This window comes from Pseudomonas sp. Z2-11 (genome assembly GCF_054161305.1).
Map to the genome: position 1 here is coordinate 6012308 of NZ_CP096395.1, position 113883 is coordinate 6126190.

At 61.4% G+C, this 113883-nt stretch carries 110 protein-coding genes and 1 pseudogene (2 of these 111 only partly in view); 60 read left to right on the plus strand and 51 right to left on the minus strand.

Annotation, left to right across the window (positions count from 1 at the left end):
• From M1E16_RS26910 to dadA, 4 genes are all read right to left on the minus strand, one after another.
• Positions 1-159 carry the 5' portion of a cupin domain-containing protein gene (locus M1E16_RS26910; RefSeq protein ID WP_030138196.1) on the minus strand. It extends 390 nt beyond the left edge of the window, so only the first 159 of its 549 coding nucleotides appear in the window; its start codon is at positions 157-159; its stop codon lies beyond the left edge, outside the window.
• A 128-nt stretch (positions 160-287) separates the two neighbouring features.
• Positions 288-1361 (minus strand): alanine racemase, encoded by a 1074-nt coding sequence (alr, locus tag M1E16_RS26915; RefSeq protein WP_458128792.1) that lies wholly within the window; start codon positions 1359-1361, stop codon positions 288-290.
• Between the two features lie 97 nt (positions 1362-1458).
• The gene (locus M1E16_RS26920) at positions 1459-1812 is read right to left on the minus strand and encodes a RidA family protein (protein WP_434602243.1); all 354 of its coding nucleotides are present in this window, start codon (positions 1810-1812) and stop codon (positions 1459-1461) included.
• On the minus strand, positions 1784-3088 hold the full coding sequence (gene dadA / locus M1E16_RS26925; RefSeq protein ID WP_458128793.1) for a D-amino acid dehydrogenase: 1305 nt from the start codon (positions 3086-3088) through the stop codon (positions 1784-1786). The genes M1E16_RS26920 and dadA overlap by 29 nt, the downstream gene beginning before the upstream one ends.
• A 155-nt stretch (positions 3089-3243) precedes the next feature.
• Here dadA and M1E16_RS26930 point away from each other — a divergent pair, with 155 nt between their 5' ends.
• Entirely contained in the window at positions 3244-3732 is a 489-nt protein-coding gene (locus M1E16_RS26930; protein ID WP_003206849.1) for an Lrp/AsnC ligand binding domain-containing protein, read from the plus strand.
• Positions 3733-3842: 110 nt separating this feature from the next.
• Here the strand turns inward: M1E16_RS26930 and M1E16_RS26935 are convergent, their stop codons facing one another.
• Complete coding sequence (locus M1E16_RS26935; RefSeq protein WP_434570927.1) at positions 3843-4196, minus strand: YkgJ family cysteine cluster protein; 354 nt, start codon at positions 4194-4196, stop codon at positions 3843-3845.
• Positions 4197-4342: 146 nt separating this feature from the next.
• Between M1E16_RS26935 and M1E16_RS26940 the strand changes: the two genes are divergently transcribed.
• On the plus strand, positions 4343-5656 hold the full coding sequence (locus M1E16_RS26940) for an NAD(P)/FAD-dependent oxidoreductase (RefSeq protein ID WP_458128794.1): 1314 nt from the start codon (positions 4343-4345) through the stop codon (positions 5654-5656).
• A gap of 146 nt (positions 5657-5802) precedes the next feature.
• Here the strand turns inward: M1E16_RS26940 and M1E16_RS26945 are convergent, their stop codons facing one another.
• Positions 5803-6048 (minus strand): DUF1127 domain-containing protein, encoded by a 246-nt coding sequence (locus M1E16_RS26945; protein ID WP_305497928.1) that lies wholly within the window; start codon positions 6046-6048, stop codon positions 5803-5805.
• Positions 6049-6225: 177 nt separating this feature from the next.
• Here M1E16_RS26945 and M1E16_RS26950 point away from each other — a divergent pair, with 177 nt between their 5' ends.
• Both M1E16_RS26950 and M1E16_RS26955 read left to right on the plus strand, forming a co-directional pair.
• Entirely contained in the window at positions 6226-7659 is a 1434-nt protein-coding gene (locus tag M1E16_RS26950; protein WP_458128795.1) for an aminotransferase-like domain-containing protein, read from the plus strand.
• A 62-nt stretch (positions 7660-7721) separates the two neighbouring features.
• Positions 7722-9287, plus strand: a complete 1566-nt coding sequence (locus M1E16_RS26955) for a phospholipase D family protein (protein ID WP_458128796.1) — start codon at positions 7722-7724, stop codon at positions 9285-9287.
• A gap of 136 nt (positions 9288-9423) precedes the next feature.
• Here M1E16_RS26955 and M1E16_RS26960 read toward each other — a convergent pair whose 3' ends face one another.
• Both M1E16_RS26960 and M1E16_RS26965 read right to left on the minus strand, forming a co-directional pair.
• Positions 9424-10566 (minus strand): MFS transporter, encoded by a 1143-nt coding sequence (locus tag M1E16_RS26960; RefSeq protein WP_458128797.1) that lies wholly within the window; start codon positions 10564-10566, stop codon positions 9424-9426.
• 182 nt (positions 10567-10748) lie between these two features.
• On the minus strand, positions 10749-12242 hold the full coding sequence (locus M1E16_RS26965) for an aldehyde dehydrogenase (protein ID WP_434570917.1): 1494 nt from the start codon (positions 12240-12242) through the stop codon (positions 10749-10751).
• 231 nt (positions 12243-12473) lie between these two features.
• Between M1E16_RS26965 and M1E16_RS26970 the strand changes: the two genes are divergently transcribed.
• Both M1E16_RS26970 and M1E16_RS26975 read left to right on the plus strand, forming a co-directional pair.
• Complete coding sequence (locus M1E16_RS26970) at positions 12474-12836, plus strand: cupin domain-containing protein (protein WP_434627107.1); 363 nt, start codon at positions 12474-12476, stop codon at positions 12834-12836.
• A 105-nt stretch (positions 12837-12941) separates the two neighbouring features.
• Positions 12942-13253 carry a hypothetical protein gene (locus M1E16_RS26975; protein WP_458128798.1) on the plus strand — a complete coding sequence of 104 codons (312 nt, stop codon included), beginning with the start codon at positions 12942-12944 and terminating at the stop codon, positions 13251-13253.
• A 101-nt stretch (positions 13254-13354) separates the two neighbouring features.
• On the opposite strand, the gene rpmG is transcribed toward M1E16_RS26975, so the two are convergent.
• Both rpmG and rpmB read right to left on the minus strand, forming a co-directional pair.
• Entirely contained in the window at positions 13355-13510 is a 156-nt protein-coding gene (gene rpmG, locus M1E16_RS26980) for a 50S ribosomal protein L33 (RefSeq protein ID WP_003177274.1), read from the minus strand.
• A gap of 11 nt (positions 13511-13521) precedes the next feature.
• On the minus strand, positions 13522-13755 hold the full coding sequence (rpmB, locus tag M1E16_RS26985; protein WP_003177273.1) for a 50S ribosomal protein L28: 234 nt from the start codon (positions 13753-13755) through the stop codon (positions 13522-13524).
• 447 nt (positions 13756-14202) lie between these two features.
• Here rpmB and M1E16_RS26990 point away from each other — a divergent pair, with 447 nt between their 5' ends.
• The gene (locus M1E16_RS26990) at positions 14203-15792 is read left to right on the plus strand and encodes an ABC transporter substrate-binding protein (protein ID WP_458128799.1); all 1590 of its coding nucleotides are present in this window, start codon (positions 14203-14205) and stop codon (positions 15790-15792) included.
• Between the two features lie 75 nt (positions 15793-15867).
• Here M1E16_RS26990 and radC read toward each other — a convergent pair whose 3' ends face one another.
• Positions 15868-16542, minus strand: coding sequence for a RadC family protein (gene radC, locus M1E16_RS26995; RefSeq protein ID WP_458128800.1), 675 nt, complete (start codon positions 16540-16542; stop codon positions 15868-15870).
• A 144-nt stretch (positions 16543-16686) separates the two neighbouring features.
• On the opposite strand from radC, the gene coaBC reads away from it, so the two are divergent.
• The 4 genes and pseudogenes from coaBC (at position 16687) to argB (ending at position 20941) form a co-directional block, all read left to right on the plus strand.
• Complete coding sequence (gene coaBC, locus M1E16_RS27000; RefSeq protein ID WP_305497916.1) at positions 16687-17895, plus strand: bifunctional phosphopantothenoylcysteine decarboxylase/phosphopantothenate--cysteine ligase CoaBC; 1209 nt, start codon at positions 16687-16689, stop codon at positions 17893-17895.
• Between the two features lie 5 nt (positions 17896-17900).
• Positions 17901-18356: a dUTP diphosphatase gene (dut, locus tag M1E16_RS27005; RefSeq protein ID WP_458128801.1), complete on the plus strand. Its 456-nt coding sequence runs from the start codon at positions 17901-17903 to the stop codon at positions 18354-18356.
• A 248-nt stretch (positions 18357-18604) separates the two neighbouring features.
• Positions 18605-20011, plus strand: a pseudogene (locus M1E16_RS27010) (phosphomannomutase/phosphoglucomutase); the annotation flags it as partial.
• Between the two features lie 24 nt (positions 20012-20035).
• Positions 20036-20941, plus strand: a complete 906-nt coding sequence (gene argB / locus M1E16_RS27015) for an acetylglutamate kinase (protein ID WP_305497915.1) — start codon at positions 20036-20038, stop codon at positions 20939-20941.
• Between the two features lie 194 nt (positions 20942-21135).
• Here argB and pyrE read toward each other — a convergent pair whose 3' ends face one another.
• Positions 21136-21780, minus strand: coding sequence for an orotate phosphoribosyltransferase (gene pyrE / locus M1E16_RS27020; RefSeq protein ID WP_434570908.1), 645 nt, complete (start codon positions 21778-21780; stop codon positions 21136-21138).
• A gap of 82 nt (positions 21781-21862) precedes the next feature.
• Here pyrE and M1E16_RS27025 point away from each other — a divergent pair, with 82 nt between their 5' ends.
• On the plus strand, positions 21863-22642 hold the full coding sequence (locus M1E16_RS27025) for an exodeoxyribonuclease III (RefSeq protein WP_013694557.1): 780 nt from the start codon (positions 21863-21865) through the stop codon (positions 22640-22642).
• Positions 22643-22817: 175 nt separating this feature from the next.
• Here the strand turns inward: M1E16_RS27025 and M1E16_RS27030 are convergent, their stop codons facing one another.
• Together M1E16_RS27030 and rph are read right to left on the minus strand one after the other, a co-directional pair.
• Positions 22818-23186, minus strand: a complete 369-nt coding sequence (locus tag M1E16_RS27030) for a DUF4870 domain-containing protein (RefSeq protein ID WP_434570906.1) — start codon at positions 23184-23186, stop codon at positions 22818-22820.
• Between the two features lie 30 nt (positions 23187-23216).
• On the minus strand, positions 23217-23939 hold the full coding sequence (rph, locus tag M1E16_RS27035; RefSeq protein WP_434570905.1) for a ribonuclease PH: 723 nt from the start codon (positions 23937-23939) through the stop codon (positions 23217-23219).
• Positions 23940-24203: 264 nt separating this feature from the next.
• On the opposite strand from rph, the gene M1E16_RS27040 reads away from it, so the two are divergent.
• From M1E16_RS27040 to M1E16_RS27065, 6 genes are all read left to right on the plus strand, one after another.
• Positions 24204-25067, plus strand: coding sequence for a YicC/YloC family endoribonuclease (locus tag M1E16_RS27040; RefSeq protein ID WP_458128802.1), 864 nt, complete (start codon positions 24204-24206; stop codon positions 25065-25067).
• Between the two features lie 12 nt (positions 25068-25079).
• Positions 25080-25700: a guanylate kinase gene (gene gmk / locus M1E16_RS27045; protein WP_305497909.1), complete on the plus strand. Its 621-nt coding sequence runs from the start codon at positions 25080-25082 to the stop codon at positions 25698-25700.
• A 167-nt stretch (positions 25701-25867) separates the two neighbouring features.
• Complete coding sequence (gene rpoZ, locus M1E16_RS27050) at positions 25868-26131, plus strand: DNA-directed RNA polymerase subunit omega (protein WP_003177259.1); 264 nt, start codon at positions 25868-25870, stop codon at positions 26129-26131.
• Positions 26132-26191: 60 nt separating this feature from the next.
• A complete protein-coding gene (gene spoT, locus M1E16_RS27055) occupies positions 26192-28297 on the plus strand; it encodes a bifunctional GTP diphosphokinase/guanosine-3',5'-bis pyrophosphate 3'-pyrophosphohydrolase (protein ID WP_407682909.1) in 2106 nt (701 codons plus the stop codon).
• Positions 28298-28332: 35 nt separating this feature from the next.
• A complete protein-coding gene (locus tag M1E16_RS27060; protein WP_030142177.1) occupies positions 28333-28713 on the plus strand; it encodes a RidA family protein in 381 nt (126 codons plus the stop codon).
• Positions 28714-28768: 55 nt separating this feature from the next.
• Positions 28769-29509 carry a hypothetical protein gene (locus M1E16_RS27065; RefSeq protein WP_434627090.1) on the plus strand — a complete coding sequence of 247 codons (741 nt, stop codon included), beginning with the start codon at positions 28769-28771 and terminating at the stop codon, positions 29507-29509.
• Positions 29510-29628: 119 nt separating this feature from the next.
• Here the strand turns inward: M1E16_RS27065 and M1E16_RS27070 are convergent, their stop codons facing one another.
• Entirely contained in the window at positions 29629-30486 is an 858-nt protein-coding gene (locus M1E16_RS27070) for an NAD-dependent epimerase/dehydratase family protein (protein ID WP_458128803.1), read from the minus strand.
• Positions 30487-30675: 189 nt separating this feature from the next.
• On the opposite strand from M1E16_RS27070, the gene exbB reads away from it, so the two are divergent.
• The 6 genes from exbB to M1E16_RS27100 all read left to right on the plus strand — a co-directional run bounded on the left by exbB (position 30676) and on the right by M1E16_RS27100 (position 37637).
• Positions 30676-31656 (plus strand): tonB-system energizer ExbB, encoded by a 981-nt coding sequence (gene exbB, locus M1E16_RS27075; protein ID WP_434627086.1) that lies wholly within the window; start codon positions 30676-30678, stop codon positions 31654-31656.
• Positions 31657-31662: 6 nt separating this feature from the next.
• A complete protein-coding gene (gene exbD / locus M1E16_RS27080) occupies positions 31663-32091 on the plus strand; it encodes a TonB system transport protein ExbD (protein ID WP_305497902.1) in 429 nt (142 codons plus the stop codon).
• The gene (locus M1E16_RS27085; RefSeq protein WP_305497900.1) at positions 32088-32843 is read left to right on the plus strand and encodes an energy transducer TonB family protein; all 756 of its coding nucleotides are present in this window, start codon (positions 32088-32090) and stop codon (positions 32841-32843) included. Before exbD ends, M1E16_RS27085 begins: the two co-directional genes overlap by 4 nt.
• 311 nt (positions 32844-33154) lie before the next feature.
• Positions 33155-34075 carry a hydrogen peroxide-inducible genes activator gene (locus M1E16_RS27090; protein ID WP_030142183.1) on the plus strand — a complete coding sequence of 307 codons (921 nt, stop codon included), beginning with the start codon at positions 33155-33157 and terminating at the stop codon, positions 34073-34075.
• Positions 34076-34084: 9 nt separating this feature from the next.
• On the plus strand, positions 34085-36160 hold the full coding sequence (gene recG, locus M1E16_RS27095; protein ID WP_434602256.1) for an ATP-dependent DNA helicase RecG: 2076 nt from the start codon (positions 34085-34087) through the stop codon (positions 36158-36160).
• A 79-nt stretch (positions 36161-36239) separates the two neighbouring features.
• Entirely contained in the window at positions 36240-37637 is a 1398-nt protein-coding gene (locus M1E16_RS27100) for an aminoacyl-tRNA deacylase and HDOD domain-containing protein (protein WP_434570889.1), read from the plus strand.
• Positions 37638-37833: 196 nt separating this feature from the next.
• On the opposite strand, the gene M1E16_RS27105 is transcribed toward M1E16_RS27100, so the two are convergent.
• The 13 genes from M1E16_RS27105 to tagH all read right to left on the minus strand — a co-directional run bounded on the left by M1E16_RS27105 (position 37834) and on the right by tagH (position 56152).
• On the minus strand, positions 37834-38214 hold the full coding sequence (locus tag M1E16_RS27105; protein ID WP_305497892.1) for a helicase: 381 nt from the start codon (positions 38212-38214) through the stop codon (positions 37834-37836).
• Between the two features lie 638 nt (positions 38215-38852).
• On the minus strand, positions 38853-39794 hold the full coding sequence (tagQ, locus tag M1E16_RS27110) for a type VI secretion system-associated lipoprotein TagQ (RefSeq protein WP_305497890.1): 942 nt from the start codon (positions 39792-39794) through the stop codon (positions 38853-38855).
• 85 nt (positions 39795-39879) lie between these two features.
• On the minus strand, positions 39880-41607 hold the full coding sequence (locus tag M1E16_RS27115) for a formylglycine-generating enzyme family protein (RefSeq protein ID WP_458128804.1): 1728 nt from the start codon (positions 41605-41607) through the stop codon (positions 39880-39882).
• The gene (locus M1E16_RS27120; protein WP_458128805.1) at positions 41600-42796 is read right to left on the minus strand and encodes an ABC transporter permease; all 1197 of its coding nucleotides are present in this window, start codon (positions 42794-42796) and stop codon (positions 41600-41602) included. The genes M1E16_RS27115 and M1E16_RS27120 overlap by 8 nt, the downstream gene beginning before the upstream one ends.
• A complete protein-coding gene (locus tag M1E16_RS27125) occupies positions 42796-43512 on the minus strand; it encodes an ABC transporter ATP-binding protein (protein WP_458130374.1) in 717 nt (238 codons plus the stop codon). Before M1E16_RS27125 ends, M1E16_RS27120 begins: the two co-directional genes overlap by 1 nt.
• Complete coding sequence (locus M1E16_RS27130) at positions 43512-46589, minus strand: protein kinase domain-containing protein (RefSeq protein ID WP_458128806.1); 3078 nt, start codon at positions 46587-46589, stop codon at positions 43512-43514. The genes M1E16_RS27125 and M1E16_RS27130 overlap by 1 nt, the downstream gene beginning before the upstream one ends.
• Positions 46586-47317, minus strand: a complete 732-nt coding sequence (locus M1E16_RS27135) for a PP2C family protein-serine/threonine phosphatase (protein WP_434570876.1) — start codon at positions 47315-47317, stop codon at positions 46586-46588. The genes M1E16_RS27130 and M1E16_RS27135 overlap by 4 nt, the downstream gene beginning before the upstream one ends.
• A complete protein-coding gene (gene tagF / locus M1E16_RS27140; RefSeq protein WP_434602262.1) occupies positions 47318-47974 on the minus strand; it encodes a type VI secretion system-associated protein TagF in 657 nt (218 codons plus the stop codon).
• Positions 47971-51471: a type VI secretion system membrane subunit TssM gene (gene tssM / locus M1E16_RS27145; protein ID WP_458128807.1), complete on the minus strand. Its 3501-nt coding sequence runs from the start codon at positions 51469-51471 to the stop codon at positions 47971-47973. Before tssM ends, tagF begins: the two co-directional genes overlap by 4 nt.
• Positions 51468-52778, minus strand: coding sequence for a DotU family type VI secretion system protein (locus M1E16_RS27150; RefSeq protein ID WP_458128808.1), 1311 nt, complete (start codon positions 52776-52778; stop codon positions 51468-51470). Before M1E16_RS27150 ends, tssM begins: the two co-directional genes overlap by 4 nt.
• A 6-nt stretch (positions 52779-52784) precedes the next feature.
• Positions 52785-54119 (minus strand): type VI secretion system baseplate subunit TssK, encoded by a 1335-nt coding sequence (tssK, locus tag M1E16_RS27155; RefSeq protein WP_434602265.1) that lies wholly within the window; start codon positions 54117-54119, stop codon positions 52785-52787.
• A gap of 15 nt (positions 54120-54134) precedes the next feature.
• Positions 54135-54641, minus strand: coding sequence for a type VI secretion system lipoprotein TssJ (tssJ, locus tag M1E16_RS27160; RefSeq protein WP_434627070.1), 507 nt, complete (start codon positions 54639-54641; stop codon positions 54135-54137).
• A gap of 68 nt (positions 54642-54709) precedes the next feature.
• On the minus strand, positions 54710-56152 hold the full coding sequence (gene tagH / locus M1E16_RS27165; RefSeq protein WP_458128809.1) for a type VI secretion system-associated FHA domain protein TagH: 1443 nt from the start codon (positions 56150-56152) through the stop codon (positions 54710-54712).
• 405 nt (positions 56153-56557) lie between these two features.
• Between tagH and tssA the strand changes: the two genes are divergently transcribed.
• The 11 genes from tssA (at position 56558) to M1E16_RS27220 (ending at position 69516) form a co-directional block, all read left to right on the plus strand.
• Positions 56558-57583 carry a type VI secretion system protein TssA gene (gene tssA, locus M1E16_RS27170; protein ID WP_458128810.1) on the plus strand — a complete coding sequence of 342 codons (1026 nt, stop codon included), beginning with the start codon at positions 56558-56560 and terminating at the stop codon, positions 57581-57583.
• Positions 57584-57664: 81 nt separating this feature from the next.
• Positions 57665-58180 (plus strand): type VI secretion system contractile sheath small subunit, encoded by a 516-nt coding sequence (tssB, locus tag M1E16_RS27175; protein WP_186633609.1) that lies wholly within the window; start codon positions 57665-57667, stop codon positions 58178-58180.
• 12 nt (positions 58181-58192) lie between these two features.
• Positions 58193-59689 (plus strand): type VI secretion system contractile sheath large subunit, encoded by a 1497-nt coding sequence (gene tssC / locus M1E16_RS27180; RefSeq protein ID WP_305497874.1) that lies wholly within the window; start codon positions 58193-58195, stop codon positions 59687-59689.
• A gap of 221 nt (positions 59690-59910) precedes the next feature.
• Entirely contained in the window at positions 59911-60399 is a 489-nt protein-coding gene (locus M1E16_RS27185) for an Hcp family type VI secretion system effector (RefSeq protein WP_186615146.1), read from the plus strand.
• Positions 60400-60480: 81 nt separating this feature from the next.
• Positions 60481-60933: a T6SS effector amidase Tae4 family protein gene (locus M1E16_RS27190; RefSeq protein ID WP_458128811.1), complete on the plus strand. Its 453-nt coding sequence runs from the start codon at positions 60481-60483 to the stop codon at positions 60931-60933.
• Positions 60933-61358: a hypothetical protein gene (locus M1E16_RS27195; RefSeq protein ID WP_458128812.1), complete on the plus strand. Its 426-nt coding sequence runs from the start codon at positions 60933-60935 to the stop codon at positions 61356-61358. Before M1E16_RS27190 ends, M1E16_RS27195 begins: the two co-directional genes overlap by 1 nt.
• Positions 61352-61864, plus strand: coding sequence for a type VI secretion system baseplate subunit TssE (tssE, locus tag M1E16_RS27200; RefSeq protein WP_305497870.1), 513 nt, complete (start codon positions 61352-61354; stop codon positions 61862-61864). The genes M1E16_RS27195 and tssE overlap by 7 nt, the downstream gene beginning before the upstream one ends.
• Entirely contained in the window at positions 61861-63720 is a 1860-nt protein-coding gene (tssF, locus tag M1E16_RS27205; RefSeq protein ID WP_458128813.1) for a type VI secretion system baseplate subunit TssF, read from the plus strand. The genes tssE and tssF overlap by 4 nt, the downstream gene beginning before the upstream one ends.
• Positions 63684-64736, plus strand: coding sequence for a type VI secretion system baseplate subunit TssG (tssG, locus tag M1E16_RS27210; protein WP_434602271.1), 1053 nt, complete (start codon positions 63684-63686; stop codon positions 64734-64736). The genes tssF and tssG overlap by 37 nt, the downstream gene beginning before the upstream one ends.
• Positions 64729-67419, plus strand: coding sequence for a type VI secretion system ATPase TssH (gene tssH / locus M1E16_RS27215; RefSeq protein ID WP_458128814.1), 2691 nt, complete (start codon positions 64729-64731; stop codon positions 67417-67419). The genes tssG and tssH overlap by 8 nt, the downstream gene beginning before the upstream one ends.
• A gap of 156 nt (positions 67420-67575) precedes the next feature.
• A complete protein-coding gene (locus tag M1E16_RS27220) occupies positions 67576-69516 on the plus strand; it encodes a type VI secretion system Vgr family protein (RefSeq protein ID WP_458128815.1) in 1941 nt (646 codons plus the stop codon).
• Positions 69517-69708: 192 nt separating this feature from the next.
• On the opposite strand, the gene M1E16_RS27225 is transcribed toward M1E16_RS27220, so the two are convergent.
• The 3 genes from M1E16_RS27225 to M1E16_RS27235 are packed head-to-tail and all read right to left on the minus strand — an operon-like array spanning position 69709 to position 71746.
• Positions 69709-69972: a hypothetical protein gene (locus M1E16_RS27225; RefSeq protein WP_434654671.1), complete on the minus strand. Its 264-nt coding sequence runs from the start codon at positions 69970-69972 to the stop codon at positions 69709-69711.
• Positions 69973-69991: 19 nt separating this feature from the next.
• Positions 69992-71257: a PAAR domain-containing protein gene (locus M1E16_RS27230; protein ID WP_458128816.1), complete on the minus strand. Its 1266-nt coding sequence runs from the start codon at positions 71255-71257 to the stop codon at positions 69992-69994.
• Between the two features lie 54 nt (positions 71258-71311).
• On the minus strand, positions 71312-71746 hold the full coding sequence (locus M1E16_RS27235) for a DUF1795 domain-containing protein (RefSeq protein ID WP_434570845.1): 435 nt from the start codon (positions 71744-71746) through the stop codon (positions 71312-71314).
• 245 nt (positions 71747-71991) lie between these two features.
• Here M1E16_RS27235 and M1E16_RS27240 point away from each other — a divergent pair, with 245 nt between their 5' ends.
• Positions 71992-73923 carry a type VI secretion system Vgr family protein gene (locus M1E16_RS27240; RefSeq protein WP_458128817.1) on the plus strand — a complete coding sequence of 644 codons (1932 nt, stop codon included), beginning with the start codon at positions 71992-71994 and terminating at the stop codon, positions 73921-73923.
• 31 nt (positions 73924-73954) lie between these two features.
• The gene (locus M1E16_RS27245; RefSeq protein WP_458128818.1) at positions 73955-74389 is read left to right on the plus strand and encodes a DcrB-related protein; all 435 of its coding nucleotides are present in this window, start codon (positions 73955-73957) and stop codon (positions 74387-74389) included.
• Between the two features lie 178 nt (positions 74390-74567).
• Here M1E16_RS27245 and M1E16_RS27250 read toward each other — a convergent pair whose 3' ends face one another.
• The 3 genes from M1E16_RS27250 to M1E16_RS27260 form a co-directional block, all read right to left on the minus strand.
• Positions 74568-74777: a hypothetical protein gene (locus M1E16_RS27250; protein ID WP_458128819.1), complete on the minus strand. Its 210-nt coding sequence runs from the start codon at positions 74775-74777 to the stop codon at positions 74568-74570.
• Between the two features lie 115 nt (positions 74778-74892).
• Positions 74893-75543 (minus strand): HAD family hydrolase, encoded by a 651-nt coding sequence (locus tag M1E16_RS27255; protein WP_458128820.1) that lies wholly within the window; start codon positions 75541-75543, stop codon positions 74893-74895.
• Positions 75544-75631: 88 nt separating this feature from the next.
• Complete coding sequence (locus M1E16_RS27260; RefSeq protein ID WP_458128821.1) at positions 75632-76177, minus strand: gamma carbonic anhydrase family protein; 546 nt, start codon at positions 76175-76177, stop codon at positions 75632-75634.
• A 72-nt stretch (positions 76178-76249) separates the two neighbouring features.
• On the opposite strand from M1E16_RS27260, the gene prlC reads away from it, so the two are divergent.
• The 4 genes from prlC (at position 76250) to M1E16_RS27280 (ending at position 80733) form a co-directional block, all read left to right on the plus strand.
• A complete protein-coding gene (prlC, locus tag M1E16_RS27265; RefSeq protein WP_458128822.1) occupies positions 76250-78328 on the plus strand; it encodes an oligopeptidase A in 2079 nt (692 codons plus the stop codon).
• Complete coding sequence (locus M1E16_RS27270; protein ID WP_018600854.1) at positions 78325-78603, plus strand: YheV family putative zinc ribbon protein; 279 nt, start codon at positions 78325-78327, stop codon at positions 78601-78603. Before prlC ends, M1E16_RS27270 begins: the two co-directional genes overlap by 4 nt.
• A gap of 116 nt (positions 78604-78719) precedes the next feature.
• Positions 78720-79877 (plus strand): M3 family metallopeptidase, encoded by a 1158-nt coding sequence (locus tag M1E16_RS27275; RefSeq protein ID WP_458128823.1) that lies wholly within the window; start codon positions 78720-78722, stop codon positions 79875-79877.
• On the plus strand, positions 79777-80733 hold the full coding sequence (locus M1E16_RS27280) for a M3 family metallopeptidase (protein WP_458128824.1): 957 nt from the start codon (positions 79777-79779) through the stop codon (positions 80731-80733). Before M1E16_RS27275 ends, M1E16_RS27280 begins: the two co-directional genes overlap by 101 nt.
• Here the strand turns inward: M1E16_RS27280 and M1E16_RS27285 are convergent.
• Positions 80709-81389 carry a phosphatase domain-containing protein gene (locus tag M1E16_RS27285; protein WP_458128825.1) on the minus strand — a complete coding sequence of 227 codons (681 nt, stop codon included), beginning with the start codon at positions 81387-81389 and terminating at the stop codon, positions 80709-80711. The genes M1E16_RS27280 and M1E16_RS27285 overlap by 25 nt on opposite strands.
• Before the next feature lie 183 nt (positions 81390-81572).
• On the opposite strand from M1E16_RS27285, the gene M1E16_RS27290 reads away from it, so the two are divergent.
• The 3 genes from M1E16_RS27290 to M1E16_RS27300 all read left to right on the plus strand — a co-directional run bounded on the left by M1E16_RS27290 (position 81573) and on the right by M1E16_RS27300 (position 85184).
• Positions 81573-82631 (plus strand): PA0069 family radical SAM protein, encoded by a 1059-nt coding sequence (locus M1E16_RS27290; RefSeq protein WP_434673133.1) that lies wholly within the window; start codon positions 81573-81575, stop codon positions 82629-82631.
• A gap of 201 nt (positions 82632-82832) precedes the next feature.
• A complete protein-coding gene (locus tag M1E16_RS27295) occupies positions 82833-83564 on the plus strand; it encodes a carbonic anhydrase (RefSeq protein WP_458128826.1) in 732 nt (243 codons plus the stop codon).
• A gap of 90 nt (positions 83565-83654) precedes the next feature.
• A complete protein-coding gene (locus tag M1E16_RS27300) occupies positions 83655-85184 on the plus strand; it encodes a SulP family inorganic anion transporter (protein ID WP_458128827.1) in 1530 nt (509 codons plus the stop codon).
• A gap of 154 nt (positions 85185-85338) precedes the next feature.
• Here M1E16_RS27300 and M1E16_RS27305 read toward each other — a convergent pair whose 3' ends face one another.
• The gene (locus M1E16_RS27305; protein WP_434570825.1) at positions 85339-85989 is read right to left on the minus strand and encodes a hypothetical protein; all 651 of its coding nucleotides are present in this window, start codon (positions 85987-85989) and stop codon (positions 85339-85341) included.
• A 374-nt stretch (positions 85990-86363) separates the two neighbouring features.
• Between M1E16_RS27305 and coxB the strand changes: the two genes are divergently transcribed.
• From coxB to M1E16_RS27325, 4 genes are all read left to right on the plus strand, one after another.
• Positions 86364-87491 carry a cytochrome c oxidase subunit II gene (coxB, locus tag M1E16_RS27310; RefSeq protein WP_458128828.1) on the plus strand — a complete coding sequence of 376 codons (1128 nt, stop codon included), beginning with the start codon at positions 86364-86366 and terminating at the stop codon, positions 87489-87491.
• 82 nt (positions 87492-87573) lie between these two features.
• Positions 87574-89166 carry a cytochrome c oxidase subunit I gene (gene ctaD / locus M1E16_RS27315; RefSeq protein ID WP_305497829.1) on the plus strand — a complete coding sequence of 531 codons (1593 nt, stop codon included), beginning with the start codon at positions 87574-87576 and terminating at the stop codon, positions 89164-89166.
• A 117-nt stretch (positions 89167-89283) separates the two neighbouring features.
• Positions 89284-89835: a cytochrome c oxidase assembly protein gene (locus M1E16_RS27320; RefSeq protein WP_434654645.1), complete on the plus strand. Its 552-nt coding sequence runs from the start codon at positions 89284-89286 to the stop codon at positions 89833-89835.
• Between the two features lie 24 nt (positions 89836-89859).
• The gene (locus M1E16_RS27325; RefSeq protein ID WP_458128829.1) at positions 89860-90747 is read left to right on the plus strand and encodes a cytochrome c oxidase subunit 3; all 888 of its coding nucleotides are present in this window, start codon (positions 89860-89862) and stop codon (positions 90745-90747) included.
• Positions 90748-90771: 24 nt separating this feature from the next.
• Here M1E16_RS27325 and M1E16_RS27330 read toward each other — a convergent pair whose 3' ends face one another.
• On the minus strand, positions 90772-90975 hold the full coding sequence (locus tag M1E16_RS27330) for a twin transmembrane helix small protein (RefSeq protein ID WP_458128830.1): 204 nt from the start codon (positions 90973-90975) through the stop codon (positions 90772-90774).
• Positions 90976-91045: 70 nt separating this feature from the next.
• On the opposite strand from M1E16_RS27330, the gene M1E16_RS27335 reads away from it, so the two are divergent.
• From M1E16_RS27335 to M1E16_RS27355, 5 genes are read left to right on the plus strand one after another with little or no spacing between them, the layout of a single operon-like run.
• Entirely contained in the window at positions 91046-91783 is a 738-nt protein-coding gene (locus M1E16_RS27335) for an SURF1 family protein (protein ID WP_458128831.1), read from the plus strand.
• The gene (locus M1E16_RS27340) at positions 91749-92342 is read left to right on the plus strand and encodes a hypothetical protein (protein ID WP_434654641.1); all 594 of its coding nucleotides are present in this window, start codon (positions 91749-91751) and stop codon (positions 92340-92342) included. The genes M1E16_RS27335 and M1E16_RS27340 overlap by 35 nt, the downstream gene beginning before the upstream one ends.
• 10 nt (positions 92343-92352) lie before the next feature.
• Positions 92353-93432 carry a COX15/CtaA family protein gene (locus tag M1E16_RS27345; protein WP_434627022.1) on the plus strand — a complete coding sequence of 360 codons (1080 nt, stop codon included), beginning with the start codon at positions 92353-92355 and terminating at the stop codon, positions 93430-93432.
• Entirely contained in the window at positions 93420-94319 is a 900-nt protein-coding gene (gene cyoE, locus M1E16_RS27350) for a heme o synthase (protein WP_458128832.1), read from the plus strand. Before M1E16_RS27345 ends, cyoE begins: the two co-directional genes overlap by 13 nt.
• Positions 94316-94951 (plus strand): SCO family protein, encoded by a 636-nt coding sequence (locus M1E16_RS27355; protein WP_434696393.1) that lies wholly within the window; start codon positions 94316-94318, stop codon positions 94949-94951. Before cyoE ends, M1E16_RS27355 begins: the two co-directional genes overlap by 4 nt.
• A 233-nt stretch (positions 94952-95184) precedes the next feature.
• Here M1E16_RS27355 and M1E16_RS27360 read toward each other — a convergent pair whose 3' ends face one another.
• Entirely contained in the window at positions 95185-95958 is a 774-nt protein-coding gene (locus tag M1E16_RS27360) for a helix-turn-helix domain-containing protein (RefSeq protein ID WP_458128833.1), read from the minus strand.
• Positions 95959-96046: 88 nt separating this feature from the next.
• Between M1E16_RS27360 and M1E16_RS27365 the strand changes: the two genes are divergently transcribed.
• A complete protein-coding gene (locus tag M1E16_RS27365) occupies positions 96047-96931 on the plus strand; it encodes an alpha/beta fold hydrolase (protein WP_458128834.1) in 885 nt (294 codons plus the stop codon).
• 530 nt (positions 96932-97461) lie between these two features.
• On the opposite strand, the gene M1E16_RS27370 is transcribed toward M1E16_RS27365, so the two are convergent.
• The 4 genes from M1E16_RS27370 to M1E16_RS27385 all read right to left on the minus strand — a co-directional run bounded on the left by M1E16_RS27370 (position 97462) and on the right by M1E16_RS27385 (position 101459).
• Positions 97462-98274: an alpha/beta fold hydrolase gene (locus M1E16_RS27370; protein WP_458128835.1), complete on the minus strand. Its 813-nt coding sequence runs from the start codon at positions 98272-98274 to the stop codon at positions 97462-97464.
• A gap of 43 nt (positions 98275-98317) precedes the next feature.
• Positions 98318-99196 (minus strand): alpha/beta fold hydrolase, encoded by an 879-nt coding sequence (locus tag M1E16_RS27375; RefSeq protein WP_458128836.1) that lies wholly within the window; start codon positions 99194-99196, stop codon positions 98318-98320.
• A 212-nt stretch (positions 99197-99408) separates the two neighbouring features.
• Positions 99409-100722: an ATP-binding protein gene (locus M1E16_RS27380; protein WP_458128837.1), complete on the minus strand. Its 1314-nt coding sequence runs from the start codon at positions 100720-100722 to the stop codon at positions 99409-99411.
• Positions 100719-101459 (minus strand): response regulator, encoded by a 741-nt coding sequence (locus M1E16_RS27385; protein ID WP_018600898.1) that lies wholly within the window; start codon positions 101457-101459, stop codon positions 100719-100721. The genes M1E16_RS27380 and M1E16_RS27385 overlap by 4 nt, the downstream gene beginning before the upstream one ends.
• Between M1E16_RS27385 and M1E16_RS27390 the strand changes: the two genes are divergently transcribed.
• Both M1E16_RS27390 and M1E16_RS27395 read left to right on the plus strand, forming a co-directional pair.
• Positions 101442-101750: a hypothetical protein gene (locus tag M1E16_RS27390; RefSeq protein ID WP_458128838.1), complete on the plus strand. Its 309-nt coding sequence runs from the start codon at positions 101442-101444 to the stop codon at positions 101748-101750. The two genes, M1E16_RS27385 and M1E16_RS27390, sit on opposite strands and share 18 nt — an antisense overlap.
• Positions 101747-102013: a DUF2790 domain-containing protein gene (locus M1E16_RS27395; protein WP_458128839.1), complete on the plus strand. Its 267-nt coding sequence runs from the start codon at positions 101747-101749 to the stop codon at positions 102011-102013. Before M1E16_RS27390 ends, M1E16_RS27395 begins: the two co-directional genes overlap by 4 nt.
• 34 nt (positions 102014-102047) lie before the next feature.
• On the opposite strand, the gene M1E16_RS27400 is transcribed toward M1E16_RS27395, so the two are convergent.
• Together M1E16_RS27400 and M1E16_RS27405 are read right to left on the minus strand one after the other, a co-directional pair.
• Positions 102048-102290 (minus strand): hypothetical protein, encoded by a 243-nt coding sequence (locus tag M1E16_RS27400; RefSeq protein ID WP_458128840.1) that lies wholly within the window; start codon positions 102288-102290, stop codon positions 102048-102050.
• A 12-nt stretch (positions 102291-102302) separates the two neighbouring features.
• Positions 102303-102782, minus strand: coding sequence for a hypothetical protein (locus M1E16_RS27405; RefSeq protein ID WP_458128841.1), 480 nt, complete (start codon positions 102780-102782; stop codon positions 102303-102305).
• A 359-nt stretch (positions 102783-103141) separates the two neighbouring features.
• On the opposite strand from M1E16_RS27405, the gene M1E16_RS27410 reads away from it, so the two are divergent.
• The gene (locus M1E16_RS27410; protein ID WP_458128842.1) at positions 103142-103732 is read left to right on the plus strand and encodes a hypothetical protein; all 591 of its coding nucleotides are present in this window, start codon (positions 103142-103144) and stop codon (positions 103730-103732) included.
• Between the two features lie 183 nt (positions 103733-103915).
• Here M1E16_RS27410 and M1E16_RS27415 read toward each other — a convergent pair whose 3' ends face one another.
• Entirely contained in the window at positions 103916-106108 is a 2193-nt protein-coding gene (locus tag M1E16_RS27415; protein ID WP_458128843.1) for a TonB-dependent receptor, read from the minus strand.
• A 704-nt stretch (positions 106109-106812) separates the two neighbouring features.
• Between M1E16_RS27415 and M1E16_RS27420 the strand changes: the two genes are divergently transcribed.
• The 3 genes from M1E16_RS27420 to M1E16_RS27430 all read left to right on the plus strand — a co-directional run bounded on the left by M1E16_RS27420 (position 106813) and on the right by M1E16_RS27430 (position 110110).
• Positions 106813-107151, plus strand: coding sequence for a DUF6124 family protein (locus M1E16_RS27420; protein ID WP_458128844.1), 339 nt, complete (start codon positions 106813-106815; stop codon positions 107149-107151).
• A 1167-nt stretch (positions 107152-108318) separates the two neighbouring features.
• Positions 108319-109917, plus strand: coding sequence for an anti-phage dCTP deaminase (locus M1E16_RS27425; protein WP_458128845.1), 1599 nt, complete (start codon positions 108319-108321; stop codon positions 109915-109917).
• Positions 109918-109933: 16 nt separating this feature from the next.
• Entirely contained in the window at positions 109934-110110 is a 177-nt protein-coding gene (locus tag M1E16_RS27430) for a hypothetical protein (RefSeq protein ID WP_223588973.1), read from the plus strand.
• A gap of 332 nt (positions 110111-110442) precedes the next feature.
• On the opposite strand, the gene M1E16_RS27435 is transcribed toward M1E16_RS27430, so the two are convergent.
• The 6 genes from M1E16_RS27435 to rsmB all read right to left on the minus strand — a co-directional run.
• Complete coding sequence (locus tag M1E16_RS27435; protein ID WP_458128846.1) at positions 110443-110739, minus strand: DUF7660 family protein; 297 nt, start codon at positions 110737-110739, stop codon at positions 110443-110445.
• A 176-nt stretch (positions 110740-110915) separates the two neighbouring features.
• Positions 110916-111134: a hypothetical protein gene (locus M1E16_RS27440; protein WP_458128847.1), complete on the minus strand. Its 219-nt coding sequence runs from the start codon at positions 111132-111134 to the stop codon at positions 110916-110918.
• 123 nt (positions 111135-111257) lie between these two features.
• Complete coding sequence (locus M1E16_RS27445; RefSeq protein WP_458128848.1) at positions 111258-111668, minus strand: hypothetical protein; 411 nt, start codon at positions 111666-111668, stop codon at positions 111258-111260.
• Between the two features lie 295 nt (positions 111669-111963).
• Positions 111964-112275: a tetratricopeptide repeat protein gene (locus M1E16_RS27450; protein ID WP_458128849.1), complete on the minus strand. Its 312-nt coding sequence runs from the start codon at positions 112273-112275 to the stop codon at positions 111964-111966.
• Between the two features lie 176 nt (positions 112276-112451).
• Complete coding sequence (trkA, locus tag M1E16_RS27455) at positions 112452-113825, minus strand: Trk system potassium transporter TrkA (protein ID WP_305497805.1); 1374 nt, start codon at positions 113823-113825, stop codon at positions 112452-112454.
• Between the two features lie 23 nt (positions 113826-113848).
• Positions 113849-113883 carry the end of a 16S rRNA (cytosine(967)-C(5))-methyltransferase RsmB gene (gene rsmB, locus M1E16_RS27460; protein WP_458128850.1) on the minus strand. The gene runs 1276 nt beyond the window's last position, so only the last 35 of its 1311 coding nucleotides appear in the window; the start codon falls outside the window, past its right edge; it ends in the stop codon at positions 113849-113851.

Genomic DNA, 113883 nt, shown 5'->3' on the forward strand with positions numbered 1-113883 from the left:
CCCGCCAAGGACCTTGCGCAGCGAGCTGATCGAGGGGCTCACGCTGTTTTTCTCGATCATCGAAATAGTGCTGTTGGTGACGCCCGCGCGCTTGGCGAGTTCACGCTGGGAAAGGCCTTTGAGTTTACGAATGGATTGCAGTCGTTCACCGACGTCCAATGCTGGAGCCTCCAGGGAATCAGGTTGTGTGGAAAGTGAGCGTTATCATGGCGACAGCGTTCAGTATTTACAACACTTTGACCCGAATCCTGTGCGGTGAAGCGACTTCCGGTAGGCGGCGCCTGGTCTCAGGTCCCGGAATAGAGCCGTGGGACACGTCGCAGGTTGCAAAAGATCTGGTAAGGAATCATGTCGGCGGCCTGCGCCACATCGCTGGCGAGAATGTTCTTGCCCCAGAGTTCGACGGTCGAGCCGAGCCCGGCCTGGGGAATATGGCTCAGGTCGACACACAGCATGTCCATCGAGACCCGCCCGACCAGCTGGCTGCGCTGACCATCCACCAGCACTGGCGTACCGTTGGGCGCCTGGCGCGGGTAACCGTCGGCATACCCCATGGCAACCACGCCGACCCGGGTCGGCTGGGCGGTAACGAAACGAGCGCCGTAGCCCACCGGTTCGCCGGCGGGAAGCTCGCGCACGCTGACGATCTTCGACTCCAACGTCATCACCGGTTGCAGGCGCGAAGCCACGGCATTGGCCTCGTCGAACGGTGTCGCGCCGTACAACATGATGCCCGGCCGCACCCAATCGCTCGGTATCTGCGGCCAACCCAGCACCGCCGGCGAGTTGCGCAAACTGACCTCGGCCATCAGGCCTTGGCGGGCCTGATCGAACACCGCCAATTGTTGCAGACTGCTCGGGTCGTGCAATTCGTCGGCGCGGGCGAAGTGGCTCATCAAGACGATTTTTGCCACCTTGCCACTGGCCAGCAGGCGACGGTAAGCCGACTGGTAGTCGGCCGGATGCAAACCGACCCGATGCATGCCCGAGTCGAGCTTGAGCCAGACCGTGATCGGCTTGCCCAGCGTCGCGCGCTCTATCGCTTCTAGCTGCCACAACGCATGCACGACACACCAGAAGTCGTGCTCGACGATCAATGCCAGCTCATCGGCCTCGAAGAACCCTTCCAGCAACAGGATCGGCACACGTATACCACCGGCCCGCAGTTCCAGGGCTTCTTCAATGCAGGCCACGGCGAACCCATCCGCCGTCTCCTGCAAAGCCTCGGCGCAGCGCACCGCGCCATGCCCGTAGGCGTCGGCCTTGATTACTGCAAGGGCCTTGGCCCCAGTAACTTCACGGGCCAGTTGGTAGTTGTGACGCAGGGCTTGGAGATCGATCAGGGCACGGGCAGGACGCATGGCGGCAGGCTTCTAGGCGGTCATGGGTAAGAAAACCGGCGCAGGCTGATGGCATCAGCCATCAACGGCGCCGGGAGAGGGAGCTTTTCGACAGTTGTCAGGGCAGCGCGGCCACCACGGACAGCTCGACCAGGATCTGCGGTTCGCACAACTTGGCCTCGACAGTCGCGCGGGCCGGGGCGACGCCCTTGGGCAGCCATTTGTCCCACACCGCATTCATGCCTTGAAAATGGGCGTCGATGTCCTTCAGGTAGATCGTCACCGACAGCAGGCGGCTCTTGTCGGTCCCGGCCAGGTCCAGCAGACGCTCGATATTGGCCAAGGTCTCGCGGGTCTGCTGCTCGATGCCGGCGCTCATGTCGTCGCCGACCTGCCCGGCCAGATAAACGGTGCCGTTGTGCACAACGACCTGACTCATGCGGTCATTGGTGAGCTGGCGCTGGATTGCCATGTTTAGCGGACTCCTGAGGTTTGCTGCCATAACGGGAAATATCGAGGCCTTCGGCGCTGATCTGCGGCTTTTTCTTCGCCATCAGGTCCGCCAGAAGGCGACCGGAACCACAGGCCATGGTCCACCCGAGGGTGCCGTGGCCGGTATTGAGGAACAGATTCTTGAACGGCGTGGCGCCAACGATCGGCGTGCCGTCCGGGGTGGTCGGGCGCAGGCCGGTCCAGAAACTGGCCTGGGCCAGGTCGCCGCCCTGAGGATAAAGGTCGTTGACGATCATCTCCAGGGTTTCACGCCGACGCGGGTTGAGCGAGAGGTCAAAACCGGCGATTTCCGCCATGCCGCCGACGCGAATCCGGTTGTCGAACCGGGTGATCGCAACCTTGTAGGTTTCGTCGAGAATGGTCGAGGTCGGTGCCATTGCCGCATTGGTGATCGGCACGGTCAAGGAATAGCCCTTGAGTGGATACACCGGCGCGCGGATACCCAGCGGCTTGAGCAATTGCGGCGAATAGCTGCCCAGGGCCAGGACATAACGGTCGGCGGTTTCCAGCTTGCCGTCGATCCAGACACCATTGATGCGATCCCCGGCAAAATCCAGGCGCTCGATGCTCTGGTCGAAGCGAAATTGCACGCCGAGCTTCACGGCCATTTCCGCGAGGCGCGTGGTAAACATCTGGCAATCGCCGGTCTGGTCATTAGGCAGGCGCAAGGCACCGGCCAGAATGTCGGTGACATTGGCCAGGGCCGGTTCGACCCGGGCGATGCCTTCGCGATCGAGCACTTCAAACGGCACGCCCGACTCCTTGAGCACGGCGATGTCCTTGGCCGCACCATCGAGCTGGGCCTGGGTGCGGAACAATTGGGTAGTCCCCAGGCTGCGACCTTCGTAGGCGATGCCGGTTTCGGCGCGCAATTCGTCGAGGCAGTCACGGCTGTACTCGGACAGGCGGACCATGCGCTCCTTGTTGATCGCATAGCGGCTGGCGGTGCAGTTGCGCAGCATCTGCGCCATCCACAGGTACTGGTCGATGTCGGCGGTGGCCTTGATTGCCAGCGGCGCGTGACGCTGCAGCAGCCACTTGATGGCCTTGAGTGGCACACCCGGCGCAGCCCACGGCGAGGCGTAGCCCGGCGATACCTGGCCAGCGTTGGCGAAGCTGGTTTCCATGGCTGGCGCCGGCTGACGGTCGACCACCACCACTTCAAACCCGGCACGTGCCAGATAGTAAGCACTGACGGTACCGATGACGCCGCTACCCAAGACCAGAACGCGCATGTTGAAACCCTCATCGCGGTTAACCGCTGACGTTTGTTATACAAAGCTTAGATGCGCGCAGTGTAAAAAAGATCAGCCAGTGCTTTTCACTATATAAATGCCTATATTTGGCGAGAATTCTCGGCAAAAACCCTTTTCACGGAGGCGCATCACCTGTGCGTACCAATACCCAGACCAAACGCGAGCTGGACAAGATCGACCGCAACATCCTGCGCATCCTCCAGGCCGACGGGCGAATTTCTTTCACCGAGCTGGGGGAAAAGGTCGGGCTTTCCACCACGCCTTGCACCGAGCGGGTGCGACGGCTGGAGCGCGAGGGGATCATCATGGGCTACAACGCCCGGCTCAATCCGCAGCACTTGAAGGGCAGCCTGCTGGTGTTCGTCGAAATCAGCCTCGACTATAAATCCGGCGACACGTTCGAAGAGTTCCGACGTGCCGTGCTGAAGTTGCCTCACGTACTGGAATGCCACCTGGTGTCGGGGGATTTCGACTATCTGGTGAAGGCGCGAATTTCCGAGATGGCCTCGTACCGCAAGCTGCTGGGCGACATCCTGCTCAAGCTGCCCCACGTTCGTGAGTCCAAGAGCTACATCGTGATGGAGGAAGTGAAGGAGAGCCTGAACCTGCCGATTCCGGATTGATGGCTGGCTTCAGGCCGCCTTCGCGAGCAGGCTCGCTCCCACGCAGGTAGGTGGCGAGCTTGTGGGAGCGAGCCTGCTCGCGAAAGCCGCGACCCGGTTTCCCTCGGCGGCTAGACCAACACCTGCCGAGTGCTGGCCATGTATGCATGAATCTGCTTCTCGACCCGCGGATGAATCAGCTCAACCGGCCGCCGCCCATTAGGGCATGGCAAGGTCGCGGTGGTGCCGAATAACCGGCAGATCAGCGGCCTTTCATCGTAGACCGTGCAACCGTTCGGCCCCAGGTGCACGCAATCGAGCGCCTCCAGGGCCGCGTCCTGTTCGGCGCGGCTCTTGCGTGGCAAACGCGCCATTTCTTCGGGCGAGGTGGTCACCGGACCACAGCAGTCATGACAGCCCGGTACGCACTCGAACGTAGGAATCTGCTGACGTAGCGTGCGGATTTTTTGACTGTTGCAGCTCATCGAGGCCATTACCGAATCGGGACAGCTGAGGATTCTGCCTTAAAAGCCCCATGCCAGACAGCGTCCGCCGACCAGTGTTGCCGACTGAGGAAAGCCCGGCTTATGCTCCGTAAAATTTCTCAAACACAACAATCAGGATTACGCACATGAACGCCCGTGTTCAGCAACCTGTCCCGAGCCACGCGCACGCCGCCTCCTACTACGCCGCCAGCAGCCTGCCGCAGCCGGACCATCCGGTGCTGCAAGGCGAGTTGGTGGCGGACGTCTGCGTGGTGGGCGGCGGGTTCTCCGGGCTGAACACAGCCATCGAGCTGGCCGAGCGCGGCCTGAGTGTGGTGCTGCTTGAGGCCCATAAGATCGGTTGGGGCGCCAGCGGGCGGAACGGCGGCCAACTGATTCGCGGCGTGGGCCATGGTCTCGATCAGTTTGCGCCAATCGTGGGCACCGACGGCGTGCGTCAGATGAAATTGATGGGGCTCGAAGCGGTGGAAATCGTCCGCCAGCGGGTCGAACGTTTTCAGATTTCTTGCGACCTCACCTGGGGCTACTGCGACCTCGCCAACAAACCCGCCGATCTCCAGGGTTTCGCCGAGGATGCCGAAGAACTCCGCAGCCTGGGCTATCGCTACGAGACGCGACTGCTGCAAGCCGATGAAATGCACAGCGTGGTGGGCTCGGATCGCTATGCCGGTGGCCTGATCGACATGGGCTCGGGCCACCTGCATCCGCTCAACCTGGCGTTGGGAGAGGCGGCCGCAGCGCAGCAACTGGGGGTCCGGCTGTTCGAACGATCGGCGGTGATACGCATCGACTACGGGCCACAGGTAAAAGTACACACCCAACAAGGCTCGGTCCGCGCCACGACACTGGTGCTGGGCTGCAATGCCTACCTCAACGGCCTGAACCAGGAGCTGAGCGGCAAAGTGCTGCCCGCTGGCAGCTATATCATTGCCACCGAACCGCTGAGCGAAGCGCAGGCAAACGCGCTGTTGCCACAGAACATGGCGGTCTGTGACCAGCGGGTGGCGCTGGATTACTACCGGCTTTCGGCGGATCGACGTTTGTTGTTTGGCGGGGCTTGTCACTATTCGGGCCGAGACCCGCAAGACATCGGTGCGTACATGCGGCCGAAAATGCTCAAGGTCTTCCCGCAACTGGCAGACGTGAAGATCGATTATCAATGGGGCGGGATGATCGGCATCGGCGCCAACCGCCTGCCGCAGCTCGGCCGGCTCAAGGATCAGCCCAACGTGTATTACGCCCAGGCCTATTCCGGTCATGGGGTGAATGCCACGCACCTGGCCGGCAAGTTGTTGGCCGAGGCTATCAGCGGCCAGCACGGCGGTGGGTTCGACCTGTTTGCCAAGGTACCGCACATGACATTCCCGGGCGGCAAGCATTTGCGCTCGCCGCTGTTGGCGCTGGGTATGCTGTGGCACCGGTTGAAGGAGCTGGTTTAGTGAAGAGCTGCCTTGATTGAAGAGCCTGTTTAACCGTGGCGAGGGAGCTTGCTCCCGCTGGGTTGCGTAGCAGCCCTGAGATCCTGCGGTCGCTGCGCAACCGAGCGGGAGCAAGCTCCCTCGCCACAGGTTTGTGTGATAACGCTTCAAAGCCGCCAGAACGGCTTCAACCCTTCCGCCCGGGCCTGCTCCCGGCTCAGGCCGATATCGCGCAACTGTTCGGTTGTCAGCTCCAACAAGGCCTTGCGTGTATGCAGACGATGCCAGAACAGGCCCCAGCGGCTCAAGCCGGACGGGGCATTGCGCAGCATGGCATCACGCAGCCCCTTTTCCTGCCCCGCCGCCAGTTCCTGACTGTGTAACGTCAGCCGTACATCGCTCAAGCCGTTCATTTTGATCGCTCCTGTTTACTTGGGTAGCCAGAGCTTTCATGATGCGCGGGCGGCCAGATTCAATACAGATTCAACCAATACCTTTTATAGCCATACAGATTGAGCGTTTCGGGCACTGAATTATAATTTTGCGGCTCATCTGTATCGGTTGGCGTTTTCATCTCATCGGGATGCACCATGACTCTTTACGTGTACCTCGCCGAATTGCTCGGCACCCGCATCGAACAGGGCTTCTACCGCCCCGGCGACCGGCTGCCGTCGGTGCGTGCCTTGAGCACCGAACACGGGGTCAGCCTGAGTACCGTGCAGCAGGCCTATCGCGTCCTGGAAGACAGCGGACTGGCGATGCCGAAACCCAAGTCCGGTTATTTCGTCCCGGTCAGCCGCGAGCTGCCGGACCTGCCAGCGGTTGGCCGCCCGGCCCAGCGCCCGGTGGACATCTCCCAATGGGACCAGGTGCTGGAGCTGATACGCGCGGTGCCGCGCAAGGATGTCGTACAGTTGGGCCGCGGCATGCCGGATATCCATTCACCGACCATGAAACCGTTGTTGCGCAGCCTGGCGCAGATCAGCCGGCGCCAAGACATGCCCGGCCTGTACTACGACAATATCTACGGCAACCTCGAACTGCGTGAGCAGATTGCCCGGCTGTCCCTGGACTCGGGCTGCCAACTCGGCGCCAGCGACCTGATCGTCACCACCGGTTGCCACGAGGCGTTGTCGGTCAGCATCCGCGCCACCTGCGAGCAGGGCGACATCGTTGCGGTGGACTCCCCCAGCTTCCACGGTGCCATGCAGACGCTGAAGGGCCTGGGCATGAAGGCTTTGGAAATACCCACCGATCCACTCACCGGCATCAGCCTGGAAGCGCTGGAACTGGCACTGGAGCAATGGCCGATCAAGGCCATACAGTTGACTCCCAGCTGCAACAACCCGCTGGGCTACATCATGCCGGAAGCCAACAAGCGCGCTTTGCTGACCCTGGCGCAGCGCTTCGATGTGGCGATTATCGAAGACGATGTGTATGGGGAACTGGCCTACACCTATCCGCGTCCCCGCACCATCAAGTCCTTCGACGACGATGGTCGCGTCCTGCTCTGCAGTTCTTTTTCCAAGACCCTTGCCCCTGGCCTTCGGGTCGGCTGGGTAGCGCCGGGGCGCTATCTGGAACGGGTGCTGCACATGAAATACATCAGCACCGGCTCGACCGCGCCGCAACCCCAGATAGCCATCGCGGAGTTTCTCAAAGGCGGGCATTTCGAACCACATTTGCGGCGGATGCGCAGCCAATACCAGCGCAATCGTGACGTGATGATTGATTGGGTCAGCCGTTATTTCCCGGTAGGTACCCGCGCCAGCCGTCCCCGCGGCAGCTTCATGCTGTGGGTCGAATTGCCCGAGGGCTTTGACACATTGAAGCTCAACCGGATGCTGCACGACCAAGGCGTGCAGATCGCCGTCGGCAGTATCTTTTCGGCCTCGGGCAAATATCGCAATTGCCTGCGCATGAACTACGCTGCCAAGCCAACGGCACAGATTGAGGATGCAGTGCGCAAGGTTGGTGCCGTGGCTATAGCGTTGTTGAACGAAACCCAGCGAGACACCGTCTGACCGTGTAGGCAGGGAAGCAGCACCCAACAGCCGACCCACGCTAACAATCGGAACGAGCCTACGTGAGATCCAGACCGATCCTGCACGCGCTAATGCTAGTCGCCTCGCTGTTGAGCGGCTGCGCCAGTCTTGATGTCACCCGCGAACCCTCCCAGGCGTTGCCGGCCTCCGACTCAGCGTTCGGCCGCTCGGTGGCGCAACAGGCCGCCCCGCACGAGGGCCGCTCAGGCTTTCGCCTGCTGTCCGACAGTACCGAAGCCTTCACCGCCCGGGCCGAGCTGATTCGCAACGCTCAAAGCAGCCTGGATTTGCAGTACTACATCGTTCATGACGGCATCAGCACGCGCATGCTGGTCGACGAACTGCTGAAGGCAGCGGACCGTGGGGTGCGCGTGCGGATCCTGCTTGACGACACCACCAGCGACGGCCAGGAGCAAGTCATCGCGACCCTGGCCGCGCACCCGAACATCCAGATTCGCCTGTTCAACCCGTTGCATCTTGGCCGCGCCACCGGCGTGACCCGCAGCCTGGGGCGCTTGTTCAATCTGTCGCTGCAACATCGTCGGATGCACAACAAGCTCTGGCTGGCGGACAACAGCATGGCCATCGTCGGCGGCCGCAATCTCGGCGACGAATATTTCGATGCCGAACCCAACCTTAACTTCACCGACATCGACCTGCTCAGCGTCGGCCCGGTGGCCGAGCAATTGGGACACAGCTTCGACCAATACTGGAACAGCGCGCTGAGCAAACCGATCGAACAATTCCTTTCCCATCGACCGACCCCCAAGGACCTGGAGAACAGCCGCTTGCGCCTGCAAGCTTCGCTTGAGCAGACGCACAAGGAAAACCAGACGCTCTACCAGCAACTGACCGCCTACAAGACCCAGCCGCGCCTGGACATCTGGCGCGGACAGTTGATCTGGGCCTGGAACCAGGCGCTGTGGGATGCGCCTAGCAAGGTACTGGCCAAGGATGAGCCAGACCCTCGATTGCTGCTGACGACACAACTGGGGCCGGAGCTGACCGGCGTCAGCAAGGAACTGATCATGATCTCCGCCTACTTCGTGCCCGGACAGCCAGGGCTGGTGTACCTGACCAGCCGTGCCGATGCCGGTGTCTCCGTGAGCCTCTTGACCAATTCGCTGGAAGCCACCGATGTGCCGGCGGTGCACGGCGGCTACGCGCCGTATCGCAAGGCCTTGCTGCAGCATGGCGTACGGCTGTTCGAGTTGCGCCGCCAACCCGGCGACAGCGGCGGCAGCCCGCATCTGTTCTACAGCAAGTCTTATGGCGAATCGGACTCCAGCCTGCACAGCAAGGCGATCATCTTCGATCAACAGAAGTCGTTCATTGGCTCGTTCAATTTCGATCCTCGCTCAGTGCTTTGGAACACCGAGGTCGGCGTACTGGTGGACAGCCCGGAACTCGCCGGCCAGGTTCGGGAGCTGGCTTTGCAGGGCATGGCCCCGACCCTGAGTTATCAGGCCCGCCTGGAAGATGAAAGACTGGTCTGGACCACCGAAGACAATGGCAAGCTGCACGACCTGGATCGCGAACCGGGCAGCTGGTGGCGCCGCTTCAATGCCTGGTTCGCCACGACGATCGGGTTGGAGCGGATGCTTTAGAATCTGGACACTCTGGAGCCGCTTTTGTGGCGAGGGAGCTTGCTCCCGCTCGGTTGCGCAGCGACCGCTGGAATGCCGGGCCTGCTTCGCAGTCCAGCGGGAGCAAGCTCCCTCGCCACCGGGTATCTGGTTGTGTTCAAGCGGTTTGTGTCGCGCCGAACGCCCCTTGGCGCAACAACAGAATGACCAGGCCGAACGCCCCCGCCGCCATGAACAACGGCAGCGCATGGCCGCTGACCCACTGGCTGCCCGCCCCCGCCACCAGCGGCCCGACCAGGCAACCGATCCCCCACAGCTGCGCAACATGGGCGTTGGCCCGTACCAGCGCATCATCGCGGTAGCGCTCGCCGATCAGGATCAGCGACAAGGTAAACAGCCCACCCGCGCTGGCGCCAAACAGCACCCACAGCGGCCAGATCAACAAGGTATCGATCAGCAGCGGCACCGCGAGGCTGGACAACATCAATGCCACCGCGCAGCCGGTGAACAGCGACCGGCGCGACAGGCGATCGGCCAGGGCGCCAATGGGTAGCTGCAACAGGGCGTCGCCGACCACCACCGTGCTGACCATCGCCAGCGCAATATCGGCACTGAAGCCCTGGCGCAGGCAATAGACCGGGAGCAGCGTCAGGATCATCGCCTCGAATGCGGCGAACAACGACACCGCCCAACCGATTGCCGGCAGGCCCCGGCAAAATTCCCACAAATCGCCGAAGGTAACGCTGCCCGCCTCACTGGCAGGCGCACCGCTGCGGCCAAGCAACAACAACGGGGCGATCAATAGCAGCCCGACACCCACCCAGAACCCGTAGTCATGATCGGTCCCCAGCGCACCGAGCAGCAGCGGGCCGGACAATTGGCTCAAGGCATAGCTGGCCCCGTACAGCGCCACCAACCGCCCGCGCCATTGCTCGATGACCAGCTGGTTGATCCAGCTCTCGCCGAGAATGAACACCAATGTCAGGACGACTCCGATCAACAGCCGCAAGAGCAGCCAGACCGGATAGCTGGGCAACAGCGCCAACAACCCGATGGACACAGCCCCGCCCCACAGGCACAGGCGCACCAGCGCCGCCGTACCGAAATGCGCCGCCAGCCGGCTCGAAACCTTGGCCCCGACCAGTACGCCAACGGCTGGCATCGCCGCCATGACGCCAATGGCGAACGAGCCATAACCCCAGCCCTCCAGGCGCAGCGACACCAGGGGCATGCTTACGCCGAGGGCAAGGCCGACGCTCAGGACAGAGGCCAACACGGCGAAATAGGTCGCCCAACGCATTTCCACGCTCCTGTGGCTAACTATCGACTCCAGGCATCACCACAAAACAATGTGGGAGCGAGCCTGCTCGCGATGACGGCGCAACATTCAACAAAAATCGTCGACTGTCATACCGCTTTCGCGAGCAGGCTCGCTCCCACAGGGGATGTGTGTCGACCGCCAGCTCCGCTCGTACAGAAGGATCAGAGCTTGATCCAGGTCGCCTTCAGTTCGGTGTACTTGTCGAACGCATGCAGCGACTTGTCACGGCCGTTGCCCGACTGCTTGAAGCCACCGAACGGTGCGGTCATGTCGCCACCGTCATATTGGTTGACCCATACGCTGCCGGCGCGCAAGGCCTTGGCGGTCAGGTGAGCCTTGGAGATGTCCTTGGTCCACACTGCCGCAGCCAAGCCGTACGGGGTGTCGTTGGCAATCTGGACAGCCTCTTCGGCACTGTCGAAGGCGATGACCGACAACACCGGCCCGAAGATTTCTTCCTGGGCGATTTTCATCGCGTTGCTCACGCCATCAAAAATCGTCGGCTCGACGTAGGTGCCGCCGGTTTCCTGGAGAATCCGCTTGCCACCCGCGACCAGCTTGGCGCCGTCGCTGTGACCGGCTTCGATGTAGGACAGCACGGTATTCATCTGCTGGGTATCGACCAGGGCACCGACATTGGTCGCTGGATCCAGTGGATTGCCAGGTTTCCAGCCCTTGAGAGCCTCGATCACCAGCGGCAGGAACGTGTCCTTGATCGAACGCTCCACCAGCAGGCGCGAGCCCGCCGTGCAGACTTCGCCCTGGTTGAAGGCGATGGCACTGGCGGCAGCTTCGGCGGCGGCCTGCAGGTCCGGAGCATCGGCAAATACGATGTTCGGGCTCTTGCCACCCGCCTCCAGCCAGACGCGCTTCATGTTCGACTCGCCGGAATAGATCATCAGTTGCTTGGCGATCTTGGTGGAACCGGTGAACACCAGCGTATCGACATCCATGTGCAAGGCCAGGGCCTTGCCGACCGTGTGGCCATAGCCTGGCAGCACGTTCAACACGCCTTTGGGGATGCCGGCCTCGATGGCCAGCGCGGCGATACGAATGGCGGTCAGCGGGGATTTTTCCGAAGGCTTGAGCACTACCGAGTTGCCGGTGGACAACGCCGGGCCGAGCTTCCAGCAGGCCATCATCAACGGGAAGTTCCACGGAACGATGGCACCGACCACGCCGACCGGTTCCCGGGTGACCAGGCCCAGCTGGTCATGCGGGGTGGCGGCCACTTCATCGTAGAGCTTGTCGATGGCTTCACCGCTCCAGCTCAGCGCCTGCGCCGCGCCTGGAACGTCAATATTCAGGGAGTCGCTGATCGGCTTGCCCATGTCCAGGGTTTCCAGCAAGGCCAGCTCTTCGGCGTGCTGCTTGAGCAGACCGGCAAAACGAATCATGGTGGCTTTGCGCTTGCTCGGCGCCAGGCGCGACCAGGCGCCAGAATTGAAAGTCGCGCGGGCGTTTTCGACGGCGCGCTGGGCGTCGGCCACGTCGCAACTGGCGATCTTGCCCAACAGGCGGCCGTCGACCGGGCTGAGGCAATCGAAGGTCTCGCCGGACACTGCATCGGTGTATTCGCCATTGATGAAGGCGCGGCCTTCGATCTTCAGGTCGCGGGCGCGCTGTTCCCAGTCGGCACGAGTCAGGGTGGTCATGCGAGTGTCCTCCTCTTGTTTGGGTACGAACGCCACGCTATGCGTAGCGTTCAAGAATTCTGCCCTGCCGATGTGTATTCGGCACAAGGCACCCGCCACCCTAAACCAGCGACCGGGGATGTTTCAATATATTTGACAGAAAACCAGCAAACGGCCTTGCGATGTTCGTTTTAATAAACATAGACTTTTGCTCTCCCAGCCATCCGCGCCGCAAGCACCGAGGGTAACCGCATGAGCATCCAGGACATCGTCGATTTCAGCCAGGCCAATACCACCGCCGACCGCTATCGACCGGACCCGGTCAAGGTACTTAAAGGTGATCCCGAGCAAGCGGTGTTCAATCATTACAGCAGTCCTTGCGGACAGATGAATGCAGGGGTGTGGGAAGGCGCGGTGGGCCAGTGGACGGTCAACTATACGGAGCACGAATACTGCGAAATCGTCCAAGGTGTTTCGGTGCTGCGGGACAATGAAGGCAATGCCAAGACACTTCGAGCGGGCGATCGTTTTGTAATTCCGGCCGGATTCCAAGGAACTTGGGAAGTGCTGGAAGCGTGCCGCAAGATTTATGTAGTGTTTGAGAAACAGGAATGAATCAAACGCTTACACAGTACGATATACATGGCCGCCACCCTCCTGTAATTATATCCGGGCGCCTCAATGAGGAGGCGCTGATTATAAATTATGCCAGGAGGCAACATGGCCAAAAAAAAAGCTACTACACCGCGGATCGCAGCACTGGCTGCCCTGCTGACACTAAACATTGGAGCGTTTGAAGCAATTGCCAACGAGATCCACCCTTCAGGCGTATGCACGGCTAATTTTGCTTTCAACTCCCTGCTGCCGATGAAGGTAGACGCGCAATTTCTGCACGACATGCAAGCCTATTCGGGAGCAAAGATCGTACGCCATATACGCTCAGGCGAAGCCTACACCATGGACTATCGAGATGATCGGCTCTACGTCTTCAGCGACAAGGAAAACTTTTATACCGGTCACAAGTGTGGCTGATTAATTATCAGGCAACGTTGTAAACGGTCAGGATTTCAGCCCTGAAAGAAAAAGGCCCGTATCTCGCGATACGGGCCTTTTTCGTTAGAAGAGAAAATCAATTACTTGATTTTGCCTTCCTTGTAGATCACGTGCTTGCGAACAACCGGATCATATTTCTTGATCTCGATTTTGTCCGGGGTAGTACGCTTGTTCTTGTCGGTAGTGTAGAAGTGACCAGTACCGGCGCTCGAGATCAAACGAATCAATTCACGCATGATTAGCTCCCTTAAACCTTGCCATCGCGACGAAGTTCGGCCAGCACGACACTGATGCCACGCTTGTCGATGATGCGCATGCCTTTGGCAGATACGCGCAGACGCACAAAACGTTTCTCTTCTTCAACCCAGAAGCGGTGATGCTGCAGGTTCGGCAGGAAACGACGACGGGTTTTGTTGTTTGCGTGGGAAATGTTATTCCCAGTCACCGGACCCTTACCGGTAACTTGACAGACTCTCGACATGCCTCAGCCCTCTAAAACCACATGCCCAACCCGGCATGGGTTGGCCGCTTAATCTCTCAGTCATTTGGCGCCAGGCGCCGCGTTTCTTTAAGGGTCTTACCGGCTACACCTACAGTGAAGGAACCGGGCCCCTAGAAAAGAGCGCTGCTTTATACCAGAAAGACCCAGGCACAACAACAGCCGGTGTGATTTGTCTTTACTGGAAACCCTCGATCAACAGCCTCAGGCGGCTGCGACAAGGGCCCGCGATGCCCTGACCGCTCGTCGCGGCGCGCAGGTTTTTTTCATTCATTGGCGAGCTCGCGCTCTGAGCACGTCCCGCGAAGCGCTGCAAAGAGTGCCGGAAAATGCAAAAAGGGGATAGTCATTTGCAGGCGAGCCCACTAGGGTAGACCTTTTCCAGACTGCACTCGCAGATGGGCCTCCGACCTGCACAGGAAATCAATCATGCGCCTCGCTGCCCTACCGCTGTTGCTCGCCCCTCTGCTACTCACTCCGCTGGCCCAGGCCGCCGCCCTGAGCGTGTGTACCGAGGCCAGCCCGGAAGGATTCGATGTCGTCCAGTACAACTCCCTGACCACTACCAACGCTTCGGCCGACGTGCTGATGAACCGCCTGGTCGATTTCGACACCGCCAGCGGCAAGGTGGTGGCCAGCTTGGCCGAGAGCTGGGAAGTTTCGCCCGATGGCCTGAGTTATGTCTTCAAGTTGCGCCCCAAGGTCAGGTTTCACCACACCGACTACTTCACACCGCGTCGCGACCTGACGGCCGAAGACGTCAAGTTCAGCTTCGAGCGCATGCTGGACCCGGCCAATCCTTGGCACAAGGTTGCGCAGAGCGGCTTCCCCCACGCCCAATCCATGCAACTGCCGGCGCTGATTACAAAAATCGATGCCCTGGACCCGTTGACGGTGCGCTTCACCCTCGACCATGCCGACTCGACCTTCCTGGCAACGTTGAGCATGGGTTTCGCGTCGATCTATTCGGCTGAATATGCCGACCAGTTGATGAAGGCCGGCAAGCCGGAACAACTCAACAGCCAGCCCATCGGCACCGGCCCGTTCATTTTCAACCGATTCCAGAAAGATGCCTCGATTCGCTACAAGGCCAACGGGGACTATTTCGGCGGCAAGCCCCAGGTGGACCCGCTGATCTTTGCCATCACGCCAGACGCCAACGTGCGCCTGCAGAAGTTGCGCCGAAATGAATGCCAGATCGCCCTGTCGCCCAAGCCGCTGGACGTGCAGGCCGCCCGGCAGGAGCCGACATTGAAGGTGGCGCAGACTGACGCGTTCATGACCGCTTTCCTGGCGATCAACAGTCAGCATCCGCCGCTGGACAAGCCTGAAGTCCGTCAGGCCATCAACCTGGCTTTTGACAAGGCCAGCTACCTCAAGACCGTTTTTGAAGGCACGGCCGAAGCGGCCAACGGCCCTTATCCGCCCAACACCTGGAGCTACGCGAAAAACCTGCCCGGTTATGCCCATGACCCGGCCAAGGCTCGGGAATTGCTGGCCAAGGCCGGTTTGAAGGAAGGCTTCAAGACTACTATCTGGACTCGCCCCTCCGGCAGCCTGCTCAATCCCAATCCGAGCCTCGGCGCGCAGTTGCTGCAATCGGACCTGGCGGAAATCGGCATCCAGGCGGAAATCCGCGTGATCGAATGGGGCGAGCTGATCCGCCGCGCCAAGGCCGGCGAGCACGACCTGCTGTTCATGGGCTGGGCCGGCGACAACGGTGACCCGGACAACTTCCTCACGCCGCAGTTTTCCTGCGCGGCGGTCAAGTCCGGGACCAATTTCGCTCGTTACTGCAACCCGGACCTGGACAAACTGATCAGCGCCGGCAAGACCACTAGCGAACAGGGCGTGCGCACCAAGCTCTACGAACAGGCCCAGGCGCAGATCCAGCAGCAGGCCCTCTGGCTGCCCCTGGCGCACCCGACGGCATTCGCGCTGACCCGCAAGGATGTGCAGGGTTATACGGTCAGCCCGTTTGGGCGGCAGGATTATTCGAAGATCAGCTTCAAGCCATAAGCGGCAAGCGGCAAGTCAAAAGCAGATCGCACACAGCTTTTACTTGCCGCTTGAAGCTTCAAGCTTGAAGCTTCTTCACATCCACCCCCGCTCCGCCATCGACAACGGCTCCCCATCGCCGACGATAAAATGGTCGAGCACCCGCACGTCGATCAGCTCCAGAGCGTCCTGGAGCCGCTCGGTGAGCATTCGGTCGGCCTGGCTGGGCTCGGTGCTGCCGGAGGGGTGGTTGTGGCACAGGATCACGGCAGCGGCGTTGTGGGCCAGGGCGCGCTTGACCACTTGCCGGGGGTGAACACTGGTGCAGGCGATGGAGCCACGAAAAAGCGCTTCGAACGCCAGCACCTGATGTCGTGAGTTGAGAAACAGGCAGCCAAAAACCTCGTGAGGTTCGTGGCGCAGCATTGACTTGAGATAGTCACGAACGGCCTGCGGGTCTTCCAGCATTGAATTCTGCCGAGTCCGCGCCGCCAAGTGTCGCCGGCCCATTTCGAGCACCGCGCGCAATTGAGCGAATTTCGCCGGACCCAGTCCCATATGACTGCTGAACGTAAGCTGATCAGCCTCAAGCAGCGCCCGCAGGCAGCCAAATTGGGACAACAGATGTCGAGCCAGATCCACCGCACTTTTACCCGACACACCCGTGCGTAAAAATATCGCCAGCAGCTCGGCGTCTGAAAGACTCTCCGCCCCCGACACCAACAATCTCTCCCGTGGCCGCTCGGCCACCGGCCAGTCCCGAATACTCATGGCATCTCCCTGATAATGGGCGCCGCTGTTCCGTAGCGGACGCTGTGATATCTTAGCCCATCTTTTTTGCAGGCGATTTGCACCCAGGCAGGCTGCTGCCGAGGGTTCGCCCTGCACTGACCATTAAAATCGAAAGGCAGGCCTATGCAGCGGCTGTATCGGAAACGCATCGTTCTGGGCGTCGGCGGCGGCATTGCTGCCTACAAGAGCGCCGAGCTGGTTCGCAGGCTTATCGACCAGGGCGCCGAAGTACGGGTCGTCATGACCCGCGGCGGCAGTGAGTTCATCACCCCGCTGACCATGCAGGCCTTGTCCGGGCACCCGGTCCACCTGGATCTGCTCGACCCGGCGGCCGAGGCCGCCATGGGTCATATCGAGCTGGCCAAATGGGCTGACCTGGTGCTGATCGCCCCGGCCACGGCCGACCTGATCGCCCGCCTGGCCCAGGGCATCGCCAACGACCTGCTGACCACCCTCGTACTCGCTACCGACGCCGTAGTCGCCGTGGCGCCGGCCATGAACCAGGCCATGTGGCGCGACCCCGCCACCCAGGCCAACCTGCAACTGCTCGAAAGCCGCGATCTGAAAGTCTTCGGCCCGGCCTCCGGCAGCCAGGCCTGCGGCGATGTCGGCATGGGCCGCATGCTCGAAGCCAACGACCTGGTTCAGTGCGCCGCCGACTGCTTCCAGCGCCAGGCGCTGACCGGCAAGCATGTGCTGATTACCGCCGGCCCGACCCAGGAAAACATCGACCCGGTGCGTTACATCACCAACCACAGCTCGGGAAAAATGGGCTTCGCCCTGGCCGAAGCCGCCGTCGAAGCGGGCGCGCGGGTGACGCTGATCACCGGGCCGGTGCACCTGCCGACCCCGGATCGAGTGACCCGCATCGACGTCGTCAGCGCCCGGGACATGCTTGCGGCCTGTGAGGCCTCGATCCCGTGCGACCTGTTCATCGCCTCGGCGGCGGTGGCGGACTACCGCCCCGAAGTCGTTGCCCCGCAAAAATTGAAGAAAGACCCTACGAGCGGCGACGGCCTGCTCCTGCAAATGGTGCGTAACCCGGACATCCTGGCCACCATCGCCACCCGCCCCGACCGTCCCTTCAGCGTCGGTTTTGCCGCCGAAACCGAACACCTCCTCGATTACGCCGCGCGCAAGCTCAAGGACAAGAATCTGGACCTGATCGTCGCCAACGACGTCGCCAACCCGAGCATCGGCTTCAACAGCGAAGAGAACGCCTGCAGCGTGATCGACCGCCAGTTGCACGCCACGCTTTTCGCCCAGACCAGCAAGGGCAAGATTGCCCGCCAACTGATCACTTTCATCGCCGAACGGCTGAACCAGGTTTAATTTCAATGCACGCTCTACAAGCCAAGATCCTCGACCCTCGCATCGGCAGTGAATTCCCGCTGCCGCAGTACGCCACGCCGGGCTCAGCCGGCCTCGATCTGCGGGCGATGCTCAAGCAGGACACGATCCTGGAACCGGGCCAGGCCCTGCTGATTCCCACCGGCCTGTCGGTCTACATCGGCGATCCGGGCCTGGCCGCGCTGATTCTGCCGCGCTCGGGCCTGGGCCATAAGCACGGCATCGTGCTGGGCAACCTGGTGGGCCTGATCGACTCCGATTACCAGGGCGAACTGATGGTGTCCTGCTGGAATCGCGGCCAGACCGCTTTCAACATCGCCGTGGGCGAACGCATTGCCCAACTGGTGCTGGTGCCGGTGGTCCAGGCCCATTTCGAATTGGTCGAGGAATTCGACGAGAGCCAGCGCGGCGCCGGCGGTTTCGGTCACTCCGGTAGCCACTGATCCGGCTGCTCGGGCCGGGCAGCAGGCCCGGCCGCTTTATTAAGCTTCTGTTTCAGGACGAAAAATGCGTAACGGCTCGAGGCGACGTTTCCCATCCGGAATCAACGTTTTAGACCGTTCGCGCTGGGGTAACGCTGTCTCATGGCACTTTCCCACCGCGAACTCTCTGTCGAAAACGCCGTCATACCCTTCAGCTTGAGCCTGCCGACGCCCGTCGTCGGCCTGTCCAGTCACTTTCCTGATAGAGCACCCCGCCCATGAACACCCCAGCCGCAATCGCCCCGATCTTCCCTGACAGCATCTTCCGCGCCTACGACATCCGTGGCGTCGTGCCGGAAACCCTGACGGCTGAAACCGCCTACTGGATCGGCCGCGCCATCGGCTCCCAGAGCCTGGCCCAGGGCGAACCGAACGTGAATGTTGGCCGCGACGGTCGCTTGTCCGGCCCGGAGCTGGTCGAGCAGTTGATCAAAGGCGTTGCCGACAGCGGTTGCCACGTCAGCGACGTCGGCCTGGTGCCGACCCCGGCGCTTTATTACGCCGCCAATGTCCTGGCCGGCAAATCCGGCGTGATGCTCACCGGCAGCCACAACCCGTCGAACTACAACGGCTTCAAGATCGTCATCGCCGGCGACACCCTCGCCAACGAGCAGATCCAGGCCCTGCACACCCGCCTCAAGACCAATGACCTGAGCAGCGGCCAGGGCAGCGTGACCAAGGTCGACATCCTCCCGCGCTACAACGACGAAATCGTCAAGGACGTGAAACTGGCCCGTCGCCTGAAAGTAGTGGTCGATTGCGGCAACGGCGCGGCCGGCGTCATCGCCCCGCAACTGATCGAAGCGCTGAACTGCGAAGTCATCCCGTTGTTCTGCGACGTCGATGGCAACTTCCCCAACCATCATCCGGATCCGGGCAAACTGGAAAACCTTGAGGACCTGATCGCCAAGGTCAAGGAAACCAACGCCGACCTGGGCCTGGCCTTCGACGGCGACGGTGACCGCGTGGGTGTGGTGACCAATACTGGCAGCGTGGTGTTTCCGGACCGCCTGCTGATGCTATTCGCCAAGGACGTGGTGGCACGCAACCCCGACGCCGAGATCATCTTCGACGTGAAGTGCACCCGTCGCCTGGTGCCGCTGATCAAGGAATATGGCGGTCGCCCACTCATGTGGAAAACCGGCCACTCGCTGATCAAGAAAAAAATGAAACAGAGCGGCGCCCTGCTGGCCGGCGAAATGAGCGGCCATATCTTCTTTAAGGAGCGCTGGTTCGGTTTTGATGACGGCATCTACAGCGCGGCACGCCTGCTGGAAATCCTCAGCAAGGAGAAATCCACCGCCGAAGAGCTGTTCGCGACCTTCCCGAACGATATTTCTACGCCGGAAATCAATATCCATGTGACCGAAGAGAGCAAATTCAGCATCATTGATGCACTGCACGACGCCCAGTGGGGCGAAGGCGCCGAACTGACCACCATCGATGGTGTGCGGGTCGACTACCCACAAGGCTGGGGCCTGGTTCGCGCCTCCAACACCACACCGGTGCTGGTGCTGCGTTTCGAGGCCGACAACGAGGCTGAACTGCAACGCATCAAGGATGTGTTCCACGCCCAACTCAAACGTGTTGCACCTGATCTCCAACTACCGTTCTGATTTGAATCACCACCGGAGCCCTGAATGACCCTCGAACGCGAAGCCGCCGCCAACACCGCCAAGGTCCTGTCCGAAGCGTTGCCTTACATCCGACGCTACGTCGGCAAGACCCTGGTGATCAAGTACGGCGGCAACGCAATGGAAAGCGAGGAGCTCAAGACCGGCTTCGCCCGCGACATCGTGCTGATGAAGGCGGTGGGCATCAACCCGGTGGTGGTTCACGGCGGTGGTCCGCAAATCGGCGACCTGCTCAAGCGCCTGTCGATCGAAAGCCACTTCATCGACGGCATGCGCGTGACCGATGCGCAGACCATGGATGTGGTGGAGATGGTCCTCGGCGGCCAGGTCAACAAGGACATCGTCAATCTGATCAACCGCCACGGCGGCAGCGCCATCGGCCTGACCGGCAAGGACGCCGAACTGATCCGGGCGAAGAAGCTCACCGTTACCCGCCAGACGCCGGAGATGACCCAGCCGGAAATCATCGACATCGGCCAGGTGGGCGAAGTGGTCGGCATCAACACCGATCTGCTGAACCTGCTGGTCAAGGGCGACTTCATTCCGGTCATCGCGCCGATCGGCGTGGGCGCCAATGGCGAGTCGTACAACATCAACGCCGACCTGGTGGCCGGCAAGGTTGCCGAAGCGCTGAAAGCCGAGAAGCTGATGCTACTGACCAACATCGCCGGCCTGATGGACAAGACCGGCAAGGTCCTGACCGGGTTGTCGACCCAGCAAGTCGACGACTTGATCGCCGATGGCACCATCTACGGCGGCATGCTGCCGAAGATCCGTTGCGCGCTGGAAGCGGTCCAGGGCGGCGTTGGCAGCTCGCTGATCATCGACGGTCGCGTGCCGAATGCGATCCTCCTGGAGATCTTCACCGATACCGGCGTGGGTACGCTGATCAGCAATCGCAAGCGTCATTAAGCGACACCTGCCAAAAAAAGACCCCGCTCAACCTGGTTGAGCGGGGTCTTTTTTCATCACTTCTTCAGAAGATGCTTGTGTGGCGAGGGAGCTTGCTCCCGCTGGGCTGCGCAGCGGCCCCAACATTTTGCGGTCGCTGCGCGACCGAGCGGGAGCAAGCTCCCTCGCCACAAGATCAAAACCAGCGGGGCTTTTTAGACGCCGAACTGGGCGCGATAGGCCTCAACCGCCGGCAAATGCTGCTTGAGCTGCGGATCATCGGCCAAGAACTCCAGCACCTGGTTCAGCGACACAATGCTGATCACCGGGATACCGAAGTCGCGCTCCACTTCCTGGATCGCCGACAGCTCACCATTGCCGCGCTCCTGGCGGTTCAGGGCGATCAGCACGCCGGCAGCCTTGGCGCCTTCCTGGGAAGCGATGATCTGCATCACCTCGCGAATGGCGGTACCGGCGGTGATGACGTCATCGATGATCAGCACTTCGCCGGTCAACGGCGCGCCGACCAGGCTTCCGCCTTCACCGTGAGCCTTGGCTTCCTTGCGGTTGAAGCACCAGGGCAGGTCACGGCCATGGTGCTCGGCCAGGGCGACGGCGGTGGTGGCGGCCAATGGAATGCCCTTGTAGGCCGGGCCGAACAGCACGTCGAACGGAATGCCGCTTTCAACGATGGCGGCGGCATAGAACCGGCCCAACTGCGCCAAGGCGGTTCCGCTGTTGAACAGGCCGGCGTTGAAGAAGTACGGGCTGGTGCGCCCGGACTTGAGGGTGAATTCACCGAAGCGCAAAACGCCGCGATCGATGGCAAAGCGAATGAAATCGCGCTGATACGCCTGCATGAAAAAAGCCTCAAATACCGCGGATTTAGCTAAATAGGTAGACGGCGTGTATCATACACGCACGTGATTTTTGGGGCCATTTATGCGGATCATCAGTGTGAACGTCAATGGTATTCAGGCTGCAGTGGAGCGTGGTTTGCTCAGTTGGCTGCAAGCACAGAATGCCGACGTCATCTGCCTGCAGGACACCCGCGCCTCCGCCTTTGAACTGGACGATGCAGCCTTCCAACTGGACGGTTACTTCCTTTACGCCTGCGATGCCGAAGTTCCCGCCCAAGGTGGCGTGGCTTTGTACTCGCGGCTGCAACCGAAGGCTGTCATCAACGGTCTCGGTTTCGAGACGGCGGACCGCTACGGGCGCTACCTGCAAGCCGATTTCGACAAGGTCAGCATCGCGACCTTGCTGCTCCCTTCGGGGCAGAACGGCGATGAAGATTTGAATCAGAAATTCAAGTTGATGGACGACTTCGCCCGTTACCTTGATAAACAGCGGCGCAAACGTCGCGAGTACATTTATTGTGGCTCGCTGTACGTGGCGCAACAGAAGCTGGATATCAAGAACTGGCGCGACAGCCAGCAGTCGCCTGGCTTCCTGGCGCCGGAACGGGCCTGGATGGACGAGATCATCGGCAACATGGGTTATGTCGATGCCCTGCGCGAAGTCAGCCGCGAAGGCGACCAGTACAGCTGGTGGCCGGATAACGAGCAGGCCGAGATGCTCAACCTCGGCTGGCGCTTCGACTACCAGCTGCTGACGCCCGGGCTGCGCCGCTTCGTCCGCAGCGCCCGCCTGCCACGCCAGCCGCGGTTCTCGCAGCATGCGCCGCTGATCGTGGATTACGACTGGACACTGACCATCTAGGTCATTTTCGTACCCATAAAAAAACCGACAGCAATGTCGGTTTTTTTATGAGCGCCGAAAACAACTGTGGGAGCGAGCCTGCTCGCGATAGCGGTGGGTCAGCCGACATCAATGCTGACTGATAGATTGCCATCGCGAGCAGGCTCGCTCCCACAGGGGATATATGTGCTGCTCGTTATTTGACCAGGCGCCAGGTAAATGGATACCGATACGGCTGCCCTTCATTGGCCTTCACCCCAGCAATGATGGTCAGCACCAGCGCACCGATGGCCACCAGGCCAAACAGGAAGAAACCAATCACCACGATCATCAGCAGCAGGCTGATCGCCGCGGCGATCGCCACAGTGATCTGGAAGTTCAGCGCTTCCTTGCCCTGGGCATCGATGAACGGGTCGGATTCACGCTTGAGCTGCCAGATCACCAGCGGCCCGATCAGCGAACCGAACGGAATGAAAATGCCCAATAGTGCAGACAGGTGACAAAACATTGCCCACTGCCGCGCTTCTCTGCTCGGCTGGGGCAACAGGACTTGCTCATCACTCATGACACTCTCCTTGTCTGAAGCGCAAAAAAATCAGTCGGCCAACGCGGCCTTTTGCAATTCGAAGATTTCGCCCATGCCTTTCTTCGCCAGCTCCAGCATAGCGGTCAATTCTTCCGGCTGGAACGGCGCGCCCTCGGCGGTGCCCTGGACTTCGATGAAACCGCCGGCACTGGTCATGACCACGTTCAGGTCGGTCTCGGCAGCGGAGTCCTCCAGGTAATCCAGGTCCAGCACCGGCTCGCCCTGGTACATGCCCACCGACACCGCGGCGATCATTTGCTTGAGCGGATCGCCGCCCTTGAGGCCGCCACGCTTCTTGATCACTTTCAAGGCATCGGCCAGCGCAACCATGGCACCGGTGATGGAGGCGGTGCGGGTGCCGCCGTCAGCCTGGATCACGTCGCAATCAACATACAGCGTCACATCGCCGAGCTTGGACATGTCCAGCGCGGCGCGCAGCGAACGACCGATCAGGCGCTGGATTTCCAGGGTCCGTCCGCCCTGCTTGCCACGACTGGCCTCGCGCTGGTTCCGCTCGCCGGTAGCCCGCGGCAGCATGCCGTATTCGGCAGTCAACCAACCCTGGCCCTGGCCCTTGAGGAAACGAGGCACGCCGTTTTCGACGCTGACGGTGCAGATGACCTTGGTATCACCGAACTCCACCAGTACAGATCCCTCGGCGTGTTTGGTGTAGTTGCGGGTAATGCGGATCGAGCGAAGCTGATCGGCAGCGCGACCACTTGGACGTTTCATAGGGAACACCTGTACAGAGGACGGAAAACTGCCGGCATTATAGAGCCGCGGACCGCGAGAGGGCAGTTTAAAAAAGCCGACGCGACCGGCGAGCGCGCCGAAAGCCCCGCCCGACGGGCTGCAGCGCTTTGTAACCGGAGCTGTTTGGGCGCTTGCGTCCCACTGCGCTACAATCCTGCGCCTTTGCTGCCCTTCGGCATCCACCCACAGATCCCAGGCCCCACAATCAACGGTTGTGGCGAGCCTGCATTGCGAGGAACCCCCATGGTGCACAGCATGACCGCCTTCGCCCGCGTCGAAAAGGCCGGCGCCCAAGGCACGCTGAGCTGGGAGCTGCGCTCGGTCAACAGCCGTTACCTGGAGCCGCACCTGCGCTTGCCCGAGTCCTTCCGCGACCTCGAAGGCGGCGTGCGTGAAGCGCTGCGCCAGGGCCTGTCCCGGGGCAAACTGGAATGCACCCTGCTGTTTACCGAAGAGAGCAGCGGCAAAACCTTGCAAGTGGACCGCGAGCGCGCCGCGCAATTGATCGCCGCCGCCGAAACCGTCGCCAGCCTGATCAACAATCCCGCCGCCCTGAATCCATTGGAAGTCCTGGCCTGGCCGGGCGTGCTGGTGGGTGACGCGAGCGACCCGCAGGCGCTGAACGCCGAGGCCCTGGCATTGTTCAATCAAGGGCTGAACGAGCTCAAGGCCGGCCGCGAGCGCGAAGGCGCGGAACTGGCCCGACTGATCAACGAGCGCCTGACCTCCATCGAAGAGGACGTCGCCACCCTGCGCGAACTCGTTCCGCAGATGCTCGCCACCCAGCGCCAGAAAGTCCTCGACCGCTTCGCCGACATGAAGGCGGAGCTGGACCCGCAGCGCCTGGAACAGGAAATGGTCATGCTCGCCCAGAAGAGCGACGTGGCCGAAGAACTGGATCGCCTGAGCACCCACATCATTGAAGTCCGCCGGGTGCTCAAGTCCGGTGGCGCGGCCGGCCGCCGCCTCGACTTCCTGATGCAGGAGCTCAACCGCGAAGCCAATACACTGGGCTCCAAAGCCTTCGACCCGCGCAGCACCCAGGCGGCGGTCAACCTCAAGGTGTTGATCGAACAAATGCGCGAACAAGTGCAGAACATTGAGTAAGGCTAACCCGACATGACCCACAGCACTGGCACCCTCTACATCATTTCCGCGCCCTCCGGCGCCGGCAAGACCAGCCTGGTCAAGGCGTTGATCGACGCCGAGCCGCAAATCCGCGTCTCGGTCTCCCACACCACCCGCGCCATGCGTCCTGGTGAAGTGAACGGCGTGAACTATCACTTCGTCGACCGCGAAGAGTTCGTGCGGATGGCCGAGCACGGCGACTTCCTGGAGCGCGCCGAAGTCTTTGGCAATCTCTACGGCACCTCGCAAAGCGTCCTTCAGCAGACCTTAGACGAAGGCCACGACCTGATCCTGGAAATCGACTGGCAAGGCGCCGAGCAGGTGCGCAAATTGATGCCCCAGGCCCGCTCGATCTTCATCCTGCCGCCGAGCCAGCAGGCCTTGCGCCAGCGCCTGACCAACCGTGGCCAGGACAGCGACGAGATCATCGAAGGGCGGATGCGTGAAGCGGTCAGCGAAATGAGTCACTACGTTGACTACGATTACCTGATCATCAACGACGATTTCTCCCACGCGCTGGACGATCTGAAGGCAATTTTCCGCGCCAGCCAGCTCCAGCAGAAACGCCAGCAGCAACGTTTCGGTAAATTACTGGCCGAACTGCTGGGCTGAACAGCCCTTCCCAAAACCGCTGCGACGGCTTTACATTGGTAGTCGCAGCGCGCCGAGGGGTTTGCTCAAAAAATCAGCGCTTCCCTAAACGCTGGTGTTTTTTTAAACTGTCGAGTCCGCTCGCCCAACCGGGCAGCGCGCATATTGCATTCGCTCCGAGGAATACCATGGCCCGCGTAACCGTTGAAGACTGCCTAGAACACGTGGAAAACCGCTTTGAGCTGGTCATGCTCTCTACCAAGCGTGCCCGTCAACTCGCCACCGGTGGCAAAGAGCCGTTGGTCCAGTGGGAAAACGACAAGCCTACCGTGGTAGCGCTGCGTGAAATCGCCGAAGGCCTGATGAGCTACGAGTTCATCGCCAACGCTGAAATCGTTGAAGACGAACCGCTGTTCGCAGCGTTCGAGGACGAGTCCAACGAGGCGGTCTAAGCCTATGCCTGGTCGACGTAGCACGGCGCGGGGTCACAGCAGACGGCAGGAGTCATCATCATGCCGAGCATAGACGCCCTCGCCGATCGCTTATCGGCCTACCTCGGCACGGACCAGGTCAACCTGGTCCGCCGAGCCTATTTCTACGCCGAACAAGCCCACGACGGCCAGCGCCGCCGCAGCGGCGAGGCGTACGTCACGCACCCGCTTGCGGTGGCGAATATTCTTGCCGACATGCACATGGACCATCAGAGCCTGATGGCGGCGATGCTGCATGACGTGATTGAAGACACCGGCATTGCCAAGGAAGCGCTGCAAGCGCAGTTCGGCGAAACCGTGGCCGAGCTGGTCGACGGGGTCAGCAAGCTGACCCAGATGAACTTCGAGACCAAGGCCGAGGCCCAGGCCGAGAACTTCCAGAAAATGGCCATGGCCATGGCGCGCGACATCCGGGTGATCCTGGTCAAGCTCGCCGACCGCTTGCACAACATGCGCACCCTGGAAGTGCTGTCCGGCGAAAAACGCCGGCGCATCGCCAAGGAAACCCTGGAAATCTATGCACCCATCGCCAACCGACTGGGTATGCACGCGATCCGCATCGAGTTCGAGGACCTGGGTTTCAAGGCCATGCACCCGATGCGTTCGGCGCGGATCAACCAGGCCGTCAAGCGCGCCAGGGGCAATCGCAAGGAAATCGTCAACAAGATCGAAGAGTCGCTGAGCCACTGCCTGGCGATCGACGGCATCGAAGGCGAAGTCAGCGGGCGGCAGAAACACCTCTACGGCATCTACAAGAAAATGCGCGGCAAGCGCCGAGCCTTCAACGAGATCATGGACGTCTATGCGTTCCGGATCATCGTCGACAAGGTCGATACCTGCTACCGCGTGCTCGGTGCTGTGCATAATCTGTACAAACCATTGCCGGGGCGCTTCAAGGACTACATCGCGATCCCCAAGGCCAACGGCTACCAGTCGCTGCATACCACGCTGTTCGGCATGCATGGCGTACCGATCGAAATCCAGATCCGCACCCGTGAAATGGAAGAGATGGCCAACAACGGCATCGCCGCCCACTGGCTGTACAAATCCAGCGGCGATGAACAGCCCAAGAGCACTCACGCCCGCGCCCGTCAGTGGGTCAAGGGCGTGCTGGAAATGCAGCAGCGCGCCGGCAACTCCCTGGAATTCATCGAGAGCGTCAAGATCGACCTGTTCCCGGACGAGGTCTACGTCTTCACGCCCAAGGGCCGGATCATGGAGCTGCCCAAAGGCTCCACCGCGGTGGATTTCGCCTACGCCGTGCACACCGACGTCGGCAACAGCTGCATCGCCTGTCGCATCAATCGCCGCCTGGCCCCGTTGTCCGAACCGCTGCAAAGCGGCTCCACCGTGGAGATCGTCAGCGCCCCCGGTGCGCGGCCGAACCCGGCGTGGCTCAATTTCGTGGTCACCGGCAAGGCCCGCACGCACATCCGTCACGCGCTGAAGCTGCAACGTCGCTCCGAATCCATCAGCCTTGGCGAGCGCCTGCTGAACAAAGTGCTGAACGGTTTCGACAGCTCGCTGGACAAGATCCCGGCCGAGCGTGTGCAGGTCATGCTCAACGAGTACCGCCTCGAATTGATCGAGGACCTGCTCGAAGACATCGGCCTGGGCAATCGCATGGCCTATGTCGTTGCCCGCCGCCTGCTCGGCGAAGGCGAACAGCTGCCAAGCCCAGAGGGCCCGCTGGCGATTCGCGGTACCGAGGGCCTGGTGCTCAGCTACGCCAAGTGCTGCACGCCGATACCGGGCGACCCGATTGTCGGCCACCTGTCCGCCGGCAAGGGGATGGTGGTGCACCTGGACAACTGCCGCAACATCAGCGAAATCCGCCACAACCCGGAAAAATGCATCCAGCTTTCGTGGGCCAAGGATGTCACCGGCGAATTCAACGTCGAGCTGCGCGTCGAACTCGAACACCAGCGCGGCCTGATCGCCTTGCTGGCGAGCAGCGTCAACGCCGCCGACGGCAACATCGAGAAAATCAGCATGGACGAACGCGACGGCCGCATCAGCGTCGTCCAACTGGTGGTCAGCGTGCACGACCGTGTGCACCTGGCCCGCGTGATCAAGAAACTGCGCGCCCTGACCGGGGTCATTCGCATCACCCGCATGCGCGCATAGCTCCCAATAGCCGCCCTCATTACAAGGAGTCATGAATGACCAAGACCGTTATTTCCAGCGACAAGGCCCCGGCCGCCATCGGTACTTATTCCCAGGCGATCAAGGCGGGCAACACGGTGTACATGTCGGGCCAGATCCCGCTGGACCCGAAAACCATGGAGCTGGTCGAGGGCTTCGAAGCCCAGACCGTGCAGGTCTTCGAGAACCTGAAGGCCGTGGCCGAAGCTGCCGGCGGTTCGTTCAAGGACATCGTCAAGCTCAACATCTTCCTCACCGACCTGAGCCACTTCGCCAAGGTCAACGAGATCATGGGCAAGTATTTCGACCAGCCTTACCCTGCCCGCGCCGCCATTGGCGTGGCCGCCCTGCCAAAGGGTGCCCAGGTCGAGATGGACGCCATCCTGGTCATCGAGTAATAAACCCGGCGCAGCTTCCCCCGCTGCGCCGTTTTCGTTCTGAAAGGATTCCTCCATGCGCAACGCGCTTGCTTTCTCGCTGCTCGCCCTGATTCTCGGCGGTTGCGCCAGCGACCCTGCCGACCGTGACATCAGCGGCACCTGGATCAACCAGGCCGCCATCGACGCTGCCGCCAAGGGCGGCCCGCTGCGCGAAGCGCTGCAAGGCTACGGCCCGAACCTGGAATGGGACGTCAACACCCGGGCCGGTCAGGCGCGCTACACCAACGGTTTTGAAAACGTCGAAGGCAAGCTGCTCGGCGAAGAAGACGGTGCCTGGAAAGTCGATTTTTATGGCAGCTCGGCCAGCGAACTGAAGCGCGACGGCGACCAACTGAGCCAGGCTTCCACCGAAAACGAACCGCAGCAGGTATTCGAGCGCGCCAAGGTACAGGTCCCGGACGGCGCGCCCATCGGCGCCAGCTTCGAGCGGGCGCTGTATGGCGCCTACCTGGGCGGCACCTGGAACATCGCCGAAGGCCCCGGACAGGGCGCCACGGTGCAATTCCAGCCCGATGGCCAGGTCAGCGGCCTGCCAGGGGCTGATCGCTACGCCTTGTGTCTCGCCGGCGACTGCGCCTCGATGAGCGGCGGCAACGACAACATCTGGCTGCAGCAGAACGGCCAGGGCAACACCTGGATTTTCGCGCGTAATGGCAAGAAGCTGGAGATCTTCCAGACCGTGAATGCGGCGCTGGCCGATGAGATGCCTTCGTTCACGCCAGGTGACCGGCGCTGGGTACTGGAGAAACAGTAATCCCCTGTGGGAGCGAGCCTGCTCGCGATAGCGGTGTGACAGTCAACGCTGCCGTTGAATGTCATGACCTCTTCGCGAGCAGGCTCGCTCCCACAGTTGCTTTTGGTGTGCCGGGAAAATCAGCAACGCCCTTCCAGGATCGCCGCATACCCCTCGCGAAAACTCGGATAACGCGGTGTCCAGCCCAGGGCCTTCGCCCGCGCATTGCTGCAGCGCTTGCTGCCGGCGCGGCGCACGCTGGCGTCCTCGGCCCACTCGGTGATGCCCATGTACTCGCGCAACCAGCCCACCACATCTGCCAACGGCGCGGGAGCGTCGTCAACGCCGATGTAGCAATCCTTCAACGCCTGGCCTTGATTGTCGGCCTTGAGCAGGAACACCAGCAGGCCGGCGGCATCGTCCGCGTGGATGCGATTGCCGTACAGCGGCGGGTCGGTCACCACCCGATAACCCTGGCGCACCTGGCTGAGCAGCCACTCCCGGCCCGGCCCGTAGATGCCGGTCAGGCGTACACGACTGGCCGGGATGCCACTGCCCAGCGCCACTTGCTCGGCTTCGAGCATGACCCGCCCGGAATAACCACCCGCCTCGGTAGGCGAGCTTTCATCCACCCACTCGCCGTTCTGCTGTCCATAGACGCTGCTGCTGGACACAAAAAGCAAGCGCTTGGGCTGCTGGCCATGTTGCTTCAACCAGCCCAACACATGTTGCAACCCTTCGACGTATGCCATGCGGTAGCCCGCTTCGTCATGGTCGGTGGCGGCAGCACTGTAGACCAGGTAGTCCAATGGCCCGCTGGGCCAATCGGTGGGGCATCGCTCGTTGAACAAGTCGCCCGTGACACCGATGACCCCGGCCGGCAGGTTCGAAACCGTGCGCCGCAAGCCGTGCACCCGCCAATGTTCGGTCACCAGTTGGCTGGCCAAACGGCCGCCGATATCACCACAGCCGGCAATTAGAACAGAAGGCGCGGACATCAGAATCTCCTATGGCAAAGCCGCAGACTAGCTGCCAGAGAGGACGAGCGGCTAGCATTCTACGAAAAAAAGATACTGTATTACTTTTGTTAACAAGAATTACTTGCAATAATGCTCGCCACTTTTGTTCTCGGCCTCACGAGGCCTGGAAGAACATCAACCTTCTTTTTTCTCTCAGGTCCGGCCAGCATGACACGCTCTCTCTCCTCCGCTTCGCCAACCAATCGACCTCGCGCCTGGAGCGCTGTGGCAGCGTTGCTGTTCAGCCTGCTGCTGGCGCCTGCCGCCGCATTCGCCGATGCCCAGACGCCGGCCAGCACGTCCACCACGGCACCCGCTGCCACCCAGGCGCCGGCCGACACGACAGCACCTGTAGCCGCTCCCGCAGCCAGCGACCCGGCCCAGGCCGTCGAAGCCAGCGCAGCCGACGCGCCTCAAGTGCTTGAAGCCGACAACACCCTGGGCATGGCCCACGACCTGTCGCCCTGGGGCATGTACAAGAATGCCGACGTCGTCGTCAAAGCCGTGATGATCGGCCTGGCCATCGCCTCGATCATCACCTGGACCATCTGGATCGCCAAAGGCTTCGAGCTGCTGGGTGCCAAGCGCCGCTTGCGTGGCGAGATCGCCGCCCTGAAAAAAGCCGCCACCCTCAAGGAAGCCAGCACCACCGCCGGCAAGGAAGGCACCCTCGCCAACCTGCTAGTGCACGATGCGCTCGAAGAGATGCGCCTGTCGGCCAACAGCCGCGAGAAGGAAGGCATCAAGGAACGCGTGAGCTTCCGTCTCGAGCGCCTGGTCGCGGCCTGCGGTCGCAACATGAGCAGCGGCACCGGCGTGCTCGCCACCATCGGTTCCACCGCGCCCTTCGTCGGCCTGTTCGGCACCGTGTGGGGGATCATGAACAGCTTCATCGGCATCGCCAAGACCCAGACCACCAACCTCGCCGTCGTTGCTCCCGGCATCGCCGAAGCCTTGCTGGCGACGGCTTTGGGCCTGGTCGCAGCGATCCCGGCCGTGGTCATCTATAACGTCTTCGCCCGCTCCATCGCCGGCTACAAGGCCCAGGTCTCCGACGCTTCGGCCGAAGTCCTGCTGCTGGTCAGTCGCGACCTCGACCACCTGCCGCCCGAGCGCAGCTCGCAACCGCACATGGTGAAAGTGGGGTAATCGGCCATGGGCCTGCATTTGAAAGAAGGCGCAGACGACGATCTGGCCGAGAACCACGAAATCAACGTCACGCCATTCATTGACGTGATGCTGGTGCTGTTGATCATCTTCATGGTGGCCGCCCCGCTCGCCACCGTGGACATCAAGGTTGACCTCCCCGCATCGACGGCCAAGCCGTCGCCACGCCCGGAGAAACCGGTGTTCCTGAGCGTCAAGGCCGACCAGCGCCTGTTCCTCGGTGAAGAGGAAATCAAGGTCGACAGCCTCGGCGCGACCCTGGACGCCAAGACCCAGGGCAAGAAAGACACGACGATCTTCTTCCAGGCCGACAAAGGCGTGGACTACGGCGACCTGATGAGCGTGATGGACGCCCTTCGTGGCGCCGGCTACCTGAAGGTCGGTCTGGTCGGACTCGAGACGGCGCCGAAGAAATGATCACGACGCGCCAAAAGCTGACGCGTTACAGCGGTAGCCTGGCCGTGGTGCTGGGCGTGCATGCGCTTGCCATCGCACTGGCGCTGAACTGGACGACGCGTGCGCCCATCGAATTGCCTCCCCAGGCGATGATGGTCGAACTGGCGCCGGTTCCAGCACCGCCACCGCCTGCACCGCCAAAAGTCGTCACGCCGCCGCAACCGCCCGAGCCTGTCGAAGAGCTGCCGCTGCCTAAACTGGCCGAGGCACCGAAGGCGGAAATCGCCGTGCCCAAACCGGTCAAGCCCAAGCCAAAGCCACAGCCGCCCAAGCCAAAGCCGGTGGAGAAAAAGCCGGAGCCGCCGAAGGAAACGCCGTCGGAGCAAAAGCCCGCCGACACTCAGCCGACCCAGGCACCGACGGAGAAGTCCGCGCAACCGGCCCCTGGCCCATCGCCCGCGCAGATGGCCGCCAAGGCCAGTTGGCAAGGTACGTTGCTGGCGCACCTGGGCAAGTACAAGAAGTACCCGGCCAGCGCCCAGGCACGTGGCAAGGAAGGCATGAACCGCTTGCGGTTCGTGGTGGATGCCGAAGGCAACGTGGTGTCGTTCGAACTGGTGGGCAAGTCAGGCAACGCCGATCTGGACCGGGCCACCCTGGAAATGATCCGCCGCGCCCAACCGCTGCCCAAGCCACCGGCCGACCTGCTGAGCAACGGCACGGTCGAACTGACGGCACCGTTCCTGTACTCCATCGACAAGCGCCGGCGCTGACCCAAATACCCAATGGCAGGGTGATGACCTTGTGGCGAGGGAGCTTGCTCCCGCTGGGCCGCGCAGCGGCCCCAAACCGGTGAATGCAATACGTCAGACTGATCACCTCCACCGAACCGGGGCCTGCTGGGCAGGCCAGCGGGAGCAAGCTCCCTCGCCACCGTGAAACAAAGGCATCGAAAGATGCCTTTTTCATATCCGGCAACGACCACACAGGCATTCGCCAGTGTCGCACCGCGCCTCCAGTCTGATAACGTGCGTCTATCGATTGCAGCCGGTATGCTTGGCTCGCAACTTCACGGACGCTCGCCATGACCCTCACAGAATTACGCTACATCGTGACCCTCGCCCAAGAGCAGCACTTCGGCCATGCGGCCGAGCGTTGCCATGTCAGCCAGCCGACGCTGTCGGTGGGCGTGAAAAAGCTTGAAGACGAACTCGGTGTGCTTATTTTCGAGCGCAGCAAAAGCGCGGTGCGCCTGACGCCGGTCGGTGAAGGCATCGTCGCCCAGGCGCAAAAAGTCCTGGAACAGGCCCAGGGCATCCGCGAGCTGGCCCAGGCCGGCAAGAACCAGCTGACCGCCCCGCTGAAAGTCGGCGCGATCTACACCGTCGGCCCGTACCTGTTCCCGCACCTGATCCCGCAACTGCACCGGGTCGCCCCGCAGATGCCGTTGTACATCGAAGAAAACTTCACCCATGTGCTGCGCGACAAGCTGCGCAACGGTGAGCTGGACGCGATCATCATCGCCCTGCCGTTCAACGAAGCCGATGTCCTGACCCTGCCGCTCTACGACGAGCCGTTCTACGTCCTGATGCCGGCCCAGCACCCGTGGACCCAGAAAAAAACCATCGACGCCGCCCTGCTCAATGACAAGAGCCTGCTGTTGCTCGGCGAAGGCCACTGCTTCCGCGACCAGGTGCTCGAAGCCTGCCCGACCCTGACCAAGGGCAGCGAAGGCGCCAAGCACACCACGGTGGAATCCAGCTCCCTGGAAACCATTCGCCACATGGTCGCCTCCGGCCTGGGCATTTCGATCCTGCCGCTGTCGGCGGTGGACAGCCATCATTACTCACCCGGCGTGATCGAAGTCCGTCCATTGACCGCGCCGGTGCCGTTCCGCACCGTTGCCATCGCCTGGCGCGCCAGCTTCCCGCGACCCAAGGCCATCGAGATCCTCGCCGATTCGATCCGCCTGTGTTCCGTGGCCAAGCCGCCCGCCGCCAAGTAAGCCGCTGCCATGACTGAGCTGTCGAAAGTGCCGGTCACGGCACTCAAGGGTGTCGGTGAAGCCATGGCCGAGAAACTCGCCAAGGTCGGCCTGGAAACCCTCCAGGACGTGCTGTTCCACCTGCCGCTGCGTTACCAGGATCGCACCCGCGTGGTGCCCATCGGCCATTTGCGACCCGGGCAGGATGCAGTGGTGGAAGGCACGGTCAGCGGCGCCGACGTGGTCATGGGCCGGCGGCGCAGCCTGGTGGTGCGCCTGCAGGACGGCACGGGTGGGCTCAGCCTGCGCTTCTACCATTTCAGCAACGCGCAAAAGGAAGGCCTCAAGCGGGGCACCCGCGTGCGCTGCTACGGCGAGGCGCGGCCCGGCGCGTCCGGGCTGGAAATCTACCACCCGGAATACCGCGCCATCACCGGCGATGAACCGCCGCCAGTGGCTGAAACCCTGACGCCGGTCTACCCCCTCACCGAAGGCCTGACCCAGCAGCGCTTGCGCCAGCTCTGCCAGCAGACCCTGACGATGCTCGGCCCCACCAGCCTGCCGGACTGGCTGCCCAAGGAACTGGCGCGGGACTATCAATTGGCGCCGTTGGCCGACGCGATTCGTTATCTGCACCACCCGCCCGCCGATGCCGACGTCGAAGAGCTCGCCCTTGGACATCACTGGGCCCAGCATCGCCTGGCGTTCGAAGAGCTCCTGACCCATCAACTGTCCCAGCAACGCCTGCGCGAAAGCCTGCGCTCGCTGCGCGCCCCGGCCATGCCCAAGGCGACAAAACTGCCGGCCCGCTACCTGGCCAATCTGGGTTTCACCCCCACCGGGGCCCAGCAACGGGTCGGCAATGAAATTGCCTACGACCTGAGCCAGCCCGAGCCGATGCTGCGGTTGATCCAGGGCGACGTCGGCGCCGGCAAGACCGTGGTCGCCGCTCTCGCCGCGCTGCAAGCGCTGGAGGCGGGTTATCAGGTGGCGTTGATGGCGCCGACCGAGATTCTCGCCGAACAGCACTTCATCACTTTCCAGCGCTGGCTCGAACCGCTGGGCATTGAAGTCGCCTGGCTGGCCGGCAAGCTCAAGGGCAAGAACCGCGTCGCCGCCCTGGCGCAGATCGCCGAGGGCGCGCCGATGGTGGTCGGCACGCACGCCCTGTTCCAGAACGAAGTGCAGTTCAAGAACCTGGCCTTGGTGATCATCGACGAACAACACCGCTTCGGCGTCCAGCAGCGCCTGGCCCTGAGGCAGAAAGGTGTCGGTGGCCGAATGTGCCCGCACCAGTTGATCATGACTGCCACACCGATTCCGCGGACCCTGGCGATGAGCGCCTACGCCGACCTCGACACCTCGATCCTCGACGAACTGCCGCCCGGCCGCACGCCGGTCAACACCGTGCTGGTCACCGACACCCGGCGGGTCGAAGTGATCGAGCGCGTGCGCAGCGCCTGCGCCGAAGGCCGGCAAGCCTATTGGGTGTGCACCTTGATCGAGGAATCGGAAGAGCTGACCTGCCAGGCGGCTGAAACCACCTTCGAGGACCTCACCGCCGCCCTTGGCGAACTGAAGGTCGGGCTGATCCACGGTCGCATGAAGCCTGCCGAGAAAGCCGCGGTCATGGCCGAATTCAAGGCCGGCGCCTTGCAATTGCTGGTTGCGACCACGGTGATCGAGGTCGGCGTCGACGTGCCCAACGCCAGCCTGATGATCATCGAGAACCCCGAGCGCCTGGGCCTGGCGCAGTTGCACCAGTTGCGTGGCCGGGTCGGCCGGGGCAGCGCGGCCAGCCATTGCGTGTTGCTGTACCACCCGCCGCTGTCACAGATCGGCCGCCAGCGGCTGGGCATCATGCGTGAAACCAATGACGGTTTCGTCATCGCCGAAAAAGACCTCGAACTGCGCGGCCCGGGTGAAATGCTCGGCACGCGCCAGACCGGTCTGCTTCAATTCAAGGTAGCCGACCTGATGCGCGACGCCGACCTGCTCCCTGCTGTCCGCGACGCCGCCCAGGCGTTGCTGGAGCGCTGGCCGGACCACGTCAGCCCGCTGTTGGATCGCTGGTTGCGCCACGGGCAGCAATACGGCCAAGTGTGAGCACGCGCTCAGTTTTCTGGACGCGCCTGCCCGACAAGCTGGTTATACTGACCAACTTGTAGGAAAACGGATACAGACCATGACCGAAGCTGCCCTCGTCCCCGAAACCCCGCACGCTCCGTCTGTTATTCGGCAGTTGCTCGAGAAATTGGGCATCGCCTTTGACGAAGTCATCGAGCGACCGGGCTTGAACCCCGCTCGTAAAGTGCAGGCCGTGCTGTTGCACGACGCTGTCGGCGCGCTCATGGTCCTGTTTCCGCAAAACCAGTTGCTGGACCTCAACCGGCTGGCCGAGCTCACCGGTCGTAAACTCACGGCTGTGCCGACCGAGCGCCTGGAACGCATGCTCGGCAAGCACAACCTGAGCCTGCTGCCCGGCCTGCCAGCGCTGACCAGCTCGCCGTGCCTGTATGAAGAAGGCCTGCTGCGCGAGCCGAAACTGTTGATCAATTCCGGCGAGCCGGGGCTGCTGCTGGAAGTCACCAGCGAAGCCTTCAAGACCATGCTCACCAAGGCCAGCGCCGCGACGTTCGGCGAGCCTTTGAGCAATATCACGCCAAACCTGGACCGCCCGGACGACGACCGCAAGGAAATCACCATGGCCGTGCAGGCCTTCACCGCGCGGCGTATCCAGCAACGCCTGGAAGAAACCATCGAGATTCCGCCGCTGGCCGAAACCGCGCAGAAGATCATCAAGTTGCGGGTCGATCCCGACGCGACCATTGATGACATCACCGGCGTGGTGGAAACCGACCCGGCCCTGGCTGCGCAAGTGGTGAGCTGGGCCGCGTCGCCGTACTACGCCTCGCCAGGCAAGATTCGCTCGGTGGAAGACGCCATTGTCCGGGTGCTGGGCTTCGACCTGGTGATCAACCTGGCGCTGGGCCTGGCCCTGGGCAAGACCCTGAGCCTGCCCAAGGACCATCCGCAACACACCACGCCTTACTGGCAGCAGTCGATCTACACCGCCGCTGTCATCGAAGGCCTGACCCGCGCCATGCCGCGCGCCCAGCGCCCCGAAGGCGGCCTGACCTACCTGTCGGGGCTGCTGCACAACTTCGGCTATCTGCTGCTTGCCCACGTGTTCCCGCCGCATTTCTCACTGATCTGCCGGCACTTGGAGGTCAACCCGCACCTGTGCCACAGCTACGTGGAACAGCACTTGCTGGGCATCAGTCGCGAGCAGATTGGCGCCTGGCTGATGCGCTACTGGGACATGCCCGACGAACTGGCCACCGCCCTGCGCTTCCAGCACGACCCGCACTATGACGGCGAATACGCCGCCTACCCGAACCTGGTGTGCCTGGCCGTTCGCCTGCTGCGCTCGCGCAGCATCGGCTCGGGCCCGGACGAGGACATCCCGGACTCGCTGCTCGAACGCGTGGGGCTGACCCGGGAAAAGGCCAACGACGTGGTCAGCAAAGTGCTCGAAGCCGAAGTGTTGCTGCGGGAACTGGCTTCGCAGTTCAGCCATTGATTGCCGACGCAGGCAGCTGAGCTTTTGTGGCGAGGGAGCTTGCTCCCGCTCGGCTGCGCAGCAGTCGCGAAACCAGCCGACGCGATCCGCCTGAAGGATCGCGCCAGCCCACCTTGGGGCCGCTGCGCAGCCCAGCGGGAGCAAGCTCCCTCGCCACGGGTGTTAACCATGACCCCGGACCAAACAGGGATCTTGGCTAAACCTTCTTCGGTTTCTTCGGCTTCAGATACTTCATCAACCCCTGAAACCAGATCACCAGCGCCGGGTTGCCTTTGATCTGGATCGACTTGTCCTGGATCCCGGTCATGAATGCCAACTGCTTGTTCTTCGCCTGCATCGTGGCGAAGCCATAGGCTGCATCTTTGAAGGCGATGGCGAAGGCCGGTGTCGGGTAGACACCGGAGTGGCTGGTGATGCGCTGGTTCTTCACGGTGTAATGCCTGGCGACCTTGCCGTCCAGGGTTTGCAACTGGAACACCAGCTCCCGGTCGGCCAACTGTTGCTGGAACGCCGGATTGTTACGACTGGCCTTGCCCATCAACAACCCGAGCATCCACAGCAGCAAACGAAATTTCATGGGCACAGCCTCGTGAGAAAATGAACGGCCGGCGCAGTTTAGCGATTCTGTGCCGGAACGCCATCATCGAATCCGTTTTGCGGAAGATAGACCTTGAATCCTGCATGATGACTGCCAAGTCACGTTTTTACATGATGCCAACTGAAAGGACGCTTTCGCGAGCAGGCTCGCTCCCACAGGGGATTTGGGTTTGATGCGGATCTTTCAGCCACACACAAAACAACTGTGGGAGCTAGCCTGCTCGCGAAAGCTATGCCTCAGTCGACATCAATGCCAACTGAACGGACGCCATCGCGAGCAAGCTCGCTCCCACAGGGGATTTGGGTTTGATGCGGATCTTCAGCCACACAAAAAACATTTGTGGGAGCGAGCCTGCTCGCGAAAGCGGTGCCTCAGTCGACATCAATGCCACCTGAACGGACGCTATCGCGAGCAAGCTCGCTCCCACAGGGGATCTGGGTTTGTTGCGGATCTTTCAGCCACACACAAAAAACTGTGGGAGCGAGCCTGCTCGCGAAAGCGGTGCCTCAGTCGACATCAATGCCAACTGAACGGACGCTATCGCGAGCAAGCTCGCTCCCACGGGTTTTACGCGGTGATCACTACCCCTGAGGGAGTGACCAACCGTCATCAATCAATCAGACATTCGGGCAAGGCACCGGTGCCCAATCGCCCAGGTCCGGGTTTTTGCACATGCTGTTGACCTGGGTGGTGCCGGCGCTGGCGACCTGCTTGCCTTCATCCTGCTTGGCCTTGGCGGTCTGCAGGGTCTTCTCGGTGGCGACCGCTTCTTTCGGCACGGTTGGCAGCTCTTTCTTCTTCGCCGGCGTCACTTTCTTCTTATTCTTGGTGCTGGTCTGTGCCGCCACAACTTGCGTGGTATCAGCAGTGGCCACGGTCACCACGTCGGTACGCTGCACACCCACTTGCTGCAGGTCTTTTTCATAGGCCTGGGTGTAGTTGTTCAGGTCTTCGGCGGCTTTGCCGTTCACGGCGACGATCAGGTCGTTGGACTCTTTCAGGCCGGCGACGATTTCCGCCAGGCGCTTGCGGCCTTCGGTGTCGTTGACGGTCTTGGCCTTGCGGTCGGCGACCAGTTTGCTGAACGCGTTCTGGTAGCACTGTTGCGAAGCCTTGGCGTACGCGGTGCTGCGGTCGATGTCCGAAGCGCTTTTGCTGACATCGGCGGCGTAGGAGGCGATGCGCATGTTGTCATCGGCGATCTGCTTCTGGCGCTCGGTGTAGTAACCGGCTGCGCCACCGGCCAGGGCGCCGCCCGCGGCACCGATGGCGGCGTTGCGGCCACGGTCTTCCTTGTCAGCGGTCAGCGCGCCCAGCAAGGCACCGCCGACGGCGCCGACGGCTGCGCCGGTGACCACGGACTTGGTCATGTTGCCTTCAGTAGAGCGCAGGTGCTGCACCGGCTCGTAGCAGTTCGGGTAGTACTCGACCTTGGTGCTCGAAGCGACCTTGGAGGTCGGCGACGTGGCGCAGCCGGTCAGCACGGTGCTGAAGCCAACAGCGACCATCAGCAAATGACGCTTGGAAACCGAAGCAAAAGGTTTACGGGAGAAAAGCATAGTTGTGTTCTCGTTTAAGTTTTGACCAGCTCAGCACAGCCCTATCGCCGCCTGAGTCCCTTCCAAGCTCGCTGGCAACGAACACTCAAGACCGCTGAGCGCTCGATGCGAGCAATTCCTTCAATATCGCCGCCGGGTCGGCTCGTTTCTGCTGACGATAATCCCCGACATGACGAACGAATAACGTTGCACGCGCCACCAGGCTCTTGCCCAGTACCGGTTTGCGCTCCAGCTCTTCCTTGATGCGCTGGAACTGCGCCTGGATCACGGCATCGGTGTAGCGCGTGCCGGTTGCCAGGTTGTCGATGTAGATCGCCACCGCGCCATCCAGCGCGCTGCGGCCGTTGTCGATGGCCGTGGCGAACAGCGTGGCACTGGCCTCGTCCTTGGCGTCCAGGGCCGCCTGCCGGCTGTTTTGCAGGTTGGTCAGGCGAATGTTGTAGTTGTTGATGGTCTCCGCCACCAGGGCCGAAGACTGGATCAGGTTGCCCGCCGCTTCCTCGCGCTGCTGGGCGATGAGCGAGACGTTGCGCTTGAGCTCTTCGTTGACCAGCCCGAGCTCGGCTTGCAGGCGCGGGTCGGCGCTGGCGGCGATGATGCTGTCCAGGCGCTTGGTCGGGTCTTCGGCATCGTCGATGGCATCGGTGAGGGACGCGAGCCGGCCTTCCTTCTGCCATTGGGCGAACAATTCCTTGTAGCGCGAGCGCGGCGCCGACAACGCCCCGACGGCCACGCGAAAGCCGGTGGTTTCGTTGCTCTGTTCGGTGCCGTCGGCGGCGAACAACGGGTACTCGCGGCGCATGCCGGTAAACAACGTGCCCTCGCCTTCCAGGTAGTTGCCACCCTTGACCACAAAACCGCCATAGGCGCCCTGACGGCGGCCGGCGTGCACAAGCTGGAAGGATTCCTGGACCATCTCGGCGGCGTTGCCCACCACATCGAACAACCCGATCGGGTTCGCCAGCTTGGTGCCGATGGGCATCAGTCGCGCCGCCTGGCCGGTGCCACCGGCGACCTGGTTGAACACCGCCCACTCGGCCAACGGCCCGTCGCTTTCGCTGCCTTCCAGGCGTCGGGGAAACAATCGTCCTTCCAGGTCCTGGCGGCTCACGGCATGCCCACCACGGGCGGCGAATTCCCATTCGACCTCGGTGGGCAGGCGCACGAAACCCAGCCCGCCGTCTTCAGCGGAGGTACCGCGGCCGCTCACCGGCAACAGGTCCTTGTGGTATTTCATCAGCCAGGCGCTGTATACCGCCGAGAAGCGCTCGGCCTCGAACTTCGACAGCTTCACCTTGGGCAAGCGCCCGGCCATGCCCTGGGGCAACTCGGCCAGCAGCGCCTCGCAGGCCGGTGCCGGCTCGCCGCTGGCCAGCGATTGCGCCTGCGCCATGACCTGGGCGTACTGGCGGGCGGTCACTTCGTATTTGCCGATGAAGTACAACATCGGCTTGAGCGGCGTCTTGGCGTCAGTCTTGGGCATCAACGGCGTGATGGTCTTGTTCCAGTCCTTGGGCAAGTCCTTGAGGGTGAACTGGCCGTTGATGAAATCGCGCCGGTAGCCGGAAATGAACGACTGTTGATAGCCCGCCTCGCCTTCACTGAACGGGTAGCCGAGGCTGATCTCTCGGTCGTCCAGGGTGCCCTGGGCGAGGATGTAGACGTAGCGGAACACCATCTGCCCCTCGCACGGCAGCGGCAGGCTGACGTCGTCGGGCAATGGCTTGGGGTTGTCCAGTTTATCCGTGCCTTCATCAGCCCAGACCAGACCGGCCAGGCTCAGCGCCACGGCGGCGCCCAATAACTTATACATCGCGAATTCCTTCACACGCCTGGATGCGCGCCACCCGCCAGCCGCCACAGGCCGCCGCGACGGCACTGACGCCGAGCACGGCCACCAGGGCCAAGGTGTAATGGCGCACCAGCAGATGGCTGGCGTATTCGCCGGGCATCTGCGCAAATAAATGATTCAGGCCCGACTGCGCCAGGCCATACAGGCCAACACTCAGCAGGGCCGCAAACGTGGCGCTGTAGAGCGCCTGCAAGACCACGAACAACAACAGCGCCGCGGTGGACACACCCAACAGGCGCAACACCGACAGCTCCCGGCGCTTGCGCTCGACGGCCGCCAGGGCACCGGCAAAAATCGCCGCGAATGCACCGGCCAGCGCCAATCCGGCGATGATCCAGAACACGATCGACAGGTTGCGGCTCAACGATTGCACTTGTGCGATGGTCTGGGCCTGGGTCGACACCAGCAGGTTCTGTCCGGCGAAGTACTGACGCAGCGGCTCGACATCGCCGAGGCTGCGGGCATACAAACGAAACGCCGGATAAACCCGCTGCCCAGCGTCGCCCACCGTATCGCCAGGCCAGCCGAACGCGGGCACGGCGCGGCCGTCGCGATAATCCTCCGCCGCCTCCAGCAATGCCAGCGGCGCGAACAAACCGTCCCGGGCGAAGGCTTCCAGCGGCAGCACCTGCAGCACCTGCACCCGTGTGCGCTGCGCCTCGCTGCGACCGGCCACCTGCCGGCCGAAACTGGCCTGCAACCAATCGCCAGCCCTGGCGCCGAGTTTTTCCGCGGCGGTCTGGCTGAGCACCACTTGCTCCAGGCCTTGCGGCACCGGCAGTTGGTCGAACAGCGGATCGCCCAGCGCCGTGGGAATCATTTCGACCGTGACCGCCGAAGCCTCGTTGCTCAGGTCCGCCGTGGCCGCGATCTGCCGGGTGCGCGGCAAGGCGAAAGCCACGTCGTTGCGCTGCCCCAGTTGTTCGACGAATCCGGCGCTGAAACGGCCGCCGCCCAAGGGGATAATTTCCCGGGTCGCGGGGTCACGTTCCAGGCGCTCGGTCAGACTGCTGACCAGACCGAACTTCAGGCCGAACAACACCAGCAATGGCGCCACCACCGCGACCAGCGCCAGCACCGAACAGGCCGACAGCCAGGCGTCGTTGCGATAATCCTGCCAGGCCAGGGAAGCCACCAGCGCGCCGCGCATCAGCAAGCCTCCCCAAGGGTGGCGGTGACGCCGCCGTCCGTGTCGCGACGGCAACTGATGCGCCGCACCTGCAAGCCGCTGGCGCGGGCCAGCGCCTCGTCATGGGTGGCAACGACGCAGCACACGCCCTGCTCCCGGGCCTGGGTCACCAGCAACTGCATGACGCGCTCGGCGTTCAACGGGTCCAGCGCGGCGGTCGGCTCATCGGCCAATAGCAGGCGCGGGCCATGGGCCAAAGCGCGGGCGCAACTGACCCGCTGGCGCTGACCCACGGACAGGTCCGTCGGTTTCTTGTCCAGTTGATCGGCGATGTCCAGTTGTCCAGCCAGGCGCGTCACGCTGCCGTCATCCTTCAAGCCCAGCAATTTGCGCGACAACGCGATGTTGCCGCGCACGTCCAGGAAACCCAGCAGGCCTCCGGTTTGCAGAACATAGCCCAGGTGACGGCTGCGCAGCTCGGCCAAGGTGTCCTGTTGCGACGCACGCCACAGTTTGGCGATGTCCAGCGGTGTATTGGCGGGCGTGAAGTCGAATTGCCCGGCCTGATCCGGCGCCAGCGCCAGCGCGAGCAAGTCCAGCAGGGTGCTCTTGCCGCAGCCGCTGGGGCCGACCACCGCCAGCTGTTCACCGCCACGCAGTTGCAGCCGTGGAATCACCAGGCTGTAGCGCTGGCTGCCGGTGCCCCGGCTTTTGTGCACGGCGTTCAGGTTCAGCATCACGGCAGCGTCGACAACGGAACGCGGTACAAGGCATCGCCCGGCTCGGCATCGCCGAAACGCACCCAGTTGGCGAGATCGTTGTGGAAGGTTTCGTAGAGACGGATCTTCGACTCCAGCTCGTCGATGAAATCTTCCTGCTCGGCCACGCTCAAGGACAGCCACAGGTCCTGGGTCATGTTCAACGATTTGCTGCGGTACGGCAGCCCTTCCAGGTACTCGCCGAGGATGCCGCCGGTGGCGAGATTGCCGCCCTTGCGCAGGGCCGACGGGTCGCGGCTCATGTAGGCGCTGGCACTGGCGATTTCCTGGAAGAAATCCTTGGGCGAACTTTGGGTCTTGCGGGCCGCGTCGACGATCAGCTTCAGCGATTGCTGCAGGTCGTTGAGCTGCAGCTTGGTCAGCATCACGCAGACCTGGAACGCCGGCAGCGCCGGGTTGGTCAGGTCGCGGTCGGCGGTCCAGGCGCTGACCAGTTGCGGCGCCTGGCTGGCGGTTTTGCGGCCGAGGAAATCCATGTGCATGGCGTAACCGACTGCCGCCGATTTGTTGGCCAGGCTTGGCGCGGCGCTGAGCAGCGGCACGCTTTGCGGCTTGTTGCTGCGCACCTGGTGCACGAGATCGGCAAACACCGAACCGATCTCGTCGACCCGCTCGCCGAACTTGCGCACGTCGGCGCCCGGCACCGGGATGTACAGGTCGCCGATCTGTGGATTGGCGTCGGCCGTCAGGGTGCGGTACTGGGTCTGGGCGCCGGCGTGGGTTTTCTTGCCGGCGTCGCTGAGCAGGTGCAGGGCGTAGATCTTGATCTGCTTGCCCAACGCGGCCTGGCGCACTTCGGCCTCGTTCATCTGCGTCGCGGCAAACGGGTCGTTCTTGCGCAGGGCACCGGCATCGGTCACCAGCAGGATCAGGCGCCCGCCGTAACCGGACCAGTCCATGCCTTCCACGGCTTCCATGACCCCGGCAAACGCATCCTCGTTGAACGAATGGCTCGACACGGTAGACGCCTTGACCTGCCGCGCCATCTCCAGGAAGCGTTGCGGGTCGCGACCCTGCTCCAGCGTGATCAGAGTCTTGGCGGTGTACTCCAGGCCCGGGGTCTTCTTGATGCTGCTGCGGAAACCGACCATGCCGAAGCTGACACTGTCCAACTCGCCACGTTCGCCGATGCGGGTCTGCAACTGATGCACCACGTCGCGGACCTGATCGATATAGGGCTGCATGGATACGGTGGTGTCCACCACCAGCACCACGGCGGTACGGAACGCGTCGGCATTGGCGGTGGTGATCGGCGTGTTGGTCGCGGCCTTTTGCGTGTTGCCGGGGTCGATGGAGGCAACGTTCAGCAACTGCACCGGCTGGCCGTTGTCGTCGAAGCTTTCACGCGAATCGAAGATCGGCAACAGGTAGAACTGGTTTTGCGGTACGGCGCTGGCGGCCGGTTCCAGGGCCAGCACTTGCTGGTTGTCCTGGGGGCTTTGCTGGGCCTTGAGCAACGCATTTTTCGCGGCCGAAGGGTTCGCCAGGAGCTTTTCCACTTCGCCGGGCTGGCGCAGGAACATCACCGGCGCACGGCCAGAGCGTTCGGTGAACTTGAGCACCAGGCTCTGTTTCCAATCGCTGACCTGGGCGGCGGGCAGCCAGCCGTCGCTGCGCCCGTCGGTGGCCGCGCCGACCCGCACCCAGGCGCTGCCCTCCACGTCTTTGCGCTGATACACATACAACACCGAGAACGCCGGCAGCGACTTGCCCGCTGCGGCGCCCGGCGCGTCGGCGAGTTTCGCCCCCGGCTTGCTGAGCACACGCTGGAACAGAGTTTTCTTGCCGGCCATCAGCAAGGGTCGCTGGCCGCCATCGGCCTCGGTCGCCACGGGCGGGTTTATTGGCGGCGTCACGGGTGGCTTGGCCGGTGGCGCTTCAGGTTGTTTCTGCGGAGTCTTGTTGACCGGCGGCGTGGACACCACCGGCGGCTTCGCGGCTTTGCCATCATCCCCGGACAGCCACCAATAACCTGCGCCGCCCAAGGCCAGCGCCACGGCGACCGCAACGGCGGCCAGGGCGAACACCGGCCGCTTGCGCTGCTCCGGCACCGTCGACTGAGGCGTCGGTTTTACCGGCGGCGGGACCGGCCTGGGCTGCGGTTGTGCGTAAGCCGGGCCACTGGGAATGTCGATGGACATAGGCGTCAGGCCGGCCAAGTCATCCACCGGAGGCGGCGCGGCAGGCAGTTCAAACGACAACGGCCGGATCAGCGTCGCTTCCGACGATTCCTCTGGCAGGTTATCCAACGCGCGCAGCAACGCAGTCGCATCCGGGAAACGCTCCGCCGGATCCTTTGCCAGCAGTTTGCGCAGCACTTCCTGGTAACGACCGTGGTGCACCGGCAACTCCGGCAGCGGTTCGGTCAGGTGGGCCAGGGCCGTGGACAGCGCGTCGTTGCCGATATACGGCAGCTTGCCGACGAGGATCTCGTAGAGCACCACGCCCAGGGCGTACAGGTCGGCTCGGCCGTCGATGTCTTGCCCACGGGCTTGCTCAGGGCTCATGTAGCTGGGCGTGCCGACGGCAAACCCGGCCTGGGTGAATTGGGTGCGATCGTCCAGGGACTTGGCGATGCCGAAGTCCGACAGTACCGCCGTGCCATCGGCGCGAAACAGGATGTTGGCCGGCTTGACGTCACGGTGCACCAGGCCCAGCCCATGGGCGTAACCCAGGGCCGAAGCGATCTGGCGGATGTAGGTCAGGCCCTGCTCCGGCGTCAGGCCCGCGGCGATGCGTTCCTTGAGCGTGCCGTTGGGCAGGTATTCCATCGCCATGTAATACAGCTCACCGACATTGCCGATGTCATGGATGGTGACGGTATGCGGGTGCGACAGGCGCGCCAGGGTCTTGCCCTCGCGCAAGAAGCGCTCGCAGAAAGTCGGGTCGGCCGCCAGCGCCGCGGCCATGACTTTCAACGCGACCTTGCGCTCAAGCGAACGCTGGGTCGCCAGGTACACGCTGGCCATCGCGCCTTCGCCGATCTCGCCATCGATGTCGTAGCCGGGGATGACAATATTCAGGGGCAAGCTCATGACGGCACCTTCACAACGACCACGGTAATGTTGTCCGGCGCGCCGCGCATCAGACCCAGGGACACCAGGCTGCTGGCGATTTCGCCGGGCTCGTCGTGGCTCAATACTTCTCGGATTTCTTCGTCCTCGACGGTCTTGGTCAAGCCGTCGCTGCACAGCAGGTAGCTGTCGCCGGGCACCAGCAGCAGCTCGGTCATCGCCAGGTTCAGTTGCGCCTCGACGCCGATGGCGCGGGTGACAATGTTGGCCCGCGGATGCACGCGGGCTTCGGCCTCGCTGAGCAGGCCGCTGTCCTGCAGATCCTGGACGTAGCTGTGGTCGCGCGAGATGCCTTCCAGCACGCCGTCGCGCAAGCGGTACAAGCGGCTGTCACCGGCCCACAGGCACATGCCGCGCAGGTCGCGCGTGGCCAGCACCACCACGGTGCTGCCCATCATGGTCACGCCACGGTTGGCGGTTTCTTCGCGCACGGCGGCGTTGACCCGCAGCAGGTCGCTTTGCAGCGCCGCGATGTATTCGTCCAGCGAGCGGCCCACCGCAATGCTACGCAGGCTGTCGACAATCAGGCTGCTGACGTAGTCGCCCGCCGCGTGCCCGCCCATGCCGTCGGCGACCACCCACAAACCGTTTTCCGGCAGGTCCAGACAGGCGTCCTCGTTGACCTGGCGGACCATGCCGACATGGCTTTTGCTTGCAGACTTGAAGGCTTTTCCAGCACTTGGACGCATCTACACAACACCTTCTTGGCCGAGCAAAAATTGCGCAAAATCAGCGGCGGCCGGCAGTCCCTGGCACCGCATCAAACCGGGCGCGATGCGCTCCGAACCCTGGCCCCACCACAGGCTGACGCCTTCGCAAGCCGACTCGGCGAGGGCGCTCATTCGCCGCTGCGAATCGGTGGCATCGAAGCGATGCAGGCTGGCGAAGCGACTGCTCGGGGTGCGCGGCAGGTACATCGGGCCATCCAGGGTTTCCAGCTCCGCGTTGAAGGCTTCGAAACTGGCCTCCACGTTCAGTGTGCTCAACAGCAGGTTCTCGACCCGCTCGAACCAGTCGTCCGCGCCGCCGACCACCGAGGCCGGGTCGGCATCCGGGTCGAGCAACGCTGCAACGGTCAGCGGGAAATACCGCCCGACCCGGTCAATGCTAGGCATCACCACGCCAACCGCAGCGTCCGGCCCGCACACGCCGGGCGCGACCATGAAGCGCCACAGCGGGCTGACCAGATAGGCATCCAGCCAGCGCTCGCCGAGGCTGGCCTGGCTGGCGAGCAAACCCGCCGCCAGCCATGAGTCCCAAGGGCCGATAAAACTCTGCGGCAAGCCACGGCTGACGAAGTCTCCACGGCTGGCCAACTTTCCATAGAAACCCGCTGTACTGCTCATAGGCGCTCCGGCAGGCTGAAGCCACTGAGTACCCGGCTCTTGAACGGGTTGAAGGCGCTGTTGGCCCGCAACTCGTAAGAGGCGCTGGCGCCATCGACCCGCAGCCGCAGGTTGAAGCGATCCGGCGAGTTGCCAGCGGTCAGGTCCGACTGCTCCAGCAATCGGAACCAGGCCCATGGCCCATCCAAGGTGATGCCGGAACGACCGCTGGACGACGGCGGCATGATCGAGATGCGCACCACACCGATGCTGCCCGGGTTCGGCCATTGCATGGCGGTCGGCCGGCTCGGGCCGTGGTCGTAGCTCAACTGCTGGCCGTCGAGGTCGAGCAGGAATTGGGTGATGGTCGAATCCATCGCCACCGGCTTGAGCTCGAAGCGCACCATCGGCTGCGTGCCGCCGGAACGGAAGAACGCATCGCGAATGGTCGCCGCGCGCTGGAAGGTTTGCAGCACACCCGGAGCGATGCCGAGCTTCTGCGCTGCGCCCGGCTGCCAACGCCAGGTCGGGGCCGAGGTATCGACGTAGGGTTGCAGGTACTTGCGGAAGTAGTTGTCCATCACCCCGCCGACGCCGAAGAACTGGCCGAAGTCATCGAGGGTCGCGTCCCGTGCGCTGCCCGGGGACATCGGATAACGCCCGGCCAGGGATTGGCGGTAGATATTCACCACTTCGCTGGTCCAGGCAGCATTCAACTGATTGCGTACGCCGCCCATCATGGTGTTGGTGGTGGAGTTGACCACCGACTTGACCAGACCCTGCACCAGCGGCGGCTGGCGTTCGGCGTTGAGGCTGACGCGGGTGGCGGCGGCCGACGCCTGGTTCTTCGCTTCGCCGAGCAAGGCGTCGCCGCTGGCGCCGACCATGGCGCTGACCTGCACATACAGGGCGTTCATGTCGGACAGCAGGCCGTCGATGGCCGCCGGTTCGCCTTCGCTCTTGCTGACGATGCTGTTGAGCTCGGCGAAGTGCGCGGTGATCGGGTCATCGCTGGTTTGCGGCGCGTTTGGCGTTGCCTGCTCCTGGCCGAGCAGACTGCCGAGGCGCTCCTTGAGCTTGTCCACGCCGTCGCCCGCCGGTACGCCTTGGGCGGCGAGCAGGCGTTCGTCCTGTTGCAGGTCGGTCTCCTTCGCCACCGCCACCAGCAGCTTTTTCAGCGGCGAGGTCGGGCCGGAAAGCACCCGCAGCACATCGGCGGCCTGAGCCACGCTGGTGATTGGCACGAAGTCGATGTCGGCCAGCAAGGCGTCCCACTGGCGCTGGTAATCCTGGAAGTACAGGCGCCGCACATCGGCGGCGAGGCTGGCGACGTTCTGCTGATCGGCCTGCTCAAAGCCCAGCACCCATTGCTCTTCAGCCAGGGTGCCGGTCTGGCTCAGGCTGGAGAGCAAAAAGCCCTGACGGTAACCCTTGACCGTGAAGAAGCCGCTCAGCGGCTCGCCCAACGGCTTGCCGCTCTTGCGGCTGAACACCAGCGCGGCGTCACGCCCGGCGGCTTCGTTGATGCGGAAGTCGGGGATGCCGTCGGGCAGCTTCTGCCGTTTGATGCGGTCGTAGACGCGCTGGGCCACCGGCAGTTGTTGCAGCTGGCGGCGCAGGTCCTCGATCAGGCGTGGGTCCAGGCGCGCGGTCGGCGGACGCCGCTCGAACAGCGCCTGCAAGTGCCCGGTCAAAGCCTGACGCTGTTCGGCCGGCAGGTCGCGCGGCAGGCTGCGGTCCCAATCGAGGGCGATCCAGGCCTTGATGAAATCGGCGTCGTAATGCTCGTTATCGGCGAGCATCAGGTAGGCCTTCAGCCCCTCGTAGAGGAAGTCCGAGTTGCCGCCGCCGTGCAATTGCTCTTCGATGCGCGTCAACAGGCGGGGCGCGAACACCGCGATCAACAGCTTGCGGTAGACGCTGCCGGACTCGGCTTCGAGCATGTCGCCCTGATACAGGCCCAGGCCTTCGGCCCAGTCCGGAGCATCGTCGGCGAGATGCTTCACGGCATTGAGCAGCGGCAATACCGCGAGTACGTCGCGCTGGGCTGGGCTGAGGTTCTGCACGGTCTGGCCCAGCGGCGCGACTTTCTGGTCGACGTGGGCGATATAGGCCTGGTTGGCGCGGTAGCTGACCCACCACAACGTGCCGACCACCAACACCACCAGCACAGTAGACGCCAGCACGCCGCGGGCGATCCACTTGCGCCGGCGCTCGACTTTCGGGTCCACCCCCACCAGCCCGCGCTCGGCGAAGGCCACGGCGCTGAAGAGTTTTTCGATGAAGTAACTGCGCCCGGTACCGGTCTGTCGCGCCAGGTGCTGGCGGTCCAGGTTCATGCTTTGTGCCATGGAGCCGATCAGGCGATCGATCGGGCTGCCTTCCTGCGTGCCGCTGGTGAAATACACGCCACGCAGCAACACACGCTCTTCGAACGCATTGGGTTTGAACACCCCGTCGAGGAAACTTTGCAGGCAGTCCTTCAACGCCCCGAACTGCTGCGGGAAGCCGTAGATCAGGTCGCGCCGCGCCGGGTCGCGTTCCTGTTGCAGGCGCTCTACCAGGCGATCATTGAGGCGCTGCTCGAGCAGGGCGAATTCGCTTTGCAGGTGCGCCAGCGGGCTGTCGTTGCTCTTGCCATCGTCCAGGGTGAAAGTCATGCCCCAGACCTGGGCACGCTCTTCCTTGCTCAGGTTGTCGAAGTACTCCATGAACCCCGGCACCAGGTCGAGCTTGGTGAGCATCAGGTAAACCGGGAAACGCACGCCCAGCTGCGTGTACAACTCCTGGATCCGCAGGCGGATGGCCGCCGCGTGGGCGGCACGTTCGGCGTCGCTGCCCAACAGCAGGTCCGAAAGGCTGATGGCGATGAACGCGCCATCGATCGGGCGTCGCGCCCGCTGTTTTTTCAGCAGGCCGAGGAAGCCCAGCCACGCGGCCTTATCGACGGTCGCATCGCTGTCCTGGGTGGTGTAGCGACCGGCGGTGTCGAGCAACACCGCCTCGTCGGTAAACCACCAGTCGCAGTTGCGCGTGCCACCGACACCGCGCACCGCGCCGGCGCCCAATTGCGCCGCCAGCGGGAAATGCAGCCCTGAGTTGACCAGTGCGGTGGTCTTGCCCGAGCCCGGTGGGCCGATGATCACGTACCACGGCAACTCGTAGAGGTTACGGCGCTCGTCACCGCCCAGCTTGGCTTTCTTGAGCAAGGCCAGGGCCTCGTCCATGCGCTGGCGCAAGGTTTCGAGCTCTTCGGCGGTGGCGATGCTGGTCGGGTCCGGCGGGGTCTGCGCGGCCAGGCTACGCATGACTTCGGCGGCCTGCCGGCGGGCCTGGATGATGCGGAACAGGCGATAGGCGATCCATACCGCAAACACCAGGATAATCAGCGCCCAACGGCGCCCTTCAGGCACCAGCCAATCGAGCAGCGGGCCGACGAACCAGATGATCAGGCTCAGGGCGATCAGCCCCAGCAACGGGATGACCCAACGGGTCATGAAACTGAAAAACGCCTTCACTCGACCCCCTCCGCCAATACTGTGATTTCAACCCGACGATTGCGCGCCCGCCCCTCGGTCGTGGCGTTGGACGCCAACGGCTCGGTGTCGCTGCGGCCTTCGGCGCTGAAGCGCTCGGGCTGGCCGGTCTTGGTCGAAAGAATGTCCAGCACCGACCGGGCCCGTGCTTCGGACAAGGCCCAGTTGGACGGAAACCGCAAGGTCGCGATCGGACGATTGTCGCTGTGGCCGGTCACCAGCACCTGGCCCTTGACCTTGCGCACAGCATCGGCGATGCGCAGCATCAACGGCTGGAAATCATCCTTGATGCTGGCGCTGCCGGAGGCGAACAGTTCATCGCCACGGATGGTCACTACCGAGCGGTCGACGGCGTCTTCCACAGCAATCCGGCCGGCCCTGATTTCATCGGCGAGGAACCCGGCCAGGCGCGGACGTTCGATCACTTTCGGCTGGACCACCGGACGGTCGATCGTCTGCACCGGGATTTCGCCGAGGAAATGAATGTTCTTGAACACTGGCTCGGCATCGGCGGCCAGCTTCATGCGCAGGCCGAACAGCAACGCCAGCAACAGGGCAATGCCAATGGCCACGGCGATCCATGGCGGCATGAACTGCGCCAGGCGATCGCGGGCCACGGTGACCCCACGCCAGTGCGGCGACAGCTCGCGTTCGTAGTCGCCACGGGCGCTGCGGATGACCGCTGCGGTGCGTTCGCGCAGCGCTTCCAGTTGGCTGCGGCCGTCGTTCATGACCCGGTAGCGCCCTTCGAAACCCAGGCACATGCACAGGTACAAAAGCTCCAGCAGGTACAGACGCTCGCGCGGGCTTTGCAGGCAGTGCTCCAGCAGCTGGAAGACTTTTTCGCCGCCCCAGGCTTCGTTGTGCACGGTGATCAACAGGCTCTGTTTGCCCCAGTCGCTGGTACCGCCCCAAGGCGTGCTCAGCACCGCCTCATCCAGCGCGGTGCACAAGGCGTAGCGGGCCAGCAAGACGTCGTTGCGCGCCACGCCGGCGGCTTCGGCGCGCTCTTCGAACTGGCGCAGGTAGGCCAGCAATTGGGCGCGCAAGCTGGCCGGTGCCGGGTGGGCGATGGTGCTGCGCAGGCGCGTCAGCAGGGCCAGCAGCGGGCCGGCGGCGCTCTCCAGCGGGTTGAGGCCCTGGGCCTTGCCGGTCAACAGCGGCGCGGCCGGCATCGACAGCGGCGCCGTCGCGGGTGCCGGTTGCGGCCGCCCCGGGTCCGGGCGGAAAGGGTCCGCGCCACGGCCACCGGGGGTCGGCATGAACTGGGTACGATCGTCGTTGCTCATCGCGGTTTATCCTCGGATCGCCCAGAAAGCCAGGTTCAGCCCCGGGAACTGGCCGGCGATGTGGAACGCAAAGCCGCCGGAGTTGCTCAGCTGTTGCCAGTGATCGCTGCCCCGGTCCAGCTCGTAATAGGTGGATCCGGCGTGGTACGGAAGCTGGCGTGGCGCCACCGGCAACGGCAGCAGGCCGATGCCCGGCAGTTGCAGGTTGACCAGGTCGCGAATGTGCTCCACCGAGCCGACTTTGCTCTGCTGGCCGAAGCGGCCGCGCAGGGTTTCGGCGGGAACGTCGGCGCGCACCACGAGAATGAAACTGGCGCTGTCGAGCAAGGTCTTGTCGGCCAGCATCGCCACATGGATGCCGTAGGCTTTCTCGACAATCGGAATCGGCGTGGCCTTGCTGTCGATGAGCATCGACAGCGCCTCGCGCAGGGCCTGCATCACCGGTGTGAAACTCAGCACCAGATCATCGTGCTGGTACTGCGGATATTCCTGCGGGCGACGGCCGGATGCGGTAAAGGTCGAGAACTCCCCGGCCAGGCTCACCAGCTCGCTGTAAAAACGCTCGGGGTGCAGCGGGCTCAGCTGACTCAGGTGCTGGATCAGCGGCTGGGCGCGGTTGACCAGTTGCAGCAGCATGAAATCGGCAATCTCCGAGGCCCCACCCGCGCCGGAGGCCACAACCCGTCCGGCCAGGGCTTCGCCGCGCTGGTGCAGCAGGCCCAGCAGCTCACTGCGAAACGCTGCCAGTGACTTCGAAGCCGCTACGTCCAGCAGCGGCGGGATGTAATTTTCATCCAGCACCAGGGCTCGGTCGGCGCGTTTTTCCTTGATGCGCACCACGCCAATCGCGGCATAGTCGCCAATGCCATCCTGGGCGGTCAACAAACGCAGCGCCCGGGAACCCACGGCCACCGGTGCGCGGTTTTCGAACGGCGCATTGTCATCACGCACTTCGCAGACCTGGCTCACGTAGCGCGCGGCGCCCAAGGGCTCACCTTCGTCCACGGTGTCGCGGGCGCCGGCGCGCTTGAGCGGCAGGGCCAGGTATACGAGGCCGTCTCGCAGGTTGTCGTCAATGTTCAGCGGCGTCGGCGCAACGTCGTCCTGGGGAATATTGAACGGCGTGCCGTCGGGCAGCAGGCCCTTGGCCGAGATGATCGCCAGCTTGCCCTGGGCCAGCAGGCCCTGATCGATCAGCAATTCGGAAAAACCCCAGGCGCCAGCCGACAGTGGACGGCTGCGGGAGTCGATAAGGTTTTCCAAGTAACGGTCATGCTGCTGGAAGTGCTGCGTTCCAATGAACATGCCTTCCGACCAGACCACGCGATTGTTCCAGGACATGGGGGCTCCGATTGCTTATTGGGCAGGGCTGGATGGGGGGACGACGACGGCGCTGCGCACGGCACGCACATCGAGGCTGATCTGGTATTCGGTGTATTGGCGCGCCGGGACATTCATCACCGTGCGCCACAGCGACTGGTCCAGCTCGCGATAGCCCACCAGGATTCCGATATGCCGGGTGGCCGGGTCGAGATCGCGTTGCAGGCTCAGTTGCTGGTCCGGCTGGATCAGCACTTCGTCCTGGTCGATCAGGTCAGCCCCCAATGTCGCCTGCGCCCGTTCGGCCAGGGCGAAATAGTCGGCGCGGGCAAAAGTGGCGGCGTTCTTCAACTCGAAAATGCGCACCCGCACCGGCGCCGGCTGGCCACTGGCGCCGGGGTTGAGCCCGGCGATGGCGTGGAAGTGCAACTCGACGGCGGCGGTGTCGGCTTCAGCCTCTTCGGGCTGGGGAGCGGCCGCATCCTTGGCGCACGCCGTCAGCAGAAGTGCTGTGGCGACTGCGAGTAAAAACCTGGGAATCATCCTGCGTCCTCAATGACGTTTGAGCTATCCGTTGTGTGCTTGAAAAGTGTTGTCTGGCCCGGTGCCGCTCAACGACGTCGCTGTCGCGTGCTGTGTTCTTCGTAGGCGCGGCTGAACTCCCGACCGAACAGGTCCTGGAAGTCTTCCTGGGCCTCCCGGGAAATGTTGCTGTAGAGCTCGGTGAATTGCTGCCAGTACTGGGCCTGGCGCGACCCGCTGAAAATCCCCGACAACCCGCCGGGCTTGCCCATGCGCTCTTCCAGCTGGGCCGGCTCGAAACGCGCCAGCAGATGCTTGATGGCCGCTTCCACACCGGCCATCACCGCCAGTTGATGGGCGCGCAAATCATCAAAGCTGTCGCGCACCGCCACGTCCGGCGCCATGAAGGCCTGGTTGCCGTGGCGCAACAGCAACAGCAGGGCTTCGTCGACGTTCGGGGCAAATTTGAGCGGGTTGTTTTCCACCGGCTGGATCATTGTCTGCTGGATGCGGAATTCACCCTTGAGGCTGCTGCGGGCGCGCAGCACATCGATCAGGCCCTCGACCATCAATCGATAGCTGCGCCCGATGCTTTCCATCTGCGCCTCAGCCTGGGCTTTGTCCAGGCGCAACTGATCCAGCCCGGCGCCGCGCAGGAACGCTTGCAGCAGGTCAGGGCCAGAGGTGTCGGTTGGGGTAGCCGTCGGCTCGACGCGGCTGACCGGCGCTTCGCGCGGTGGCGCGGGCTCAATCGGCGCAACGACTTGCGGGATCGGCGGCGCGGGAACGGGCTCGATCACCGGCAATGGCGGCACGGAAACCGGCTCCGGCAGCGGCGCGACGGGAATCGGCGCAACCGGCGCAGGCGTGTCGCTGAACAGGTCCCAATCATCCGGGATAACCGGAGCAGGCGTCATCGGCAGCGGTTGGACCACTGGCGGCGGACTCGGGCGCGGAATCGGCGTGGGCGGGCGGAAATCATGTTGCTCGGCCGGAACGTGATCGGGCTGGGTGGCTGGAGGGACGCTGCTCGGAGCGAGGAAGTCGAAGAGGTCCGGCAGCGTGTCCATGGACGACACGCCCTGGAAATGCGCAGGCGTGGCCACGGGTATCGGCGCCGGCGTATTCACGGCGGCACCCTGGCGCCCCATCAAGGCTTCGAAGCTGCTCGGCGCTTCGGCGAACGGATTGCTGTCGGTGACCGGCAGGCTGAAATCCACGCGCGCCTGGATCTCGTAATCACCGATGCGGATGACTTCGCCATCCTGCAGCGGCTCGCTGTTGCCTTTGCGCAGGCGAATGCCGGCCTTGACCAACTCCACGCCATTGGTGCTGTTATCGGTCAGATAATAGCGCCCGTCCTTGTACTGGATAACGCAATGTTGCCCAGAAACCAGGCGCTCCGGGTCGGGCAATACCCAGTCATTATCGGAATTACGGCCAATTGCCATCACCCCTTGGTTCAGGGTCTTTTCAGAACACTGTCCAGGGGTAATCTTGTGATAACTAGTGATAGTCAAACACAGCGGCATCTTGCCTCCTTGCTGATTACTTCTTTTTGCCGACGGAACAATGGACCTGAGCCCCCCGGCTGCGCGCTAAAAACCTTGCAAACAACCCGGAACGGCGTTTTGCCAGCATGATTGCTGATCTTAACCGGCCTGCGTGACAAAAAAACCTGCATCGGTGCCTGCTTCGACCTACCAGTCGCGCGGGTTGTTAAGCACCTCACAACTGTCACATCGGCGAAATAGCTTACCTTGACAAGGGATAAGTACTACACCAAAAATGCACAACTTCTTGAATATACATGATGGCACTTTAAGATCATCTCGCACTTATAGCGCCATTACGGTCAAGGAACATGTGAAGTTTCATCCGAAACTTTCATGTGCACTGCCCGACTTCTTCAGCGGGTGATAGGGAGATCGATCCAAGTGGATGTGCCTTTGCTGCTCGCCGCCGTTTCCGCGAATTCGCCTTGCGGTGAAGACCTGGAATATGACGCGGATTTCTTGCGCCTGGAACGCGATTCCCGAGGCCAGCCCGAGCGCAGCATGGGCGACTCGATCCTGCCTGCAGAACCCCCTGAATGGCGCAGCATCCAGCAGCAAAGCCTGGACCTGCTCGCGCGCAGCAAAGACCTGCGCATCACCCATTTCCTGCTGCAAAGCTCCCTGGCCCTGGAAGGCATTCCCGGCCTGGCCCGTGTATTGACGCTGATCAACGAGCTGCTCAAGCAATACTGGGCCGACCTGCACCCGCGCCTGGATGCCGATGATGACAACGACCCCACCGTGCGCATCAATGCCCTCGCCGGCCTGACGTCGGACGTCACCATCCGCCTGCTGCGCGAAAGCATCCTGGCTCGCTCGCGCACGTTCGGCAACGTCAGCCTGCGCGCCGCCGCCAACGCCAGCGGCTTGCAAAGTTTCCCTGATGAAAGCCTCGGCGCCGAACAACTCGCCGGCGCCCTTCTCGACAGCGATCCCGAGCAGCTGGAAGTCATTCGTGCCGCCCTGCTGGAAGCCCGCAGCGCCGCCGAATCCATCGAACAGCAAGTCAGCGACCAGGTCGGTTCCGCCCAGGGCGTGGACCTCGGCCCGCTGAAACAACCGCTGAAGATGGCCCTGCAGATTCTCGGTCAGTTCGCCCCGCAGAGCGGCGAAGGTGCCCTTGTCGATCCCGTCGAAACCGACAACGCCGCGCCGGTTGAATACGCCAGCGCACCCAGCGCGCCGCGCAGTACCGTCGCCGGAGAAATCAACAACCGCGACGATGTCCTTCGCAGCCTGGACCGGATCCTGGCGTACTACACCCGTCATGAGCCCTCCAGCCCGCTGCCGGTGCTGTTGAACCGGGCGAAGAATCTGGTGCACGCCGATTTCGCGGCGATCGTACGCAACCTGATTCCCGACGGCATGAGTCAATTTGAAAACCTGCGCGGCCCGGAAAGCGAATAAAAAGCGAGCGGATCACGCAGTCACGTCATAGGTACCCCCGATGACGCCAACACCGTCGCTCAAGCGACCAGGAGCAGCAACGTGGCGAAGCAAAGTTCTCAGAAATTCATCGCGCGCAACCGCGCGCCTCGAGTGCAGATCGAGTACGACGTCGAGCTCTACGGCGCCGAGAAAAAGGTCCAGTTGCCCTTCGTCATGGGGGTAATGGCGGACCTGGCCGGCAAGCCCGCGGAGCCTCTGGCGCCGGTGGCCGATCGCAAGTTCCTCGAGATCGACGTCGACAACTTCGACTCGCGTCTCAAGGCCATGCAGCCTCGCGTGGCGTTCCATGTGCCTAACGAACTGACCGGCGAAGGCAACCTGAGCCTGGACCTGACGTTCGAAAGCATGGACGACTTCAGCCCTGCGGCCGTGGCCCGCAAGATCGATTCGCTGAACAAGCTGCTCGAAGCGCGCACTCAACTGGCCAACCTGCTGACCTACATGGACGGCAAGACCGGCGCCGAGGAAATCATCATGAAGGCGATCAAGGACCCAGCGCTGCTGCAGGCCCTTGCCAGCGCGCCAAAGCCCGCCGATGCAGAGCCCAAGGCTTAAGGACAAACGATCATGAACGATTTGGTACGCGACAATCAGCCCCAGAACCTGGGCGCCACCGAAGAAACCAGCGAGTTCGCCTCGCTGCTGCTGCAAGAGTTCAAGCCCAAGACCGAACGCGCCCGCGAAGCCGTCGAGACCGCCGTGCGTACGCTGGCCGAACAGGCCCTGGCGCAGACCGACCTGGTGTCCAACGACGCCATCAAGTCGATCGAGTCGATCATCGCCGCGATCGACGCCAAGCTCACCGCCCAGGTCAATCAGGTCATCCACCACCCGGACTTCCAGCAACTGGAAAGCGCCTGGCGTGGCCTGCATTACCTGGTCAACAACACCGAGACCGATGAGCAGCTCAAGATCCGCGTGCTCAACATCTCCAAGACCGACCTGCACAAGACCCTGAAGAAATTCAAGGGCACCGCGTGGGACCAGAGCCCGCTCTTCAAGAAGATGTATGAAGAAGAATACGGCCAGTTCGGCGGCGAGCCTTACGGCTGCCTGGTCGGCGACTACTACTTCGACCAGTCGCCACCGGACGTGGAACTGCTGGGCGAACTGTCGAAAGTCTGCGCCGCCATGCATGCGCCGTTCATTGCCGCCGCCTCGCCAACCGTCATGGGCATGGGCTCGTGGCAGGAACTGTCGAACCCGCGCGACCTGACCAAGATCTTCACCACTCCGGAATACGCCGGCTGGCGTTCGCTGCGTGAATCGGAAGACTCGCGCTACATCGGCCTGACCATGCCGCGCTTCCTGGCGCGCCTGCCGTATGGCGCCAAGACCGATCCGGTGGAAGCCTTCGCCTTCGAAGAAAGCACCGACGGCGCCGACAGCTCCAAGTACACCTGGGCCAACGCCGCCTATGCGATGGCCGTGAACATCAACCGCTCGTTCAAACACTTCGGCTGGTGCTCGCGCATCCGTGGCGTGGAATCGGGCGGTGAAGTGGAAAACCTGCCGGCTCATACGTTCCCTACCGATGACGGTGGCGTGGACATGAAGTGCCCGACTGAAATCGCCATTTCGGACCGCCGTGAAGCGGAACTGGCGAAGAACGGTTTCATGCCGCTGCTGCACAAGAAAAACACCGACTTTGCCGCCTTCATCGGCGCCCAGTCGTTGCAGAAACCGGCCGAATACGACGACCCGGACGCCACCGCCAACGCCAACCTGGCCGCGCGCCTGCCGTACCTGTTCGCCACCTGCCGTTTCGCCCATTACCTGAAGTGCATCGTGCGCGACAAGATCGGCTCCTTCAAAGAGAAGGACGAGATGCAGCGCTGGTTGCAGGACTGGATCCTCAACTACGTCGATGGCGATCCGGCGCACTCCACCGAGACCACCAAGGCCCAGCATCCACTGGCTGCCGCCGAAGTGATCGTCGAAGAAGTCGAAGGCAACCCGGGGTACTACAACTCCAAGTTCTACCTGCGCCCGCACTATCAGCTCGAAGGGCTGACCGTGTCGTTGCGCCTGGTATCGAAACTGCCGTCGGCCAAGGGCGCGTAAGGATTTACTGAACAGTACAGGGCAAATGTGGGAGCGAGCTTGCTCGCGATGGCGGTGGATCAGTGTCATGTCTGCATCTGACACTCCGCTATCGCGAGCAAGCTCGCTCCCACAGGGGATTTTCAGTGGGTTGGAGATCGCCTTCGTAGCGTTCAATAGCAGTAATTTCGCAAGGTCAGCGTCAACCAAACAATGTGGTAAAGACCACACAGGGAGAAAACATGGCTGTTGATATTTTCATCAAGATCGGCGACATCAAGGGCGAGTCCATGGACAAGGTCCACAAGGATGAGATCGACGTCCTGAACTGGAGCTGGGGCATGTCCCAGACCGGTAACATGCACGTCGGCAGTGGCGGTGGCGCGGGCAAGGTGAGCATCCAGGACCTGTCGCTGACCAAGTACGTCGACAAGGCTTCGCCGAACCTGATGATGCACTGCGCCAGCGGCAAGCACGTCGACAAGGTCAAGCTGACCGTGCGCAAGGCCGGCGGCGAAAGCCAGGTCGAGTACATGATCATCAACCTGGAAGAAGTGCTGATCACTTCCCTGAGCACCGGCGGCTCGGGCGGCGATGATCGCCTGACCGAAAACGTCACCCTGAACTTCGCCAAGGTGCTGGTGGACTACCAGCCACAGAAAGCCGACGGCACCAAGGAAGGCGGTCCGGTCAAGTTCGGCTGGAACATCCGTCAGAACGTCAAGGTGTAATCGAACACGCCCCCGGCGCCACGCGCCGGGGGTGTTTGGTGCTTGCTCGCAACCCATCCTTTCCCTTCCGGTGTCTGAGTCATGGCCAAGCCTGCGTTTATCAATTTGTGGAAAGCCTACTCCGATTTGCTGGTCACCCATCCCGACGCGAAACCTTGCGACGGCCCTTGGGCAAACCAGTGCGCGATTCGCATGAGCCTGACGCTCAATGCGGAGAAGACCATCAAGGTCAACAAGTCCACCTACACCGAACCCAAGTGTGCCCATGAACACGCCAGGGGCGCAGAATCGCTGGCGAACTGGTTGTGGAAGCACCATCTGGGGCGTCCTACCATCCTCAGCAATAGCGCCGCCGACCGGCAAAAATTGATGAGTAAGACCGGATTGATTTTCTTCAAGGATTGTTTCCAACAGTCAGGAGAGACCCCGGAAGGTCGTAGCGGCGACCATATCGATTTATGGAATCGTGGCCTGACCCAAACCAGCGACCTGTTCTACCGTTCCAAGAAGGTCTGGTTCTGGGAGCTCATCTGATGAAGAAGCCCGCGCTCGCCCTATGCCTGGCGACAAGCCTGATCAGCCTGAGCGCATGCGCCGAGCATGCCGATACGCTGACCACGCAAGCCGATTTCGTTGGTCAGCAGCTCAAGCTAGTCGACGAGCAAGGCCAGTGCACACTGGTAAAACCTGACCAGAGTCGCATGAAACTGGACATGGAATGGCCTTGCGGCTTTAGTCTGGATAAACAGCAGAAACTGCGCGTGGAAATGTTCAACAACATCCCTATATTCGCGGTTTGGCGCAGCGAACACATGCCAGCCCCCAGCCGCGACTGCCTGAGCAAAATGCAGGCTATTCGTCAGACAGCAAAAGGTTTTGAGGCGGGAATGGTCAGCCTTTATGCGTCTTGCGGCTCCGGCGGAGACCAAAAAATGTATGTGGCACCCTTTACGTGGTAACCGAAATCGCCACCCGCGATCGTCTGCAACCGTCCCTGCTGGACCGGCTGACCGACGACGATCCGAGCAACCCGAAGGAAAGCGCCGACAAGCGCGTGCTGTCCCTTACCCAATTAAAAGCCTCGGTGCTGCGTGACCTGGCGTGGCTGCTCAACACCACGTCATTGCTCGACGCCGATGCCACGCTGCACACCCCGGCGGGCACCTCGGTGGTGAATTTCGGGCTGCCGGCGCTGGCCGGCAACAGTGCCTCGAACATCGATGTGCCCGCGCTGGAAACCTTGATCCACCAGGCCATCGCCACCTTCGAGCCGCGTATCTTGCGCCACACCCTGCGTGTGCGCGCCCGGGCAACCGCCGAGATGAACCATAACGCCCTGAGCTTCGAGATCGAAGGCGATCTCTGGGCCCAGCCGGTGCCGCTGCGCCTGATGCTGCAAACCGACCTGGATCTGGAGACCGGCCACGTGCGCGTAGTCAACGCCGACCAGCGGAGACGCCCATGAACCCGCGCCTGCTGGAGCTGTACAACCAGGAGCTGCACCACGTGCGCGAAAGCGCGGCGGAGTTCGCCCAGGAATACCCGAAGATTGCCAGCCGGTTGTCGCTGGCCGGCATGGACTGCGCCGACCCTTACGTCGAGCGCCTGCTGGAAGGCTTCGCTTATCTGACCGCACGGGTGCAGCTCAAGCTCGACGCCGAATACCCGACGTTCACCCACAACCTGTTGGAAATCGCCTATCCGCATTACCTGGCACCGACGCCGTCGATGACCGTGGTGCAGATGCAGGCCGACCCGGACGAAGGTTCATTGAGCAGCGGTTTCCCGCTGCCCCGTGACACCGTCCTGCGCGCCGCCCTGGGTCGTGAATCCCAGACCTGCTGCGAGTACCGTACCGCCCACGCGGTGACGTTGTGGCCGTTGCAGGTCAGCCAGGCCGAGTACTTCGGCAACCCGTCCGCGGTACTCGGGCGCCTGGCCGCCAGCGAACCGAAAGCCAAGGCCGGCCTGCGCCTGACCCTGCGCACCGGCGCCGAACTACCGTTCAACAGCCTGGCCCTGGACAATCTGCCGCTGTACTTGAGCGGCGCCGACGAACAGCCCTTCCGCCTCTACGAACAACTGCTGGGCAATGCCTGCGCGGTGTTCGCCCGCCAGCCCGGCGGCAACTGGGTCGAACGGTTGCCGCAGGATGCGTTGCGCGCGCAAGGCTTCGATGACGCCGAGGCCGCGCTGCCGGTGGTGTCGCGGGCGTTCCAGGGTTATCGCCTGTTGCAGGAATATTTCGCCCTGCCGCACCGCTTCCTGTTCGTCGATTTCACCCAGCTCGGCCGCGCGGTCAAGCGTTGCGACGGCCAGGAGCTTGAGCTGATCGTGCTGTTCGACCGCCACGATCCGAGCCTGGAAGGCAGCGTCGGCGCTGCGCAGTTCCTGCCGTTCTGCACACCGGCGATCAATCTGTTCCCCAAGCGCCTGGACCGCATTCACTTGTCGGACCGGGTCAACGAACATCATGTGATTGCCGACCGCACCCGGCCGATGGATTTCGAAGTGCATTCGCTGGCCGGGCTGGCCGGCCACGGCACCGGCCCGGAGCAGCCGTTCCTGCCCTTCTACGCCGTGCGTGATCCGTCCCGCTATGGCCGCGACAAGGCCTATTACACGGTGCGCCGCGAACCGCGCGTGCTGTCCAGCGATCAACGCCGCAACGGCCCGCGCTCGACCTATATCGGCAGCGAGACCTTCGTCAGCCTGGTGGACAGCCAGCAAACGCCTTATCGCCACGACCTGCGTCAATTGGGCGTGACCGCGCTGTGCACCAACCGCGACCTGCCGCTGTTCATGAGCGTGGGCAACGGCAAGACCGACTTCACCCTGGCCGACAGCGCGCCGGTTGGCGCGGTGCGCTGCGTCGCCGGACCGAGTCGTCCGAGGGCCAGCCATGCCCACGATGCCAAGGCCTGGCGGCTGATCAGCCAGCTGTCGTTGAACTACCTGTCCTTGAGCGAACAAGGCCAGGGCGCGGCCGCCCTGCGCGAACTGCTGCGCCTGTATGGCGACAGCAACGATGCGGCGCTGCAATTGCAGATCGAAGGCTTGCGCGAAGTCAGCAGCAAGGCCTGCACCCGGCGCCTGCCGATGCCCGGCCCGATCGTGTTTGGTCGCGGCCTGGAGATCACCCTGGAATTCGATGAAAACGCGTTTCGCGGCACCGGGGTGTTCCTGCTCGGCGCGGTGTTCGAACGCTTCCTGGCACGCTACGTGTCGATCAACAGTTTTACCGAGACGGTGATCCGTACCACCGAACGCGGCGAGATCATGCGATGGAAAGCCAAGCCCGGACGTCGTCCGACCCTGTGAGTACCCTGGAAGCGATGCATCAGGAACCCTGGGAATACGACTTCTTCCAGGCGTTGCGGCGCATCGAGTGCGAATCCCCCGAACTGCCGCGCCTGGGCCATTCCCTGCGCCTGGCCGATGATCCGCTGCGCCTCGGGCAACAGGCCGAGTGCACATTCGCGCCGGCGACCCTGGCCTCGGTGCAACCGGGCGTCGACGGTGCGCCGGCGCGCCTGGAGCAGTTCTTCTTCGGCCTCGGCGGCCCCAACGGCCCGATGCCGTTGCACATCACCGAATACGTGCGCGAACGCCAGCGCAACAATGGCGACAGCACCAGCAAACGCTTTCTCGACGTCTTCCATCATCGCCTGCTCAGCCTGTTCTACCGGGCCTGGGCCGAAGCACGGCCGACGGTCAGCCACGATCGCCCGGACGATGATTACTGGTCGGCGCGCCTGGCGGCACTCAGCGGCCGGGGCATGCCGAGCCTGCTCAACCAGGGGCTGATTCCCGATACGGCGAAGCTGCACTACAGCGGTCACCTGTCGGCGCAAACCCGCTACCCGGACGGTTTGAAAGCGATCCTCAGCGAGTACTTCGGCCTGCCGGTGGAAATCGAAGAATACGTCGGCCAATGGCTGGAACTGCCGGAGCGCAGCCGCGTTGGTGTCAGCGCCCATCAACTGGGCGTGGACTTCTGCCTGGGCCGCTACGTTTGGGATCGCCAGCACAAATTCCGCATTCGCCTGGGGCCGCTCAAGCTCGTCGACTACATGGGCATGCTGCCCGGCAGCCAACCGTTCAATGAGCTGGTGGCCTGGGTCGCCGAATACCTGGGGCACGAACTGGACTGGGACTTGAACCTGGTCCTGGAGCAGCCCGAAGTGCCCGCACTACAACTCAATGGTCGTTTCCGCCTGGGTTTCAACACCTGGCTGGGACGTCCTGAAAAAGATGCCAACGATCTAATACTGGCCCGGCATTACGCCGAACAGGCCAACACCTCACAGACCTCAAGGAGCCATGAGCATGGGTGAAATCAGTCGCGCCGCGTTGTTCGGCAAACTCAACAGCGTGGCCTACAAAGCCATCGAAGCCGCCACTGTGTTCTGCAAGTTGCGCGGTAACCCTTATGTGGAACTGGCCCACTGGTTTCATCAATTGCTGCAACTGCAGGACTCGGACCTGCACCGCATCATCCGCCAGTTCAACATCGAGCCGGCACGCCTGGCCCGCGACCTGACCGAGGCGCTGGATCGCCTGCCACGGGGATCGACCTCCATCACCGACCTGTCTTCCCACGTGGAAGAAGCCGTGGAACGCGGCTGGGTCTACGGCAGCCTGATGTTCGGCGAAAGCCAGGTGCGCACCGGTTACCTGGTGCTGGGCATCCTCAAGACGCCGAGCCTGCGTCATGCGCTGCTGGGCCTGTCGTCGGAGTTCGACAAGGTCAAGGTCGAAGCCCTGAGCGAACGGTTTGACGAATACGTCGGCGACTCGCCGGAAAACGCCCTGACCGCCAGCGACGGCTTCAACGCCGGCGCCGTGCCCGGCGAAGCCAGCGGCGCGATGGCCCCCAGCGCCATGGGCAAGCAGGAAGCGCTCAAGCGCTTCACCGTCGACCTCACCGAACAGGCCCGCAGCGGCAAGCTCGACCCGATCGTCGGCCGTGACGAAGAGATCCGCCAACTGGTGGATATTCTCATGCGCCGTCGGCAGAACAACCCGATCCTCACCGGTGAAGCCGGCGTCGGCAAGACCGCCGTGGTCGAAGGTTTTGCCCTGCGCATCGTCGCCGGTGACGTGCCGCCTTCGCTCAAGGATGTGGAGCTGCGCAGCCTCGACGTTGGCCTGTTGCAGGCCGGCGCGAGCATGAAAGGTGAATTCGAGCAGCGCCTGCGTCAGGTCATCGAAGACGTCCAGGCCTCGCCGAAACCGATCATCCTGTTCATCGACGAAGCCCACACCCTGGTGGGTGCAGGTGGCGCCGCCGGTACCGGCGACGCGGCCAACCTGCTGAAGCCGGCCCTGGCGCGCGGCACCTTGCGCACCGTCGCCGCCACGACCTGGGCCGAGTACAAGAAGCACATCGAAAAGGACCCGGCCCTGACCCGGCGTTTCCAAGTGGTGCAAGTCGCCGAGCCGTCGGAAGACAAGGCTTTGCTGATGATGCGCGGCGTGGCCTCGACCATGGAAAAACACCATCAGGTGCAAATCCTCGACGAGGCCCTGGAGGCCTCGGTCAAGCTGTCTCACCGCTACATTCCCGCGCGCCAGTTGCCGGACAAGTCCGTGAGCCTGCTGGACACCGCCTGCGCCCGCGTTGCCATCAGCCTGCATGCCGTGCCGGCCGAAGTGGACGACAGCCGCCGGCGCATCGAAGCGCTGGAAACCGAGCTGCAGATCATCGCCCGTGAACATGCGATCGGCATCGCCATCGGCACCCGCCAGACCCAGACCGAAAGCCTGCTCGCCGCCGAGCGCGAACGCCTGGCCGAATTGGAAAGCCGTTGGGCCGAAGAGAAAACCCTGGTCGACGAATTGCTGGAAACTCGCGCTACCCTGCGCGAGCGCGTCGGCGTGGTGGACAGCGAGAGCGGCAGCGAAGCTTCCGACAACGACAGCCATGCCCTGCGCGAGAAACTGGTGGACCTGCAGCAACGCCTGACCGCCCTGCAAGGCGAGACCCCGCTGATCCTGCCTACCGTGGATTACCAGGCCGTGGCCTCGGTGGTCGCCGACTGGACCGGAATCCCGGTGGGCCGCATGGCCCGCAACGAACTGGAGACCGTGCTCAACCTCGACCAGCACCTGAAAAAACGCATCATCGGCCAGGACCACGCCTTGCAGATGATCGCCAAGCGTATCCAGACCTCGCGCGCCGGCCTCGACAATCCGAGCAAGCCGATCGGCGTGTTCATGCTCGCCGGCACCTCCGGCGTGGGCAAGACCGAAACCGCCCTGGCCCTGGCCGAAGCCATGTACGGCGGCGAACAGAACGTCATCACCATCAACATGAGCGAGTTCCAGGAAGCCCACACCGTGTCCACCCTCAAGGGTGCGCCACCGGGCTACATCGGTTATGGCGAAGGCGGCGTGCTGACCGAAGCCGTGCGGCGCAAACCGTACAGCGTGGTGTTGCTGGACGAGGTGGAAAAAGCCCACCCGGACGTGCACGAGATTTTCTTCCAGGTGTTCGACAAAGGCGTGATGGAGGACGGTGAAGGCCGGGTGATCGATTTCAAGAACACCTTGATCCTGCTAACCACCAACGCCGGCACCGAGCTGATCGCCCAGGTCTGCAAGGACCCGCAGAACGTGCCCGAGCCGGAAGAAATCGCCAAGGCCCTGCGCCAGCCGCTGCTGGAAATCTTCCCGCCGGCGCTGCTCGGCCGCCTGGTGACGATCCCCTACTATCCGCTCAGCGACGAGATGCTCAAGGCCATCACCCGCCTGCAACTCAACCGCATCAAGAAGCGCGTGGAGAGCACTCACAAAGTGGCCTTCGATTACGACGACGCGGTGATCGACCTGATCGTCTCGCGCTGCACCGAAACCGAAAGCGGCGGGCGCATGATCGACACCATCCTGACCAACAGCCTGCTGCCGGACATGAGCCGCGAGTTCCTGACTCGCATGCTCGAAGGCAAGGCCATGGCCGGCGTGCGGATCAGCGCCGTGGATAACGAACTGAAGTACGATTTCAGCGACGCGGGCTGACCTCAGGAAACACCGCATAACCCCTGTGGGAGCGGGCTTGCCCGCGAATGCAATCTGTCAGTGCCATTGATGTTGGCTGACACAACGCCTTCGCGAGCAAGCCCGCTCCCACATTAGATTGTGTTCCTTCAGCTACTAACCTGCACGAGACCCCCAATGCTATTCAACCAAGCCTCCCGCCTGGCGAAAATCACCAGCCCCTTGGGACCCGAGGTGCTGCTGCTCAAGGACATGGGCGGCGGCGAAGAGCTGGGGCGGCTGTTCAACTATGAGTTGCAGCTGCACTCGCTGGACAATGCCATCGACCTCAACCAGGTGCTGGGTAAACCCATGTGCGTCAGCCTGCAGTTGGACGGTGGCGGCGAGCGCTATTTCCACGGCATCGTCGCGCGCTTCAGCCAGAACATCGACCAGGGCCAGTTTGCCAGTTACCAGGCCACGCTAAGGCCCTGGCTGTGGCTGCTGACGCGCACCTCCGACTGCCGGATTTTCCAGAACCTGACGGTTCCGCAGATCATCAAGCAGGTGTTTCGCGACCTGGGTTTCTCCGACTTCGAAGACGCCCTCAGCCGCCCGTATCGCGAGTGGGAGTACTGCGTCCAGTACCGTGAGACCAGCTTCGATTTCGTCAGCCGGCTGATGGAACAGGAAGGCATCTACTATTTCTTCCGTCATGAACAGGGTCGCCATGTGCTGGTGCTGGCCGACGCCTACGGCGCCCATACCCAAGCACCCGGCTACGCCTCGGTGCCGTACTATCCGAAGAACGAGCAGCAGCGTGAACGCGATCATATTCATGATTGGCACTTGGCTCAGGAAGTCCAGCCGGGGTCGCTTGAGCTCAACGACTACGACTTCCAGCGCCCGAGTGCACACATTGACGTGCGCGCAGCCATGCCGCGCCCGCACACCGCTGGCGACTATCCTCTGTATGACTATCCCGGCACCTACGTGCAGAGCGAGGACGGCGAGCACTACGCCCGCACCCGCATCGAAGCCTTGCAGACCCTGCACGAGCAGGTCGAGCTGGCCGGCAATGCCCGAGGCTTGGGCTCGGGGCATTTGTTCAGCCTGAGCGGCTTCAGCCGCCAGGACCAGAACCGCGAATACCTGATCGTTGGCGCGCGTTATTACGTTTCTCAGGAAAGCGGCGAGAGCGGCGTCGGCGCGCCTTCGGCACAGTTCGAAAGCAGCCTGACCTGCATCGACGCCCAGCAAAGCTTCCGTCCGATGGCAATCACCCACCGCCCCATCGTCAAGGGGCCGCAGACGGCTTTGGTGGTCGGGCCCAAGGGCGAGGAAATCTGGACCGACCAGTTCGGCCGGGTGAAGGTGCACTTCTATTGGGATCGCCACGATCAATCCAACGAAAACAGTTCGTGCTGGATTCGCGTGTCGCAGGCTTGGGCCGGCAAAAATTGGGGATCGGTGCAGATCCCGCGTATCGGCCAGGAAGTCATCGTCAGTTTCCTTGAAGGGGATCCTGACAGGCCCATCGTCACCGGTCGTGTGTATAACGCCGAACAGACCGTCCCCTATGCGTTGCCCGCCAATGCCACCCAGAGCGGTACCAAGAGTCGTTCGAGCAAGGGCGGCACGCCGGCGAATTTCAACGAAATCCGCATGGAAGATAAAAAGGGCGCCGAGCAACTTTACATCCACGCCGAGCGCAACCAGGACATCGCCGTGGAAGTGGATGAAAGCCACTGGGTGGGTCGCGATCGTCGCAAGAATATCGACCGCAACGAAACCGTACGCATTGGCGAAGACCGGCTGCGGGCCGTACAGCGCAACGACACGTTGCTCGTCGGCGGGGCCAAGAGCGACAGCATCGCGACCCAATACCTCATCGAGGCGGGTTCGCAGATTCGGCTGGTGTGTGGCAAAAGCGTGCTGGAGTTCAACGCCAGTGGCGAGATCAATATCTCCGGCACCGCGTTCAACCTCTACGCCAGTGGCAACGGCAACATCGACACCGGCGGCCGCCTTGACCTCAACTCCGGTGGCGCCAGCGCCGTGGACCCCAAGGGCAAGGGCATCAAGGGCGTGATCGAGGCGGCGGTGAAAGCTTTGTTTCCGGCGAAGGCCAAGCAGTGAGGTTCACCGCAGAACAACCCCAGCCTGACTCACTCAAGAAAAACGCTGATCCCGTGGCGAGGGAGCTTGCTCCCGCTTGAGTGCGAAGCGCTCACAAAAGGGGCTGCTACGCAGCCCAGCGGGAGCAAGCTCCCTCGCCACGGGGTATCTACGGACCTAGTGAAAACTGCGACCCACCGGCCCTTTCGGCGGTCAGATGGCTGTGCCGCGCTTCGTTCCCGGTTGAATGATCAACAGCTCGTCCAACTCACGTTTTCTGCAACGCGACACAAAAGGAAGCGCAGCTTCCGGGTCACGCTTGAATAGCTCAAAGGTCGCCTGATTAATTTCGTAGTACTCCTCGTAGTCAGCCATGCCATTGCTGACCGGTATGGAGACATAGAATCGACCCGAATCCTGCTCTATGCCCACGGAGAACATATGTTCGCGACTGACTAGAACATCTTGAAACTTCATGGTTTGACTACCTCTACGGTCATAATGCCGTCCAACTGAAATCTTTGGGTGAGATGCCCCCGGCGTCGATGACCGCCTCGCTGGCACCGGTCGGCAGCTTGCCGCCTGGAATCCAGAATTCGTTAGCGCCGGCCTCATTGCCCGACGGAATCCGCAGGTTCATGTCTTTAGGTGCGGGAATATCGACCCGGACAAGGGTACTACTTTCCAAGGTATTTTCTGGAAGCCCAAGCGCCTTCTCCAATGCCCTCTTATCGCCCTTGGCATTGGCAACCAATTGATCGGCTTCAGCTTTGGGCATGAGGAACGTCGTGCCGTCGCGCTGGGCGATGCCGTACTTGTCCAGGTTGTTCTTCGTGGTGAAGCGCGAGGCACCGTTCTCGAACTGGGCCAGATGTTCTTTCACATACTGCGGTGACAAATACTTGTGGGCTTCGGGTCGAGACCCCTTCGGCATGGCCAGGATATCGGCCTCGGTCACGCCAGGCTTGTACTTGGGCGGCGGCAGTTCGGCAGGCTTGGCCGCCTTCGCCATTTTCGGGCTCAGCCCCAGCATCGCCATTCCGGCGACGCCTTGCAGCAGGTCACGATAGCCTGGCCCCAGACGGTCGCCTAAATCGCCGAGAAGCTCCATGCTTCCCACGATCAGGCCGCCCACCACGACGAATTCGACGAGAACGGCAATACCCGCCATTGCGGCCATCACCAATGCGGCGCCCGCCGCCAGCAACCCCAACACTTCCAACCCGGAATGCATCCAGCCTTCAAGGTCCAGCACAAACGCCACCGACACCGTCGGCCCACCGATAAAAGTATTCGGGCTGCCGCTCTTGATATGAGCGCCGCAGACCATCTTGCTGTGCAGGCGCGCGGCTGGTTTGCCGTTGATGAACACCGTGGCGCTGCCTTCGGCGATCAGCACCGGAAAGGGCCAGATCGGATGATTCATCGGCAGGCCGGTGCAGGAAGAGGCGATGTCTTCGCCCGCCCGCATGGCATTGCGGTCATTGATATAAACGTTGAAGCTGCCCATGATCAACGCCCCCGTCGTGGGCTCGGGCAGGTTGAAGATGGTGGAAAGGCCCTTGACGATCTGGAACATCGACAAGCCGCCAGCCGCGATCGAGCCGGCCATGATCGCCAGCGCCACACCGCCCGTGGCAACCGTCGCGGCGACGACCGCAGCGCCGATCAAGGCGCCGGCCACGGCTCCGGCGACCATCGCGGCCAACCCGAACCCGTGGGCTATTTCGTCACCCAGACGGGCTGCTGCCTGTGCATCCATCGCGGGAATCTACCTCACTGTTTGGTCTGACTGCGCAATGGCACGTATCTAATCTCAGGCAATCGGAGGCTGTGGCTTGAGCGAATGCATCGCCAGCTTCCAGGCCGGCTCGTGATAGGCGAAGTCGTTGGGTGTGGTGGTCAAGGTGGTGATCAGCACGGACGGCTTACGCTCGATGAACACCTGGCGCAGCATCAGGTCGCGTCCTTCGCGCTGCCAGGTGTAATCCAGCAAGGTGGTGGTGTGTCCATGCAGCACCGTGTCCCAGCGCTGAACCAGCTTGAAGCCCGGCAATTGCTGCTCCGCGCTTTTGAGTTGGCGGTCCACGTACTCGGCAAAGGGAGCGTCACCCTGGGTGGCATCGCGGCTGATGACGAAACTGGCCTCTTTGGCGGGTCCCACTGCCGGCAGCTTGAAAATGTTGATGCTCTGGTCCTGCCAGGTATCGGGGATTTCGAGATCGGCTTCTTGAATGCGGTATGAGGTCACGGTAATCGCTTTCCATGGACATGAGGTGACGCGTGGAGGAGCAGATATTCGGGTAATGCCTGGCAACAATCAAGAACCGGGTTCCTCTCCTCCAGGTAACCCTCTACATTATGCGATCAGCGTCACCACTCTGGCGATTCACGCCTCTGCAGAAGCCGTCGAAGGGCATATTCTGTTGATTTTTTGAATCAGACGATTGCAGTCTTCGCCAGCATAAGGGACTGCGGCAGCGATAAGGACAACCGATGCTATTCAACCAAGCCTCCCGCCTGGCGAAAATCACCAGCCCCTTGGGACCCGAGGTGCTGCTGCTCAAGGACATGGGCGGCGGCGAAGAGTTGGGGCGGCTGTTCAACTATGAGTTGCAGCTGCACTCGCTGGACAACGCCATCGACCTCAACCAGGTGCTGGGCAAACCCATGTGCGTGAGCGTTCAGCTGGATGGCGGTGGCGAGCGGCACTTCCACGGCATCGTCGCGCGCTTCAGCCAGAACATCGACCAGGGCCAGTTTGCCAGCTACCAGGCCACCTTGCGGCCCTGGCTGTGGCTGCTGACCCGCACCTCCGATTGCCGGATTTTCCAGAACCTGACGGTTCCGCAGATCATCAAGCAGGTGTTCCGCGACCTGGGTTTCTCCGACTTCGAAGACGCCCTCAGCCGGCCGTACCGCGAGTGGGAGTACTGCGTCCAGTACCGTGAGACCAGCTTCGATTTCGTCAGCCGGCTGATGGAGCAGGAAGGCATCTACTACTTCTTCCGCCATGAACAGGGTCGCCATGTGCTGGTGCTGGCCGACGCCTACGGCGCCCATGCTCAAGCGCCCGGCTACGGCTCGGTGCCGTATTACCCGAAGAACGAGCAGCAGCGTGAACGCGATCATATCCACGATTGGCACCTGGCTCAGGAAGTCCAACCGGGGTCGCTTGAGCTCAACGACTACGACTTCCAGCGTCCCAGCGCGCGCATCGATGTACGTTCGGCCATGCCGCGCCCGCACACCGCTGGCGACTATCCTCTGTATGACTATCCCGGTACCTACGTGCAGAGCGAGGACGGCGAGCACTACGCCCGCACCCGCATCGAAGCCTTGCAGACCCTGCACGAACAGGTCGAGCTGGCGGGCAACGCCCGAGGCCTGGGCTCGGGGCATTTGTTCAGCCTGACCGGCTTCAGCCGCCAGGACCAGAACCGCGAATATCTGATCGTCGGCGCGCGTTATTACCTCTCCCAGGAAAGCGGCGAGAGCGGCGTCGGCGCGCCCTCGGCACAGTTCGAAAGCAGCCTGACCTGCATCGACGCCCAGCAAAGCTTCCGCCCGATGGCAATCACCCACCGCCCCATCGTCAAGGGGCCGCAGACAGCTTTGGTGGTCGGACCCAAGGGCGAGGAAATCTGGACCGACCAGTTCGGCCGGGTGAAGGTGCATTTTTATTGGGATCGCCACGATCAGTCCAACGAAAACAGCTCGTGCTGGATTCGCGTGTCGCAAAGCTGGGCCGGGAAAAACTGGGGCTCGATGCAGATTCCGCGTATCGGCCAGGAAGTCATCGTCAGCTTCCTCGAAGGCGACCCGGATCGACCGATCATCACCGGCCGTGTCTACAACGCCGAGCAGACCGTGCCTTACGACCTGCCTGAGAATGCCACCCAGAGCGGCATGAAAAGCCGTTCGAGCAAGGGTGGCACGCCGGCAAATTTCAATGAAATCCGCATGGAAGACAAGAAAGGCGCCGAGCAGCTTTACATCCATGCCGAGCGCAACCAGGACGTCGTGGTCGAGGTGGATGAGAGCCATTCGGTCGGCCACGACCGCACCAAGAGCATCGGCCACGACGAAACGGTGATCATCGGCAACAACCGCCTGCGCATCGTCAAGCAGGAAGACATCCTGTCGGTGGGCCAGCGCAAGACCGACAGCATCAGCCAGAGCTACGTCATTGAAGTGGGCGAGAACCTGCGCCTGGTATGCGGCGAGAGCATCCTGGAGCTCAACGCCAGCGGTCAGATCAACCTGACCGGCGTGCAGATCAGCTTCTACGCCAGCGGCGATGCCGAGTTCAACACCGGCGGTGTGCTGCACCTGAACAACGGCGGCGGCCCCGGTGCCACGCCGGACGGCCAGGGCGTCAAGGCCAGCATCGATGCCAACGTCGCTGCCGCCTTTCCCAAAGGCTAACCCAAAGGCTAACTTCGAGACCTGATGCGCCATGACTTACCGTTTGAATGAATTTCAGCTCCAGCTGCCGCCCAGCGAGTTGCTCGACGCCTCGATCAACATCCTCAAGTTCCCCGAACTAGGCACCTCGCTGATCGTCAGCCGCAGCCTGCTCGCCGAAGGAGAAACCCTGCAACGCAACCTCGACGACCAGCTCAAGCGCCTGGAAAAGCAGGTCCAGGACCTGCGCTGCCAACCCGGCGCCACGTTGCGCGTGGGGGCTCGGCAGGAAGTCGAAGCCATCGAGCTACGCAGCCAGTTCAACAAGGGCAACGAAAAGGTCTTTCAGTATCAGCTCGCCCTGGTACTGCCGGGCACGCGCAAAATGCTCGCCCTGAGCTACGTCAAGGCCGAGAAGCTGGGCGACGCCGAAGCGGCGCATTGGGCGACGATCAAGGGGTCGCTGGTGTTTGACGCGCCGGCGTGATCAACGCCGGGCTCGCGTGGCGAGGGAGCTTGCTCCCGCTGGGGCGTGGCGCGGCCCCAAAATCCGCCGGGCGTGGGGCGTCAGGCACACCTTATCCGCTGGTTTTACGACTGCTTCGCAGCCGAGCGGGAGCAAGCTCCCTCGCCACAGGGGTCCACCATGTCCCGGATTTATTTTTTCATTTCACCGTCGCGTCCCTGACCGGCAGAGTCCTTTGTGCCACCGGGCGACGCTCGCGGCGCTCCACCAGCATTTCATCGGCGACTTCGGCCGCGCTCTCCGCAATCAACTCGGGACGGCGGCCCGGTAACTGCTGCATCACCTGCGGCAAGGCGCTGACAAAATACATATCCCAAATCACCTGCTCCGTTTGCGACAGCTGAATCATGCTGTTCTCCTTGCTCGATGGATAAAACTGTCTGCAGAGAACCTATGCCCGGTGGCAGGTGCTGAAAATCAGACAATTCTTTAGAGCATGTCGGACGTTTCCGATAGTTGTGTCTTCAGCCCCGCAAAAATGCCTGGTGCAGCTCCCCCAGCGTCTGGAAATGATGTACCGGGTTCTGCGCACTCAACTCCTCGAAACTGCCGAATCCGTACCCCACCGCCGCCGCGTCCAGACCATTGCTGCGCGCGCCGATCAAGTCATGTTCGCGGTCGCCGATCATCAGAGTGCTGGCCGGGTCGAGGCTTTCTTCGGCCATCAGGTGGGCGATGAGCTCGACCTTGTTGGTACGGGTACCGTCCAGTTCGCTGCCGTAGATCACCTTGAAGTGCCGGGCGAAATCGAAATGACGGGCGATTTCCCGGGCGAAAAGCCAGGGCTTGGACGTGGCGATATAAAGCTGTCGGCCTTGGCCACCGAGCGTTTCCAGCAGCGGCACGACACCGTCGAAAACACGGTTTTCGTAGAGGCCGGTGACCTTGAAGCGCTCGCGATAGAAATTCACCGCGTCCCAGGCTTTCGCTTCATCGAAGGCATAGAACTGCATGAAGGCTTGCAATAGCGGTGGGCCGATGAAATGTTCGAGACGGGTCAGGTCGGGTTCGTCGATGCCCAGTTTGCCCAGGGCGAACTGGATCGAACGGGTGATGCCCTCGCGCGGGTCGGTAAGCGTGCCGTCGAGGTCAAAGAGTATGGTCTGGTAGTGCATGGCTGGTCCTGAGGAAGTAAGTGGGGCTGCTACGCAGCCCAGCGGGAGCAAGCTCCCTCGCCACGAGAATAAGGGCCTGGCAAACCGCTCAAGGCTGGTCGTAGCCTTCGGCCAGATGCAAATCCTTGAGCTTCACGTAATTCGCCGCGCTGTAGGTGAAAAACGCCCGCTCCTTGTCGGTCAGCGGCCGGACCTGCTTCACCGGGCTGCCCACATACAAAAAGCCGCTCTCCAGGCGCTTGCCCGGCGGTACGAGGCTCCCGGCGCCGATGATCACGTCGTCTTCGACCACCGCGCCATCCATTACAATGCTGCCCATGCCGATCAGGATCCGACTGCCCACCGAGCAGCCATGGAGCATGACTTTATGGGCGATGGTCACGTCGTCGCCGATCAGCAACGGGAAACCATCGGGGTTGAACGGCCCGGCGTGGGTGATGTGCAGCACGCAGCCGTCCTGGACGCTGGTGCGGGCGCCGATGCGGATGCGGTGCATGTCGCCGCGAATGACTGTCAGCGGCCAGACGGAGCTGTCCTCGCCGATTTCGACGTCGCCGATCACCACCGCGGTGCTGTCGACAAAAGCCCCCCGGGCAAGCCGCGGGCTGTGGTTCTGGTACGCTCGAAGGGTCACGATAGGCTCTCTCTTGTCCGATGATAGGCGCTGCTAGCTGCGGTGAACGTCGATTGTAATTAAGATGGGCCCATGTTTCTTCCAGCCAAGGTGCCAACCGTGAGCGTGAACAACCCTCTTTTGCAGCCCTACGACCTGCCGCCATTCTCGGCGATCCGTGCCGAGCACGTGCAACCGGCCATCGAGCAGATCCTGGCTGACAACCGCGCCGCCATCGCCGAGATCCTCAAGACGCAAGTCGAACAGCCCACCTGGGCCGGCCTGGTATTGGCGATGGACGAGCTCAATGATCGCCTGGGCGCAGCCTGGAGCCCGGTCAGCCATCTGAACGCGGTGCGCAACAGCCCCGAGCTGCGCGAAGCCTACGAGGCTTGCCTGCCGGCGCTGAGTGCCTATTCCACCGAGCTGGGCCAGAACCGCGAACTGTTCCAGGCGTTCGAAGCCCTGGCGAACAGCCCCGAGGCCGCCGGTTTCGACGTGGCGCAGAAAACCATCCTGGAACATTCGCTGCGCGACTTCCGCCTGTCGGGCATCGATCTGCCGCCCGAGCAGCAAAAGCGCTACGCCGAAGTGCAAAGCAAGCTGTCCGAACTGGGTAGCCGCTTTTCCAACCAGTTGCTCGACGCGACCCAGGCCTGGACCAAGCATGTCACCTCTGAGGCCGCCCTCGCCGGCCTGACCGACTCGGCCAAGGCGCAGATGGCCGCCGCGGCCCAGGCCAAAGGCCTCGACGGTTGGCTGATCAACCTGGAGTTTCCGAGCTACTACGCGGTGATGACCTACGCCGAAGACCGCGCCCTGCGCGAAGAAGTCTACGCCGCCTACTGCACCCGCGCCTCGGACCAAGGCCCGAACGCCGGTCAGAACGATAACGGCCCGGTGATGGAGCAGATCCTCGACCTGCGCCAGGAACTGGCCCAGTTGCTGGGTTTCGCCAACTTCGCCGAATTGAGCCTGGCAACCAAGATGGCTGAATCCAGCGATCAGGTGCTCAGCTTCCTGCGCGACCTGGCCAAGCGCAGCAAACCGTTCGCCGCCCAGGACCTGGAACAATTGAAAGCCTTCGCCGCCGAACAGGGCTGCCCCGACCTGCAAAGCTGGGACAGCGGCTTTTATGGCGAAAAACTCCGCCAGCAACGTTACAGCGTCGCCCAGGAAGCCCTGCGCGCCTACTTCCCGATCGACAAGGTACTGAGCGGCCTGTTCGCCATCGTGCAACGCCTCTATGGCATCGAGATCGCTGAACTGAAGGGTTTCGACGCCTGGCATCCGGACGTGCGCCTGTTCGAGATCAAGGAACACGGCCAGCACGTCGGGCGCTTCTTCTTCGATCTGTACGCCCGCCCCAACAAGCGTGGCGGCGCCTGGATGGATGGCGCCCGCGATCGTCGCCGCACCCTTGATGGCGCGCTGCAAAGCCCGGTCGCCAACCTGGTGTGCAACTTCACCCCGGCCGACAGTGGCAAGCCGGCGTTGCTGACCCATGATGAAGTGACCACGCTGTTCCACGAGTTCGGCCACGGCCTGCATCACCTGCTGACCCGCGTCGACCATGCCGGCGTGTCGGGCATCAACGGCGTGGCCTGGGACGCCGTGGAGCTGCCGAGCCAGTTCATGGAGAACTGGTGCTGGGAGCCTGAAGGCCTGGCGCTGATTTCCGGTCACTACGAAACCGGTGAGCCATTGCCCCAGGACCTGCTGGAAAAAATGCTCGCGGCAAAGAACTTCCAGTCCGGCCTGATGATGGTCCGCCAGTTGGAGTTCTCGCTGTTCGATTTCGAACTGCACGCCACCCACGGCGATGGCCGCAGCGTGCTGCAAGTGCTCGAAGGCGTACGCGACGAGGTGTCGGTGATGCGTCCGCCTGCCTACAACCGCTTCCCCAACAGCTTTGCGCATATCTTCGCCGGCGGTTACGCGGCGGGTTACTACAGCTACAAATGGGCGGAAGTGCTGTCGGCCGATGCGTTCTCCAGATTCGAAGAAGACGGCGTGCTCAACGCCGACACCGGTCGCGCCTTCCGCGAGGCGATCCTGGCGCGTGGCGGCTCCCAGGAGCCGATGGTGCTGTTCGTCGACTTCCGTGGCCGCGAGCCTTCGATTGACGCACTCTTGCGCCATAGCGGCCTGAGCGAGGACGCGGCAGCATGAGTGAGGGGCCTGTGATTACCAAACGACGCTTCATCGCCGGGGCAGTCTGCCCGGCGTGCAGTGAACCGGACAAGTTGATGATGTGGAACGAAGACGGCGTGCCCCATCGCGAGTGCGTGGCTTGTGGTTATTCCGACACGCTCAACGAACAAGGCCTGTCGGTGCCCAAGGAATTGGGCACCCGGGTCAATACGTCCGCCTTGAAAGCACCGGACGCCAAGGTCCAGGCAGTGCAGTTTTTCCCCAACCCCAAGTTGAAGAAAAAAACCGACTGAAATCTCCGGCATCACCTTCCGGGCCGCCCGGCCCGGAAGCGATATATATATACCGCAAGTCGCCCTGCCTTCCTCTTCAGACTGGTCCGACACGTCCAGACTGAAAGGAAGCTTCCATGCCAAACGCTGATAACCCGCTACTGCAGGACTACGACCTGCCGCCCTTTTCGCGCGTCCAGGCCGAACACTTTTCCCCGGCCCTCGACCAGATAATCGCCGAAAGCCGCATCAAAGTTGCCGCGATCATTGCCAGCCAGACACCCTTCCCAACCTGGGACGACCTCGTCTTGGCAATGGATGAAATTCACACGCGGCTTGAGGGTTTCGGCTACTTGCTAAACCGCCTGACCTCGACCCGGACAGGTGACGCCTGGAAGCAGGCCTCGCTCGATTGCGATGCACGGCTGCACGAATTTAAGGTCGGACTGGAACAAAACACCGAACTGTTCCAGCTCTACGAGCGCCTGGCGAACAGCGAAATAGCCGCGAATTTCGAACCGGCACGCAAGAGGGTCCTGGAAAAAAACCTGCGACAGTTTCGTGAAAACATGCCGATGACCACGGCGAGCGACCTGAGCCTGGTGCAATTCCGTATTCGAAACGCCGAAGGTCTGTTTCTGGACCAGCTGGAGTCGGCCAACAAAGCCTGGGACATCCTCATTGACGATGAGGCCCTGCTCAGCGGCTTGCCGGTGGCGTTCAAACAGCACATGGCCCACTTGGCCCGCAAGGTCGACCGCACGGGATGGCTGCTGACCCTTAATGAAGAGTCGCATCGCATCGTCACCCACTATGCCGACAATCGCTCGTTACGCCAGCAGATCCACGTTGCGTATAACACCCGTGCGTCCGATCAAGGCCCGCAAGCCGGGCAATTCGACAATGGCAACGTCCTCAAGCAACTGCTGGACGACCGGCACGAGTATGCCAAGTTACTGGGCTACACGGATTACGCTCAATACGCGATCGCGTCGGAGCAGGCCGAGTCCACCGCAGAGGTCCTGGCTTTTCTGGATAATCAACTCCAGTCGCAGCAAAGCACCTTCCGCCTGGAGACCGATGAGCTCAAGGCCTTCGCCAGTGAACGAGGCCTCAGCGAGCCCGAACCTTGGGATTACTGGTACCTGGCGGAAAAATATTCGCCAGCGAGAGGCGTGCATCTCACAGCAGGCATTGAGTGCCTGGTTTCCATTGGAAGCGGTTTTTTCCAAGCTGCTGGTGTTCGCGTCGAATCTATTCGCCGTGAACTTCATCGAACGCAAGGATGTGGCTAGCTGGGATCCTGACGTACGTCTTTTTGAGGTCACGGAGAGCGGAGCGAGCATTGGTTATATCTATTTCGATCCGTTTAAATCTGATGATCGAGAAGGTTTCTCCTACACCACGACCATTCGCGACCGTCAGATTACCGCCGAAGGCGTGCTCCGACGCCCGATCGCCGCACTGCATGGCTGGCTGCCACGGGGCACAGCGGCGAACCCGACCTTGCTCGACCATCTGCAGCTACGCGTCCTTGTCCATGAATTCGGCCATTGCCTGCATCAGGTCCTGAGCCAGGCAGCCTATCGCGACCTATCGGCGATCAATAAGTCATCCCGCGATACGGTCGAATTCGCCGGATGTCTGCTGGAAAAATGGTGCTTCGCCAAGGACTTTCTGATCCGCGTATCGGCGCATCATCAAACCGGAGCAACACTGCCTGTCGAGAGGGCCGATCAGCTCATGAGGCTCATCAGCACTCAGGCCAGTTGGGAAACTGCCGACGGGTTGCGCAAGGCGCTGCTGGATTTCGAGTTGCATCGCACCCACGCCGATGGACGCAGCGTCCAGCAAGTCTTCCAGCAGGTCAGCGAAAAGACCCGCCACTTGCCGGTAATTGCAAACGCACGCCTGGCCAACGGGCTGGACCATATGGTGACGGGCTACGGCGCAAGAGTGTACGCCTACTCGTGGTCCAAGGTCCTGGCCGAGTCGGTTTTCCAGAGGTTCCAGCGCGACGGAATCTTTAAAGCGACGACCGGCAGGGCGCTTCGCGAACATATATTCGGGCCGGGCAACTCGCGGCCGTTGTCCGAATCCATAAGCGCCTTCCTCAGCGCGACCAATCAGCGTGAAGGAGCCAATGACTGAGGATCGAGGTGACGCGCCGTGGTCGTTGAATTGACCCAACCTTTCAACGAGCACAGCGCAAACACGCTGGTACTGCAATCGCCGTCTCTCAAGGCAACACGGAGCTTCTCGACATCGGCTTGCATCATGTAGCGCACCCCGTCCTTGAAGTGATGGCTGTCGCCGAAACCGCCTTCGGTCATTTCCTCCAGGGCGTCTTCCTTGCTCCAGCCCTGCACAACCACCCGGTACATGGCGGCCATCAAGCCGGTACGGTCCGAGCCGTGCTTGCAATGCATGAGCACCGGCCCCTTGGCTTGCCCGTCCTGGATGGCGCGCAGGGCCTTGAGAACGTCGCTGTCGTCGACGTGATTGGTGCGATAGGGCAACTGCACTTGCTTGATGTCAGGCGCGGACAACCAGTTCGCGTCCGAATCAGGCAGAAAATTGATGACTGTGCCGATATCGAGTTTCGCCAGCAGGGGCAAGGCACCGCCGTCCGGCAAGGAACTGCGATAGAGCGTAGGCGACATCTGGTAGAGGTCGTAGCGTTTTTCTACGGGCTGGGCCCATTCGCCGGGCCTGGCCTCGGCGCTGGTCGCGGCCTGGGCGGCGGAGTCGACCAGCGCGACGAGCAACGCCAGGCAAAGCAGGGAACGCAAACAGAGCTTGAGCATGAGGAGCAACCGCCGACCAAGGATTTGGAAGTCGTCAGTTTCGGTTCGCCTCGGTTAAAAGCCTGTGAGCAAGACGTCAAAGCGCCGTGAACCAGGGCCTGCTTTTCCTCAACCGCCAAACGGCACTGGCTTGAATCGACGGCAGCGAATACTGTATGCGCATACAGCTTTCGGAGTATTCCCATGTCCGTCTCACTTCCGCCCCGTGGCCGCGGCACCGCCACCAACCCGCACAACCGCTTCGCGCCGAGCCGTTCGGTGGCCGAGGACGATGGCTGGTATCAGGAAGTGCCGCCGACCCAGGGCACCGAGGTGCGCATCGAAACGGCCAAGACCATCATCACTCGAAACACCTCCACGGATATCCCTTTCGATCGTTCGATCAATCCTTATCGAGGCTGCGAACACGGCTGCATCTACTGCTATGCGCGCCCCAGCCATGCCTACTGGGACATGTCGCCCGGGCTGGATTTCGAAACCAGGCTGATCGCCAAGACCAACGCCGCCGATGTGCTGGAAGAGCAACTGTCGCGGCGCGGCTATCAATGCGCGCCGATTGCCCTGGGTTCCAATACCGATCCCTACCAGCCGATCGAACGCGAACAGCGCATCACCCGGCGGATTCTCGAAGTGCTGCTGCGCTATCGGCACCCGGTGACAATCGTCACCAAGGGTTCATTGATCCTGCGCGACCTCGACCTGCTGACCGAACTGGCAGAGCAACGCCTGGTACATGTGATGATCAGCCTCACCACGCTGGACGACGAACTCAAGCGCATCCTCGAACCCCGCGCGGCGGCGCCGAAGGCCCGGTTGCGGGCGATAAAGGTCATGCGCGAGGCGGGCATCAACGTCGGCGTGCTGTGCGCGCCGATGATCCCGATGATCAACGACAGCGAGATTGAAAGCCTGCTGACCGAAGCCCACGCTGCCGGTGCGCAGAATGCCGCCTACGTCATGTTGCGCCTGCCGCTGGAAGTGGCGCCGCTGTTCGAGGAGTGGTTGCAGGCGCACTACCCGCAGCGCGCCGCCCATGTGCTGAGCCTGGTGCGCCAGAGTCGCGGCGGCGAACTGTATGACAGCCGGTTTGGCGTGCGGATGCGCGGCGAAGGCCCGTTCGCCGACCTGCTGGCCCAGCGCTTCGCCAAGACGCTCAAGCGTTTGGGCCTGAACCGACGAGATGGTTACAATCTTGACTGCGATGCCTTCTGTCCGCCCGGCCGACAGATGTCGTTGATTTGATTAAAGTTGACCTTGGAACGGGCACTGGACATGAACTGCGCCAGTGTTTCGCCACCCCTGGAATCGTTGTCCTAGAGCCTTCGATTCAGTTTGAGTTAAGTTTCGGCCGCTACCTTGTTCAGCGAGTGACTGACGGGTCGAGCTTCGATCCGGATGTTTTTTAACCAGCCACTGACGTCGTAACCGTCAAGAGGATGAATCATGAGTGACAAGGATAAACAGCCGTTGGCTGCGTCGGCTTCAGCCCAACCCGAGGCGGAAACCGCCGATGCAGCGCTGCAGCACATTGTTGACGGCTTTTTGCATTTCCATCACGAGATCTTTCCCCAACAGGAAGAACTCTTCAAGAAACTCGCCACCGCCCAGAAACCCCGGGCGATGTTCATCACCTGCGCCGATTCGCGCATCGTGCCCGAGCTGATCACCCATAGCTCCCCAGGCGACCTGTTCGTGACCCGTAACGTCGGCAACGTCGTTCCACCTTACGGACAAATGAACGGCGGCGTTTCCACCGCCATTGAATACGCCGTGCTGGCCCTGGGTGTGCAACACATTATCGTTTGCGGCCATTCCGATTGCGGCGCCATGCGTGCGGTGCTCAACCCCGACACCCTGGAAAAAATGCCGACAGTCAAGGCCTGGCTGCGCCACGCCGAAGTCGCCAAGACCATGGTCCACGACAACTGCCCGTGCGGTGACGAAAAGCAGACCATGCCCATCCTCACCGAAGAGAACGTGATCGCCCAGTTGCAGCATTTGCGAACGCACCCTTCGGTGGCCTCTCGCATGGCCAGCGGCCAGTTGTTCATCCATGGCTGGGTGTACAACATCGAGACCAGCGAGATCAAAGCCTTTGATGCGGACCAGGGTTGTTTCCTGCCGCTCGATGGCAGCCATCCGATACCGGTGGCGACGCCCAAAGCGCGCTTCTAACCGCTCCTAAACATCCTTGTGTGGTCGAGCCTCCCGCCATTTGCGCGGGCGGGCCTCGCCATGCCTGAAGAAAATTTCGGGAGAGTCGCCATGCGTGCTGCTCAATTAAAAGCTGTTCTGCCACGGGAGCTCCTGGCTTCGGTGGTTGTATTCCTGGTGGCGCTGCCCTTGTGCATGGGCATTGCCATTGCATCGGGCCTGCCACCGGCGAAGGGGCTGATCACTGGTATCGTCGGTGGTCTGATCGTGGGCTTCCTGGCTGGCTCCCAGCTGCAAGTCAGCGGCCCGGCGGCCGGTTTGGCGGTGCTGGTCTTCGAACTGGTGCGCCAGCATGGCGTGGCAATGCTCGGGCCGATCCTTTTGCTGGCCGGGCTGCTGCAACTGCTGGCCGGGCGTTTTCGCCTCGGTTGCTGGTTCAGGGTCACCGCGCCTGCCGTGGTGTACGGCATGCTGGCCGGTATCGGTGTGCTGATCATCTTGTCCCAGGTCCATGTGATGCTTGACGCGGCGCCCAAGCCTTCCGGGCTGGATAACCTGGCGGCGTTCCCGGCGGCAGTGGCCCAGGCTTTACCTTCGTTCGGCTGGCAGGCCGGTTTGCTCGGCCTGTCGACGATCGCAGTGATGTGGCTGTGGGAAAAGTTTCGCCCCCATAGCCTGCGCTTCGTTCCTGGCGCCCTGCTCGGCGTGGGCCTGGCAACGGTTGCCAGCCTGCTGCTGGCGTTGCAGGTCAAGCGCGTGGAGGTTCCGGAAAACATGGCCGAAGCCATCGACTGGCTGCGCCCGGCGGATTTGCTGAACCTGGCCGACCCCTCCGTGTTGATCGCCGCGTTCGCGGTCGCTTTCATCGCCAGTGCGGAAACCTTGCTCTCGGCGGCTGCCGTCGATCGCATGCACAGCGGCGAGCGGGCGGATTTCGATCGGGAACTGTCCGCCCAAGGTGTCGGTAACATGCTTTGTGGCCTGCTCGGCGCCTTGCCAATGACCGGCGTGATCGTACGCAGTTCGGCCAACGTCCAGGCCGGGGCGACCACACGAATGTCAACGATCTTCCACGGCCTGTGGTTGTTGCTCTTCGTGCTGCTGCTGTCCAGCGTGCTGCAAAGCATCCCGGTGGCGAGCCTGGCGGGTGTGCTGGTCTACACCGGTTTCAAACTGGTGGATATCAAGGCGTTCCGTGGCCTGGGCCGTTATGGCCGGATGCCGATGTTCACCTACGCCGCGACGGCGCTGGCGATCATCTTCACCGACCTGCTAACCGGCGTGCTGATCGGTTTTGGCCTGACCTTGGTCAAGCTGGCGTGGAAAGCCTCGCGCCTGAAGATCAGCCTGATCGACCTGCCCCAGGACGGCGAGATGGAACTGCGCTTGGTGGGTGCGGCGACCTTCCTCAAGGTTCCAGCCCTGACCCAGGTGCTGAACACCATTCCCGAAGGCGCAACGGTGCATGTGCCGCTCAACAACCTGAGCTATATCGACCATTCCTGCCTGGAATTGCTCGAAGAATGGAGCCGGGCGAATGCCAGCAAGGGTTCGAAGTTGTTGATCGAATCGCGCGGGCTCAAGCGCCGGTTGGAAGGACGCTTGCGCACGACCGTGGGGGTTGGCGCAACAGCTGGCTGACCCCGCTTCGCCAGCGCTCATGATGAGCAACACAGACCCCATGTGGGAGCGAGCCTGCTCGCGAAAGCGGTGTTTCAGTCGACATGATGTTGAATGATCAACCGCTTCGCGAGCAGGCTCGCTCCCACAAGGGTTTTGGGTTTTTCCTGAAGGATCAAGCAGCCGGCTGATCCAGCTCCAGGCCCACGCCCAAGCGGCGGGACATGCAGGGCCAGCGCTTCCAGGCCGCGCCGGTTTCCGGGCTGCTGAGCTTCTCGCGGTAGGTTTCCACCGACTCCAGTGCAAACGTCTCGTCGTTGAGCATCTCGTCGAACGCGTGGTGCACCACCTCATCGAGCTGGTTGGCAAATTCCTCACCGATCAACTGATGGGCAATCAGATTGGCAACCGTCATGTCCAGGGGGATCAGCGGCTGGCCGAAATGCTTGATGTACAGGTCGTTGACCTCCTCGACAAACCGGTGCGCCAGATAGGCTTCGTCGAGCAGGCTGTTGAGCCCGACATGCCCGGCCATGATCGTCGGCGGCTGGAGAAAATACTGCTCGGCAATTTTCAGTACGGGCTTGATCTGCGACTCGATACCCGCCTCCCTGGCGACGTCATTGGCTGCATCCAGCAGGTCAGGCACTTCGTTGATATAGGCTGCGACAAACCGCGCCAGAACGTCGTTGGCGTTCGCGTCCGGGAGCTGAATGGCGGGGTGCAGCGTCGGTAACTGGGCCGTCAGCTGACGACTCAGCAGACCGGTCTCGGCCTCGTGCTGTTGGGCTTTTTGGATCTGCTCGCGCAATGCGGCGGTGTTCATGACAACTCCAGGAAACAACAGGCAATGAAATAGGAATGACATAACTTAGCTGGCGCATAAAAACTCCTAAGACCTATTTTTCATAACTGCCTCATCCTTGATACGTCGCCGTTATATCGGTTTGCCATCACTCTGCTGCGCATCCTTCTCCATTCGTGGGCTCTGGCGCAAGTCCCAGCTGTTTCAAACGATTTACGCCGTCGCGTTGCGAGGTTGCGGGTGCTGTCTATACTCGGTTTGGAATGGAGTTAGCCGATGACACCCGATTGCATGTGCAGCAAGGCGCGGCGAGTCAAGTAAGCAGTCTGGAATGCCGATCCCTTGCCGCAGGCGTTACGCCTACGGGATAACAAGAACGATAAGGGGAACCCGCAATGACGCGACATCCACACGTATGGATGGGCCTCCTGTTGTGGTCGATTTTCAGCCAGGCGCAAGCGGCCTGGACTGTGAATATGGCGCCTGGAGCGACACAGATCAGCAACGCAGTGTTCGACCTGCACATGACCATCTTCTGGATCTGTGTGGTCATTGGCATCATCGTCTTCGGCGCCATGTTCTGGTCGATGATGATGCACCGCCGCTCAACCGGGCAGAACGCCGCCCACTTCCACGAAAACACCCGCGTGGAAATCCTCTGGACCATCGTGCCCTTCCTGATCCTGGTGGCCATGGCGGTTCCCGCCACCGCCACGCTGATCAAGATGTACGATTCCAGCGAGTCGGAGATCGACGTCCAGGTCACCGGCTACCAATGGAAGTGGCACTACAAATACCTGGGCCAGGACGTCGAGTTCTTCAGCAACCTGGCCACGCCTGCCGAACAGATCCACAACCAGAGCACCAAGGGCGAGCACTACCTGCTTGAAGTCGACAAGCCGCTGGTGCTGCCGGTCGACGCCAAGGTGCGCTTCCTGGTGACCTCCGCCGACGTGATCCACTCGTGGTGGGTGCCGGCCTTCGCCGTCAAACGCGACGCCATTCCGGGGTTCGTCAACGAAGCCTGGACCCGCGTCGACAAGCCCGGCATTTATCGCGGCCAGTGCGCCGAGCTGTGCGGCAAGGACCATGGTTTCATGCCGATCGTGGTCGAGGTCAAGAGCAAGCCCGACTACGAAAAATGGCTGGGCGAACGCAAGGCCGAAGCCGCGCAGCTCAAAGAGCTGACCAGCAAGGAATGGACCCTGGAAGAACTCAAGGAACGCGGCGACAAGGTCTACCACACCACTTGCGTGGCCTGTCACCAGGCCGAAGGCCAGGGCCTGCCGCCGATGTTCCCGGCGCTCAAGGGTTCGAAAATCGCCACCGGGCCGATCAAGGATCACTTGAACATCGTCTTCCACGGCAAGTCCGGCACCTCCATGGCCGCGTTCGGCAAACAGCTGTCGGAAGTGGATATCGCCGCGGTCGTGACTTATGAGCGTAACGCCTGGGGCAACAACAAGGGCGACATGGTCACCCCTAAAGAAGTGCTGGAACTCAAACAGGCAGAAAGCCAATGAGCCGCCCTGACGTCTGTTCCCGCAACCGGTCGGGGCTCGTTGCCCCGCGCCGACCAGCCCATTCGTTCGAAGGAGACAGGACATGAGTGCTGTGATCGATGACCACGGTCATGCCGGCGCCGACCACGCCCACGGCCCCGCCAAGGGGCTGATGCGCTGGGTACTGACCACCAACCACAAGGACATCGGCACGCTGTACCTGTGGTTCGCGTTCTCCATGTTCCTGCTGGGCGGCTCGTTCGCCATGGTGATCCGCGCCGAGCTGTTCCAGCCCGGCCTGCAGATCGTGCAGCCGGAATTCTTCAACCAGATGACCACCATGCATGGCCTGGTGATGGTCTTCGGCGCGGTGATGCCGGCCTTCGTCGGCCTCGCCAACTGGATGGTCCCGCTGATGATCGGCGCGCCGGACATGGCCCTGCCGCGGATGAACAACTTCAGTTTCTGGCTGTTGCCGGCGGCGTTCCTGATGCTGGTCTCCACCCTGTTCACACCGGGCGGCGGGCCGAACTTCGGCTGGACCTTCTACGCGCCGCTGTCCACCACCTATGCGCCGGAAAGCGTGACGTTCTTCATCTTTGCCATCCACCTGATGGGCATCAGCTCGATCATGGGCGCGATCAACGTGGTCGCCACCATCCTCAACCTGCGCGCCCCCGGCATGACGCTGATGAAGATGCCGCTGTTCGTCTGGACCTGGCTGATCACCGCTTTCCTGCTGATTGCGGTGATGCCGGTGCTGGCCGGCTGCGTGACGATGATGCTGATGGACATCCACTTCGGCACCAGCTTCTTCAACGCCGCCGGTGGCGGTGACCCGGTGCTGTTCCAGCATGTGTTCTGGTTCTTCGGCCACCCCGAGGTGTACATCATGATCCTGCCGGCCTTCGGTGCCGTCAGCTCGATCATCCCGGCATTCTCGCGCAAGCCGCTGTTCGGCTACACCTCGATGGTCTACGCCACGGCGGCCATTGCCTTCCTCTCGTTCATCGTCTGGGCGCACCACATGTTCGTGGTCGGCATCCCGCTGGTGGGCGAACTGTTCTTCATGTACGCCACCCTGCTGATCGCCGTGCCCACCGGGGTGAAGGTGTTCAACTGGGCGAGCACCATGTGGCAAGGCTCGCTGACCTTCGAGACACCGATGCTGTTTGCCGTGGCGTTCGTGATCCTGTTTTCCATCGGCGGTTTCTCCGGGCTGATGCTGGCCATCGCGCCGGCGGACTTCCAGTATCAGGACACCTACTTCGTGGTCGCGCATTTCCACTACGTGCTGGTGCCTGGTGCGATCTTCGGGATTTTCGCCTCGGCCTACTACTGGCTGCCGAAATGGACCGGCCACATGTACGACGAAACCCTCGGCAAGCTGCACTTCTGGCTCTCGTTCATCGGCATGAACATGGCGTTCTTCCCGATGCACTTCGTTGGCCTGGCGGGCATGCCCCGGCGAATTCCCGACTACAACCTGCAGTTCGCCGATTTCAACATGGTCTCGTCCATCGGCGCGTTCATGTTCGGCACCACGCAGATCTTCTTCCTGTTCATCGTGATCAAGACCATCCGTGGCGGTGAACCGGCGCCGGCCAAGCCGTGGGATGGCGCCGAAGGGCTGGAATGGAGCGTGCCGTCGCCAGCGCCATATCACACCTTCACCACGCCGCCGGAAGTGAAATGAACACGCCAGCTTCGGTGGGAGCGAGCCTGCTCGCGAAAGCGGTATGCCTGGCACACCGCGTCGCGTCTTTCGCGAGCAGGCTCGCTCCCACAGGGTTCTCGGTGAGGAGCGCAGACCATGGCTGACTCGATCTCGCTGAAAAAACTGGTCACCCGCCTGTTGCTGGTGGTGGTGGCCATGTTTGCCTTCGGGTTTGCCCTGGTGCCGATCTACGACGTGATGTGCAAGGCGTTCGGCATCAACGGCAAAACCGGCGGGCAGTACACGGGCGAGCAAACCGTTGATGAATCGCGGCAGGTCCGGGTGCAGTTCTTGTCCACGAATTCGGTGGACATGGTCTGGGACTTCTACCCAAGGGGCGACCAGTTGGTGGTCAAGCCGGGCGCGGTCAACGAGATGGTATTCATCGCCCATAACCCCACCGATCGGCCGATGAGCGCCCAAGCGGTGCCGAGCATTTCGCCGAGCAACGCCGCTGCATATTTCCACAAGACCGAATGTTTCTGTTTTACCCAGCAAGTGCTGCAACCCGGCGAACGCATCGAAATGCCCATGCGCTTCATCGTCGACCGGGACATGCCCAAGGAAGTGAAGCACCTGACGCTGTCCTACACGCTGTTCGATATCACCGCTCGTCATCCACCGGTGGCTGTAAACACTGACCGATAGCGTGCCCGATAAGGAGAACAATAAATGGCAACTCATGAGCACTATTACGTTCCGGCCCAGAGCAAATGGCCGATCATCGCCACGGTCGGGATGTTTGTCACGGTGTATGGCCTGGCGACCTGGTTCAACGACCTGAAAGCGGCGCGTCCGGACTCCCACGGCCCGCTGATCTTTTTCGTCGGCGGCCTGTTGGTGGCCTACATGCTGTTCGGCTGGTTTGGCGCGGTCATCAAGGAAAGCCGCGCCGGGCTGTACAGCGCACAGCTTGATCGCTCATTCCGCTGGGGCATGAGCTGGTTCATTTTTTCCGAAGTGATGTTCTTCGTCGCCTTCTTCGGCGCGTTGTTCTACGTGCGCGTGGTGTCGGCGCCCGGCCTGGCCGGCGAAGGCAGCAAGGGCCTGTCGGAAATGCTCTGGCCGAATTTCGAATACGTCTGGCCGTTGCTGAACAACCCCGATCCGAAACTCTTTCCGGCGCCCAAGGACGTCATCAGCCCGTGGGGCTTGCCGCTGCTCAATACCATCCTGCTGGTCAGCTCCAGCGTCACCGTCACCATCGCCCACCATGCCCTGAAGAAAGGTCATCGCGGCGCGCTGAAAATCTGGCTGGCGATCACCGTGCTGCTGGGTTGCGCCTTCCTGGGTTTCCAGGCCGAGGAATACATCCACGCCTACAAGGAACTGGGCCTGACCCTGGGTTCGGGGATCTACGGCGCGACGTTCTTCATGCTCACCGGCTTCCACGGCGCCCACGTCACCATCGGCACGATCATCCTGTTCGTGATGCTGATGCGCATCATGCGCGGGCATTTCGACAACGAGCATCAGTTCGGCTTCGAGGCCGCGAGCTGGTATTGGCACTTCGTCGATGTGGTGTGGATCGGCTTGTTCTTCTTCGTCTACATCCTCTGAGGCAACCGTTACCAGGGCGGCTCTTTACCAAGGAGCATGGGACACCAACTGGCCGCTGAAAAAGCCCCAGGCGATCAAGCCGACGGTGACGACGGCCAGGCTGACACGAATCGCCAGGGCGATGACCAGACGATTGGAATTGCTCTCGTCCTTGACCAGAAAAAACAAGCCGCTGAACAGGCTGGCAATCGTGGCGATCAGCATCAGGACGATGGCTGCTTTTAGCATCAGGAACACTCCGGGGGAACGCGATGCACGTGAGTATAGCTATCCCGTTCTACAGCTTTCGGCCGGCGCCATGAAAGGCTTCCGGCCGGGCCTCGTGCCGTCGCTGGTGGTGGCCGTGCTGGTGCCGGTGATGGTGTGCCTGGGGTTCTGGCAATTGAGCCGGGGCGAGCAGAAACGCCTGCTCATGGACACCTACGCCGAGCGGCGCGTGGCCAAGCCGATGGACAGCGTGGAGCTTTCTCAAACAACGGATCCGGCCTTTCGTCTCGTCAGCCTGCACGGCCAGTTCGACGCCGAACACAGCCTGCTGCTGGATAACCGCCAGCACGACGGCAAGGTCGGCGTCGAACTGCTGCAACCGTTCCTCGACCACGCCAGCGGGCTGTGGTTGCTGGTCAATCGCGGCTGGCTGCCCTGGCCTGATCGCCGTACGCCGCCAGTCTTCAGCACGCCGGAGCAACCCATCGACCTGCAAGCCTGGGTCTACGTCGCGCCCGGCGCCACGTTCCAACTGCACGCCGACCCGGCCAGCGCCCCGTGGCCGCGGCTGGTCACCGCTATCGAACCGCAGAAGCTCTGGGCCGAACTGGGCCGCGGCGGCTTCGCCTACGAATTGAGGCAACAAAGCGGCCCTGGCGCCTACCGGACCGATTGGCCGGTGGTTGCCATGGGCCCGGAAAAACACCTTGGTTATGCCGTGCAGTGGTTCGCCATGGCGGCGGCGCTGTTCGGCCTTTTCCTTTATCTCGGATGGCACAACGCAGGGAGACACCATGGGAAGCACCATGAATCCAACCAACATGTCTGACGCGCCCGACGCACGCCGCCGGCGCAAGGGGCGCGTGCAATTGCTGTTGATTGTGCTGGGCGTGGTCGGCCCGATGATCCTCGCCACCGGCATGTACAAGTTCCAGTTCTGGGTCCCGGACAGTCGCAGCTATCACGGCGAGTTGATCGGCAACGGCCAGTCCCGCGCGGACATCGGCGTGCAGGCCGACGAGCAGCGCTGGCAGATCCTGGTAACAGCGCCGCAGGAGTGCTCGGTGGATTGCCGGCAACTGGTGTACCTGGCCCGGCAGGTGCAGATCGGCCTGGGCCGTGAGGCCGGCCGCGCCAGCCATGCCCTGGCGATAGCGCAACCGCTGGAGGCGGAATACGACGCCCAACTGCAGCGCGAATATCCGCAACTACAACGTTATCCGCTGGACCTGCCGGCCTATCAGAAAGGCGCCCAGGGCTCCGGCGGCGCCCAGTTGTGGATCATCGACCCCCACAGCAACCTGGTGCTGCGCTACGACGCCCGGGTCAAGGGCAAAGACCTGCTCAACGACCTGCGCCACCTGCTGAAATTGTCCAACATCGGATAAGGGCATCGACATGGCCAAGCCTGGATTTCGCCTCGCGCTGTTTGCCACGTTGCTGGCATTGATTGTCGTACTGTTGGGCGCCTACACCCGCCTGACTCACGCCGGCCTCGGTTGCCCCGATTGGCCCGGTTGCTACGGTTTCATCAGCGTGCCCAAGGGCGAAGCCCAACTGGCCCATGCCGAGTTGCATTTTCCCGACACTCCGGTGGAAGCCCATAAAGGCTGGAACGAAATGGTCCATCGCTATTTCGCCGGTGCGTTGGCACTGATGATTGCCGCGCTGGCCGCCCGCGCCTGGACGAACCGCCGGCACCCCGGCCTGCCATTAAAACTGCCGCTGTTCCTGCTGGCGGTGGTGTTCGCCCAGGCGGCGTTCGGCATGTGGACCGTCACGCTTAAGCTCTGGCCGCAGGTGGTCACCGGGCATTTGCTGGGCGGGTTCGCGACGTTGAGCCTGCTGTTTTTGCTCACGCTGAGATTGTCCGGCGTGTTGCCGGCGCTGACCGTGCCCAAGCGCCTGCAACACTGGGCCACGGCTGGGCTGTTGCTGGTGATCGGCCAGATCGCCTTGGGCGGTTGGGTCAGCTCCAATTACGCCGCGGTGGCCTGTATCGACTTTCCTACCTGCCACGGCCAATGGATGCCGCCCGCCGATTTCGCCAATGGCTTCCACCTGACCCAGCACATCGGCCCGAATTACCTCGGTGGGCAACTGGACAGCGACGCCCGCACCGCCATCCACGTGACCCACCGCATCGGCGCGTTGCTGGTGACGGTGGTACTGCTGGGGCTGGCCTGGCAGCTCAAGACTGTGGGCATGACCCGACTGGCGGGACTGGTCCTCGCCGCACTCGCAGCGCAAATTACCCTGGGTATAAGCAACGTCGTGTTTCATCTGCCGCTGCCGGTGGCGGTGGCCCATAACGCTGGGGGCGCCGCGCTGTTGCTGAGCCTGGTGCTGGTCAACTATCACGCCCGGACCAGCCTGGTCCGGGTACGGCATCAGGTCCCGCTGCGCTGGCGCTTCAATCCGCCTGAACACGGCGTCGGCCCCATCACGATCAAAGGAGAGATGCCATGGCAACCCTGACCGGTACACGCCACAGCCAGGCGATCTGGCGCGATTACCTGGAGCTGACCAAACCCAAGGTGGTGGTATTGATGCTGATCACCTCGCTGGTCGGCATGTTCCTCGCGACCCGCGCGGGAGTGCCCTGGACGGTGCTGGTGTTCGGCAATCTGGGGATTGCGCTGTGCGCCGGTGGCGCGGCGGCGGTCAACCATGTGGTGGATCGGCGTATCGACGCGGTGATGGCGCGCACTCACAAGCGGCCATTGGCCGAGGGCCGGGTCTCGCCGGCCGCCGCGCTGACGTTCGCCCTGGCACTGGCGCTGGCCGGCCAGGCGATGCTGCTGGTGTTCACCAATCCGCTGACCGCCTGGCTGACCCTGGCCTCGCTGCTCGGCTACGCGGTGATCTACACCGGGTTTCTCAAGCGCGCGACGCCACAGAACATCGTCATCGGCGGCCTCGCCGGCGCGGCGCCACCGTTGCTGGGCTGGGTCGCGGCCACCGGTCACGTCAGCGCCGAACCGTTGCTGCTGGTGTTGATCATCTTCGCCTGGACGCCACCACATTTCTGGGCCCTGGCGATCCATCGCAAGGAGGAATACGCCAAGGCTGATATCCCGATGCTGCCGGTGACCCACGGCGAGCACTACACCAAGATCCATATCCTGCTGTACACCCTGGTGCTGCTGGCGGTCAGCCTGATGCCGTTCGTGATCCAGATGAGCGGATTGCTGTACCTGGCGTGCGCGCTGGTACTGGGCGCCAAGTTCCTGCAATGGGCCGTGGTGCTGTACCGTGGCAGTCGGCCGCACGCGGCGATCAACACGTTCAAGTACTCTATCTGGTACTTGTTCCTGCTGTTCATCGCCCTGCTTGTAGATCACTACTTACTGTTGAGCCTATGACCCGAACCCAGAAAACCGTCTTCATCCTCGTGGCCGTGATCGCACTGATTCTCGGCCTGACCATCAATAAGGTGCTGTCCGGCAAAGGCCAGGGCGACCCGACCGCACTGATTGACGCTGGCATCATCCTACTGCCGCAAAGCCGCAACCTGCCGGACGTGAAAATGACCGACCAGGACGGCCAACCAGTGACGATGAACGAGCTGAAAGACAAATGGAGCCTGCTGTTCTTCGGCTACACCTTCTGCCCGGACATCTGCCCGACTACCCTCGCCCAGCTGCGCCAGATCAAGAGCGAGCTGCCGCCCGAGGCGGTGGCCAAGTTGCAGATCGTGCTGGTGAGCGTCGACCCGAACCGCGACACGCCCAAGCAACTCAAGCAGTACCTGGGTTACTTCGACCCGCAGTTCATCGGCCTGACCGCCGCCTCGGTGCAAGACCTGCAAAAACTCGCCAACGCGGTAAGCATCCCGTTCATCCCGGCGGACACCAGCAAGCCCAACTACACCGTCGACCACAGCGGCAACCTCGCCGTCATCGGCCCGGACGGCACCCAACGCGGGTTTATCCGTGCGCCGTTGAATAATCAGAAGTTGGTGGCGCAGTTGCCGGAGATGCTGAAACACAAATAAACGATGCAAGACCTGTGGCGAGGGAGCTTGCTCCCGCTCGGTTGCGCAGCAGCCGCAAGACCGGACGATACGGTTTGCCTGAAGAAATGCAGGGGCCTGCTGCGCAGGCCAGCGGGAGCAAGCTCCCTCGCCACAAAAGCTGCTCTGCGCCAGGTCGCTTTACAGACCCTGACTCTGTTCTTGATGGTGGCTTTGAGATCGACGCAATGTGTAGCGAGGATCATAAAGGCTGTTCACAGACGGTTGGAAAAGAGGATGCGTAGATCATCACCAGCAAGCACGTCAGTCGGCTTGACCCCCAGTAGCTTGCGGCAACTTTTGCTGAAGTGGGCTGAGTCGCTGAACCCCGCCATCTGCGCGGCTTCGGTGAGCGATAGCCCCTGGCTGACAAAACTGACCAGCGCGCGCAGACGCAGCCACACCCGGTAGCGCCTCAGCGGCAGCCCCATGGCCTGGTTGAACAGTGCAGAAAGGCGGCTTGGCGACAGACAAACGAGGGCCGACAGTTCCTGGGTGGTGAAATTGCGCTGGGGCTGCGCCTGCATCGCATCCAGCACCTTGAGTACCCGTGGGTCTGCGTGGTTCGACTCGCCCGTATCGGGCAGCAAGCGCATGGCGATTTGCCCGAGAAGGGCTTCGCCTTCCCGCACATCGCGGCCCGTCAACCCTTTGAGTTCCGTCAGCCAGTTGCCAGCGCTCGGCCCGGGATCGCTCAAGTGCTCGGTAGATAGGTTGTAACGCAGCAGCAACTGCTGGTAGAGGCGGCTCTGTTTCTCAAAGAACAACACCGCCACAGGTTGCCCGGCAAACGCCAAAGCATGCGCGACACCTGCTGGCACGAATAACTGATCGTAACGCTGCCATGGGCTTGCGTCGGTGCCCCGTGCCTGAATCGGCGCCTGTAACCCCAGGCATAGAGCGCTGGCGCTATGTCGATGGAGGCTGATGTCGGGTAGCGGCCCGACATACAGGGTGAGCTGATTGCCCAGGATCAAAAAATTCTGCACGGCGTCCTCAAGTCAGTTGGTTCTTACAAGTCGCTCGCCCTGGCTGCCACTACATTGGCCGGAACTCCACAGCACTTGAGGCAGCACAATGAATGCATACGCCAGCGGCTTTCTTGCCGCGCCGCATCAATTCATCAGTATCGAAGGGCTGCGTTTTGGTTATCGCGACTATGGAACAGGTCCGGTACTGCTGATGCTGCACGGCTGGCCACTTAATGGCGATACCTTTGCGCCGTTGGTCGATGCGCTTGCCTCAGGCTTTCGTTGCATTGTGCCGGATCTCCCTGGCGCAGGCATGACAGCCTGGTCAACAGAACATGATCTGAGCCCCGCCGGCCAGGCGCGTCTGCTCCAGGGTTTACTTGCGGCCTTGGGCATTGCGCAGGGCTATAGCCTGTTGGGTAATGACAGCGGCGGTATCGCCGCCCGCTACCTTGCACTTTGGGACGCCAGCCGCGTGGCCAAGTTGATTCTGCTCAATAGCGAAATACCTGGGCATCGCGCACCCAACCAGCGTCTGTACAAACAACTGGCGCGTTGGTTACCGGGATACGGCGCGCTTGCTCGCATCCAGCTAAGAAGTGCTGCCTATCTGTGTTCGAAGCGGGGGTTTGGCGGAACGCTCTACGATCACCAGCACTTGCTCGGCAGCTTTCATCGGCGCTTTATCGCGCCGCTGATCCAGTCCGCGCAGAGCATGGAGCAAGCCCGGTGCGCCTTTATCGCAGTGCTCGATTGGCCGCAGCTCGATGCCTTGAGCCGTCTTCATGGCCAGATCGAGGCGCAGACCTTGCTGATCTGGGGGCGGCAGGACGATACCTTCCCTGAGCCGTATGCCATTGAGATGAGCCGAAGCTTTGCCAACCTTGGCGGCTTTATCAGCATCGACAAGGCCAAGTTGTATGTTCATGAAGACCAACCAGAGCAGGTGATTCAACACCTCAAGGTCTTTCTGCTGGCAAAGCAGGAGTAGGGTGGAGTGATACCGGAGCTGGGCTCCTGGTTCGCCGGCTTTGGCTTAAGCACACCCAGAGTGAAGCGCAGAGCGGTGACTGCCGGTCAGTTAAGCCACAAACCTGTGGGAGCAAAGCTTGCTCGCGATGACGCCAGCCCAGACACCGCCCGTGGCGAGGGAGCTTGCTCCCGCTCGGCTGCGCAGCAGTCGCAAAACCGGGCGATGCGGTTTGCCTGGAGGAATGCAGGGGCCTGCTGCGCAGGCCAGCGGGAGCAAGCTCCCTCGCCACAGGGGGGTTGTGTCGAACCGAATACCGAGCCCAAGGCTGCACACTGTGCGCCGCCATGGTGAGTGACCTGACATTTGGTCTGGATGGATCGAGGCGTCATGTGGCGCAGGGTACTAGCCGCTGATTGAGCTGAGGTCGTGGAACCGCGGCAATAGTATTTATGCCCCAACGAAAAAACCCGGCCACCTGTGCCGGGTTTTTGGTTCTTCTCGAAGACAAACGGATGAGGCTTTTAGGTCAGTCGCCCCACTTTACGCGGTCATCCTTTGGAACTGGCCTGCGCCGCTTCAACAATCAGCTCCGCAACTTTCCCCGGATTCGACGTCATCACCACATGGGACGCACCTTGAACGGTGACGGTCTTTTTCGAGCCCGCGCGTTCGGCCATGAACTTCAAGGCGGCCTCGGGGATGTTCTTGTCCGCCGAGCCGTAGATGAACCAGGACGGCAATTTTTTCCAGGCCGGTTCGCCAGACGCTTCCTTCAATGCAGCCTCGCTGATGGGGCGTTGTGTCGCGGCCATCAGCGCGGAGTCAGCCGCTGCGACGTCGGCGGCAAACTGTTGGCCAAATTTGTCTTGCTGGATGTAGAGATCCTTATTGCCGTCGTCCAACTGCACCGGAGCAGCCAAGGTCGGGCCAAGGGTGCCGCCAGGGTAGCGACCGGACAGCTCGATGGCGGTTTCGCCCTTGTCCGGCGCGAAGGCCGCGACGTAGACAAGTGCCTTGACCTTGGGATTGTCGTGCACGGCGTTAGTGATCACGGCGCCGCCGTAGGAATGACCCACCAGAATCACCGGGCCGGCGGTTTGCTCGACGATGTCCGCGACGTAATCGGCGTCCTGCTTCACGCCGCGCAGCGGGTTGGCCGCGGCAACGACCGGATAACCCTGGGTCAGCAACTGGGCGGCAACGCCATTCCAGCTGGACGACTCGGCGAATGCGCCATGCACCAGCACGATGGTGGGCTTGGCGGCATCGGGTTGCGCGGCGGTTGCGCTTTGGACGGATGTGAGTGCCAGCGCAGCGGTGATGGTGACGGCCAACAGCGATTTGATAGTGAGCATGATCATTCCTTTTTTCATTGATTAGAGGGGTGACGCCGCAGCGATGGGTTCACTTGGCCAGGAAGTCCAAGAGATCCTGGTTTAGGCGGTCCTTGTGGGTGTCGGTCAGGCCGTGCGGCGCACCCGGATAGACGATCAACTCGGCGTTCTGCACCAGCTCGGCGGCGGCATGGGCGGAGGCGTCAATCGGGACGATCTGGTCATCGTCGCCATGCACGATGAGTGTCGGCACATCGAACCTGGCCAAGTCGGCGCGGAAGTCCGTCGCCGAGAACGCCGCGATGCAGTCATAGGTATTTTTGTGGCCCGCTTGCATGCCCTGCACCCAGAACGAATCGATCAGCCCTTGGGAGACTTTCGCCCCGTCGCGGTTGAAGCCGAAGAACGGCCCAGACGCAATGTCGCGATACAGCTGTGAGCGGTTGTCCAGCGAGGCCTTGCGCAGGCCGTCGAACACCTCGATCGGCAAGCCGCCTGGGTAGTCTTCGGTCTGGAGCATCATCGGCGGAACGGCGCTGATCAGGGCGGCCTTCTTCACCCGGTCGGTGCCGTGGCGGCCGATGTAGCGGGTGATTTCGCCACCACCGGTCGAGAAACCCACCAGGGTCACGTCGTTAAGGTCCAGGGCGTTGATCACAGCGGCCAGGTCATCGGCATAGTGATCCATGTCGTTGCCTTCCCACGACTGGCTGGAACGGCCATGGCCGCGGCGGTCGTGGGCGATTATCCGATAGCCTTGGTCCGCCAGGAACAGCATCTGCGATTCCCAGCTATCCGAATTCAGCGGCCAGCCATGGCTGAAGGTGACGACTGGCCCATCTTTCGGACCCCAGTCCTTGTAATACAGCTGTACGCCGTCCTGGGTGGTGATATAGCTGCCGGCCTGGGCTGGGTTGGCTGCTTGAGCGCGTTGGGACTGGGTATTCATCGCAAGATCTCCTTAGGTCAGGGCTCGCCATTCGGGGGATCCGATGGCGAGTTGATGGGGAGAATTCTTGCAGCGGCATGTATACCGGAAATGTTCGACACCCGGCCGTTATGCGTTTTTTTGCGTATGTAGATGCGCTGGATACAGTGGCTTACAAATGCATGCCGATGATCCGGCAGTAGCGGCTGCACGTGACGTGCAGCCAGCTCGGCCTACTGATCGACGCCGAAGTCGAGGGTCACGCAAAGACCGCCGCCGTCGCGGTTGCGCAGGCTCAGTGAGCCACCAATCGCGACGGTCAACTGTTGAGCGATGGCAAGCCCCAGGCCGGTGCCGCCAGAGCTGCGGTTGCGTGAGCTTTCCACCCGGTAGAACGGCTTGACCACCTCTGCCAGGATTTCCTCGGGAATGCCCGGCCCTCGGTCGAGCACACTGATGGAAACGCCCGTGCTCGCATCGCCGTGGATTTCCACCTCGGCGGTGCCGGCGTACTTCAGCGCGTTATCCACCAGATTCACCAGAACACGCCGCAGGGCATGGGGCCTTGTCTCGATGATCGCGCCGTTCTGGCCGCGCAGGCTGACCTCGCGGCCGGTGTCCTGATAGTCACACACCAGGCTGTCGAGGAAAGAATCCAGACTGATGCGGCAACTGGTCTCCGTCGCACCATGGACACTGCGCGCATAAGCGACACCCTCGCGCACCAGGTGCTCGATTTCGTTCAGGTCGTTGCCCAGTTTGTCTTTCTCTATCGAGTCGTCCATGAACTCGGCGCGCAGCTTCATGCGCGTGATGGGCGTCTGCAAGTCGTGGGAAATGGCCGCCAACAACTGCATGCGCTCTTTCAGGTAAGCGGCAATGCGCGCCTGCATGCTGTTGAAGGCCCGGGCGGCGTAGGCCACTTCCCGTGGACCGGTTTCGTCCAACGGCACGGGATGGGCGTTCGGGTCGAGGTTCTCGACCGCCTCGGCCAGTCGACTGAGCGGGCGTATCGCGATCCGCACGGCAAGCCAGGTGCAGCCGATCATCAACAGCAACTGACCGACCAGGGCAAAGGGCAACCAGGGCGACAACGGCCTGACCGAGGGACGCACATCGATGGTCACCGGGCTGCCGTCAGCCAATCGCACCTGAGCTTGGAAATGCTGGCGTGGACCAGGGATCTCGACAATGGTCAGGTCATAGTTGCGGCCCAGCGAGACTTGAAGGGATTGCGCCGCCGTCGCCGCGAGATCGTTCGAAGTGAGCGGAATGCCGGGGTCGTGCTCCCGCAGCAAATAGTCATAGTTGCGACGCTGCAGACGTTTGGTCCATTCCAGGCGTTCGGCGGCCGGCAGACGGTCGAGGATGGCGATGGAGGTCGCCGTGTCGTGCTCGAAATTGCCCAACATGGCCGTCTTGGTGCTTTCGTAACGTTCGTAGTACTGGGCTGCGAATGTCAGGGCCTGGGCCAGTATCAAGCCGACAAGGAACACCAGCCACAGCCGCGAGGCCAGCGTGCGGGGCCATTGCAACGCGAGTTTCATGCCTGCTCCTCAAGCATTTCCACCGCAAAGGTAAAGACGTACCCTTCGTTGCGCACCGTCTTCAAGTAGAGCGGTTCGCGTGCGTCATCCAACAAGCGCTGGCGCACGCGGCTGACCAGCAGGTCAATGGAACGGTCGAATATGTCCGCGTCACGGCCCTGCGTCAGGTTGAGCAACTGGTCGCGGCTCAGTACCCGCTGAGGATGATCGAGAAAGACCCGCAGCAACCGGTACTCGGCGCCGCTCAGCGAGACCAGCGTGTCGTCTTCATCGAGCAGATGGCGGGCGGTGGTGTCGAGGCGCCAGCGGCCGAACTTCAGCATGCGGCCGCTTTCGCTGACGACAAAATTCGGTGGCAGCATGCGGGTGCGCCGCAGCACCGCGTTGATGCGCGCAAGCAGTTCCCGGGCCGCGAAGGGTTTGGCCAGATAGTCATCGGCGCCCATTTCCAGGCCAATGATCCGGTCGGTCTCGTCGCTGCGAGCCGTCAGCATCAGCACCGGTGTCGCCTTATGCTTGCCGGCGCGCAATTCGCGGCACAGCAACAGCCCGTCGTCCCCCGGCATCATGATGTCGAGCACGATCAGGTCGACCTGGTTGGCTTCGAGAAAGGCCCGCATCTGGCGACCATCCGCGACCACGGTGGTGCGCAGGCCATTCTTCACCAGGTAGTTGCCGACCAGCTCCCTGATTTCCCGATCATCATCCACGATCAATACGTGATCGACATGTTCCATGCCCTGCTCTCCGAAATGCGCGCATCGATTGCGCAGTGTGACGATGCCGTGTTGCCGGTTGGCTACGCACCGTGCGTTCAGCTTATCCAGCCCTGGATCAAGCCAGAGCCAAGCAAAAACAGTGGCGATTGTATCGATCTGTATCGCAATTCACCTCAGATACGTAACGCATCCAACCACGGCGTTTTTCGACACAGCCGAGATACCGCACGGGCTTTTAATGAGCGCCATCGAGACAACAAGCATCGCCTCGATGAAGCCATCGAACTCATTGAAGGGAAACGACCATGAACCTGAAAACCATCGCTACTGCTTGCCTGATCACTGCCCTGAGCGCCGGCGCGTTACCCGCCTTGGCCCAGGACAAAGCGGCCGGCGAAAGCTATTCCTACGGTACTCACCTGGACGTCGACAAAGTGATCTCGCTGACAGAAGACAGTAGCCAGAATTGCGGGTTGGTGAATGCACAAATCACCTACCTTGATTCGATGGGTGAGCAGAAAGCGCTGACATATCTCAAGCATGCGGCCAGCTGTAACAATGAAGGGAGTTGAGGGGTGGTGGTGTGGGCGCTTGCAAAACGCCCTCTCAGCCAACCTCCTCAAACCGCCGCCGCTTCATGAACAACCCCATCCCTATCGCCACGGCAAAAGCCGACAGCAACCCCAGATCAAACCCCAACAAGCGGTTCTGACCTGCCAAAAAGCAGCCAACCGCACCCGCCGCCACCAACGCCACGCCTAGCCACTTGCGTAGCAGATAGGGTTTGAGGAATCGATCAAGCAGAAAGGACACCACTAAGGCAATGACCAATTGAGTAATTTCGGACATGTACGTCTCCGGTCAGGTCTTGATGATCAATGTCGAGAGGGTGCGTTGCGGGCCGATACCGCCGTTGACCTGCGCCTCAATGCTGACCAGGACATCTCCAGCATGGTAGGTGGGCAGGATTTCATTGGCATACATGCGCACACCGGCCCCTACAGATGCCGCCACGTAATAGGGGGCCCCGGCCTTGGCGGCGGCAGTGGAGGCCGTGGTTGCAAGGTTGGCGATCGTGGTGCGCTGGGCGTTGAGGGCATCGCCCTGTTGTCGAGTCAGCGGCTTGGAGATGCCGATCATCATCACGCAAGGCAGGCCCCTGGCCTGCATCTTGTCGTATACCTCGACGACCTTGCTGTTGACTTCATAGTGGGCTTTTTTTGCCTCGCCAAAATGCAGCTCGCGCAGGCGCCCACGTTCGCTGTCGGTGAGGGTGATCTGGGATACGTTGAAAACGATCCCGTGATTGCCCATGTATTGGAAAGTCCCTTCAAATTTCATCGCTCGTTTCCTTTTCGAGGTAAAAGGTGGCGATTCTCTATAACGGGCGTGTTGGATTCAAATCATTTCGTCTTGCTGGATGGAGTAGTTGTGGAGTCGGTCAGTGAACAGCCAATCAGGTCGTGTCGGCTGTTCGGCGGGCTGGTATTGAAGCCCGTTCCTTTTCGGTTCTATACAGCCTGGGCCAGAAGCGGTCACCGAGAAGCGTAGCCAAAGACTTGAAGTGGCCCGTGATAACGAGAAAAAAACGGTCAAAATGAAAGGCTTTAAACATGAAGCCTGCCGCCTTTCTGATAGCATCGGCCTCCCATTCAGTTGGTCAATGCCGACACATGTTTTTGGACACATGGAGAGTGACAGTGAAACTCCTAAATATCCTACTAGCCGGAAGCTGCGCCGCGCTGATCGCTGCCTGCAGCACTGCAGTTCCCTATGAATCATCTGAAGATTTAGCCCGCATAAAACAAGATCTTCACTTGGAGCATTTACCGTCAGTAATGCTCCCTCTGAAATGGTCTTATTTTGAGTATGGCGTTCAAAAGGAAGGTGTGGATACGGTAGATACACTAGCGCTGGTCCAACCCGGCTTACTCACGCTTGTCGGGTATGAGAAAGGCCATTACGTTCGCCAGGCTGAATTCACCAGCGCCTCAACTGACTGCATGTACATTTTCAAGGGTGATATAAGCGCGCAGCCGGTGTGGTTATTGAAAGCCGATCGCCCCGTATTTCTTACTACCGGCAACAACAGAGGGCTTATTGACGTCCCCCTACGAAAAAAGCTGATCGATGAGATGACAGCCGCCGGCTTCCGTCCTCACATCGATGCCCAAGGAAAGCCCTATCAGCCAACCGGGATCACTGAACGCAAGCTCGCTATGATGACTGGGTATGGGCAGCGCGTTGAATTAATGGACCAAAATCAGGTTTACAACGTCTGCAAAAACTAAAGTTAGACGTTGAGCTTCCGCTAAGAGATTGGCCCGTCTGCTGCCCTGGCAATGAGGGGGCGGATTTATTTCCGATGTTAAATCCGCCCGCCAGGAGAAATGCAGAGGTCTGTTGCGCAGGCTAGCGGGGGTTGGACGTCCCCTCTTTAGTCTCAATATTCCAAGCCTTCCTCAGATGAATACTCAGAAATCAACAGTCCCCGAAAACTTCACCAACCGCGGATCACCCTGCGAGAGGTAGCCGCCGTTTGCCGAGGCCCAGTAGTTCTTATCGGTAATGTTTTCCACGTTGACGCGCAACGTCAGGTCTTTCTCCGCGAACTTCATTTTATAACGTGCGCCAGCGTCGAAACGGTTCCAGGTGGGCAAGCTCAGGTTGTTGGCCTGATCCGCGTATTGCCCGCCGGTGCGCAACATCCTTGCGCTCAGAGCGGCGCCTTCGATACCCGGGACATCCCAATCCACGCTGGCATTGAGCTGGAACGTCGGCACGCCAATGGCGTGATTGCCATCGTTGCGGCCGCCCGCGGTTTTCTTGAGTTCGGACGTCATGCGGGTGCCGCCGGCCATCAAGCGGAGGCCTTCGATGGGCTCGCCGAAAACGCTGATCTCCAGTCCCTTGTTGACCTGCTCACCATCGCGCACATAGAGCCTCTGCGCGTTGTCGACGTAACCATCGGAAGGTTTCTCGATGCGGAAAACACCCACGTTGGCGCCGAAGGTTTGCATGTCCAGCTTGATGCCCGCTTCCAACTGTTTTGTGCGGCCAGGGGGAAAGGCTTCGCCCAGGTTGGTGATGCCTGTACCGGACGCCACCGGCCCTTTTGCAAGGCCTTCGATTCGGTTGGCGTAGAGCGACACGCTTTCCACAGGCTTGTAGACGATGCCGTAGACAGGCGTGGTAACGGCTTCTTCGTAGAGCGAGCTACGGCTGCCATCGTTTGCTGCGTTGGCGGCACCGTTTGAGGTGCTGCCATCGTACTTGTAGTTTTCGACACGCAACTGCTGACGACGTACACCATAAGTGACCAGCAATTTGTCATCGAACAAGCCCAACGTGTCGGAAATCGCCAGGCTACGGTTGCGGGTTTTGCCGGTGACGCCGGGATCGCCCATTTCACCGCCAGTGCTGGACACCGCTGTCGGTTTGGGAAGCTTCGGGGTGTCGTAGAGATTGCTGTTGCCGGTAACGGGACGATAGAACGTGTAGGCGTTTTCCTGCTCGGTCCAGATCGTTGAGCCGCCAATAGCCACCTGATGGGAAACAGGGCCCGTGTCAAAGCGCCCGTTCAACCCGCCACTGAACGAGGTATTGTCTTCGTTGTGCGGAATTTCCGAGCCACCGATCGTCGCTACGCCGTTATTGCCTACCAATGTCGGTGTGGCGTAGACCCCGGTTTCTCGGGTGTGCTTCACACCGCCAGCCAGGTAGGCGGTCCAGTTTTCGTTCAGATCCCAATCGCCACGAACCATGCCGAAAGTGTCTTCGGTTTCCGAGTAAGTCCAGTCTTGTCCATAATTGTGGCTAGCGTGCGGAGCCGTGGGTATGCGGGTGGCGTTGCCGATGTTCACCGAATTGCGCAGTCCATTGATACGCTGTTTCTGATACCCGAAGTCGGTGGAAACGCGGAAGTCATCACCCCGATAGTCCAAGCCCGCAACGAACAACTTGGTGCGCTGATCCTGGTCGTCGATCGCTGTTTCACCTTCGCGCTGGCTCAGGTTCAACCTGGCGCCAAAGCGGTTATCCTCGCCGAATCGCTGCCCGATATCCAAATGCTCGCCAACGCGGCCATCGGTGCTGATGTCCTGCGTATAACGACGAGTCGGGACATCCTCCGCGCGTTTGGGCTGCAAGTTGACGCCACCGCCAAGACCCGAACCCGTCGGACTGACACCGTTGATAAACGCGTTGGGGCCCTTGAACACCTCGACACGCTCGATGGCATCCGTCGACAGAATCTGGCGCGGTAAAACGCCATACAGCCCGTTGTAGGAAATGTCGTCGCCGCTAAGCGGCAAGCCGCGAATCACGAACACTTGGGACTGGTTACCAAACCCATAGGACTGACGCACCGACGGATCATTGAGCAGCACATCACCCACGTCTTCGGCTTGTTGATCTTCAATCAGCTGCGAGGTGTAACTCGTCATCACGAAGGGGACATCCATGTTGTCCTGATTTCCCAACACCCCCATCCGGCCTCCCCTCGCCACCTGACCGCCCGCAAAGGGCGCTGGCAGCGTGTTGGAATTGGCTTTGATCCCATCGGCAGTAACGTCGGTCACTCCCAATTCAATAGGTTCTGCGGCCTGGATAAGAAAACTGACTGAGCAGCACGCGGCAAGCAACGTAAGGCGGGATGGAAATGGCATGGAGCGAGCACCTGCGGGAAAACCGGAATTCGATGTCACTAATGCTAATGATTCGCAGATGGATTATCTATAAGCAACGGCCACGTTGCCATAAAGATAGGGAAAGCGGTTTGATCAGCCCCCCGTGGCGAGGGAGCTTGCTCCCGCTCGACTGCGCAGCAGTCGCAAAACCCGCCAATGCGGTTTGCCTGAAGAAATGCAGGGGCCCTGCTGCGCAGACCAGCGGGAGCAAGCTCCTCACCACAAGAGATTGTGTCAAACCGAATACCCAGCCCAACGCAGCTCCCTGTGGGAGCGAGCCTGCTCGCGAAGAAAACACCACGGTTCCCGAGCAAAACAAGCCGCCCGCATCACAAGTAGTCTCGCGCCTACAGACCCTGACCGCCGCCCCTCCGGCAACCCACGCATCCTTGCGCCTTTGCCTACAACTACGCCAGAATCCGCCGGCTTGTGCGCCTAGTTCCTGGGTTCTATTGTCGTCCTGCCACTGCCCATCAGTGGTCGGGTTTAGTAGCCCGGTTAAGGATACGGTCGCATGAGTCTCATCAGTCGGGCATTGCCCTCACTCGATGGTGGCTGTGCGCATGGCGCCTTCGGGCGCGCCGGGTTTTCCGTTTTCCTACCGGTCTACTAACTTGCGCACAGTTGCCTCCCTTTCGTTTAGTAGCGAGACGGTAGCGGCTACTAACAAAGGAAACGTGAACATGTTCAAAGAAACTCCGAACCAGCCAGAGGCAGGTTCCACCTCTACCTCCGCAAAATCCAAAGCCAAGCAGCAAGACGAAACCACCGAACCGAAACCGGAAAAATCCCAAGACGACCTCAAACCGGGGCAGCTATACACCGTCGTGGAAGGCCTCGATAACGAATGCCTGCTCGCCAACCTCAGCGAAACCCTGGCTTCGGCTGATGCGATGGTGAGTGATCTGGCGTTTGATCTGGATGGGTCGAGGCGTCATGTGGCGCTGGGGATTCAGCAGTTGATTGAGCTGAGTTCGTTGTTGGCGGATAGGGTATTGGATAATGTTGAGCCGCGGCGGTAGGTAAGGGTTTGCCGATGAAAAAACCCGGCGTTTTGCGCCGGGTTTCTGTTTGCCTCTGCCCTTCGAGAATGACCGTAAACGGCCAGAAGTGGACGCTAAGAGCAGGAGAAAAATCTATATCGCTTCTTTCTCGAGGTGTTTCAGTGGGAGGCGGATACGTGCGTTTCCATATATTTTAAAGGGTTGTGAAATTTCGCGCTCTAACTCAGCTTCCTAGGGTAGGATTGAATTAGGGCGATCCTCGCTAAGCCAGGACGTCTTAGGGGGGTGACTCCTCTGACTGCGACCCCGTCAGGCCGCTTAAGGTGATTGTGTACGAGCCCGTTCCCGGCGGTGCCGATCGGATACCTCAGACACTGGAGCCGATGCTTGCGGCCATTCGCGGTAAGCCAAAAGCAAGCGCCCGGCAAGGCGCTTTATAAATAACCAACCCTTAAAAGTTGGCAGCGCTGTCAGCACTTCGCAGGGCTTTTGCCATGTTCAAGTTGCAGACAAAAGCGGTACAGGTGGAAGTCAGTCTTTGGGCGCTAGCATTTATTGCTAACGGTCTTTTAGACAGATTTGTTTCCTAGGCTGATGGGGGGAGGGATACCTCCCCCCTGATCCTGGCCATCCACTTCGGTCACGCGTTCAATAGCCAATCCAAGTTGGTTTGGCAAATTGGACTCATCATTTTGCACCGTATCCCCCATTCCGGGTTCTCCGTAACTTTACCCTCCTCTAGGGTGATATTGATGTTGGACGTAAGCTATCAGGTTGACTCTGCTTGTCGTAATTGACCACTTATGACCAAGAGTGTAAAAAACGCTTCGTTAAAATTGAAGTTTGCGCGTCTATGCGAATTCTGAAAATTATCGGCTGCTCAGCCGATCTGGATTTTGCGTAGAAATGCGATTTTCAGTCCAGCACTGGGCTCCAATCGCGCTGAAAACCGTTTTTACACAGCCTCGGCCGGTAGCAGCCGTTCATGACTGAGTGCTTTCGAGGTTTGGAAGCACCGAAGCGAAAGAATCTCTCAGCCGATGATATTCGCCTTCCGGCAACAGGATATTTGAGAAAAACTAGCTAAGGTAAAGGTTGGAGACACAGGCGCCGTGAACCGATAAGTCATCCTGCTCTCCTTTGACGCATTCTTCAGACCGATAAAACTAAAAATTTGGTGATGTGATGGCCGAAAAATCCACAGGAGGCAGAAGCCGAAATCGGCGAAAACTTGATCAGGGCTCGCCCGCCGAAGTGGAGGTCTCCTCTTTAACTCCCAAGAAAGACCCCGAACTGGTCTTTGGGTTAGTAGGGCCGATTGGCGTAAACCTTGACCCCGTTATCGCGGTATTGAAAAGCCAGCTTAATGGCCTCGAGTACACTCCTCATGTCGTGAGGCTCAGCGAACAAATAGAAAGCTTTTTTGATATTTTTCACAACTCGAAGCCTGAAGCTGAACGCATAACTGCGCTCATGGACGCGGGAACGAGACTCAGGGTTGAGGGTAACGAGGGCGCCGCAGTAGCGATGCTGGGATTAGCAGCAATCCGCCAACTTCGAGATGACCACAGCGGTGGAAAGCCCTCAAGACACGCGTTTATTTTGAGGTCATTGAAGCATCCTAAAGAAGTTGAAATGCTCCGGGCCGTGTATGGAAAAGGATTTTTTCTTATTTCGGTCTACTCACCTCGGGATGTCCGCGTAACCGCCTTATCTGAAAAAATAAGCAGATCCCAGTTTGGAGTGGGAACTAACCCACGTGCCATTGCCGAGGCGTTAGTTCAAAAGGATGAACAGGAAGAAAGCGTCCCTCTCGGCCAAGATGTAAAAGATGCTTTTCCCTTAGCTGACCTTTTTGTTGACGGGAGGAACAAATCAACCATAGATTTTCAAATAGGTCGTTTTCTACAACTTATATTTGGGAATTCCTTCCTCACACCCTCACGCGACGAGCATGGCATATATCACGCTAGATCTGCCGCGCTGCGGTCAGCAGATCTAAACCGACAAGTCGGTGCTGCTATCTTGAAACCAGAGGGAGATATTATCGCAGTAGGATGCAACGACGTCCCTAAGTCCGGAGGCGATTTGTATTGGCCGGGGGATAAAGATGACGCTCGTGATTTCCAAAAAGGTGTCGACTCAATGGCAGACGAGCGGGTACAGGTTTTGGGAGAAATGCTCGAGCGCCTAAATACAAATGGCTTGCTTTCCGCCAAGGCAATAGAAAAAGATATTAGCTCACTGGTACAAAATTTGATTTCCGGGACAGACAAAAAAATACTTAAAAATAGTAGGATAATGAATATTCTAGAGTTCGGCAGGAGCGTTCACGCTGAAATGGCTGCGCTGATGTCAGCCGCACGCTTAGGGGTGTCCGTCGCTGGGGCGACGTTGTACTGCACGACATTTCCCTGCCATATGTGTGCTCGGCATATTGTGGCGAGTGGTATCAAGCGTGTCGTTTATATCGAGCCGTATCCGAAGAGCAAAGCCAAGCAGTTACATCAGGACTCGATTAGCATTGATGCCCCGACCGCATCGAGAACCCAAGTGAATTTTGAGCCGTTCCAAGGCATTGCCCCACGTCAGTATCAAGAAATTTTTGAGCCGAGTCGGCCGCGTAAAGATGACGATGGGAGGGCCGTAGACTGGCGGGAAATGGGTCATCAGCCCCGTATCGTTCGGTATATCGACACCTACCTTCAGCTTGAGCAACTGATAGTCGGTCGTGAAATTCCAAACCTTCTTGCGAAACTAGATGTTAAACTCTCAGCAGACTGAATACGGAGCGGGGAACATGAAAAAGTCAAGTGTATTGGCGCAGCAGGTCATCAAAGCTCAACAAGCCATGCAAGAATGGCCCGAGTCAATTAGATCTGGGCTGAGACTTGAAAGTTCCGTCAGTTTTATTGTTCGTGACTCTAATGAGAAACAAGAGCCTGCATCAGGCACGAAAAGTCGTAACACCCGGTGATCCCCTTAAATATTTAAGCATCTCGGGTTAATACAACGGTCGCTGTTTTTATTGCTAGCGATATTTTGTTAACTTGCCACACTTAGATAGTGATTAAATAGGTAGCGTGTTAGATATTGAGGTGAAGTAATTTCAATGTCTATACATCCAATGCAGGGGAAAAGGGGACAGATTTATTTCCAGCAAAATAAATCTTTCCCTTTTTGATCATAGGCTGCAAACGGCCATCGGCCACGTCCGCAAGCAACAGCTTCCTACCCAGGCCGTGTGAAACGCGGCCGAGCAGTTCAGGATCTGCGGTTTAAAACAGCATAAGTCGATAATGCCTGGTCTCACTCATAAAACTTACCAGCTAGCAAAATGGCCGCACAGCGTTGCCATACGTTTGAGCTACTAGCACTTGCAGGGGAACTCCGTGAGCTGGCCGTCGCCCATGCTGCGGCAGCATCAAGAAAGGTATCAATAGAGCCGTTTTCCCATCCCAACGCCCCCGGCCCATAGGGAGACGATGGAGAGGTCTTCTCCAGCAAACGCTCCTCGGCGAAATCCATACCTAGAGCCTCAATGAAGCCGATGAATGATTGTTCGTCGTCTACGGTTTTCAGTAGCTCATCAAGATTTATGGACATGGTGACCTTGGGAATATGTGATAACGAAGTGCGAAAACGGGACACGGAAACGGCGGCAGACGTTATCAGACAGTCCGATTACAGGTGAGCCCGTATCCAACTAGCAGGTTGATAATCTCGAACAGAACTTCGGTGCAGTCCAATCCTATCGGCCGTTCTCGCCAGTTAGTCGACTACTACCTAAATTTGAAAGCTCGGGAGATCAAGGCTGTAGCTTTTTTACCATCAGCCTCATAGAGGTCGGTCAGCAATGTCTGATCCGCAAGCTTATGGAGGTTGAAAAAGTTGTAGAAAGCCTGACCGAGCCTCTGTTGCGGGAAGGCGTCTTGATTCCACTGAACCAGAAACTCATCGTAAGCAGCCATCTCGATTTCCAATGCTGCATCGCTTTCCATATGCACCTCCAATGGCCCCTTAGCGCTGATCAGAGCGTACGTAGCCCGTTTGGCTGGCGCAAGGAATGGTCGCTGGCCGCTCTCTGCCGGTGACGACATTCAAAAATCGGCCACAGCAGGCGCCTAGAAATCAATCTCACACCTGGCTTCCTCCGCCTGAATCCGTAATGTCAGCCCGGACGCAAAACACACAACTACGTGCTGATCTGCCGGAATGTTATCCGACAGGTAAAAACTTTCCGTCTCGGCATCAGGCTCCACGGTGCCAATTGCATGAAGTACACAATCGTCCTCGACCAAATCCGGATCGCGCCCTTCGGCACGAAAATAGCTCACCTCATGGAACGTCACGGTGATCTGTCTAGCTTCCTCTGGTGGTACCCAGTCCTCGGTGTGCCGAGTAAACCTGAGCGTAAGTATCCGCTCTAGCGCTACATAGTTAATGGCGCTGACCGCATAGAAGTTATGTAGGTCATGGGCACGTCCTTCGACCTCGACCTCAATGTGGCCGAACGTAAAACCTCGAAATTGCATTAAGCGCTCCTCATCGCGACGAGTGGCATAAGAAAGAGTGCTAGGCATTAGAGCTTGTTAAAGCTGCTGCATCTACTTCATAAAGTGGCTGAAACGGCCCTGGATGCTGATATCTCGGTACATCAGACAGACTGCGTTGACTATTTGTGGCCGCTGCGCAGCCCAGCGGGGTCCCCTCACCACAGGTTTTTGTGTGTTGGCTGTTTGGCGGGCTGGTGGTGAGAACGTGGTGGTTTTTTTGTGAGTGCTTCGCACTCAAGCGGGAGCAAGCTCCCTCGCCACGAAAGCGGTGAAGTCAGGAATGGCGACCCAGTTTCTTGAGGAACACAGTCATTTCCTTCTCCGCCTGCTTGTCACCATGAGCCCGGGCGGCTTCAAGGCCTTGTTCCCAGGCTTGGCGGGCCGCCGCTACATCGCCTTGGCCTTGATGAGCCTTGCCCAATAGTTTCCAGGCCGCCGAATACTTGGGGTCGAATTCGACGCAGCGTTGGAGGTGTTCGGCGGCGCGGGGGAATTCGCCTAGGTCGAGGTAGCCTTTGCCGAGGCCGAAGCGGAGAAGGGAGTTGTCCACGCCCTTGGCGAGCATTTTTTCGAGGGAGTCGAGCATGGGGGCGTCCTTATCGGTTGGGTCAGGGGTTGAGCGGTTGGCTGCTGGATAGCTTCCGCGAGCAGGCTCGCTCCCACAGAGGATCTCCAGCGTTCACAGACGTTGTGAACAACACGGCCCTTGGTGGGAGCGAGCCTGCTCGCGATGAGGCCAGTAGCCTCACCCCAAACGCTGGCTCAGAAAAAGCTCAACCCCACATGGAACAGCTTCTCGACATCACGAATGTGCTTCTTGTCCACGAGGAACAGGATCACATGGTCGCCGGTCTGGATGGTGGTGACGTCGTGGGCGATCAGCACCTGTTCGTCGCGGATGATTGCGCCGATGGTGGTGCCGGGCGGCAGGCCGATGTCGCGGATGGCTTTGCCGATCACTTTGCTCGACTTGGCATCGCCATGGGCGATCGCTTCGATGGCCTCGGCCGCGCCGCGGCGCAGGGAGTGGACGCTGACGATGTCGCCGCGGCGCACGTGGGCGAGCAAGGTGCCGATGGTTGCCAGTTGCGGGCTGATGGCGATGTCGATGTCGCCGCCCTGGATCAGGTCGACGTAGGCCGGGTTGTTGATGATGGTCATGACCTTCTTCGCACCCAGGCGTTTGGCGAGCAGCGAGGACATGATGTTGGCTTCGTCGTCGTTGGTCAGGGCGAGGAAGATGTCGGCATCGGCGATGTTTTCTTCCAGCAGCAGGTCGCGGTCCGAGGCACTGCCTTGCAGCACCACGGTGCTGTCGAGCGTGTCCGAGAGGTAGCGGCAGCGCGCCGGGTTCATCTCGATGATCTTGACCTGGTAACGGCTTTCGATGGCTTCGGCCAGGCGCTCGCCGATCTGCCCGCCGCCGGCGATGACGATGCGCTTGTAGTTCTCGTCGAGACGGCGCATTTCGCTCATGACTGCGCGAATATTCGCCTTGGCGGCGATGAAAAAGACTTCGTCGTCCGCTTCAATCACTGTGTCGCCCTGGGGCAGGATCGGTCGGTCACGGCGGAAAATCGCCGCGACCCGGGTTTCCACATTCGGCATGTGTTCGCGCAACTGACGCAGTTGCTGGCCTACCAGCGGCCCGCCGTAGTAAGCCTTGACCGCCACCAGTTGGGCCTTGCCCTCGGCGAAGTCGATTACCTGCAACGCGCCGGGATGCTCGATCAGGCGCTTGATGTAGTTGGTCACCACCTGCTCGGGGCTGATCAGCACGTCCACCGGAATCGCTTCGTTGTCGAACAGGTCGGCGCGGGTCAGGTAGGCTGCTTCACGCACCCGGGCGATTTTGGTCGGGGTGTGGAAAAGCGTGTGGGCGACCTGGCAGGCGACCATGTTGGTTTCGTCGCTGTTGGTCACGGCCACCAGCATGTCGGCGTCGTCGGCACCCGCCTGGCGCAGCACCGTCGGCAAGGAGCCACGCCCTTGCACGGTGCGGATGTCGAGACGGTCGCCGAGGTCGCGCAGGCGCTCGCCGTCGGTGTCGACCACGGTGATGTCGTTGGCCTCGCTGGCCAGATGTTCCGCCAGCGAACCGCCGACTTGCCCTGCACCGAGGATGATGATTTTCATCCAGCCACTCCTATCGAATCGGTTTAACCGCGTGCGGCGGCAATCTTGATCAACTTGG

Coding starts and splice junctions, on each gene's coding strand:
- alr (WP_458128792.1), bottom strand. CDS start 1,361: ATGCGTCCTGCCCGTGCCCTGATCGATCTCCAAGCCCTGCGTCACAAC.
- M1E16_RS26920 (WP_434602243.1), bottom strand. CDS start 1,812: ATGGCAATCCAGCGCCAGCTCACCAATGACCGCATGAGTCAGGTCGTT.
- dadA (WP_458128793.1), bottom strand. CDS start 3,088: ATGCGCGTTCTGGTCTTGGGTAGCGGCGTCATCGGTACCGTCAGTGCT.
- M1E16_RS26935 (WP_434570927.1), bottom strand. CDS start 4,196: ATGAGCTGCAACAGTCAAAAAATCCGCACGCTACGTCAGCAGATTCCT.
- M1E16_RS26940 (WP_458128794.1), top strand. CDS start 4,343: ATGAACGCCCGTGTTCAGCAACCTGTCCCGAGCCACGCGCACGCCGCC.
- M1E16_RS26945 (WP_305497928.1), bottom strand. CDS start 6,048: ATGAACGGCTTGAGCGATGTACGGCTGACGTTACACAGTCAGGAACTG.
- M1E16_RS26950 (WP_458128795.1), top strand. CDS start 6,226: ATGACTCTTTACGTGTACCTCGCCGAATTGCTCGGCACCCGCATCGAA.
- M1E16_RS26960 (WP_458128797.1), bottom strand. CDS start 10,566: ATGCGTTGGGCGACCTATTTCGCCGTGTTGGCCTCTGTCCTGAGCGTC.
- M1E16_RS26965 (WP_434570917.1), bottom strand. CDS start 12,242: ATGACCACCCTGACTCGTGCCGACTGGGAACAGCGCGCCCGCGACCTG.
- M1E16_RS26970 (WP_434627107.1), top strand. CDS start 12,474: ATGAGCATCCAGGACATCGTCGATTTCAGCCAGGCCAATACCACCGCC.
- M1E16_RS26975 (WP_458128798.1), top strand. CDS start 12,942: ATGGCCAAAAAAAAAGCTACTACACCGCGGATCGCAGCACTGGCTGCC.
- rpmG (WP_003177274.1), bottom strand. CDS start 13,510: ATGCGTGAATTGATTCGTTTGATCTCGAGCGCCGGTACTGGTCACTTC.
- rpmB (WP_003177273.1), bottom strand. CDS start 13,755: ATGTCGAGAGTCTGTCAAGTTACCGGTAAGGGTCCGGTGACTGGGAAT.
- M1E16_RS26990 (WP_458128799.1), top strand. CDS start 14,203: ATGCGCCTCGCTGCCCTACCGCTGTTGCTCGCCCCTCTGCTACTCACT.
- radC (WP_458128800.1), bottom strand. CDS start 16,542: ATGAGTATTCGGGACTGGCCGGTGGCCGAGCGGCCACGGGAGAGATTG.
- coaBC (WP_305497916.1), top strand. CDS start 16,687: ATGCAGCGGCTGTATCGGAAACGCATCGTTCTGGGCGTCGGCGGCGGC.
- dut (WP_458128801.1), top strand. CDS start 17,901: ATGCACGCTCTACAAGCCAAGATCCTCGACCCTCGCATCGGCAGTGAA.
- argB (WP_305497915.1), top strand. CDS start 20,036: ATGACCCTCGAACGCGAAGCCGCCGCCAACACCGCCAAGGTCCTGTCC.
- pyrE (WP_434570908.1), bottom strand. CDS start 21,780: ATGCAGGCGTATCAGCGCGATTTCATTCGCTTTGCCATCGATCGCGGC.
- M1E16_RS27025 (WP_013694557.1), top strand. CDS start 21,863: ATGCGGATCATCAGTGTGAACGTCAATGGTATTCAGGCTGCAGTGGAG.
- M1E16_RS27030 (WP_434570906.1), bottom strand. CDS start 23,186: ATGAGTGATGAGCAAGTCCTGTTGCCCCAGCCGAGCAGAGAAGCGCGG.
- rph (WP_434570905.1), bottom strand. CDS start 23,939: ATGAAACGTCCAAGTGGTCGCGCTGCCGATCAGCTTCGCTCGATCCGC.
- M1E16_RS27040 (WP_458128802.1), top strand. CDS start 24,204: ATGGTGCACAGCATGACCGCCTTCGCCCGCGTCGAAAAGGCCGGCGCC.
- gmk (WP_305497909.1), top strand. CDS start 25,080: ATGACCCACAGCACTGGCACCCTCTACATCATTTCCGCGCCCTCCGGC.
- rpoZ (WP_003177259.1), top strand. CDS start 25,868: ATGGCCCGCGTAACCGTTGAAGACTGCCTAGAACACGTGGAAAACCGC.
- spoT (WP_407682909.1), top strand. CDS start 26,192: ATGCCGAGCATAGACGCCCTCGCCGATCGCTTATCGGCCTACCTCGGC.
- M1E16_RS27060 (WP_030142177.1), top strand. CDS start 28,333: ATGACCAAGACCGTTATTTCCAGCGACAAGGCCCCGGCCGCCATCGGT.
- M1E16_RS27065 (WP_434627090.1), top strand. CDS start 28,769: ATGCGCAACGCGCTTGCTTTCTCGCTGCTCGCCCTGATTCTCGGCGGT.
- M1E16_RS27070 (WP_458128803.1), bottom strand. CDS start 30,486: ATGTCCGCGCCTTCTGTTCTAATTGCCGGCTGTGGTGATATCGGCGGC.
- exbB (WP_434627086.1), top strand. CDS start 30,676: ATGACACGCTCTCTCTCCTCCGCTTCGCCAACCAATCGACCTCGCGCC.
- exbD (WP_305497902.1), top strand. CDS start 31,663: ATGGGCCTGCATTTGAAAGAAGGCGCAGACGACGATCTGGCCGAGAAC.
- M1E16_RS27085 (WP_305497900.1), top strand. CDS start 32,088: ATGATCACGACGCGCCAAAAGCTGACGCGTTACAGCGGTAGCCTGGCC.
- M1E16_RS27090 (WP_030142183.1), top strand. CDS start 33,155: ATGACCCTCACAGAATTACGCTACATCGTGACCCTCGCCCAAGAGCAG.
- recG (WP_434602256.1), top strand. CDS start 34,085: ATGACTGAGCTGTCGAAAGTGCCGGTCACGGCACTCAAGGGTGTCGGT.
- M1E16_RS27100 (WP_434570889.1), top strand. CDS start 36,240: ATGACCGAAGCTGCCCTCGTCCCCGAAACCCCGCACGCTCCGTCTGTT.
- M1E16_RS27105 (WP_305497892.1), bottom strand. CDS start 38,214: ATGAAATTTCGTTTGCTGCTGTGGATGCTCGGGTTGTTGATGGGCAAG.
- tagQ (WP_305497890.1), bottom strand. CDS start 39,794: ATGCTTTTCTCCCGTAAACCTTTTGCTTCGGTTTCCAAGCGTCATTTG.
- M1E16_RS27115 (WP_458128804.1), bottom strand. CDS start 41,607: ATGTATAAGTTATTGGGCGCCGCCGTGGCGCTGAGCCTGGCCGGTCTG.
- M1E16_RS27120 (WP_458128805.1), bottom strand. CDS start 42,796: ATGCGCGGCGCGCTGGTGGCTTCCCTGGCCTGGCAGGATTATCGCAAC.
- M1E16_RS27125 (WP_458130374.1), bottom strand. CDS start 43,512: ATGCTGAACCTGAACGCCGTGCACAAAAGCCGGGGCACCGGCAGCCAG.
- M1E16_RS27130 (WP_458128806.1), bottom strand. CDS start 46,589: ATGAGCTTGCCCCTGAATATTGTCATCCCCGGCTACGACATCGATGGC.
- M1E16_RS27135 (WP_434570876.1), bottom strand. CDS start 47,317: ATGCGTCCAAGTGCTGGAAAAGCCTTCAAGTCTGCAAGCAAAAGCCAT.
- tagF (WP_434602262.1), bottom strand. CDS start 47,974: ATGAGCAGTACAGCGGGTTTCTATGGAAAGTTGGCCAGCCGTGGAGAC.
- M1E16_RS27150 (WP_458128808.1), bottom strand. CDS start 52,778: ATGAGCAACGACGATCGTACCCAGTTCATGCCGACCCCCGGTGGCCGT.
- tssK (WP_434602265.1), bottom strand. CDS start 54,119: ATGTCCTGGAACAATCGCGTGGTCTGGTCGGAAGGCATGTTCATTGGA.
- tssJ (WP_434627070.1), bottom strand. CDS start 54,641: ATGATTCCCAGGTTTTTACTCGCAGTCGCCACAGCACTTCTGCTGACG.
- tagH (WP_458128809.1), bottom strand. CDS start 56,152: ATGCCGCTGTGTTTGACTATCACTAGTTATCACAAGATTACCCCTGGA.
- tssC (WP_305497874.1), top strand. CDS start 58,193: ATGAACGATTTGGTACGCGACAATCAGCCCCAGAACCTGGGCGCCACC.
- M1E16_RS27185 (WP_186615146.1), top strand. CDS start 59,911: ATGGCTGTTGATATTTTCATCAAGATCGGCGACATCAAGGGCGAGTCC.
- M1E16_RS27190 (WP_458128811.1), top strand. CDS start 60,481: ATGGCCAAGCCTGCGTTTATCAATTTGTGGAAAGCCTACTCCGATTTG.
- M1E16_RS27195 (WP_458128812.1), top strand. CDS start 60,933: ATGAAGAAGCCCGCGCTCGCCCTATGCCTGGCGACAAGCCTGATCAGC.
- tssF (WP_458128813.1), top strand. CDS start 61,861: ATGAACCCGCGCCTGCTGGAGCTGTACAACCAGGAGCTGCACCACGTG.
- tssG (WP_434602271.1), top strand. CDS start 63,684: ATGGAAAGCCAAGCCCGGACGTCGTCCGACCCTGTGAGTACCCTGGAA.
- tssH (WP_458128814.1), top strand. CDS start 64,729: ATGGGTGAAATCAGTCGCGCCGCGTTGTTCGGCAAACTCAACAGCGTG.
- M1E16_RS27220 (WP_458128815.1), top strand. CDS start 67,576: ATGCTATTCAACCAAGCCTCCCGCCTGGCGAAAATCACCAGCCCCTTG.
- M1E16_RS27225 (WP_434654671.1), bottom strand. CDS start 69,972: ATGAAGTTTCAAGATGTTCTAGTCAGTCGCGAACATATGTTCTCCGTG.
- M1E16_RS27230 (WP_458128816.1), bottom strand. CDS start 71,257: ATGGATGCACAGGCAGCAGCCCGTCTGGGTGACGAAATAGCCCACGGG.
- M1E16_RS27240 (WP_458128817.1), top strand. CDS start 71,992: ATGCTATTCAACCAAGCCTCCCGCCTGGCGAAAATCACCAGCCCCTTG.
- M1E16_RS27245 (WP_458128818.1), top strand. CDS start 73,955: ATGACTTACCGTTTGAATGAATTTCAGCTCCAGCTGCCGCCCAGCGAG.
- M1E16_RS27250 (WP_458128819.1), bottom strand. CDS start 74,777: ATGATTCAGCTGTCGCAAACGGAGCAGGTGATTTGGGATATGTATTTT.
- M1E16_RS27255 (WP_458128820.1), bottom strand. CDS start 75,543: ATGCACTACCAGACCATACTCTTTGACCTCGACGGCACGCTTACCGAC.
- prlC (WP_458128822.1), top strand. CDS start 76,250: ATGTTTCTTCCAGCCAAGGTGCCAACCGTGAGCGTGAACAACCCTCTT.
- M1E16_RS27270 (WP_018600854.1), top strand. CDS start 78,325: ATGAGTGAGGGGCCTGTGATTACCAAACGACGCTTCATCGCCGGGGCA.
- M1E16_RS27275 (WP_458128823.1), top strand. CDS start 78,720: ATGCCAAACGCTGATAACCCGCTACTGCAGGACTACGACCTGCCGCCC.
- M1E16_RS27285 (WP_458128825.1), bottom strand. CDS start 81,389: ATGCTCAAGCTCTGTTTGCGTTCCCTGCTTTGCCTGGCGTTGCTCGTC.
- M1E16_RS27290 (WP_434673133.1), top strand. CDS start 81,573: ATGTCCGTCTCACTTCCGCCCCGTGGCCGCGGCACCGCCACCAACCCG.
- M1E16_RS27295 (WP_458128826.1), top strand. CDS start 82,833: ATGAGTGACAAGGATAAACAGCCGTTGGCTGCGTCGGCTTCAGCCCAA.
- M1E16_RS27300 (WP_458128827.1), top strand. CDS start 83,655: ATGCGTGCTGCTCAATTAAAAGCTGTTCTGCCACGGGAGCTCCTGGCT.
- M1E16_RS27305 (WP_434570825.1), bottom strand. CDS start 85,989: ATGAACACCGCCGCATTGCGCGAGCAGATCCAAAAAGCCCAACAGCAC.
- coxB (WP_458128828.1), top strand. CDS start 86,364: ATGACGCGACATCCACACGTATGGATGGGCCTCCTGTTGTGGTCGATT.
- ctaD (WP_305497829.1), top strand. CDS start 87,574: ATGAGTGCTGTGATCGATGACCACGGTCATGCCGGCGCCGACCACGCC.
- M1E16_RS27320 (WP_434654645.1), top strand. CDS start 89,284: ATGGCTGACTCGATCTCGCTGAAAAAACTGGTCACCCGCCTGTTGCTG.
- M1E16_RS27325 (WP_458128829.1), top strand. CDS start 89,860: ATGGCAACTCATGAGCACTATTACGTTCCGGCCCAGAGCAAATGGCCG.
- M1E16_RS27330 (WP_458128830.1), bottom strand. CDS start 90,975: ATGCTAAAAGCAGCCATCGTCCTGATGCTGATCGCCACGATTGCCAGC.
- M1E16_RS27335 (WP_458128831.1), top strand. CDS start 91,046: ATGAAAGGCTTCCGGCCGGGCCTCGTGCCGTCGCTGGTGGTGGCCGTG.
- M1E16_RS27340 (WP_434654641.1), top strand. CDS start 91,749: ATGGGAAGCACCATGAATCCAACCAACATGTCTGACGCGCCCGACGCA.
- M1E16_RS27345 (WP_434627022.1), top strand. CDS start 92,353: ATGGCCAAGCCTGGATTTCGCCTCGCGCTGTTTGCCACGTTGCTGGCA.
- cyoE (WP_458128832.1), top strand. CDS start 93,420: ATGGCAACCCTGACCGGTACACGCCACAGCCAGGCGATCTGGCGCGAT.
- M1E16_RS27355 (WP_434696393.1), top strand. CDS start 94,316: ATGACCCGAACCCAGAAAACCGTCTTCATCCTCGTGGCCGTGATCGCA.
- M1E16_RS27365 (WP_458128834.1), top strand. CDS start 96,047: ATGAATGCATACGCCAGCGGCTTTCTTGCCGCGCCGCATCAATTCATC.
- M1E16_RS27370 (WP_458128835.1), bottom strand. CDS start 98,274: ATGATCATGCTCACTATCAAATCGCTGTTGGCCGTCACCATCACCGCT.
- M1E16_RS27375 (WP_458128836.1), bottom strand. CDS start 99,196: ATGAATACCCAGTCCCAACGCGCTCAAGCAGCCAACCCAGCCCAGGCC.
- M1E16_RS27380 (WP_458128837.1), bottom strand. CDS start 100,722: ATGAAACTCGCGTTGCAATGGCCCCGCACGCTGGCCTCGCGGCTGTGG.
- M1E16_RS27385 (WP_018600898.1), bottom strand. CDS start 101,459: ATGGAACATGTCGATCACGTATTGATCGTGGATGATGATCGGGAAATC.
- M1E16_RS27395 (WP_458128839.1), top strand. CDS start 101,747: ATGAACCTGAAAACCATCGCTACTGCTTGCCTGATCACTGCCCTGAGC.
- M1E16_RS27400 (WP_458128840.1), bottom strand. CDS start 102,290: ATGTCCGAAATTACTCAATTGGTCATTGCCTTAGTGGTGTCCTTTCTG.
- M1E16_RS27405 (WP_458128841.1), bottom strand. CDS start 102,782: ATGAAATTTGAAGGGACTTTCCAATACATGGGCAATCACGGGATCGTT.
- M1E16_RS27415 (WP_458128843.1), bottom strand. CDS start 106,108: ATGCCATTTCCATCCCGCCTTACGTTGCTTGCCGCGTGCTGCTCAGTC.
- M1E16_RS27420 (WP_458128844.1), top strand. CDS start 106,813: ATGTTCAAAGAAACTCCGAACCAGCCAGAGGCAGGTTCCACCTCTACC.
- M1E16_RS27425 (WP_458128845.1), top strand. CDS start 108,319: ATGGCCGAAAAATCCACAGGAGGCAGAAGCCGAAATCGGCGAAAACTT.
- M1E16_RS27430 (WP_223588973.1), top strand. CDS start 109,934: ATGAAAAAGTCAAGTGTATTGGCGCAGCAGGTCATCAAAGCTCAACAA.
- M1E16_RS27435 (WP_458128846.1), bottom strand. CDS start 110,739: ATGTCCATAAATCTTGATGAGCTACTGAAAACCGTAGACGACGAACAA.
- M1E16_RS27440 (WP_458128847.1), bottom strand. CDS start 111,134: ATGGAAAGCGATGCAGCATTGGAAATCGAGATGGCTGCTTACGATGAG.
- M1E16_RS27445 (WP_458128848.1), bottom strand. CDS start 111,668: ATGCAATTTCGAGGTTTTACGTTCGGCCACATTGAGGTCGAGGTCGAA.
- M1E16_RS27450 (WP_458128849.1), bottom strand. CDS start 112,275: ATGCTCGACTCCCTCGAAAAAATGCTCGCCAAGGGCGTGGACAACTCC.
- trkA (WP_305497805.1), bottom strand. CDS start 113,825: ATGAAAATCATCATCCTCGGTGCAGGGCAAGTCGGCGGTTCGCTGGCG.